At 70.9% G+C, this 115,343-nt stretch carries 100 protein-coding genes, 1 tRNA gene and 1 pseudogene (2 of these 102 running past the window's edge); 42 read left to right on the top strand and 60 right to left on the bottom strand.

The features are described from left to right. Window positions 1–213, top strand: the final stretch of a protein-coding gene (locus G401_RS0100265) for an aldo/keto reductase family protein (protein WP_027340908.1). The gene continues 786 nt to the left of window position 1, outside the view; 213 of the gene's 999 nt are visible here — the last part of the coding sequence; the start codon falls outside the window, past its left edge; it ends in the stop codon at window positions 211–213. A 117-nt stretch (window positions 214–330) separates the two neighbouring features. Here G401_RS0100265 and G401_RS0100270 read toward each other — a convergent pair whose 3' ends face one another. Then, on the bottom strand, window positions 331–525 hold the full coding sequence (locus G401_RS0100270) for a hypothetical protein (protein ID WP_027340909.1): 195 nt from the start codon (window positions 523–525) through the stop codon (window positions 331–333). 51 nt (window positions 526–576) lie between these two features. Between G401_RS0100270 and G401_RS42530 the strand changes: the two genes are divergently transcribed. From G401_RS42530 to G401_RS0100285, 3 genes are read left to right on the top strand one after another with little or no spacing between them, the layout of a single operon-like run. After that, window positions 577–2,466, top strand: coding sequence for a bifunctional adenosylcobinamide kinase/adenosylcobinamide-phosphate guanylyltransferase (locus G401_RS42530; protein ID WP_051365955.1), 1,890 nt, complete (start codon window positions 577–579; stop codon window positions 2,464–2,466). Beyond that, window positions 2,429–3,190, top strand: coding sequence for an adenosylcobinamide-GDP ribazoletransferase (locus tag G401_RS0100280; RefSeq protein WP_034590350.1), 762 nt, complete (start codon window positions 2,429–2,431; stop codon window positions 3,188–3,190). The genes G401_RS42530 and G401_RS0100280 overlap by 38 nt, the downstream gene beginning before the upstream one ends. Window positions 3,191–3,210: 20 nt before the next feature. Beyond that, on the top strand, window positions 3,211–4,698 hold the full coding sequence (locus G401_RS0100285) for an Rv2578c family radical SAM protein (protein WP_027340911.1): 1,488 nt from the start codon (window positions 3,211–3,213) through the stop codon (window positions 4,696–4,698). 57 nt (window positions 4,699–4,755) lie between these two features. Here G401_RS0100285 and gcvT read toward each other — a convergent pair whose 3' ends face one another. Next, entirely contained in the window at window positions 4,756–5,877 is a 1,122-nt protein-coding gene (gene gcvT, locus G401_RS0100290; protein ID WP_027340912.1) for a glycine cleavage system aminomethyltransferase GcvT, read from the bottom strand. A gap of 91 nt (window positions 5,878–5,968) precedes the next feature. On the opposite strand from gcvT, the gene G401_RS0100295 reads away from it, so the two are divergent. Beyond that, complete coding sequence (locus tag G401_RS0100295) at window positions 5,969–7,537, top strand: leucyl aminopeptidase (RefSeq protein ID WP_027340913.1); 1,569 nt, start codon at window positions 5,969–5,971, stop codon at window positions 7,535–7,537. A gap of 57 nt (window positions 7,538–7,594) precedes the next feature. Here the strand turns inward: G401_RS0100295 and G401_RS0100300 are convergent, their stop codons facing one another. After that, window positions 7,595–7,924 carry a hypothetical protein gene (locus G401_RS0100300; protein ID WP_027340914.1) on the bottom strand — a complete coding sequence of 110 codons (330 nt, stop codon included), beginning with the start codon at window positions 7,922–7,924 and terminating at the stop codon, window positions 7,595–7,597. Between the two features lie 190 nt (window positions 7,925–8,114). Between G401_RS0100300 and lpdA the strand changes: the two genes are divergently transcribed. The 3 genes from lpdA (at window position 8,115) to G401_RS0100315 (ending at window position 12,284) form a co-directional block, all read left to right on the top strand. Further along, window positions 8,115–9,491: a dihydrolipoyl dehydrogenase gene (lpdA, locus tag G401_RS0100305; RefSeq protein ID WP_245601559.1), complete on the top strand. Its 1,377-nt coding sequence runs from the start codon at window positions 8,115–8,117 to the stop codon at window positions 9,489–9,491. A gap of 103 nt (window positions 9,492–9,594) precedes the next feature. Next, window positions 9,595–11,373, top strand: coding sequence for a 2-oxoglutarate dehydrogenase, E2 component, dihydrolipoamide succinyltransferase (sucB, locus tag G401_RS0100310; protein WP_027340916.1), 1,779 nt, complete (start codon window positions 9,595–9,597; stop codon window positions 11,371–11,373). A 38-nt stretch (window positions 11,374–11,411) separates the two neighbouring features. Then, the gene (locus tag G401_RS0100315; RefSeq protein ID WP_027340917.1) at window positions 11,412–12,284 is read left to right on the top strand and encodes a TIGR01777 family oxidoreductase; all 873 of its coding nucleotides are present in this window, start codon (window positions 11,412–11,414) and stop codon (window positions 12,282–12,284) included. Here the strand turns inward: G401_RS0100315 and G401_RS0100320 are convergent. After that, entirely contained in the window at window positions 12,274–12,963 is a 690-nt protein-coding gene (locus G401_RS0100320; RefSeq protein ID WP_027340918.1) for a hypothetical protein, read from the bottom strand. The two genes, G401_RS0100315 and G401_RS0100320, sit on opposite strands and share 11 nt — an antisense overlap. Before the next feature lie 135 nt (window positions 12,964–13,098). Here G401_RS0100320 and G401_RS0100325 point away from each other — a divergent pair, with 135 nt between their 5' ends. Continuing rightward, window positions 13,099–14,196: a peptidoglycan recognition protein family protein gene (locus tag G401_RS0100325; RefSeq protein WP_027340919.1), complete on the top strand. Its 1,098-nt coding sequence runs from the start codon at window positions 13,099–13,101 to the stop codon at window positions 14,194–14,196. A 124-nt stretch (window positions 14,197–14,320) separates the two neighbouring features. Here the strand turns inward: G401_RS0100325 and G401_RS0100330 are convergent, their stop codons facing one another. Together G401_RS0100330 and G401_RS0100335 are read right to left on the bottom strand one after the other, a co-directional pair. Next, window positions 14,321–15,580, bottom strand: a complete 1,260-nt coding sequence (locus tag G401_RS0100330) for an extracellular catalytic domain type 1 short-chain-length polyhydroxyalkanoate depolymerase (protein ID WP_034590357.1) — start codon at window positions 15,578–15,580, stop codon at window positions 14,321–14,323. 198 nt (window positions 15,581–15,778) lie between these two features. After that, window positions 15,779–16,531, bottom strand: coding sequence for a sulfite exporter TauE/SafE family protein (locus G401_RS0100335; protein ID WP_027340921.1), 753 nt, complete (start codon window positions 16,529–16,531; stop codon window positions 15,779–15,781). Between the two features lie 64 nt (window positions 16,532–16,595). Between G401_RS0100335 and G401_RS0100340 the strand changes: the two genes are divergently transcribed. After that, window positions 16,596–18,368, top strand: coding sequence for a hypothetical protein (locus G401_RS0100340; protein WP_027340922.1), 1,773 nt, complete (start codon window positions 16,596–16,598; stop codon window positions 18,366–18,368). Between the two features lie 753 nt (window positions 18,369–19,121). Here the strand turns inward: G401_RS0100340 and lipB are convergent. Continuing rightward, window positions 19,122–19,787, bottom strand: a complete 666-nt coding sequence (lipB, locus tag G401_RS0100345) for a lipoyl(octanoyl) transferase LipB (protein ID WP_027340923.1) — start codon at window positions 19,785–19,787, stop codon at window positions 19,122–19,124. Window positions 19,788–20,002: 215 nt separating this feature from the next. On the opposite strand from lipB, the gene G401_RS0100350 reads away from it, so the two are divergent. Together G401_RS0100350 and G401_RS42535 are read left to right on the top strand one after the other, a co-directional pair. Further along, the gene (locus G401_RS0100350; protein WP_051365959.1) at window positions 20,003–22,105 is read left to right on the top strand and encodes an MMPL family transporter; all 2,103 of its coding nucleotides are present in this window, start codon (window positions 20,003–20,005) and stop codon (window positions 22,103–22,105) included. A gap of 153 nt (window positions 22,106–22,258) precedes the next feature. Continuing rightward, window positions 22,259–22,483 (top strand): helix-turn-helix domain-containing protein, encoded by a 225-nt coding sequence (locus tag G401_RS42535; RefSeq protein WP_084556656.1) that lies wholly within the window; start codon window positions 22,259–22,261, stop codon window positions 22,481–22,483. Between the two features lie 42 nt (window positions 22,484–22,525). On the opposite strand, the gene aspS is transcribed toward G401_RS42535, so the two are convergent. Further along, complete coding sequence (gene aspS, locus G401_RS0100360; protein WP_027340925.1) at window positions 22,526–23,794, bottom strand: aspartate--tRNA(Asn) ligase; 1,269 nt, start codon at window positions 23,792–23,794, stop codon at window positions 22,526–22,528. A 343-nt stretch (window positions 23,795–24,137) separates the two neighbouring features. On the opposite strand from aspS, the gene lipA reads away from it, so the two are divergent. Next, window positions 24,138–25,079, top strand: a complete 942-nt coding sequence (lipA, locus tag G401_RS0100365; protein ID WP_084556719.1) for a lipoyl synthase — start codon at window positions 24,138–24,140, stop codon at window positions 25,077–25,079. 10 nt (window positions 25,080–25,089) lie between these two features. Continuing rightward, window positions 25,090–25,785 carry a DUF4191 domain-containing protein gene (locus G401_RS0100370; RefSeq protein ID WP_027340927.1) on the top strand — a complete coding sequence of 232 codons (696 nt, stop codon included), beginning with the start codon at window positions 25,090–25,092 and terminating at the stop codon, window positions 25,783–25,785. A gap of 45 nt (window positions 25,786–25,830) precedes the next feature. Here G401_RS0100370 and G401_RS0100375 read toward each other — a convergent pair whose 3' ends face one another. Then, entirely contained in the window at window positions 25,831–26,466 is a 636-nt protein-coding gene (locus G401_RS0100375; RefSeq protein WP_027340928.1) for a DUF4190 domain-containing protein, read from the bottom strand. A 41-nt stretch (window positions 26,467–26,507) separates the two neighbouring features. Then, window positions 26,508–26,927, bottom strand: coding sequence for an RDD family protein (locus G401_RS0100380; RefSeq protein ID WP_084556657.1), 420 nt, complete (start codon window positions 26,925–26,927; stop codon window positions 26,508–26,510). 186 nt (window positions 26,928–27,113) lie between these two features. Here G401_RS0100380 and glnA point away from each other — a divergent pair, with 186 nt between their 5' ends. Then, window positions 27,114–28,547, top strand: coding sequence for a type I glutamate--ammonia ligase (gene glnA, locus G401_RS0100385; protein WP_027340930.1), 1,434 nt, complete (start codon window positions 27,114–27,116; stop codon window positions 28,545–28,547). Between the two features lie 47 nt (window positions 28,548–28,594). Here the strand turns inward: glnA and G401_RS0100390 are convergent, their stop codons facing one another. Then, window positions 28,595–29,506, bottom strand: a complete 912-nt coding sequence (locus G401_RS0100390) for a GNAT family N-acetyltransferase (protein WP_027340931.1) — start codon at window positions 29,504–29,506, stop codon at window positions 28,595–28,597. Between the two features lie 91 nt (window positions 29,507–29,597). Between G401_RS0100390 and G401_RS0100395 the strand changes: the two genes are divergently transcribed. After that, window positions 29,598–32,132 carry a penicillin acylase family protein gene (locus G401_RS0100395; RefSeq protein WP_211240644.1) on the top strand — a complete coding sequence of 845 codons (2,535 nt, stop codon included), beginning with the start codon at window positions 29,598–29,600 and terminating at the stop codon, window positions 32,130–32,132. Window positions 32,133–32,247: 115 nt separating this feature from the next. Here G401_RS0100395 and G401_RS0100400 read toward each other — a convergent pair whose 3' ends face one another. Both G401_RS0100400 and G401_RS0100405 read right to left on the bottom strand, forming a co-directional pair. After that, window positions 32,248–33,234: an aldo/keto reductase gene (locus tag G401_RS0100400; protein WP_027340933.1), complete on the bottom strand. Its 987-nt coding sequence runs from the start codon at window positions 33,232–33,234 to the stop codon at window positions 32,248–32,250. Beyond that, a complete protein-coding gene (locus G401_RS0100405) occupies window positions 33,231–33,626 on the bottom strand; it encodes a MerR family transcriptional regulator (RefSeq protein ID WP_027340934.1) in 396 nt (131 codons plus the stop codon). Before G401_RS0100405 ends, G401_RS0100400 begins: the two co-directional genes overlap by 4 nt. Before the next feature lie 109 nt (window positions 33,627–33,735). Here G401_RS0100405 and G401_RS0100410 point away from each other — a divergent pair, with 109 nt between their 5' ends. Beyond that, window positions 33,736–34,509: a metallophosphoesterase gene (locus G401_RS0100410; RefSeq protein WP_027340935.1), complete on the top strand. Its 774-nt coding sequence runs from the start codon at window positions 33,736–33,738 to the stop codon at window positions 34,507–34,509. 796 nt (window positions 34,510–35,305) lie between these two features. Here the strand turns inward: G401_RS0100410 and G401_RS0100415 are convergent. The 7 genes from G401_RS0100415 to G401_RS0100445 form a co-directional block, all read right to left on the bottom strand. Next, window positions 35,306–38,221, bottom strand: a complete 2,916-nt coding sequence (locus G401_RS0100415; RefSeq protein WP_027340936.1) for a bifunctional [glutamine synthetase] adenylyltransferase/[glutamine synthetase]-adenylyl-L-tyrosine phosphorylase — start codon at window positions 38,219–38,221, stop codon at window positions 35,306–35,308. Window positions 38,222–38,224: 3 nt separating this feature from the next. Continuing rightward, window positions 38,225–38,389, bottom strand: coding sequence for a hypothetical protein (locus tag G401_RS55500; protein ID WP_157545131.1), 165 nt, complete (start codon window positions 38,387–38,389; stop codon window positions 38,225–38,227). Window positions 38,390–38,456: 67 nt separating this feature from the next. Next, a complete protein-coding gene (locus G401_RS0100425; RefSeq protein ID WP_027340937.1) occupies window positions 38,457–39,224 on the bottom strand; it encodes a type 1 glutamine amidotransferase in 768 nt (255 codons plus the stop codon). A 1,319-nt stretch (window positions 39,225–40,543) separates the two neighbouring features. Further along, on the bottom strand, window positions 40,544–41,500 hold the full coding sequence (locus tag G401_RS0100430) for an endonuclease/exonuclease/phosphatase family protein (protein WP_157545134.1): 957 nt from the start codon (window positions 41,498–41,500) through the stop codon (window positions 40,544–40,546). Continuing rightward, the gene (locus G401_RS0100435; RefSeq protein ID WP_027340939.1) at window positions 41,497–43,449 is read right to left on the bottom strand and encodes an ABC transporter ATP-binding protein; all 1,953 of its coding nucleotides are present in this window, start codon (window positions 43,447–43,449) and stop codon (window positions 41,497–41,499) included. The genes G401_RS0100430 and G401_RS0100435 overlap by 4 nt, the downstream gene beginning before the upstream one ends. Next, window positions 43,446–45,227 carry an ABC transporter ATP-binding protein gene (locus G401_RS42540; RefSeq protein ID WP_051365961.1) on the bottom strand — a complete coding sequence of 594 codons (1,782 nt, stop codon included), beginning with the start codon at window positions 45,225–45,227 and terminating at the stop codon, window positions 43,446–43,448. The genes G401_RS0100435 and G401_RS42540 overlap by 4 nt, the downstream gene beginning before the upstream one ends. Further along, window positions 45,218–46,147 (bottom strand): S66 peptidase family protein, encoded by a 930-nt coding sequence (locus tag G401_RS0100445; protein WP_027340940.1) that lies wholly within the window; start codon window positions 46,145–46,147, stop codon window positions 45,218–45,220. Before G401_RS0100445 ends, G401_RS42540 begins: the two co-directional genes overlap by 10 nt. A 97-nt stretch (window positions 46,148–46,244) precedes the next feature. Between G401_RS0100445 and G401_RS42545 the strand changes: the two genes are divergently transcribed. Beyond that, the gene (locus G401_RS42545; protein ID WP_051365962.1) at window positions 46,245–46,784 is read left to right on the top strand and encodes a HEAT repeat domain-containing protein; all 540 of its coding nucleotides are present in this window, start codon (window positions 46,245–46,247) and stop codon (window positions 46,782–46,784) included. Window positions 46,785–46,835: 51 nt separating this feature from the next. Then, entirely contained in the window at window positions 46,836–47,330 is a 495-nt protein-coding gene (locus tag G401_RS0100455; RefSeq protein WP_027340941.1) for a GNAT family N-acetyltransferase, read from the top strand. 105 nt (window positions 47,331–47,435) lie between these two features. On the opposite strand, the gene G401_RS0100460 is transcribed toward G401_RS0100455, so the two are convergent. Continuing rightward, window positions 47,436–47,759: a hypothetical protein gene (locus G401_RS0100460; RefSeq protein WP_157545137.1), complete on the bottom strand. Its 324-nt coding sequence runs from the start codon at window positions 47,757–47,759 to the stop codon at window positions 47,436–47,438. Between the two features lie 153 nt (window positions 47,760–47,912). Between G401_RS0100460 and G401_RS0100465 the strand changes: the two genes are divergently transcribed. From G401_RS0100465 to G401_RS42555, 5 genes are all read left to right on the top strand, one after another. Beyond that, entirely contained in the window at window positions 47,913–48,866 is a 954-nt protein-coding gene (locus G401_RS0100465) for a hypothetical protein (RefSeq protein WP_051365963.1), read from the top strand. After that, complete coding sequence (locus G401_RS42550) at window positions 48,863–50,176, top strand: methyltransferase family protein (protein WP_211240636.1); 1,314 nt, start codon at window positions 48,863–48,865, stop codon at window positions 50,174–50,176. The genes G401_RS0100465 and G401_RS42550 overlap by 4 nt, the downstream gene beginning before the upstream one ends. Next, window positions 50,143–50,790 (top strand): TetR/AcrR family transcriptional regulator, encoded by a 648-nt coding sequence (locus G401_RS0100475; RefSeq protein WP_027340944.1) that lies wholly within the window; start codon window positions 50,143–50,145, stop codon window positions 50,788–50,790. The genes G401_RS42550 and G401_RS0100475 overlap by 34 nt, the downstream gene beginning before the upstream one ends. A 1,123-nt stretch (window positions 50,791–51,913) precedes the next feature. After that, window positions 51,914–53,491 carry a citramalate synthase gene (gene cimA / locus G401_RS0100485; RefSeq protein ID WP_027340945.1) on the top strand — a complete coding sequence of 526 codons (1,578 nt, stop codon included), beginning with the start codon at window positions 51,914–51,916 and terminating at the stop codon, window positions 53,489–53,491. Window positions 53,492–53,702: 211 nt separating this feature from the next. Continuing rightward, on the top strand, window positions 53,703–54,446 hold the full coding sequence (locus tag G401_RS42555; protein ID WP_169734120.1) for a tyrosine-protein phosphatase: 744 nt from the start codon (window positions 53,703–53,705) through the stop codon (window positions 54,444–54,446). Window positions 54,447–54,452: 6 nt separating this feature from the next. Here G401_RS42555 and G401_RS0100495 read toward each other — a convergent pair whose 3' ends face one another. Together G401_RS0100495 and G401_RS0100500 are read right to left on the bottom strand one after the other, a co-directional pair. Next, the gene (locus G401_RS0100495) at window positions 54,453–56,069 is read right to left on the bottom strand and encodes an acyl-CoA dehydrogenase family protein (protein WP_027340946.1); all 1,617 of its coding nucleotides are present in this window, start codon (window positions 56,067–56,069) and stop codon (window positions 54,453–54,455) included. Continuing rightward, complete coding sequence (locus G401_RS0100500) at window positions 56,066–56,554, bottom strand: winged helix-turn-helix transcriptional regulator (RefSeq protein ID WP_027340947.1); 489 nt, start codon at window positions 56,552–56,554, stop codon at window positions 56,066–56,068. The genes G401_RS0100495 and G401_RS0100500 overlap by 4 nt, the downstream gene beginning before the upstream one ends. Before the next feature lie 55 nt (window positions 56,555–56,609). Here G401_RS0100500 and G401_RS0100505 point away from each other — a divergent pair, with 55 nt between their 5' ends. Then, window positions 56,610–57,116: a PaaI family thioesterase gene (locus G401_RS0100505; protein ID WP_027340948.1), complete on the top strand. Its 507-nt coding sequence runs from the start codon at window positions 56,610–56,612 to the stop codon at window positions 57,114–57,116. A 30-nt stretch (window positions 57,117–57,146) separates the two neighbouring features. Here the strand turns inward: G401_RS0100505 and G401_RS57000 are convergent, their stop codons facing one another. The 3 genes from G401_RS57000 to G401_RS0100520 all read right to left on the bottom strand — a co-directional run bounded on the left by G401_RS57000 (window position 57,147) and on the right by G401_RS0100520 (window position 60,189). Next, window positions 57,147–59,021, bottom strand: coding sequence for a serine/threonine protein kinase (locus G401_RS57000; protein WP_051365965.1), 1,875 nt, complete (start codon window positions 59,019–59,021; stop codon window positions 57,147–57,149). Between the two features lie 183 nt (window positions 59,022–59,204). Beyond that, window positions 59,205–59,693 carry a BMP family ABC transporter substrate-binding protein gene (locus G401_RS42565; RefSeq protein ID WP_051365966.1) on the bottom strand — a complete coding sequence of 163 codons (489 nt, stop codon included), beginning with the start codon at window positions 59,691–59,693 and terminating at the stop codon, window positions 59,205–59,207. Between the two features lie 91 nt (window positions 59,694–59,784). After that, a complete protein-coding gene (locus G401_RS0100520) occupies window positions 59,785–60,189 on the bottom strand; it encodes a winged helix-turn-helix transcriptional regulator (RefSeq protein WP_027340949.1) in 405 nt (134 codons plus the stop codon). A gap of 98 nt (window positions 60,190–60,287) precedes the next feature. Here G401_RS0100520 and G401_RS0100525 point away from each other — a divergent pair, with 98 nt between their 5' ends. Together G401_RS0100525 and G401_RS42570 are read left to right on the top strand one after the other, a co-directional pair. Next, window positions 60,288–61,211, top strand: coding sequence for an NADP-dependent oxidoreductase (locus G401_RS0100525; protein WP_027340950.1), 924 nt, complete (start codon window positions 60,288–60,290; stop codon window positions 61,209–61,211). Between the two features lie 83 nt (window positions 61,212–61,294). Beyond that, complete coding sequence (locus G401_RS42570) at window positions 61,295–64,090, top strand: glycoside hydrolase family 3 N-terminal domain-containing protein (RefSeq protein WP_157545143.1); 2,796 nt, start codon at window positions 61,295–61,297, stop codon at window positions 64,088–64,090. A gap of 116 nt (window positions 64,091–64,206) precedes the next feature. Here G401_RS42570 and G401_RS0100535 read toward each other — a convergent pair whose 3' ends face one another. From G401_RS0100535 to G401_RS0100550, 4 genes are all read right to left on the bottom strand, one after another. Next, the gene (locus G401_RS0100535; RefSeq protein ID WP_211240637.1) at window positions 64,207–66,144 is read right to left on the bottom strand and encodes a M3 family metallopeptidase; all 1,938 of its coding nucleotides are present in this window, start codon (window positions 66,142–66,144) and stop codon (window positions 64,207–64,209) included. Between the two features lie 139 nt (window positions 66,145–66,283). Continuing rightward, window positions 66,284–67,951, bottom strand: a complete 1,668-nt coding sequence (locus tag G401_RS0100540; protein ID WP_027340952.1) for an FAD-binding dehydrogenase — start codon at window positions 67,949–67,951, stop codon at window positions 66,284–66,286. Between the two features lie 13 nt (window positions 67,952–67,964). Next, window positions 67,965–68,900 (bottom strand): acyl-ACP desaturase, encoded by a 936-nt coding sequence (locus G401_RS0100545; protein ID WP_027340953.1) that lies wholly within the window; start codon window positions 68,898–68,900, stop codon window positions 67,965–67,967. 70 nt (window positions 68,901–68,970) lie between these two features. Then, on the bottom strand, window positions 68,971–69,669 hold the full coding sequence (locus G401_RS0100550) for a lysophospholipid acyltransferase family protein (RefSeq protein ID WP_027340954.1): 699 nt from the start codon (window positions 69,667–69,669) through the stop codon (window positions 68,971–68,973). Between G401_RS0100550 and G401_RS0100555 the strand changes: the two genes are divergently transcribed. From G401_RS0100555 to G401_RS0100565, 3 genes are read left to right on the top strand one after another with little or no spacing between them, the layout of a single operon-like run. Further along, a complete protein-coding gene (locus G401_RS0100555; RefSeq protein WP_157545146.1) occupies window positions 69,668–70,984 on the top strand; it encodes a hypothetical protein in 1,317 nt (438 codons plus the stop codon). The genes G401_RS0100550 and G401_RS0100555 overlap by 2 nt on opposite strands. A gap of 35 nt (window positions 70,985–71,019) precedes the next feature. Beyond that, window positions 71,020–72,183 (top strand): pyridoxal phosphate-dependent aminotransferase, encoded by a 1,164-nt coding sequence (locus G401_RS0100560; protein WP_027340956.1) that lies wholly within the window; start codon window positions 71,020–71,022, stop codon window positions 72,181–72,183. Next, entirely contained in the window at window positions 72,183–72,962 is a 780-nt protein-coding gene (locus G401_RS0100565) for a carbon-nitrogen hydrolase family protein (protein WP_027340957.1), read from the top strand. The genes G401_RS0100560 and G401_RS0100565 overlap by 1 nt, the downstream gene beginning before the upstream one ends. 114 nt (window positions 72,963–73,076) lie before the next feature. Here G401_RS0100565 and G401_RS0100570 read toward each other — a convergent pair whose 3' ends face one another. Next, window positions 73,077–74,612 carry a long-chain-fatty-acid--CoA ligase gene (locus G401_RS0100570; protein WP_027340958.1) on the bottom strand — a complete coding sequence of 512 codons (1,536 nt, stop codon included), beginning with the start codon at window positions 74,610–74,612 and terminating at the stop codon, window positions 73,077–73,079. Between the two features lie 25 nt (window positions 74,613–74,637). Next, window positions 74,638–75,774, bottom strand: coding sequence for an acyl-CoA dehydrogenase family protein (locus G401_RS0100575; RefSeq protein ID WP_027340959.1), 1,137 nt, complete (start codon window positions 75,772–75,774; stop codon window positions 74,638–74,640). 50 nt (window positions 75,775–75,824) lie between these two features. Between G401_RS0100575 and G401_RS42575 the strand changes: the two are divergent. The 3 genes and pseudogenes from G401_RS42575 to G401_RS0100590 all read left to right on the top strand — a co-directional run. After that, window positions 75,825–76,457, top strand: a pseudogene (locus G401_RS42575) (TetR/AcrR family transcriptional regulator); the annotation flags it as partial. Window positions 76,458–76,688: 231 nt separating this feature from the next. Next, entirely contained in the window at window positions 76,689–78,116 is a 1,428-nt protein-coding gene (locus G401_RS0100585; protein WP_034590360.1) for an aldehyde dehydrogenase family protein, read from the top strand. Beyond that, window positions 78,113–79,189 carry an alcohol dehydrogenase catalytic domain-containing protein gene (locus G401_RS0100590; protein ID WP_027340961.1) on the top strand — a complete coding sequence of 359 codons (1,077 nt, stop codon included), beginning with the start codon at window positions 78,113–78,115 and terminating at the stop codon, window positions 79,187–79,189. Before G401_RS0100585 ends, G401_RS0100590 begins: the two co-directional genes overlap by 4 nt. Window positions 79,190–79,201: 12 nt before the next feature. Here the strand turns inward: G401_RS0100590 and G401_RS0100595 are convergent, their stop codons facing one another. The 8 genes from G401_RS0100595 to G401_RS0100630 all read right to left on the bottom strand — a co-directional run bounded on the left by G401_RS0100595 (window position 79,202) and on the right by G401_RS0100630 (window position 86,998). Beyond that, entirely contained in the window at window positions 79,202–79,822 is a 621-nt protein-coding gene (locus G401_RS0100595; protein WP_027340962.1) for a TetR/AcrR family transcriptional regulator, read from the bottom strand. Between the two features lie 128 nt (window positions 79,823–79,950). Further along, entirely contained in the window at window positions 79,951–81,234 is a 1,284-nt protein-coding gene (locus tag G401_RS0100600) for an ABC transporter substrate-binding protein (protein WP_027340963.1), read from the bottom strand. Then, complete coding sequence (locus tag G401_RS42580) at window positions 81,218–82,261, bottom strand: branched-chain amino acid ABC transporter permease (protein WP_084556659.1); 1,044 nt, start codon at window positions 82,259–82,261, stop codon at window positions 81,218–81,220. The genes G401_RS0100600 and G401_RS42580 overlap by 17 nt, the downstream gene beginning before the upstream one ends. After that, a complete protein-coding gene (locus tag G401_RS0100610) occupies window positions 82,258–83,136 on the bottom strand; it encodes a branched-chain amino acid ABC transporter permease (RefSeq protein ID WP_027340964.1) in 879 nt (292 codons plus the stop codon). The genes G401_RS42580 and G401_RS0100610 overlap by 4 nt, the downstream gene beginning before the upstream one ends. A 9-nt stretch (window positions 83,137–83,145) precedes the next feature. Beyond that, entirely contained in the window at window positions 83,146–83,859 is a 714-nt protein-coding gene (locus G401_RS0100615; protein WP_034590361.1) for an ABC transporter ATP-binding protein, read from the bottom strand. Continuing rightward, a complete protein-coding gene (locus G401_RS0100620; RefSeq protein ID WP_027340966.1) occupies window positions 83,856–84,620 on the bottom strand; it encodes an ABC transporter ATP-binding protein in 765 nt (254 codons plus the stop codon). Before G401_RS0100620 ends, G401_RS0100615 begins: the two co-directional genes overlap by 4 nt. A gap of 153 nt (window positions 84,621–84,773) precedes the next feature. After that, a complete protein-coding gene (locus tag G401_RS0100625) occupies window positions 84,774–85,814 on the bottom strand; it encodes an acyl-CoA dehydrogenase family protein (protein ID WP_034590362.1) in 1,041 nt (346 codons plus the stop codon). Beyond that, window positions 85,811–86,998: an acyl-CoA dehydrogenase family protein gene (locus tag G401_RS0100630; RefSeq protein ID WP_245601561.1), complete on the bottom strand. Its 1,188-nt coding sequence runs from the start codon at window positions 86,996–86,998 to the stop codon at window positions 85,811–85,813. The genes G401_RS0100625 and G401_RS0100630 overlap by 4 nt, the downstream gene beginning before the upstream one ends. Window positions 86,999–87,179: 181 nt before the next feature. Here G401_RS0100630 and G401_RS0100635 point away from each other — a divergent pair, with 181 nt between their 5' ends. Continuing rightward, window positions 87,180–88,487, top strand: coding sequence for a GAF domain-containing protein (locus G401_RS0100635; protein ID WP_027340968.1), 1,308 nt, complete (start codon window positions 87,180–87,182; stop codon window positions 88,485–88,487). 132 nt (window positions 88,488–88,619) lie between these two features. Here G401_RS0100635 and G401_RS0100640 read toward each other — a convergent pair whose 3' ends face one another. Next, window positions 88,620–88,961: a tetratricopeptide repeat protein gene (locus tag G401_RS0100640; protein ID WP_034590461.1), complete on the bottom strand. Its 342-nt coding sequence runs from the start codon at window positions 88,959–88,961 to the stop codon at window positions 88,620–88,622. 60 nt (window positions 88,962–89,021) lie between these two features. Between G401_RS0100640 and G401_RS0100645 the strand changes: the two genes are divergently transcribed. After that, entirely contained in the window at window positions 89,022–89,789 is a 768-nt protein-coding gene (locus G401_RS0100645) for a class I SAM-dependent methyltransferase (RefSeq protein WP_245601562.1), read from the top strand. Window positions 89,790–89,792: 3 nt separating this feature from the next. Here G401_RS0100645 and G401_RS0100650 read toward each other — a convergent pair whose 3' ends face one another. Together G401_RS0100650 and G401_RS0100655 are read right to left on the bottom strand one after the other, a co-directional pair. Continuing rightward, the gene (locus tag G401_RS0100650; protein ID WP_027340970.1) at window positions 89,793–91,502 is read right to left on the bottom strand and encodes a hypothetical protein; all 1,710 of its coding nucleotides are present in this window, start codon (window positions 91,500–91,502) and stop codon (window positions 89,793–89,795) included. 12 nt (window positions 91,503–91,514) lie between these two features. Further along, window positions 91,515–91,730, bottom strand: a complete 216-nt coding sequence (locus tag G401_RS0100655) for an SCO4848 family membrane protein (RefSeq protein WP_245601563.1) — start codon at window positions 91,728–91,730, stop codon at window positions 91,515–91,517. 957 nt (window positions 91,731–92,687) lie between these two features. Between G401_RS0100655 and G401_RS0100660 the strand changes: the two genes are divergently transcribed. Further along, window positions 92,688–93,158 (top strand): aminoacyl-tRNA deacylase, encoded by a 471-nt coding sequence (locus G401_RS0100660; protein ID WP_027340972.1) that lies wholly within the window; start codon window positions 92,688–92,690, stop codon window positions 93,156–93,158. Window positions 93,159–93,269: 111 nt separating this feature from the next. Here the strand turns inward: G401_RS0100660 and G401_RS0100665 are convergent, their stop codons facing one another. Further along, window positions 93,270–93,992 (bottom strand): D-Ala-D-Ala carboxypeptidase family metallohydrolase, encoded by a 723-nt coding sequence (locus tag G401_RS0100665; protein WP_051365967.1) that lies wholly within the window; start codon window positions 93,990–93,992, stop codon window positions 93,270–93,272. 142 nt (window positions 93,993–94,134) lie between these two features. Between G401_RS0100665 and G401_RS42585 the strand changes: the two genes are divergently transcribed. Further along, window positions 94,135–95,418, top strand: coding sequence for a serine hydrolase domain-containing protein (locus G401_RS42585; protein WP_051365968.1), 1,284 nt, complete (start codon window positions 94,135–94,137; stop codon window positions 95,416–95,418). A 76-nt stretch (window positions 95,419–95,494) separates the two neighbouring features. Next, window positions 95,495–97,408 (top strand): fibronectin type III domain-containing protein, encoded by a 1,914-nt coding sequence (locus tag G401_RS0100675; protein WP_034590364.1) that lies wholly within the window; start codon window positions 95,495–95,497, stop codon window positions 97,406–97,408. A 90-nt stretch (window positions 97,409–97,498) separates the two neighbouring features. Here the strand turns inward: G401_RS0100675 and G401_RS0100680 are convergent, their stop codons facing one another. From G401_RS0100680 to G401_RS42590, 5 genes are all read right to left on the bottom strand, one after another. Continuing rightward, a complete protein-coding gene (locus G401_RS0100680) occupies window positions 97,499–101,779 on the bottom strand; it encodes a galactose-binding domain-containing protein (RefSeq protein WP_027340975.1) in 4,281 nt (1,426 codons plus the stop codon). A 246-nt stretch (window positions 101,780–102,025) separates the two neighbouring features. Continuing rightward, window positions 102,026–102,646 carry an L-threonylcarbamoyladenylate synthase gene (locus tag G401_RS0100685; protein WP_027340976.1) on the bottom strand — a complete coding sequence of 207 codons (621 nt, stop codon included), beginning with the start codon at window positions 102,644–102,646 and terminating at the stop codon, window positions 102,026–102,028. 45 nt (window positions 102,647–102,691) lie between these two features. Continuing rightward, window positions 102,692–103,903 (bottom strand): amidohydrolase, encoded by a 1,212-nt coding sequence (locus tag G401_RS0100690; RefSeq protein WP_034590365.1) that lies wholly within the window; start codon window positions 103,901–103,903, stop codon window positions 102,692–102,694. Between the two features lie 246 nt (window positions 103,904–104,149). Beyond that, the gene (locus G401_RS0100700; protein ID WP_027340978.1) at window positions 104,150–105,160 is read right to left on the bottom strand and encodes a hypothetical protein; all 1,011 of its coding nucleotides are present in this window, start codon (window positions 105,158–105,160) and stop codon (window positions 104,150–104,152) included. Continuing rightward, window positions 105,157–105,834: an RNA polymerase sigma factor gene (locus G401_RS42590; protein WP_051365969.1), complete on the bottom strand. Its 678-nt coding sequence runs from the start codon at window positions 105,832–105,834 to the stop codon at window positions 105,157–105,159. The genes G401_RS0100700 and G401_RS42590 overlap by 4 nt, the downstream gene beginning before the upstream one ends. 188 nt (window positions 105,835–106,022) lie before the next feature. Here G401_RS42590 and G401_RS0100710 point away from each other — a divergent pair, with 188 nt between their 5' ends. Together G401_RS0100710 and G401_RS0100715 are read left to right on the top strand one after the other, a co-directional pair. Continuing rightward, the gene (locus G401_RS0100710; protein WP_169734121.1) at window positions 106,023–106,499 is read left to right on the top strand and encodes a helix-turn-helix domain-containing protein; all 477 of its coding nucleotides are present in this window, start codon (window positions 106,023–106,025) and stop codon (window positions 106,497–106,499) included. A 359-nt stretch (window positions 106,500–106,858) separates the two neighbouring features. After that, entirely contained in the window at window positions 106,859–107,359 is a 501-nt protein-coding gene (locus G401_RS0100715; protein WP_027340980.1) for a hypothetical protein, read from the top strand. 188 nt (window positions 107,360–107,547) lie between these two features. Here G401_RS0100715 and G401_RS0100720 read toward each other — a convergent pair whose 3' ends face one another. The 5 genes from G401_RS0100720 to G401_RS0100740 all read right to left on the bottom strand — a co-directional run bounded on the left by G401_RS0100720 (window position 107,548) and on the right by G401_RS0100740 (window position 109,527). Next, entirely contained in the window at window positions 107,548–107,769 is a 222-nt protein-coding gene (locus tag G401_RS0100720; RefSeq protein ID WP_034590366.1) for a helix-turn-helix domain-containing protein, read from the bottom strand. Beyond that, window positions 107,759–108,082, bottom strand: coding sequence for a hypothetical protein (locus tag G401_RS54290; RefSeq protein WP_157545152.1), 324 nt, complete (start codon window positions 108,080–108,082; stop codon window positions 107,759–107,761). Before G401_RS54290 ends, G401_RS0100720 begins: the two co-directional genes overlap by 11 nt. Beyond that, complete coding sequence (locus tag G401_RS55510) at window positions 108,079–108,339, bottom strand: hypothetical protein (protein WP_027340983.1); 261 nt, start codon at window positions 108,337–108,339, stop codon at window positions 108,079–108,081. The genes G401_RS54290 and G401_RS55510 overlap by 4 nt, the downstream gene beginning before the upstream one ends. A 27-nt stretch (window positions 108,340–108,366) precedes the next feature. Next, window positions 108,367–108,954: an RNA polymerase sigma factor gene (locus tag G401_RS0100735; RefSeq protein WP_027340984.1), complete on the bottom strand. Its 588-nt coding sequence runs from the start codon at window positions 108,952–108,954 to the stop codon at window positions 108,367–108,369. A 357-nt stretch (window positions 108,955–109,311) separates the two neighbouring features. Continuing rightward, window positions 109,312–109,527, bottom strand: coding sequence for a hypothetical protein (locus G401_RS0100740; RefSeq protein ID WP_027340985.1), 216 nt, complete (start codon window positions 109,525–109,527; stop codon window positions 109,312–109,314). Between the two features lie 173 nt (window positions 109,528–109,700). On the opposite strand from G401_RS0100740, the gene G401_RS0100745 reads away from it, so the two are divergent. Both G401_RS0100745 and G401_RS0100750 read left to right on the top strand, forming a co-directional pair. Continuing rightward, entirely contained in the window at window positions 109,701–110,207 is a 507-nt protein-coding gene (locus G401_RS0100745) for a helix-turn-helix domain-containing protein (protein WP_027340986.1), read from the top strand. Window positions 110,208–110,341: 134 nt separating this feature from the next. Then, window positions 110,342–110,794: a hypothetical protein gene (locus G401_RS0100750; protein WP_157545155.1), complete on the top strand. Its 453-nt coding sequence runs from the start codon at window positions 110,342–110,344 to the stop codon at window positions 110,792–110,794. On the opposite strand, the gene G401_RS54295 is transcribed toward G401_RS0100750, so the two are convergent. From G401_RS54295 to G401_RS0100775, 6 genes are all read right to left on the bottom strand, one after another. After that, complete coding sequence (locus G401_RS54295) at window positions 110,706–111,266, bottom strand: hypothetical protein (protein WP_157545158.1); 561 nt, start codon at window positions 111,264–111,266, stop codon at window positions 110,706–110,708. The two genes, G401_RS0100750 and G401_RS54295, sit on opposite strands and share 89 nt — an antisense overlap. Window positions 111,267–111,404: 138 nt before the next feature. Then, window positions 111,405–111,818 carry a hypothetical protein gene (locus G401_RS52210; protein WP_051365970.1) on the bottom strand — a complete coding sequence of 138 codons (414 nt, stop codon included), beginning with the start codon at window positions 111,816–111,818 and terminating at the stop codon, window positions 111,405–111,407. A gap of 222 nt (window positions 111,819–112,040) precedes the next feature. Beyond that, window positions 112,041–112,112, bottom strand: a tRNA-Val gene (locus tag G401_RS0100760). A gap of 146 nt (window positions 112,113–112,258) precedes the next feature. Then, window positions 112,259–112,723, bottom strand: a complete 465-nt coding sequence (locus G401_RS0100765; protein ID WP_027340988.1) for a peroxiredoxin — start codon at window positions 112,721–112,723, stop codon at window positions 112,259–112,261. A gap of 26 nt (window positions 112,724–112,749) precedes the next feature. Next, the gene (locus tag G401_RS0100770; protein WP_027340989.1) at window positions 112,750–113,187 is read right to left on the bottom strand and encodes a DUF3052 domain-containing protein; all 438 of its coding nucleotides are present in this window, start codon (window positions 113,185–113,187) and stop codon (window positions 112,750–112,752) included. A gap of 243 nt (window positions 113,188–113,430) precedes the next feature. Further along, window positions 113,431–115,343, bottom strand: partial view of a transketolase C-terminal domain-containing protein gene (locus G401_RS0100775; protein WP_027340990.1) — the 3' portion only. The gene runs 388 nt beyond the window's last position; the window shows 1,913 of its 2,301 coding nt (coding positions 389–2,301); the start codon falls outside the window, past its right edge — the gene reads right to left on this strand; it ends in the stop codon at window positions 113,431–113,433.

Here is a 115,343-nt window from a genome sequence, read left to right on the forward strand (position 1 = left end):
AGCATGGCGCAGCTGGCGGTGGCGTGGGTGCTGCAGAACCCGAACGTGTCGAGCGCGATCGTCGGCGCCACGCGTCCGGAGCAACTGCAGGACAGCGTCAAGGCGGCCGGCGTCAAGCTCGGCGCGGACCTCATGAAGGCGATCGACGAGGCGCTGGGCGAGATCGTCGAGCGCGACGCGGCACAGACCCAGTCGCCCAAGCAGCGCCCGTAGATCCACCCTCAAGATCCCGTTTGGATCAGGGATCGCCCCGTAATCTTGGGCCAAGATTCGGGTGATCTCCCTGATCCAAGCGGGATCTTGAAGCGGGTTACGGGATCTTGACGTGCGTTACGGCGCCAAGAGGCTCATCTTGTACTCGACGCGCTCGTCTTCGAGGAGGACGGCCGTGGCGGCGCCCGCGGCGACCGCCTCCTTCCAGGTCTGGCCGAGCCACGACTCCGCGTCGCCCTGCCCGGTGAAGGACTCCGCCGGGTGCTCCACCGGCTTGCCGTCCGCGTCCTCGTATCGCCAGGTCCACGTCACTGCGGTGCCTCCCTCTGCCAGCAAGACCATCAAGCCATTAGGGTACGTGCCATGGTGCAGAACACCGACCGCACTCCTGGCGGCTCGCGCGAGCGCTCCCCGGCTTGGACGACCGTGCTGGTGCTCGGGGGGATCCGGTCCGGCAAGTCGGAGTACGCCGAGTCCCTCGTCGCCGACGCGCTGGCCGCAGGGCGTAGTTCCGTCCGCTACCTGGCGACCGCTCAGCGGGTCGAGGACGATCCCGGCTGGGCGGAGCGCATCGAGGCCCACCAGCGCCGGCGCCCGCAGTCGTGGGCGACGCAGGAGATCGAGGACGCCACCGATCTGCTGCACGCACTGGGCACCGGCGGGTCGGACGAGGTGCTGCTGGTCGACGACCTCGGCGGCTGGGCCGGCCGGCTGCTGCCGCTGGCCGAGGCCGAGCGCCGCCAGCGCCTGGAGGGCCTGGCCTGGGCCGTCGGCGCCTGCCGGTCCGCCCTGATCATGGTCAGTTCCGAGGTCGGGCTGAGTCTCGTACCGGCGACCGAGATCGGCGCCCAGTACGCCGACCTGCTCGGCGACGTCAACCAGATCGCCGCCCGCGAGGCCGGCCGGGTGGCGCTGATCGTGGCCGGTACGCGTACCTGGCTGAAGGAGGGGCCGGCCCCGGTCGAGGAGGCGCGGCCCGAGGCTCCGGCGCGACCGGACTCCCATCCGGCGGAGGCGACCGAGATGGCCGTCCCGGACGTGATCACGCCGGTGGTGGCCGAGGCGCCGACCGCGCTGTCCGCCCCGACGATGGCCCTCCCGATGATCTCGACCGGCCTGGTCATCCAGGCGAACATGGAACTTCCGCTGCCCGACGACGAGGCCGAGCGGGACGCCCGGGCGAAGCTCGCCACGCTGGACGTGCCCGGGGCCGGCTTCGGCAGGCTCGAACGGATCGTCCGGTTCGCGGCGGCCACCCAGCGCAAGGTGGTCCCCGATCCCTGGCGCTCGGTACGCATGCTCCTGCTCTACGCCGACCACGACGGCGACATCGCGGCGGGCGTCGATCCGGCCGATTCGGCGTACCGGGCCGGGCAGGCGCGGCGGGGCGAGGGCGCGATCGGGCTGCTCGCCGCCCGGGCGGGAGCCACCATCCAGGTCGTGGACGCCGCGACCGCCGGTTCGATCGAGTGGGTCGACGCGGCCACCCCGGAGGCCGTGGAGGCCGGGCTGCGGCACGGCTGGCGGCTCGCCGAGGAGGCGATCGACTCCGGTGTGGACCTGATCGTGCTGGGCTCCTGTGGCGCGGGTGCCGACACCGCCGCCGCCACGGTCGTCTCGCTGCTGACCTCCGCCGAGGTCGCGGGGCTGATCGGCCGCCGGGTCAGCGCGGACGGGCGGGTCGACGACCCCTCGTGGATGAAGCGCTGCGCCGCCGCCCGGGACGCTCTGCACCGCGTACGCGGCGGGTCGATGGCGCCGAAGGACGTGCTGGCCTCGCTCGGCGGCGTCGACCTCGCCATCGCGGTCGGCGTGCAGCTGGGCGCGACCGCCCGGCGTACTCCCGTGCTCATGGACGGGCCGGTGGGCGTCGCGGCCGGGCTGGTGGCGCGTGACCTGGCGGGGCAGGCGCGGCACTGGGCGCTGCTGCCGGACCACGGCGGCGACCCGGCGACGAAGCTCGCGGCCGACGTGCTCGGCCTGGAGCAGTTCATCGACCTGCGGATCGGGGTGGGCGAGGGCGCGACGGCGCTGGCCCTGCTGCCGCTGTTGCAATCCACGCTGACGCTGGCGTCGACGCTGATGGCGGCCGGCCCGCCGGCCGAGGGCAAGCCCGCCGAGGACGAGGAGCCGGCCGGCTGGCAGCCGGTCGACGACACCGCGACGGACGAGCCGGCCGACCCCGACGCGGTCGACCTGAGCAGCGAGGAGACGCATGACGCAGCCCAGCCCGCGACCGAGCGGCTGGACTGACGCCGCCCGCCTGGCGGTCACGACGCTCACCGTCGTGCCGCTGCGGGCGGGCCTGATCGACCGGCGGGCCGCGGGGCGGGCGATGCTGCTCGCCCCGGTCGTCGGCGTCCTGCTCGGCGCCGTCGTGGGCGGGCTGGCCTGGGGGCTGCGGCAGGTGCTGCCGGCCGTCCTCGCCGGTGCGCTCGCCGTCGGCGCGAACGCCCTGCTCACCCGCGGCCTGCACCTCGACGGGCTGGCCGACACCGTCGACGCGCTGGGCGCGTACCGGGGGCGGGAACGGGCACTGGAGATCATGAAGTCGCCCGAGGTCGGCCCGTTCGGCGTGGCCGCCCTCGTCCTCGTGCTGCTCGTGCAGGCCGTGGCCGTCGGCTCCGCACCGTTTCCCGCCGTCGTCGCCGCCTGGGCCGCCGGGCGGGTCGCGATCACTCTGGCGTGCGCGCGCGGCGTACCGGCGGCCCGGCCGGGCGGGCTCGGCGCGTTCGTCGCGGGCTCGGTCCCCCGCCCGGCCGCCGCAGCCGCCGCGCTCGCCGTCGCGGCCCTGGCGATCCCGGCCGTCGCGGCCCGCTGGTGGCAGGGTCCGGCCGCCGTCCTCCTCGCCCTCTGCGTCGTCCTCCTGCTGCTGCGCCACCTGGTACGCCGGCTCGGCGGCATCACCGGTGACGTGCTCGGTTTCGTCGCGGAGACGGCACTCACCGGTGCGCTGATCGGCTTGACCGTCGCCTAGAACACCTGTTCTAATGGCATATGCGATGGCACGCGCAGCAAGCCGCCGGAACCACGCAGGAGTCCCCACCCCTGACTCCTGCGCCACCCCTCCCGTTCGATCTGGGCAGCGCATTCGTGCAGACGTTCGACACGCCGGGATTCGCCGGCATGACGTTCTACGAGATCAACGCGAAGTCCGTCCTCAACCGGGTCGCCTCGACGTCGGAGGTGCCCTTCGAATGGACGGTCAACCCCTACCGCGGCTGCGGGCACGCCTGCGTCTACTGCCTCGCCGGCGACACGCCGGTGCTGATGGCCGACGGCTCGACCCGGCCCATCGCCCAGCTGCGGGTCGGCGACCGGATCTACGGCACCGTCCGGTTCGGCAGCCACCGGCGCTATGCCGTGACCGAGGTCCTCGACCACTGGACGACGACGAAGCCGGCGTACCGGGTGGGTCTGGCGGACGGGACGGAGTTCACCGCCAGCCGCGATCACCGCTTCCTGACCACGAAGGGCTGGCGGCGGGCGGCCGTCGGCGGGCAGCTGACCGGGTTCGGCAAGAAGCCGCCGATGGGGATGCTCGAAGGCGTCTCGGTCGAGTCGTGCGAGGGCCTGGAGATCGTCGACGTCCAGCCCCTGGGCTCCCGGCAGACGCTCTACGACATCACGACGGGGACCGGTGACTTCATCGCGGCCGGGGTGGTCAGCCACAACTGCTTCGCCCGCAACACGCACACCTACCTCGACCTCGACGCCGGGCACGACTTCGACTCGCGGGTCGTCGTGAAGGTCAACGCCGGCCAGGTGCTGCGCCGCGAGCTGGGCAACCCGCGCTGGACGGGCGCGCCGATCGCCATGGGCACCAATGTGGACTGCTACCAGCGGGCCGAGGGCCGCTACCGGCTCATGCCGGAGATCCTGGCCGCGCTGCGGGACTTCGCCAACCCGTTCTCGATCCTGACCAAGGGCACGCTGATCCTCCGGGACCTGGATCTGTTGCGGCAGGCCGCTTCCGTCACCACCGTGCGCCTCGCGGTCTCGGTCGGATCGACCGACGAGCGGCTGTGGCGGTCGGCCGAGCCCGGGACGCCGAGCCCGCAGCGCCGCCTCGACGTCGTGCGCCGGCTGTCGGACGCGGGATTCGCGGTGAGCGTCCTCATGGCACCGATCCTGCCGGGGCTCAGCGACTCCGAGGAGGCCGTCGACGCCACCGTGCGCGCGATCGTCGCGGCCGGGGCCGTCCAGGTCACGCCGTTGCCGCTGCATCTGCGTACCGGGGCCAAGGAGTGGTACGCGCAGTGGATCGGCCGCGAACATCCCGAGCTGCTTCCCTTGTACCGCAACCTGTTCGGTCAACGGTCGCAGATGGCGAAGGACTACCAGCGGATCATCACCAACCGGGTCCGGGCGGCGATCCACCGGCACGGGCTGGTTGCGCCGGAGCGGCCGTTCCGCGCGATCGAGGCCGAAGCCGCGGCCCAGGCGGCCGAAGCGGCTCGGCCGGAGCAGCTCACACTGCTGTGAGCCGCCGGCCGTCCACTCCGGACACATCGTGCCCGGCGGCCGCCGGGCACGGCGGGCTCAGCGTACCGACGGCGTGACGAACGGCGGCTTGGTCACGACGAAGGTCGACCGGCGGCCGCGTACGTCGATCTCGACCTGGTCCTGCTCGGTCAGCTCGGCGGCCGTGTCGATGAGCGCCAGCGCGATGCCCACCTTCCGGGTCGGCGAGAACGTCCCGCTCGTCACCTCGCCGACGATGTCCTCACCGACGTAGACGCTCATGTGCGGGCGCGGGATGCCCCGGTCGGTCGCGACGAGTCCCCAGAGGACGCGGACGGGGCCGTTGGCCTTCTCCTCCGACAGCACTTCCTTGCCCCAGAACGCCGGCTTCTTCCAGCCGACCGCCCAGCCGGCGCGCGCCTCGACCGGGCTGATCTCCGGCGACAGATCCTGCCCGTGCAGCGGGTAGCCCATCTCCGTACGCAGCGTGTCCCGGGCGGCGAGACCGCAGGCGCGCGCCTCGACGGGCGTGCCGAACAGGGCGTCCCACACCTCGACGGCCCGGTCGGCCGGGCAGACCAGTTCGTAGCCGTGCTCGCCGGTGTATCCGGTGCGGCACACGGTCAGCTCGACTCCGTTGAGCGTGCCCGGTTCGAAGCTCATGTACTCGTGGTCGGTCGGCAGTCCCAGCGCGGCGAGCAGTTCCGCCGAGCGCGGTCCCTGCACGGCCAGGACGGCGTGGTCCGCGTGCTCGTTGGTGATCGTCAGCCCCTCGGGCGCGGCGGCCGCGAGCCGGCGGACGACCTCGGTGGTGTTGGCCGCGTTCGGGATCAGGAACACGTGCTCGTCCGAGTGCAGGTACGCGATGATGTCGTCGATCACGCCGCCGGTCGAGTCGTCGCAGCACAGCGTGTACTGCGCCTTGCCCGGCTTGATCCGGTCGAGGTCGTTGGTCAGGCACGCGTTGACGTACGCGGCCGCCCCGGCACCGGTGATGCGGGCTTTGCCCAGATGCGACACGTCGAAGACGCCGACGGCCTCGCGTACGGCCGTGTGCTCCTTGAGGACGCCGCCGCCGGCGTACTCGATGGGCATCTCCCAACCGCCGAAGGGCGCGAACTTGGCACCGAGGGCGGCATGGCGCTCATGCAGCGGCGAGCGCAGGAGCGGGGCGTGAGCGGCGCTGGTCACGTCAGACATGGGGACGAACTTACCTGGTGGCCGGAGTGTGGATAGAGTCGCAGGGTCAGGATCATTCCGTTCCAAGATCAAGTTGCGATGCGGAGAAGTAGTGGCCACCTCTATTGCGCTCACCCTGTTCGACACGGACCCGGCGGAACTCGCCGTCGACGCCGTCGTGATCGGCGTCCACAGCCCCGGTGACGGCGGCGCCGACGGCGAGCCGGGCGAGTTGCTGCTGGCCTCGGGCGCCGAGAGCATCGCGGCCGCCTTCGACGGCAAGCTGGGCCCCACCCTGGCCCTGCTCGGCGCGACCGGAGCCGCGGGCGAGGTCACCAAGCTCGCCGCGCTCGGCGCGATCACCGCCCCGCTGGTCGTCGCGGTCGGCCTCGGCCCGGAGCCCACCGGCGCCGCCCCCGCCGCCGAGACTCTGCGCCGGGCCGCGGGCAACGCCGCGCGGGCGCTGTCCGGCACCGCGGCCGTCGCCTTCGCCCTGCCGCTGTCCGACGACGACTCCGTGCCGAGCACGCCGTCCCTGCGGGCCGTCGCCGAGGGCGCCCAGCTCGGCGCGTACCGGTTCGCAGGCTACAAGTCCAAGCCGCAGCCGAGCCGCCGCGAGCCCGTCGGCGCGATCTCCATCCTCGTCGCGGACGCCAAGGACGCCGCGGCCGCCGCCGAACTCGACCGCGCCGCGATCGTCGCCGCCGCCGTCTACCGCACCCGCACCTGGGTGAACACGCCCGCCAACGAGCTGCGCCCGCCGGTGCTCGCCGACCAGATCGCCGTGGCGGCCACCGACGCCGGCCTCGAGGTCGAGGTCCTCGACGAGAAGGCCCTGCGCGAAGGCGGCTACGGCGGCATCCTCGCCGTCGGCGAGGGCTCCGAGGCCAAGCCCCGCCTGGTACGCCTCGCGTACCGGCCGGCCGGCGTCGACGACCCGGTCAAGATCGCGCTGATCGGCAAGGGCATCACCTTCGACACCGGCGGCGTCTCGATCAAGCCGTCCCAGGGCATGTGGGAGATGAAGACCGACATGGCCGGCGCGGCCGCCGTCGCCAGCACGATGATCGCCGTCGCCGCCCTGAAGCCGGGCGTCGCCGTGGACGCGTACATCCCGATCGCCGAGAACATGGTGTCCGGGTCGGCGTACCGGCCGGGCGACGTGGTCACGATGCGCGGCGGCAAGCGGGTCGAGGTGCTCAACACCGACGCCGAGGGCCGCATGATCCTGGCCGACGCGATCACCCGCGCCTGCGAGGAGAGCCCGAAGTACCTGCTGGAGACCTCGACGCTGACCGGCGGCCAGGTGATCGCGCTGGGCAAGAAGATCTCCGGCCTGATGGGCACCGAGTCGCTGCTGGCCCGGCTCAAGACGGCCGGCGACTCGGTCGGCGAGCAGGCGTGGCCGATGCCGCTGCCGGACGACATCCGCAAGACGATGGAGTCCGACGTCGCCGACATCCTGCAGGTCAGCGCCGGCATGGAGCGCTCCGGTCACATGCTGCAGGGCGGCATCTTCCTGCGCGAGTTCGTGGCCGACGGCGTCGACTGGGCCCACATCGACATCGCCGGACCCTCGTTCAGCTCGGGCGAGGCCAGCGGCTACCTGACCAAGGGCGGCACCGGCGTCCCCGTGCGTACGCTGCTCGCGCTGATCGACGACGTGGCCGAGAACGGCTGACGGCCCGTACGCGAAAGGCCCCGGGGTTCCGCCCCGGGGCCTGCTTTCTTTCTCCTGCTATGCCGACGCCCGCTTCTGGCGGGCGTTGTAATCGCGCATCCGTTGCGGGTACCCCGTCAGATGGATGTCGTAGACGGGGAGGTTGAGGCTGCGCCCCCATTTCCAGGCCGCCTGCGGCGAGGAGACCCGGCGGCGCGTCCATTCACCGTCGTGCGCGATGAGGATGATCGTGGTCTGCGTCACGGTCGTACGCGGTTCGATGTACGCCTCGACGCCGTACTTGCTGCGGGCGAACCACTCCAGGTGGGCCAGATCGCCCGAGTAAGGCTGCGTTGCGCGGTTCGTCGCGACGGGCGTGCCGTCTATCACCCGCCGTAGCCATCCCACGGAAATGCCTCCACGCGATAAGGGGTTGTCCCTTCCAGGGTACGGGGCGCCGCGCGGGCGCAGGGGGCTCGGACGTGTCGTAGGGCACCTCCATGAGCGCTACACACCGCACAGTGACAAGATGGCCGCGTGGGGTGGTTCTCACGAGGATGCCCCGTTCAGCGTTGATCGCATTTTGGTGGGAGATGACGTGAGCAACACGTTCGACGTATTGATCCTCGGCGGTGGCAGCGGCGGTTACGCGACCGCGCTGCGGGCGGCGCAGCTCGGCTTGAGCGTCGCTCTGATCGAGAAGGACAAGCTGGGCGGCACGTGCCTGCACCGCGGCTGCATCCCGACCAAGGCTCTGCTGCACGCGGGCGAGGTCGCCGACCAGACCCGCGAGGCCGAGGCCTTCGGCGTCAAGGCGGAGCTCATCGGCGTCGACATGAGCGGCGTGAACGCGTACAAGGACGGCGTGGTCGCGGGCCTGTACAAGGGTCTGCAGGGCCTCATCAAGTCGGCCAAGGTGACCTACGTGGAGGGCACGGGCAAGCTCGTCGGCCCGACCACGGTCGAGGTCGCCGGGGTCCAGTACACCGGCCGCAACCTGGTCCTCGCCACCGGTTCCTACTCCAAGACGCTGCCCGGCCTGGAGGTCGACGGCGAGTACGTGATCGCGAGCGAGCACGCCCTGGTCCTCGACCGGGTCCCGGCCAGCGCGGTCGTGCTCGGCGGCGGCGTCATCGGCGTCGAGTTCGCCAGCGCCTGGAAGTCCTTCGGCACCGACGTGACCATCGTCGAGGCGCTCCCCCGGCTCGTGGCGGCCGAGGACGAGGAGATCTCCAAGACCCTCGAGCGCTCATTCCGCAAGCGTGGCATCAACTTCAAGACCGGCAAGCCGTTCGAGAAGGTCGAGAAGACCGACGCGGGCGTACGCGTGACCATCCAGGGTGGCGAGACGATCGAGGCCGAGCTGCTGCTGGTCGCCGTCGGCCGGGGTCCCGTGACGGCCGGCATCGGCTACGAGGAGCAGGGCCTGAAGATGGAGCGCGGCTTCGTCCTCACCGACGAGCGCCTGCGTACCAACCTGCCGAACGTCTTCGCCGTCGGTGACATCGTGCCCGGCCTGCAACTCGCCCACCGGGGCTTCGCCCAGGGCATCTTCGTGGCCGAGGAGATCGCCGGCTTGAACCCCGTGCCCGTGGTGGAGTCCGGCATCCCGCGCGCGACCTACTGCGACCCCGAGATCGCGTCGGTCGGCATCACCGAGGCGCAGGCCAAGGAGAAGCACGGCGCCGAGAACGTCGAGACGTACAACTACAACCTCGGCGGCAACGGCAAGAGCAAGATCCTGCGTACGCAGGGCTTCGTCAAGCTGGTACGCGTCAAGGACGGCCCGGTCGTCGGCGTACACATGATCGGCGCCCGGATGAGCGAGCAGGTCGGCGAGGCCGCGCTGATCGTGAACTGGGAGGCCTTCCCGGCCGAGGTCGCGCAGCTGATCCACGCCCACCCGAGCCAGAACGAGGCGCTCGGCGAGGCGCACCTGGCTCTTGCCGGGAAGCCGCTGCACGCTCACGCGTGAGCTGTCTACGATCGTGGCAGACGGGCGCCGCCTGCCACGATCGGTCATGATCTACTGAGACTTGATCAACCTGAGAATCGCATACATCGAGGAGTCTGGACTCATGCCGGTATCGGTCACGCTGCCCGCCTTGGGGGAGAGCGTCACGGAGGGCACGGTCACGCGCTGGCTGAAGAGCGTCGGGGACCGAGTGGAGGTCGACGAGCCGCTGCTGGAGGTCTCGACCGACAAGGTGGACACCGAGATCCCGTCGCCCAGCGCCGGTGTGGTGCAGCAGATTCTGGTCAACGAGGACGAGACTGCCGAGGTCGGCGCGGTGCTGGCGATCATCGCCGGCGAGGGTGAGGACGCGGGTACCGTCGCGCCCGCCGCGACGCCGGCCGAGGAGACCGAGGCCCCCGCGCCTCAGGCCCCCGCGCCCCAGGCCGCCGCACCGCAGCAGGCCGCCCCGGCACCGGCCGAGCAGGCCGCCCCGGCCGCTTCCGGCGGTTCGGGCGAGGGCACCCCGGTGACCCTGCCCGCCCTGGGCGAGAGCGTCACCGAGGGCACCGTCACCCGCTGGCTGAAGGCCGTCGGCGACTCCGTCGAGGTCGACGAGCCGCTGCTGGAGGTCTCGACCGACAAGGTCGACACCGAGATCCCGTCGCCGGTCGCCGGCACCCTGCTGGAGATCAAGGTCGGCGAGGACGAGACCGCGCCGGTGGGCGCCGTGCTCGCCGTCGTCGGCGCCGCCGGTGGTGCGGCTCCGGCCGCCGCCCCGGCTCCCGCGCCGCAGGCCCCGGCCGCCCCGGCTCCGGCCGCTCCGGCTCCGCAGGCCCCGGCCGCCGCTCCGGCGCCGGCCCAGCCCGCTGCTCCGGCCCCGCAGGCCGGTCCGGCCCCGCAGGCCGCTGCTCCGGCGCCCGCTCCGGCACCGAGCGCTCCCGCCCGCGCCGAGGTCTCGGTCAACGGCGACGGCGGCTACGTGACCCCGCTCGTCCGCAAGCTCGCCGCGCAGAACGGCGTCGACCTGGGCAGCCTGTCCGGCACCGGGGTCGGCGGCCGCATCCGCAAGCAGGACGTGCTCGACGCCGCGGCCAAGGCCAAGGCGCCCGCTCCGGCCGCCGCGGCCGCACCGAGTGCCCCGGCCGCCGCGCCGAAGGCCGCGGCCGCGCCGAGCCCGCTGCGGGGGCGTACCGAGAAGCTGACCCGGATGCGTCAGGTCATCGCCCGGCGCATGGTCGAGTCGCTGCAGGTCTCGGCCCAGCTCACCACCGTCGTCGAGGTGGACGTCACCAAGATCGCCAAGCTGCGCGAGCAGGCCAAGAAGGCCTTCCTCGAGCGCCACGGCGTGAAGCTGTCCTTCCTGCCGTTCTTCGCGCTCGCCGCGGTGGAGGCCCTGCGCCAGCACCCGTCGGTGAACGCCAAGATCGACCTCGACGAGGGCACGGTCACCTACTACGACGTCGAGCACCTGGGCATGGCCGTGGACACCGACAAGGGCCTCATGGTCCCGGTCATCCACAACGCCGGCGACCTCAACCTCGCCGGGCTGGCCAAGCGGATCGGCGACATCGCGGAGCGTACGCGTACCAACAAGCTCACGCCGGACGAGGCGTCGGGCGGCACCTTCACGCTGACCAACACGGGCAGCCGGGGCGCTCTGTTCGACACGCCGATCATCAACCAGCCGCAGGTCGCCATCCTCGGCACGGGCGCGGTCGTCAAGCGCGCGGTCGTGGTGGACGACCCGGACCTTGGCGAGCTGATCCTGCCGCGGTTCATGGTCTACCTCGCCCTCTCCTACGACCACCGGCTGGTGGACGGCGCCGACGCGGCCCGCTACCTGACCACGGTCAAGGAGCGCCTGGAGGGCGGCAACTTCGAGGCCGAGGTCGGCCTCTAAACACGAACGATCCCGGGCCCCGGTGGCAGGATGATCCCATGAGGATCGTCGCCGCCGGGGCCTCGGGCTTTCTCGGCCAGCCCCTGATCGCCCGGCTGCGTGCCGCCGGTCACGAGGTCATCCAGCTCGTACGCCGCCCGGCCACCGCGTCCGGCCAGCTTTCCTGGGATCCGGCGAGGCCGCTGCGCCTGCCCGAGGACACCGACGCCGTCGTCAACATCGGCGGGGCCGGCGTCGGTGATCACCGGTGGAGCGAGGCGTACAAGCGGGAACTGTGGACCAGCCGCGTCCAGCCGACGGAGACGATCGCCCGGGCCGTCGCCGAGCAGGGCGTACCCGTGCTGCTCAACGGGTCCGCCATCGGCTACTACGGTGACCGCGGCGAGGAGGCCCTGCCCGAGGACGCCGCCCCCGGCGACGAGTTCCTCAGCCGGCTCGCGATCGCCTGGGAGGAGGCCGCCGAACCAGCGCGGACGGCGGCCCGGGTGGCGATTCTGCGTACGGGACTGCCGTTCGACCGCTCCGGCGGGATGCTGAAGCCGCTCATGCTCCCGTTCAGCCTCGGGCTCGGCGGCCGGTTCGGCGACGGCAGGGCCTGGATGCCGTGGATCTCCCTGTCCGACTGGCTGCGCGCGGTCGAGTTCCTGCTGACCGGCGAAGTGGACGGTCCGGTGAACCTCGTCGGGCCGACCCCGGCCACCAATGCCGACTTCGCCCGGGAACTGGCCGCCGTGCTGCACCGGCCGGCCCTGCTGCCCATCCCCCGCTCCCCCGTACGCCTGGCGATGGGCGAGTTCGCCGACGAGGCGTACAAGAGCTTCAAGGTGATTCCGGCGGTGCTGGAGCAGGCCGGTTTCGTCTGGGAGCATCCGACGATCGGCGCGGCCCTCCGGGCGGCCGTCAAACGGTGACCTTGGCGGGCTCCTCGGCCCGGGAGCGGCGGCGCAGCCGGTGGCGGCGGGCCCAGAGCCAGGCGCCGACGCTGAGGAGCGAGGCGACGACGGCCGACCAGGTGCCCCAGCTCGTGGCGATCTGGTTGACGGTGTAGCCGAACGTACGCGTGACCGTGAGCGACAGCGGCAGGTCGTTGGCGATGACGTGCCCGTTGGAGAGCGGGATCTCCATGTGCGCGGTCAGGGACAGATCGTCGGTCGGATGCTTGGCCTTGACCAGCCACGTCCACAGCATCTGGAGGTCCACCCCGGTCGACGCGTCGACTCCGGCCGACGGCGTGATCTCCGCGTCCTCCGGGTCTGCGAGCAGCGTGACGCGGACGGTCGGTCCCACCTGGACGGCGCCGGCCGACGTCTGCTTCGCGTTCTTGACGAGCTGGTTCATCTTCTGCGTGATCTCGGCGCCGGTCCCGATCTGCAGGCCGATCCGGGTCACCTTCTCGACCACCAGGCTCTGCGGGTGACTCCACGTCGCCTGCGCGGTGACGAGCTTGTGCGCGTCGGTGTCCACCTGGGCGAACTCGTTGGTTCCCGGTACGGGGTTCGGATTGGTGCTGCCGTCGGGTTCCGCGCCGCAGGCCGCCAGCAGGCCTACGAGCAGGGCCGCCGCGACCGTCGCGAGTGGACGCGTACGCACGGGGAGCCTCCGGGGGTCAAGGAGTGGGCGCAAGCATCTTGTCACGAAGTCATGACGAGGTCTGTTCACCTTCTGCCGTTAAGCCTATTCTTCTGCTCGGCAAACAACGTTAATCCTTAACGAAGGAGGGCACCGATGCCCATCCCCCGTCGTACGCTGCTCGCCTCCGGAATCGCCGCCGGCGTCGGCGCGCTGCTGCCGGCCACGGCCCGAGCCGACGACCCCTTCGAGTTCGTCATCGACTGCGACTCCTGGGGCGCCCGGCCGCCGGCCGGCACGCTGTTCATGAACGCCCACCGGACCCGCAAGATCGTCGTGCACCACATGGCGTTCCCCAACGTCACCGACTACTCCCGCGAGCACGCCCTGCAGCTGGCCCGCGACTGCCAGGACCTGCACATGGACCACAACGGCTGGTCCGACACCGGCCAGCACTTCACCGTCAGCCGGGGCGGCTACGTCCTCGAAGGCCGCCACCGCAGCCTCGAAGGGCTGCGTTCGGGGGCCGCGCAGGTCACCAGCGCGCACTGCGTCGGCGAGAACACGCAGAGCATCGGCATCGAGAACGAGGGCACCTACGTCACCGAGACGCCGCCGGCCGCCCTGCTCGACTCGCTGGTCAAGCTCTCCGTCACGATCTGCTCCCAGTACGGCATCCACGCCCACAACATGTTCGGGCACTGGGACTACAACAACACCGACTGCCCCGGCATCGCGTTCTACCGGCTCTTCCCCGAGATCCGCCGCCGCGTCGCCACGACCCTCGGCACCCCACTCGCCGACGTCCCCGCGCGCGTCTGGCCCGACGTCTTCTCCAGCAACGCGGGCGCCGTCGTCGCCACCGCCAAGAAACTGCTCATCAACCAGGGGTACGCGCTGACGCCCGACGTCTACTACGACGGCCCGATGATCGCGGCGATCCAGGACTGGCAGCGTACGCACGGGTTCGAGGTGGCGTCCGACGGCACCATGACCGACCCGACCTGGGAGACGCTGGGCGTGTTCCTGGCCAACAACGACTCCGGCGCGGCCGTCGAGGGGTTGCAGCAGATCCTGCTCCACAAGGGCTACGAGGTCACGGTCAACGGCGAGTACGACCACGACACGCACAAGGCCGTCCAGGCGATGCAGAAGCTGCACGGGCTGATCCCGAACGGCAAGGTCGACACCGACACCTGGTGCGCGGTCGTCGGCGGCATCGTCCAAGCCGAATTCACCGGAGTCCTTTCCTAGCAACCCCTGAGCGCTAGCAACCCCTGAGCGACGCGGTGTGCCCGCACGGACGACGGCGGCACCCCGGAACACGAGCTGTCCTCCGACTCGGAGCACACCGCGTCGCGTACACGTGGATGTGCTTCTAACAGGCGGTGACCTTCAGCCAGAAGTTCGGCCCGGTCTGCCGGAGGGACGTGGTGACGAAGACGTTCCAGAGGCCGAGAGCGTCGTTCGAACCGTTCGCGTAGGTGTAGCCGCCGGACTGGTACGCGCGGCCCGCGACGGTGTGCGCGTAGTTGGTGGCGGTGTAGCAAGGTCCCGCACTGGGGCTCGCGCTCGGACTCTTCGACGGGCTGGGACTGATGGACGGGCTGGGACTGACGGACGGGCTCGGGCTGGTGGACGGGCTCGGGCTGGTGGACGGGCCGGAAGAGTTGGAGAGTCCGAACCAGACCGCGTCGTAATAGGCTTCGCAGATCGTGTCGAGGAAGTACGACGCCGCCGTCCCGCACTGGTCCGCGCCGGTACCCGGGTCGACGGGCGTGCCGTGCGCCATCCCGCTGACCTGGTAGAGGCGCACTTCGTCGGCGCCGTACGCGGTCAGGGTGGTGGAGCCGGTGAGGGACTGGGTGGCCGTCGCGGTCTGCGAGACACCGCGGACGTTCGTCCACTGGTCCCGGGAGTTGGTCGCGTTCTTCGGCTGCACGGTCGTGTCCGAGGTGCCGTGCCAGATCGCCACCCGCGGGTAGCGCCCCGTGTAGCCGGCGTACCCCGCCCGGGCCAGGTCGCCCCACTGCTGCGCGGTCTTCGTCGGCGGGCTGTACTGGCAGGTGGTCGCCTCGGACTGGCTGTTGGCGCAGCCGTACGGGATCCCGGCGACGACCGAGCCGCCCGCGAACACGTCCGGGTAGGTCGCGAGCATGACCGAGGTCATGATCCCGCCCGCCGACAGTCCGCTCACGAACACCCGGGACGCGTCGGTCCCGTAGTTCGCCACCGCGTACGCGACCATGGACCGGATCGACGCGGCCTCACCCTGGCCGCGGCTGTTGTCGCCGGGCTGGAACCAGTTGAAGCACTTGAGCGAGTTGTTGGCGCTGTTCTGCTCGGGCAGGACGAGGGCGAACCGCCACTGGTCGGCGTACTTGCGCCAGCCGGAGTTCGTGAAGTACGTCGAGGCGTCCTGGGAGCAGCCGTGCAGCAGGACCACGAGCGGGGCGTTCGCGGTCAGGCCGTCCGGCCGGTAGCTGTACATGGCGAGACTGCCGGGATTCGAGCCGAAGCTCGTCACCTGGGTCAGGCTCGCGGCGCGGGCGGGCTCGGCGGCGACGAGCGCGCCCACCGCGGCGGCCAGGACGGCGGCCAGCGCGGCGGCGATGCGAGGGAGCAGGCGTCGGGACATGGCGGAACGCTACGAGAAACCGAAGCATGCCGATATGTCGCGCCCCCACACATTCCCGACCCGGGTCCGGGGTTCCGCCGCTCCAGGATCCGGCCGGGGTCCAAGATCCCGTTTGGATCAGGGTTTCGCACGTAATCTTGGCCCAAGATTCGGGTGATTTCCCTGATCCAAACGGGATCTTGGAGCCGCCAGCGGACGTCAGGCGAGGAGTTTGACCAGGGCGATCAGGCCGACGACGACGATGATCGCGCGCAGCGCCGCCGGCGGCAGCCGCCGGCCCCACTTCCCGCCGGCCCACCCGCCGACCACCGACCCCGCCGCGAGCAGCGCCGCCGGCAGCCACGCCACGTGCCCGCTGAACACGAACAGGATCGCCGCCACCCCGTTCACCAGCCCGGCCAGGATGTTCTTCACCCCGTTGACCCACTGCAGGTCCGAGGAGAGCAGCACACCCAGCAGACCCAGCAGGAGTACGCCCTGCGCGGCCCCGAAGTACCCGCCGTAGACACCGGTGGCGTACACGCCGGCGAACAGGAGGATGCCGACGGGACGGGGACCGGCGCCGGGACGTTCGCGCAGCCGGTGGGACAGCCACGGCTGCAGGACGACCAGGATCAGGGCCAGCACGATGAGTACCGGCACGATGAACTTGAACGCCTCCGGCGGCAGGACCAGCAGCAGCAACGCACCGGTGATCGCCCCGAGCACGCTGGCCACCCCGAGCGGCAGCAGCGTACGCGCATGGCCGCGCAGGTCGTGGCGGTAGGCGTACGCGCCGGCGAAGGAGCCCGGGACGAGGCCGAGGGTGTTGGAGACGTTCGCCACGACCGGCGGATAGCCGAGGGCGAGCAGCGTGGGGAAGGTGAGGAGGGTCCCGGACCCGACGACCGCGTTGATACCGCCCGCCGCGCACCCGGCGGCGAGGACGGCCGCGGCCTGGAGGGCGTTCATGCGGCCAGCCTAGTGATCACGACGAGCGCGGGGCCGGTGAGGGGTCCGCTGCTATTGTCGTGCGGTGGCGCTCACGCAGGTACGCACTTCTTCCGCCGCTGCGCAGACGCCACCCCGGCGGTTCTGGCGCGCGGATCTCGCGGTCGTCGGCATCGCCCTCCTGATCGCGGTCTACGCCACCTTCGGCCTGTGGGCCGCCCCGCTCGGCCGGGCGATCGACGTGAACTCCGGCGACCAGGCGTTCTTCGAGTGGCTGCTGTCCTTCGGCGCGCACGCCCTCACCCACGGCGAGAACCCGCTCTACACGACGTGGCTCAACGCCCCCGACGCGGTCAATCTCGCCGTCAACACCTCGATCACCGTGTACGCGGTCGTGTTCGCCCCGATCACGCTGTGGCTCGGCCCGGCGGTGTCGTTCGTGGTGATCCTCACGCTCAACCTGGCCGCGACGGCGTTCTGCTGGTACCGGCTCTTCCACCGGCACCTCGGCGTCGGCGTCCTGCCGGCCGCGATCGGGGGCCTGTTCTGCGGATTCGCCCCCGCGATGGTGTCCCACGCGAACGCGCACCTGAACTGGACCGCCCAGTGGCTCGTCCCGCTCATGATCGCCCGCGTGATCGTCATGGTCCACCGGCGGCGGGCCGTGTGGGACGGGATCGTGCTCGGCGTACTCATCGCGTGCTGCTTCTCGATCGCGGCCGAGCAGCTCTTCTTCGCGGCGATCGCCGGCGTCGTGTTCGTCCTGTTCTACCGGCCGGCCCGGACCCTCGTCCCGCCGGCCCTGCGCGGTCTCGCGGTCGCGGCGGGGGTCGCGGCCGTGCTGCTCGCGTACCCCCTGTGGCTGCACTTCTTCGGACCGCAGAGCTTCGGCGGCACCGGTTTCGATCATCGGGTGCACAACGAGGACCTGCTCGCGTACGCCGCGTACCCCGAGCGGTCGGTGGCCGGCGCGATCGGCCTGCACACCAAGCTCGCGCCCAACCCGACCGAGGAGAACTCGTTCTTCGGGCTGCCGCTGCTGGCGCTGGCCGTGGTCGCGTACTTCGCGCTGCGGCGGCTCGTCGACCGCGCCCTGCTGCGCGCCCTGGCCGGCACCGGACTGATCTTCGCGGTCCTCTCCCTCGGCCCCCAGCTGCGCTTCGGCGGCTCGCTGACCTCGGTCCCCGGACCCGAGTGGCTGGTCGACAAGCTGCCCATCTTCGACGCCGCCCTGCCGTCCCGGCTCGCCCTGGTCGTCGCCCCGGTCATCGGTACGCTGCTCGCCCTGCTGGCCGCCGACGTGACCCGGCTGCGCGGCCCCAGATGGGCCTGGATCACCGCGTTCGCCCTGGCCCTCGTCCCCCTGTTCCCCACCCCCCTCCTGGTACGCGACCGTCCCGCCGTACCGGAGTTCATCAGCTCGGGCGACTGGCAGCACTACGTACGCCCCGGCGGCGTACTCGTGCCCGTCCCGATCCCGAACGACCTGGTCCCCGACGGCCAGCGCTGGCAGGCCGAGGCGCTCGCGTCCGGCGGCCCGTCCTTCAAGCTCCCGGCCGGCTTCTTCCTCGGCCCCGGCGGCCCCAACGGCACCGGTCGCATCGGCCCGGTCCCCCGCCCGACGCAGACCCTGCTCGAAGACGTGACGAAGACGGGCTACGTCCCGCCCATCACCGACGCCGAACGCGCCTACGTACGCGACGACCTGAAGTACTGGGGCGCGCAGGCGGTGGTCCTCGCCGACGGCGTACAGGGCGCCCACTGGGAGACGCATCCCGCCGCCCTGCTCGAGGTCATGAAGCAACTGCTCGGGGAACCCCAGCGCGTCGACGACGTCTGGGTCTGGCCCGCCCCCTGACCCCGCCCCGCCCCGCCCCGCCCCGCCCCGCCCCGCCCCGCCCCGACGATCTTGCGCGAATGTTCGGGCTATTCGGGCATTCTTCGCGTAATTTGGGACATTCGCGCAAGATCGTCGGGGTTGGAGGCCGGGCCGGCCCCGCCTCAAGATCGGCGTGATCGAATACCGCCATTACGGCACCGCGATGCCGATTCCCTTGATCGAATACCGCCATTACGGCAGGAAAGCGCTCTCTTGCCGGATTAACGGTATTTGATCACCATGATGGGGTCAGAACTGCCGTCATAGCGGTAAATGATCAGCGACCGCAGGGTTGCTTGGCTTTGATCGCGGCACGAAAGCTTGATCAAGTTCCCGAATGCTGTCAAAACGGCCCGCTTTTGCAGCTCCCCGGCCCTTGATCAAGCAACGGAGATCCACTTCTACAGATTCCGGACACTCGATCACCGCCATCCCCTCCATGGCTGAACCGGTTCCCGGCCGAACGACGAGACAGCGTCCGATCACGACCCTTGGGGCGATCGAACCCAGCGACCACCTCGGACAATCGACGCGTACACCCGGAAGGCAGGTGCGACGGCGCGCGAGCAGCAGGCCACCACCCATGATCGAATGCGGCCACGATGCCCATCCAGGCCGCTTCCGCCAAGCCATCGATCATGCATTGGGCAGTGGAGGCGCGCCCCCGACGCCGGAACGGTCTCCGATGGAAGGAGCGGAGGCGAGAAGCCACGAACCCGGGAAGTAACGCTCTTAAGAGGGCTCTCGCAGCAGGTGGAGGTGCTTTTCGACGACGGGGAGCATCTCCTCTACCGTGACGTCCCGCCCCAGTTCCTGGCTGAGCGACGTGACGCTGGCGTCCTTGATCCCGCACGCGACGATCCGGTCGTACGCGCCCATGTCCGGGTCGCAGTTGAGCGAGAAGCCGTGCTGCGTGACCGAGCGGGCCACCCGGATCCCGATGGCGGCGATCTTGCGGTCGATCCCGCGGTCGTCCTCTCGGACCCAGACGCCGGAGCGGCCCTTGACCCGCTCGGTGGCGACGCCCACTTCGGCGCACACGGCGATGAGCATGGCCTCGACCCGCCGCACGTACGCGACGACGTCCATCGCGTGCCCGCCCGGGACCGCGGTGAGCCGCATGATCGGGTAGCCGACGATCTGGCCCGGTCCGTGCCAGGTGATCTGGCCGCCGCGGTCGACGTCGATCACTGGAGTGCCGTCCATCGGCCGCTCCCACGGCTGCGTACGCTTGCCCGCCGTGTAGACGCTGGGGTGCTCCAGCAGCAGGACGGTCTCCGGTTCGACGCCGTCCACGACGAGTTGGTGCAGCCGGCGCTGTTCGTCCCACGCGGTCGGATAGTCGACGGTTCCGGCGCGTACCACCCGGAGGTCGGTGGTGGTGTCTGCGGTGGTCACACCATCAGCGTAGGTCGAGCCGGACCCGGCCGGCCGAAGCTGTGGCCGCCGCCACCCCGCGACAAACGCGGACCGATTCGCTAGGCTGGCCCCGACCCTTGTGAATGCTTTCACAAATACTGTCATGATCTGACACATGTCACCCTCTGACATCTCAGTCCTGACATGAAACGAAGCCCCGCCACCGAAGTCCCCCGACACCTCCGAGGCGACCGATGACCGTCCCTACGCTGTCGAAGCAGGTCCCCGCCCCCGGCCAACCGGTACGCCCGAAGCGCCGGCGCTGGCTGATCCCCGCGATCGGTCTGATCCTCTGGCTGGTGGTGGGCGGACCGCTCGCCTCGCTGGCCGGCAAGACGAGCGAGGTGCAGAAGAACGACAACTCGTCGTACCTGCCGGAGACGGCGGAGTCCACAGTGGTCATGCACCTCGACAAGCGGTTCGTCAACCAGGAGTCCTCCCCCGGCGTCGTCCTGTACGCGCGCGCCGGCGGCCTCACCGAGGACGACAAGACGCTGATCGCGCGGCAGCTGCGGGCGACGTCGGATCATTTCGGCGGCGATCTCGCGGGGCCGCCGATCGGGCCCGTCTACTCCCAGGACGGGGTGGCCGCCGAGGTCATCGTGCGGTTCGCGGGCACGGACTCGCAGAAGAACGCGCCGGGCGTGGAATGGCTGCGCGACAACCTCGGCGCGCCCGGCCTCGAAGCGCACGTCACCGGGCCGGCCGGCATCTACGCCGACTTCATGCAACTGTTCAAGCTGATCGACGGCGTCCTGCTCTACGTGACCGGCGGGCTGATCCTGCTCATCCTGGCGGTCGTCTACCGCAGCCCGTTCCTGCCGATCGCCGTGCTGTTCTCGGCCGGGTTCGCGCTCGGCCTGTCGAACGGGATCGTCTACCTGCTCGCCAAGGCCGACGTCATCACGGTCTCCGGGCAGAGCCAGGGCATCCTGGACGTCCTCGTCCTCGGCGCGGCCACCGACTACGCCCTGCTCATGGTGAGCCGGTTCCGCGAGGAATTGCGCCGTCACGAAAGCCGGCACGACGCCATGAAGATCGCGCTGCGCGCCTCCTTCGAACCCATCCTCGCCAGCGGCGGCACCGTCATCCTCGGCCTGCTCTGCCTGCTCGTCTCCGACCTCGCCCCGAACCGCGGCCTCGGACCGATCACGGCCATCGGCATCACCTGCGCGCTCGCCGCGTCGCTCACCCTGCTCCCGGCGATCCTCGTCCTCTTCGGCCGCGCGATCTTCTGGCCCTTCCGGCCCGCGTTCGGCTCGCGCCCCGCCGAGGAGCACGGCCTCTGGGCCCGCGTGGCGCGGCTGGTCGGCCGGCGTCCGCGTACGGTCTGGCTGGTCACGCTGGTCCTGCTCGGACTGTGCACGCTCGGCCTCACCCGCCTGCAGGCCGACGGCTTCCCGCAGACCGACGGCTTCACCGGCCACACCGACTCCAAGCTCGGGCAGACCATCCTCGTCGAGCACTTCCCCGGCGGCCTCGGCACACCCACCGAGATCGTCGTGCCCGCCGAGCGCCTGCAGGACGCGACGGCCCAGGTCCGCGCCGTCCCCGGCATCGCCAACGTGCAGGCGTACGCGGAGCCGGGCGCCCAGTCCCCGAAGGTGGTCGACGGGCTCGTCCGGATCGACGCGACGCTCACCGACGACGCCGAATCGCACGCCGCCCAGCAGACCGTCCGGCGCATCCGCGACGCGGTGCACGGCATCGACGGCGCCAAGGTCGGCGGCTTCACGGCGCTCAACCTCGACGTCCAGTCGACCTCGCAGCGCGACCGCGACGTCATCCTGCCGCTGGTGCTGGCGGTCGTCTTCCTCGTGCTCATGGCGCTGCTGCGGTCACTGATCGCCCCGCTGCTGCTCATCGGCACGGTCGTGCTCTCGTTCCTGGCCACCCTGGGCGTGTCCGGCGTCCTCTTCCGCGACGTCTTCCACTTCCCCGGCGCGGACTCGTCCTTCCCGCTCTACGCCTTCGTCTTCCTGGTCGCCCTCGGGGTCGACTACAACATCTTCCTGATGACCCGCGTACGCGAGGAAGTGGGCAAACGCGGCCACCGCGCCGGTACGCTCGCCGGCCTCTCGGTCACCGGCGGCGTGATCACCTCAGCCGGGGTGGTGCTCGCGGCGACGTTCGCGGCGCTGTCGGTGCTGCCGATGGTCTTCCTGCTGGAGATGGCGTTCACGGTGGCGTTCGGGGTCCTCCTGGACACGCTGATCGTGCGGTCGCTGCTGGTGCCGGCGCTCTCGGTCGACGTCGGCCGCATCCTCTGGTGGCCCAAACGCCACATAGCCCCATAACTATAGAATCAAGATCTTTAAGAGCATCTTGTCCGGGTTCGTCGATCTCACCTCCGTTCCTCCCGCGGGAGACCGTTCCGCCCCTATCGCTGTGCTCCGGGGACTCCACTGCCACCTGAGTGGGGCGACGCATCCTTCACCGCGGTCGGCTCGATGCTGGCCGAGGTGCGCGGCTGGCGGCTGGCCGAACTCCGCAAACGACGGGGCCTGACTCAGGAACAAGTCGCGACCCGGATGGGGGTCACCGTCGCCCGCGTGTCGCAGATCGAGAACGGCGACGTCTCCACTCAGGACGTTCTGAACCGCTTCGTCTCGGCGCTGGGCGGCACGCTCAAGCTGATCGCCGACTTCGGCGACGAACAGCTGAAGATCGCTTGACCGTGTCCCGCCTCTGTGATGAAGGCGGGACACGGCCGGCCGCTACGGTGTGACGCGGTGCAGGTCGCGGGGGAAGAACGTCACCTCGCGTACGTTCGTCGCTCCCACCAGCATCGCGAGCAGGCGTTCGAGCCCGATCGCGAACCCGCCGTGCGGCGGCATGCCGAGCTTGAAGACCTCCAGGAAGTCCGCGTACGCCTCGATGGCGTACCCGCGTTCGGTCAGGGTCTCGACGTAGTCGGCGTACCGGTGCAGGCGCTGGCTGCCCGAGACCAGTTCGAGGCCGCGGAACAGCAGGTCGAAGGCGCGCGAGTACGGTTCGCGGCCGGGCTCCGGGTGCGTGTAGAACGCCCGGTGCAGGGTCGGGTAGCCCTCGACGAAGACGAACTCGGAGCCGTGTTCGCGCAGCGCCCATTCGCAGACCGCGCGCTCGTCGGCCGGGGCGAGGTCGGGCTCGTCCGGGGCCGCGCCCGCGATCTTCAGCGCCTCGCTGAAGTGCACGATCGGGATCTCCTCGGGCACCACGGGCAGGGCGAACCCGGCCGCGGCCACCGACGGGACCTCGGCGGCGGCCGCCAGCATGCCGGCGAAGACGTCGCGGAGCACCTTCATGACGTCCCGCTGCGATTCGATGAAGCCGAGTTCGGCGTCGAGGGAGACGTACTCGGACAGGTGGCGGGCGGTGTCGCTGGGCTCCGCCCGGTACGCGTGCCCGATCTCGTAGACGCGTTCGAAGACGCCGACCAGGGTCTGCTTGTACAGCTGCGGAGACTGCGCCAGGTACGCCTTGCGCCCGTAGTAGTCCAGCCCGAACACGTTCGCGCCGGACTCGGTCGAGACGCCGACGATCTTCGGGCTGTGCACCTCGGTGAAGCCGATCCCGTCGAGGGTTTCGCGGAAGCCGCGGACGAGGGCGGCGCCGAGCTCGAAGACGGGGCGGCGGGACGGGTGACGCAGGGTGAGCGCGGCGTGGTCGAGCAGCGTCGGCAGGTTGACCCCGAGCGACGGCCGGAACAGCTCGATCGGCAGCTGGCCGACCGGGTCGGAGAGGCGCTCGATCGTCGGCTGCGTGATCTCGACGCCGCCGGGCGCGACGGGGTTGGCCGTCACGGTGCCCGTGACGCTCACCACCGTCTCCTCGCTGAACTCCTCGAGGATCTCGGGCGGGGTCACGATCTGGGCGAACCCGGAGCGGTCCCGCAGGATGAGGAAGGCGACCGATTTCAGGATGCGCCGGCGGTGGATCCAGCCGGCGACCGTGACGGTCTCGCCGGTGTACGCGGGCAGCTGAGCGGACAGGATGCGTTGCATGGTGGTGGACCTCCTCGTGTATCGCAACGCGATCCCCAGGGAGGTGCGGGCGAGCGGGAATCCTCGCGGTACCACCACACCTTCACCGCCCTGTCCCGGGGCGGGACCGGGCGGCCTCTCGATCCTTGTGACGGAGATCAATCCGGCGGGGGTCTACCAGCCCAATGGGCCTTCTTCCCCGCGGCTCTGAGCAGGTCCACCCGGACGTCACCCCGGTGACTCCGCTCGTCACAGCCGTTCGGACACCCTAAACGGGACGAGGGCCCCGCGACAAACGAATTGTGGCGGTGCTTACCTCGGGGTTCGTTGACCGTTCAGCGAGCGTAGTCTTTGCCTCGTGACCATGGTTGCTCCCGAGGGCCGGCGCATGCTGCGCATCGAGGCCCGAAACGCCGAGACGCCCATCGAGCGCAAGCCCGACTGGATCAAGGTCAAGGCGAAGATGGGGCCGGAGTTCACCCAGCTGCGTGGGCTGGTGCAGCGCGAAGGCCTGCACACGGTCTGCCAGGAGGCGGGCTGCCCCAACATCTACGAGTGCTGGGAAGACCGCGAGGCGACCTTCCTCATCGGCGGCGACCAGTGCACGCGGCGCTGCGACTTCTGCCAGATCGACACCGGCAAGCCGGCCGAGTTCGACGCGGACGAGCCCCGGCGGGTGGCCGAGTCGGTCGCCACGATGGAGCTGAAGTACGCGACCGTCACCGGCGTGGCCCGCGACGACCTGCCCGACGGCGGCGCCTGGCTGTACGCGGAGACGGTCCGCCAGATCCACGGCCTGGTTCCCGGCTGCGGCGTCGAGCTGCTGATCCCCGACTTCAACGCGGTCCCCGAGCAGCTCGCCGAGGTCTTCGGCGCCGGCCCGGAGGTGCTCGCGCACAACCTGGAGACGGTGCCGCGGATCTTCAAGCGGATCCGCCCGGCCTTCCGCTACGAGCGCTCACTGGACGTCATCACGCAGGCCCGCGCGGCCGGCCTGGTGACCAAGTCGAACCTGATCCTCGGCATGGGCGAGGAGCGCGCGGAGGTCTCGCAGGCGCTGCGCGACCTGCACGCGGCCGGCTGCGAGATCATCACGATCACGCAGTACCTGCGGCCGACCCCGCGCCACCACCCGATCGCCCGCTGGGTGAAGCCGGAGGAGTTCGTCGAGCTGAACGCGGAGGCCGAGGAGATCGGCTTCGCCGGTGTCATGTCCGGTCCGCTCGTGCGCTCGTCGTACCGCGCGGGGCGGTTGTACCGGCAGGCCCTGGAAGCCCGGACGCCCGCCGTCGCGGCGAGCCACTAGACTTTCTCACATGGCAAAGCCCGCAGAAGAGAAGGTCGGCTTCGTCGGCAGACTGAAGCAGATCGGCATGGTGTTCCAGTTCACCGCGAAACAGGACAAGCTGTTCATTCCGCTTGTCGCCGGCGCGGTGATAGTCCCCCTGCTGCTGACGGTCGTGGCCGTCTACTTCCTGGGCTGGTTCTGGCTGCCGCTGGGCATCCTGCTGGCGCTGCTGCTGGTGCTCGTGGTGCTCAACCTGCGCTCCAACTCCGCGATGATGAACGCCATCGAGGGGCAGCCGGGCGCGGCCGCCCAGATCCTCAGCTCGCTGCGGGGCAACTGGCGGGTCAAGGAGCAGCCGGTCGCCTTCACGGTGAACAACGACTTCGTGCACCTGGCCATCGGCCCGGCCGGCGTCGTGCTGGTCGGCGAGGGTGACCCGGGGCGGGTCAAGCAGATGCTCGGCGAGCAGAAGCGCCGGCTCGGCAAGGTCATCGGCTCGGCGCCGCTCTACGACTACATCATCGGCGACGGCGAGGGCCAGGTTCCGCTGCGCAAGCTGCGCAACGTCCTGCTCCGCGCGCCGAAGAACCTCTCCGGCAAGGAGATCAACGGCATCGACCGCGCGCTGACCGCGCTGTACGCGCGGCCGCAGATGCCCAAGGGCGGCATCCCGAAGGAGTTCCGCCCGCCGCGCAGCATGATGCGCCAGCAGCGCGGCCGCTGATCGTCTCCGACTGACGCCGAGCCCGGTCCCCTCGTGGGGCCGGGCTCAGCCTTTGATGGACCCCGTGCTGCTGCCCGACTGGTCGGCCGCGATGCAGATCACCGTGCGGTCGCCGGCGGCCCAGGACGTCTCCGTCGGGTGCAGGTAGTAGAGATCCATCTTCAGGTTCGCGCTGCCGGCGGCGTACGCGCTGAAACGCTTCTGGCAACCGTCCTCGGACTGCTGGTCCAGCTCGTCGACGCCCGGGAACGCGACCGTGAACACCGCGAACACCTCGCCCTGGTGGGGCTGGTCGCACGCGATCCGGGGTACGCGGGTCACCGACGACGCCTCGGACACGTCGGACAGGCAGTCGCCCGGGACCAGTCGCGTGACGCTGACCCGGCCGTCGCCCGCGGGCGGGGCGGTAGCGGCGGAGCCGGAGTCCTGCAGGTACGCGTACACGGCGCCGCCGAGAATGCCGAAGATCCACAGCAGGGAGAGCACGAGCCCGGTGATCGCCAGGCCTTTGCCCTTCTGGTTCCGCTTCGGGATCCGGACGAGGGCGATGATCGCGAAGAGGATGCCGAGGGGGTTGCAGCCGATCAGGCCGCAGACGACCGCGGCGACCGCGAACCCGCTGGTGGTACGCGGAGCGGGCGGCGGGGCAGGCGCGTACGCCGGGGGGAGGGGCGCGGTCACACGGGGACGCTAGCAGCGGCCCGTACGCGAGACCAGGGCGCTCAGGCCGCCTGGGGCGGTCCGGCCGTGACGACGACGCTGCCGGCGGCCCGGTCGTGCAGGCCGCGCCGCCGCCGACCGTCCATGATCAGCCCGGGGATGACGAGGCAGAGCAGGAAGCCGCGCAGCATCGCCCGGGGAATGCCGATCGCGCCGCCGTCGGCGAAGTCCACGCAGCGGATGCGGGCGAGCTTCATTCCGGGAGTCTGGGCGAAAAGACCGACGAAGAAGCCGTACTCTGCGATGAGCAGCACAACCGGCTGCCAGCTCGCGGTACGCAGATCGTGCACGAAGAAACCGGACACGAACAGGCAGAGGATCCAGTCGACCATGAGGGCACCGAAGCGCTTGGCGTACGAGGGTGCCTCGGGGATCGCCTCGGGCTCGGTCACTGTTTCGCTCGTCGTCACCGGAGTCGTCACGGGAAAAGAGTACCGAGGGCGTTGACAACGGTGGGCTCCGGGCTCTGTAACACGGCGGAAACAATGCCGACATGCCTGGGCAACGCCACCTCCGTACCGTCGCGACCAGCCAACGGCCACCTGCGCAGTCGACGAACGCCTCGCCTTGTGACCGGGTGCGACTAGTCATACAGCCAGGAGGACGTGTTGTTCGCCAATTCCGAGGAGCTCCTGCGGTACGTCCGGGACGAGGACGTCAAGTTCATCGACGTGCGGTTCTGTGACCTGCCCGGCGTGATGCAGTTCTTCACCGTGCCGGCCGGTTCTTTCGACGAGAGCGTCTTCACGGACGGGCTCGCGTTCGACGGGTCGTCGATCCGTGGTTTCCAGGCGATCCACGAGTCCGACATGATGCTGCTGCCGGACGTGACCACCGCGTTCGTGGACCCGTTCCGGGTGCAGAAGACCCTTGCGCTGAACTTCTTCATCCACGACCCGTTCACGCGGGAGGCCTACTCGCGTGACCCGCGCAACGTCGCGAAGAAGGCCGAGGCGTTCCTCGCCTCCAGCGGCTTCGCCGACACGGCGTACTTCGGCGCCGAGGCCGAGTTCTACATCTTCGACTCGATCCGCTACTCGACGCAGGCCAACCAGGCGTTCTACCACATCGACTCGGTCGAGGGCGCGTGGAACACCGGTGCGGCGTCCGAGGCGGACGGCGGCCCGAACCGCGGCTTCAAGCCCGGCTACAAGGGCGGCTACTTCCCGGTCGCGCCGACCGACCACTTCGCCGACCTGCGCGACCTGATGGTCTCGAACCTGGTCGACCTGGGCTTCACCGTCGAGCGCGCGCACCACGAGGTGGGCACCGCCGGCCAGGCCGAGATCAACTACCGGTTCAACACGCTGCTCGCCGCGGGCGACGAGATGCAGCTGTTCAAGTACGTCGTGAAGAACACGGCGTGGAACGCGGGCAAGACGGCGACGTTCATGCCCAAGCCGCTCTTCGGCGACAACGGCTCCGGCATGCACACCCACCAGAGCATCTGGCTCGGCGGCGAGAACCTGATGTACGACGAGACCGGCTACGGCGGCCTCTCGGACGTCGCCCGCTGGTACGTCGGCGGTCTGCTGCACCACGCGCCGTCGCTGCTGGCCTTCACCAACCCGACGGTGAACTCCTACCGCCGCCTGGTGCCGGGCTACGAGGCGCCGGTCAACCTGGTCTACTCGCAGCGCAACCGCTCCGCCTGCACGCGTATCCCGGTGACGGGGACGAACGCCAAGGCCAAGCGCATCGAGTTCCGCTGCCCCGACCCGTCGTCGAACCCGTACCTGGCGTTCTCGGCGATGCTGATGGCCGGCCTCGACGGCATCAAGAACAAGATCGAGCCGCCGGCGCCGATCGACAAGGACCTCTACGACCTGCCGCCGGAGGAGGCCGCGGCCGTCAACCAGGTCCCCGGCTCGCTCTCGGACGTGCTGGCCGGCCTCGAGGCCGACAACGACTACCTGCAGGCGGGTGGCGTCTTCACCGCCGACCTGATCGAGACCTGGATCGACTACAAGCAGTCGAACGAGATCGACCCGGTCCGCCTGCGCCCGACCCCGCACGAGTTCCAGATGTACTACGACGTCTAGTCGCCAGAAAAAGGCCCCCGGCACTCGCCGGGGGCCTTTTTCTTGTCTCACAACGTTTTCAGGTACGCCCACTGCCGCGCACAGGGCCGGTAGCCGAGCCACTCGTTGACCGCCAGCATCGGCCGGTTGACCTCGTCGTTGCTCGTGTACGCCGTCGTGATCCCCCGTTCGGCGGCCCGGCGTACGGCGACGGACTTGGCCAGCTTGGCGTACCCCTTGCCGCGGTGTTCCCGCAGCGTGCCCGTGCCCCCGGACCAGATCCGGCCGGTGGCGTGATCCGCCTCGATGAGCGTGAGCGAGGCCGGCTGCCCGTCCACGAGCACGACCGTGCTGGCGTCGAGGTCGAGCTCCGGCCCCTCCCAGATCTCCCGGATCCAGTCGTCGTACGCGACGGCGTCGGTGGTGATGTCATCCGGCTCGTCCTCCATGGCGACCGAGTCCACCGCGAAGACGCCCCGCGGGCCGACCTCCGCGGCGCTCGCCACGGTCACCCCGTCGGGCAGCGCGGGCATCGGCGGGAGTTCCCCGGTCAGGTCGAGGCGGGAGAACCGCAGTTCGTGCGTACGCTCATAGCCCCGGCGCCCGAGGAATTCCGTCGCCGCCGGCTCGTCGCAGGCCCACACCTTGACGCGCCGCGCACCGGCGGTGGCCAGGTGATCGGCGAGCGCGTCGTAGAGCCGCGTGCCGATGCCCAGGCCGCGGAACTCGGGGTGCACCATGGCGTTGAGGCCCGCCGCGCCCTCCTCGGAGGTCCAGGTGTTGAGGGCGCCCCGCGCGATGCCGACCGTCCGGCCGTCGACCTCCGCGATCAGGAGCAGCTGCCGCGCTTCGGGGCTGGTCGTGGCCCACCAGTGGCGGATGCCGTCGGCGGTGAACACCTGGTAGGGCGTACAGGAGAGCCGGACGGCGGCCCACGCCTCGGCATCCGCGGGCTCGGGGGTACGAAGCGTGACACTCATACGAAAAGGTCTATCACCGGCCGCAACCAGGTTTTCACCCGCTTTTGATTGACTGGTCAGTAGCCGTATGCTGCGCCGCGTGTCGGAAGAAGTGAAACCTGCCCGCGTTTGGCCGCGGCGCGTACGCAAGATCGCCCTGTGGTGTCTCGCCGTCCTCCTCGTGCTCGGCCTCACCGGTTCCGGCCTGCTGATCTGGTCGGTCCGGCGGGCGTTCCCCGAGCATGACGGCACGCTGACCCTGCCGGGTCTGAGCGCGAAGGTGACCGTCGAACGGGACGAGTACGGCATCCCCCAGGTGTACGCCCAGTCGGCCGACGACCTGTACCGCGCCGAGGGCTACCTGCACGCGCAGGACCGGTTCTGGGAGATGGACTTCCGCCGGCACGTGACGGCCGGCCGGATCGCCGAACTGTTCGGCGACTCCCAGCTGGAGACCGACGAATACCTGCGCACGATGGGCTGGCGCCGCGTCGCCGAGCAGGAGTGGAACCTGGTCTCCGCGGACAGCCGCCGCAACCTCACCGCGTACGCCGCGGGGGTCAACGCCTGGCTCGCCGCCAACGCGGACAAGGGTTCCGACGGCACCTACGCCCCGAACGGCTCGCTGAGCCTGGAGTACACCGTTCTCGGCCTGCAGAACGGCGACTACCGGATCGAGCAGTGGGACCCGGTCGACTCGCTGGCCTGGCTCAAGGCGATGGCCTGGGACCTGCGCGGCAACATGGAATCCGAGATGCGCCGCGCGGCCCTGCTCGCCAAGGGGATCAGCAAGGAGCAGATCGAGCTGCTGTATCCCGCGTACCCCTATGACCGCAACAAGCCGATCGTCGGCGGCGGCGCGGTCGCGGGCGTGGGCACCGCGGACGCCGCGTTCAGTGCCACGCAGGTGCCGGCGCCGGTGAAGGACGCGGTCGCCGGCTCCGGCGCGATGCTGGACGCGCTGGCCACGGGCATCGACAGCCTGCCGAACCTCATGGGTGACGGCGGCCCGGGCATCGGCTCGAACTCGTGGGTCATCAGCGGTGCGCTCACCGCGAGCGGCAAGCCGATCCTCGCCAACGACCCGCACCTCAGCCCGTCGCAGCCGGGCATCTGGTACCAGATCGGCCTGCACTGCGCCTGCGGCACCGAGGTCGCCGGGTTCAGCTTCTCCGGCGTGCCCGGCGTGGTCATCGGCCACAACGCCCGCGTCGCCTGGGGCTTCACCAACCTCGACCCGGACGTCACCGACCTGTACTTCGAGAAGGTCACCGGCGATCAGTACGAAGTGGACGGCAAGCTCCAGCCGCTGACCACCCGCCAGGAGACCTTCAAGATCGCGGGTGGCGCGAGCAAGACCATCACGGTCCGCTCCAGCTCGCACGGCCCACTGCTCTCCGACGTCAGCGAGGACATGCGCAAGCTCTCCACCGACGGGTACGCGGTGGCGCTGCGCTGGACCGCGCTCGACCCGGGCCGGACGGCGGACGCCCTGTTCGCGCTGAACAACGCCACCGACTGGACCTCGTTCCGGGCCGCGGCCGCGCAGTTCGAGGTGCCCGCCCAGAACATGGTGTACGCCGACGTCGACGGCAACATCGGCTACCAGTCCCCCGGCAAGATCCCGGTACGCGGCAAGGGCGACGGCCGGTGGCCGGCACCGGGCTGGGACTCGGCGTACGACTGGCAGGGCTACATCCCGTTCGCGCAGCTGCCGAACGTGCTCAACCCCGCCTCGGGGTACATCGCGACCGCCAACCAGGCCGTCATCGGGCCGCAGTACCAGCCGTTCCTGACCAGCGACTGGAGCTACGGCTACCGCAGCCAGCGGATCATGGACATGATCACGTCGGCGACCGGGAAGATCGACCTCGACTACGTGCAGAAGATGCAGTTCGACAACCGCAACGGATTCGCCCCGACCCTGATCCCGTGGCTGCAGAAGACGGCCCCGAAGGACGCGGCCGACGCGGTGAAGCTGCTCGACGGCTGGGACTTCCAGCAGCCGGAGACCTCCGCACCGGCGGCGTACTACAACGCGGTGTGGAAGCACCTGCTGGCGCGTACGTTCGACGAGCTGGGCGGCGACTACGCGGCCGACGGCGGCGACCGGTGGTTCGAGGTCGTCCGGTGGCTGCTCGACCACCCGTCCGACCCGTGGTGGGACGACGCCTCGACGCCGCAGCACGAGCAGGCGGCCGACATCCTGGCCGCCGCGCAGACCGACGCGGTCAAGGAACTGACCGACAGCCAGGGCAAGACGCCTTCGAAGTGGGCGTGGGGCCGGATGCACACGCTCACCGCCCGCAACGCGACCTTCGGCAGCAGCGGCATCGGGCCGATCGAGTGGCTGTTCAACAACGAGACCACCGGCGTCAGCGGCGGCGACTCGATCGTCAACGCGACCGGCTGGACGGCCGGGGACGGCTACGAGGTCGACGCGGTCCCGTCCATGCGCATGATCGTCAACCTGGCGAACCTCGACGACTCCCGGTGGATCCAGCTCACCGGCAACTCGGGGCACGCGTTCCACGCCAACTACGACGACCAGTACCCGCTGTGGCGTACGGGGAAGACGATCCCGTTCCACTTCGCCCGGGGCTCGATCGACAAGGCGACCGAGAACACCCTCACCCTGACGCCCTAGCCCCCGCCCATGATCCCGTTTGGATCAGGGAAATCACCCGAATCATGGCCCATGATTACGTGGCGATCCCTGATCCAAACGGGATCTTGGCAGGCGGCGGGCGGGCAGGGAGGCGTCAGTGGCCGACGGTGGTCATGCCGGCGGGCGCGTACCGCTCGCCCTGGACCGCCTCGCCGCTGAAGGCCTCCGAGAGCCGGCTCAGCTGCTCCGCCGACAGTTCGATGTCGTCGGCGGCGCAGTTCTCCTCCAGGTACTTCACCCGCTTCGTGCCCGGGATCGGCAGCACGTCGTCACCCTGGGCCAGCAGCCAGGCCAGCGCCACCTGGGCCGGCGTACGCCCGATCGCGGTGCCGACCGCGCGTACCTCGTCGACGAGCTTCATGTTGGCGTCGAAGGCGTCCCCGGTGAACCGGGGCACCGTACGCCGGAAGTCGTCGGCCGCCAGGTCCTCGGAGCTGTTCACGGTCCCGGTGAGGATCCCCCGCCCGACCGGCGAGTACGCGACCAGCGCCACGCCGAGTTCCCGGCAGGTCGCCAGCATCTCGTCCTCGACGAACCGGGTGAACAGCGAGTACTCCATCTGCACGGCGTTGATCGGGTGCACCGCGTGGGCCGCCCGCAGCGTGGCCGGGGAGACCTCGGACAGGCCGATCCAGCGCACCTTGCCCGCCTCGACGAGCTCCTTCATCGCGCCGACCGTCTCCTCGATCGGCGTCTCCGGGTTGCGCCGGTGCATGTAGTACAAGTCGATGTGGTCGGTGCCGAGCCGGGCCAGCGACGCGTCGCACGCCTCCCGTGCCCAGGCGCCGGACGAGTCGACCCAGCGCCGGCCGCTGTCCGGGTCCATCCGGTTGGCGAACTTGGTCGCCAGCACGAACTCGTCCCGGCGCGCGCCCAGGACCCGCCCGACGAGTTCCTCGTTGTGGCCGAACCCGTACATGTCGGCGGTGTCGAAATGGGTGACGCCGAGGTCGAGCGCGCGCAGCAGCGTACGCCCGCTCTCCGCGTCGTCGCGGGCACCGTAGGCGAAACTCATCCCCATACAGCCGAGACCGAGGGAACTCACCGTGGGGCCGCCCGCCCCGAGAACACGTTGCTTCATGAGCTCTGCTCCTGACACTGGTACGCGCGGTACATGCTGATCTTGAAGTCGACGGCTTCGAGGTCCCGTTTGAGGGCGTCGATGCGCTCCAGAACCCGGTCGCGGTGCCCCTCCAGCAGTTCCAGCCGGGCGTCGTAGGTGCCCGTGCCGGACCGCACGAGCTCGGCGTACCGGCGCATGTCGGCGACCGACATCCCGGTCCCGCGCAGCTTGGTCAGCAGCCCGAGGAAGCCGATGTCGCCCGCGTTGTAGCGCCGCCGCCCGGCCGAGTCCCGCCCGATCGGCTCGACCAGGCCTTCCTGCTCGTACCAGCGCAGCGTGTACGTGCTCAACCCGACCGCCTCGGCGGCCTCGCTGACGGAGTAGCTCACGGTCGTTTCCACCGTCGTCATGACTCCAGCCTTCCTCTTCGAGTACGCTCGAAGTCAACCGTAACCATGATCTCGCTCGACCTGCCGAGCCTCTCTTATCACCTGGTTGACCAGACGTTATCCTGGCGCGATGGCTCTCTTCGTGATCGGGGACACACACGGGCACAGCACCCAGGTGACCAGTGCGCTCCGCGAAGCCGGCCTGATCGACGCCTCGGGCGACTGGGCCGGCGCCGACGACAAGCTCTGGTTCCTCGGTGATCTCACCGACCGCGGCCCCGACGGCATCGGCGTCATCGAGCTGATCATGCGCCTGCAGCCCCAGGCGGCAGCGGCGGGCGGCGAGGTCGGCTGCGTCCTCGGCAACCACGACCTGCTGCTCTACGGCTCGCACTACATCCCGGACGCCCGCATCGCGCCCGACCGCACGATCTTCCAGTCCTGGACCCTCAACGGCGGCCGCGACACCGACCTCGAAGCCCTCACCGACCGGCACCTCACCTGGCTCGCCGGGTGCCCGGCCGTCGCCCTCGTCGACGACCACCTGCTGGTCCACGCCGACACGACGGCGTACCTGGAGTTCGGGACGAGCATCGAGGACATCAACAAGACCGTCGGCACGATGCTCGCCGAGCGCGACCCCGAGACGTTCGGGCCGCGGATGCGGCTCATCTTCCGCCGCTTCGAGTTCCTCGACCCCGCCCAGGGGCCGTTCCGGGCCCGGATGATGCTGGAGTTCCTCGGCGGCTCGCGGATCGTCCACGGGCACTCCACGATCCCCGAGACGTTCCAGGTACCGCCGCCGCTCGTCGACGGCCCGGTCATCTACGCGGACGGCCTGGTCGTGGCGGTCGACACGGGCATAGCCCTGGGCGCGCCCTGCCTCGTGGTCCCGCTCTCCTGAGATCTTTCAACTTCAATATTTTGTCCCGGGTTCGTCGATCTCGCCTCCGCTCCTCCCGCGGGAGACCGTTCCGCCCCTATCGCTGCGCTCCGGGGACTCCACTGCCAGGTGAGTGGGGCGAAGCATCATCCACCGTCGCCCGGTCACCGTTTCACCCTGCACCCCGACCGGCCTTTGTCGCGACTGTCCGATATGGGGGTAGCTCAAGGCTGCGGCGTGATTCGGCGTGATCGAATACCGTCATTACGGCACTGCGAGGCCGATTCCCTTGATCGAATACCGCTATTGCGGCAGAAGAGCGCTCTCCTGCCGTACTGGCGGTATTTGATCATGCAGTGGGGGCTGGGAATGCCGTAATAGTGGTCAACGATCACCGGCCGCAGGGGCGTTCGGCTTGATCGCGACGCGAAAGCTTGATCAAGTACCCGGATGCTGTCAAAAACGGCCCGTTTTGCAGATCCCCGGCTCTTGATCAAGCAATGGAGATCCACACCTACAGATTCCGGGCACTTGATCACCGCCCACCACTTCGCGGCCGGACCGATCGCGCCGAGCCTCGGTCGCCCTGTCCGGACTTTGTCCTGACTGTCCGATATGGAGAATGGCCTGTCGACCCGCCGGTGGGGCGAAAGGGTGACCGGACGGCGGTGAACGATGCGTCGCCCCAGAAAGCTGGCAGTGGAGTCCCCGGAGCGCAGCGACAGGGGCGGAACGGTCTCCCACGGGAGGAGCGGAAGTGAGATCGACGAACCCGGGACACAATCTTCAAAAGATCTTGGGTTGACATGGAAATGATTCAGACGAAGAGGCGTTCCATGGCTACGCGGGCTCGGCGGGTGGTGCGCAGGTACTCCTCCAGGAGCAGGTTCGGGTCGTCGCGACCGAGCAGCTGGGCGATGGCGGCGAGTTCCGGCCCGTGCCGCGGTATCTGGTCCGACGCGCGTCCGCGTACCAGAGTGAGGGCATTGCGCACGCGGGCGGCGAGGCGCCAGGCCGCCTCGAGTGTCTCGGCGTCGGCGCGGGACACCAGGTCGTTGTCCGCGGCGACGGCGAGCGCCGCGAGGGTGCGGGTGGTGCGCAGACCTTCGATCTTGTACGCGTGCCGCAGCTGCCAGAGCTGCACGGTCCATTCGACGTCGGCGATGCCGCCGCGGCCGAGCTTGGTGTGGGTGAGCGGGTCGGCGGAGCGGGGCAGGCGCTCGGTTTCGACGCGGGCCTTGATCCGGCGGATCTCGGTGACCTGCTCGCGGCGCAGGCCCCCGGCGGGATAGCGCACAGGCGCGACGAGCCGCAGGAACTCCTCGGCGAGCGAGGCGGAGCCGGCGACCGGGCGGGCCCGCAGCAGCGCCTGGGCCTCCCAGATCTGGCTCCAGGTGGCGTAGTAGCGCCGGTACGCGGACAGCGACCGGACGAGCGGACCTTGCCGGCCTTCGGGGCGCAGGTCGGCGTCGACCCCGAGCGGCGGGTCGGGTGCCGGCGCGGCCAGCAGCGTACGCAGTGCCTCGGCGACGGCGAGGGCGACGCCCTGGGCGGTGTCGTCGCGCATGCCCTCGGGCGGGTCGTAGACGAACATGACGTCGGCGTCGGACGGGTAGCTCATCTCGTAGCCGCCCAGCCGGCCCATGCCGATGATCGCGAAGCGGAACTCCGCCGGCGCCTGGGCCTGCGCCCGCGCGACCTCCAGGGCGGCGCTCAGCGTCGCGTCGGTGACGTCCGACAGCGCCTGGCCGACCCCGTCCAGGTCGACCGGCGGCTCGGGCCGGTACTCGCCCGTTCCACTGAGGACGTCCGCGCAGGCGACGCGGAACAGCTCGCGGCGGCGTACGGCGCGGACGGCCCGGATCGCCTCCGCCGGATTCGGGTAGCGCTTGGCGGCCGCGCTCATCGCCGACAGCAGGACGCCCGCGTCACGTGGGGCGAGTTCGGCGTCGGATGCCATGAGCCGCAACGCTTCCGGGTCGCGGCTGAGCAGGTCGACGGCGTACCGGGAGGTGCCGAGCAGGCGGGCCAGGCGCATCGTGGTGGTGCCCTCGTCCCGCAGCAGCCGCAGGTACCAGGGCGTGGCGCCGAGCTTCTCCGACACCTGCCGGTACGCGAGCAGCCCGGCGTCCGGGTCCGGCGCGTCGGCCAGCTCCTCCAGCAGGACGGGCAGGAGCGTCCGCTGGATCGCCGACGTACGCGTCACCCCGCCGGTCAGCGCCTGGATGTGCTGCAGCGCGCGGGCGGGATCCTTGTAGCCCAGCACTTCCAGCCGGTGCTGCGCCTGTTTCGCGCCGAGCTGCAGGTCGCCCGCGGGCACCTGGGCGACCGCGTTCAGCAGCGGCCGGTAGAACAGCTTCGCGTGCAGGCGCCGGACCTCGGCCGCGTGGGCGACCCAGTCCGACCGGAACGCCCCCTCGGCGGTACGCGTACCGCCGGCCGTGTAGCCGAGGGCGTGCGCGAGCCATTCCAGATCGTGCCCGGCCGCCGGGACGGTGTGCGTACGCCGGAGCTTCTGCAGCTGCAACCGGTGCTCGACCTCGCGCAGGAACCGGTACGCGAGCACGAGCGCCTCGCCGTCCCGCCGCCCGACGTAGCCGCCGTCCACAAGGGACCTCAGCGCGGTCAGCGTGTTCGGCGACCGGAGCGTCCCGTCGGCCCGCCCGTGCACGAGCTGCAGCAGCTGGACGGCGAACTCGATGTCCCGCAGCCCGCCCGGGCCCCGCTTGATCTCCCGGTCCGCCTCCGTACGCGGGATCTGGTCGACGATCCGTTTGCGCATCGCGCGGGTGTCCTCGACCGCCTCCGGCCGCTCGGCGGCGTGCCAGATCAACGGCTGCAGCGCGATCAGCCAGGTACGGCCGAGCGCCACCTCCCCGGCGACCGCCCGGGCCTTGAGCAGCGCCTGGAACTCCCAGGTACGCGCCCACCGCTTGTAGTACGCGAGATGGCTGGCCAGCGTACGCACGAGCGGGCCCTGGCTGCCCTCCGGCCGCAGATTGGCGTCGACCGGCCACGCGACCTGGCCGCAGATCTCCATCAGCCCGGCCGCGACGGCGGTGGCCCCGGCGAGATCCTCGTCCTCGGCGGCCACGAAAACGACGTCTACATCGGACACGTAATTGAGTTCGACGCCGCCGCACTTGCCCATGGCGATCACGGCCAGCCGGGGCTTCTTCTTCACCTTCGCCGCCGCCATGTGGTACGCCGCCCGCAACGTGGCGTCGGCGAGCCCGGTCAGCTCGGCCATGGTCTGCTCGACGTCGAGACGGTCGGCGAGATCACCGGCCGCGATCCGCAACAGCCCCCGCCGGTACGCGAGCCGCAGCGCGCGTACGTCGGGCAGGCCGCTGTGCACCTCGTGACGGGCAGACGCCTGCTTGCGCCCGCCGGCGAGGCAGCGCCACTCGCCCTTCGTGACCGCCAGATGGTCGCCCAGGGCCTCCGACGAGCCCAGCACCGTGATCAGCCGGTCCCGCAGGTCGGGATCGCCGCCGCACGCCTCGACCACGTCGGGGTCGCGCTCGTGCATCCGGGCCAGCTGCCGCAGCGCCAGATCGGGATCGGCGGCCCGGCGCAGCTGGTCGAGGATGAGGGCGGCCTCCTCGTCGACCGGGCGCTGGGCGTCGACCTCCCACAGGTTCATGCCGGCCGGGCCGAGCAGGGCCACCGGATCGTTGCGACCGGCGGCGGCGGTGAAGCCCCACCGGGCCAGACGTCCGATACCCGTCATGGGTCAGCTGTTGATCTGGTTCAGGTCGAGCGCGAACGGAAACGGCTGAGCGAATCCCATCCGGCCGTCCGCCGGAATGGTGGCCCGCAGCGCGTAGCCGGCATCGACCTCCTCGCCGAGGCCGTCGAGATACTGGGGCGAGCGCAGGCGGTCGTCGGAGATCGTCACTTCGCCACCTCCCGGCTGCGGTCTGTCGGCTCCCGTAAGGATCTGTCGGCTCCGGTAAGGATATCGCTCAGCTGAGGAGCGGGAGGGCGGGGCGGGCGTCGTCCGGCGGCGTCAACCGGCCGAGCGCCAGGTCGGCGAAGCGGCGGGCGAAGGGCTGCCACACCTCGAAGAGGTCGTCCATGAGCCCGTCGACCCGCTCGATCAGCTCGTCCGGGTCGATCCCCCGCCCGGCGAGATCTTCCCGGTTGCCGTCGACCCAGCTCGCGTACTGCTCGGTGTCGCATTCGAAGTGGAACTGCGTACCCCAGGCGCGGTCGCCGATGCGGAAGGCCTGGTGCGGGAAGCGACCGGAGGTTGCCAGCAGCGTCGCGCCGAGCGGCAGCTCGGTGATCTCGTCGAAGTGCCACTGGAGCACGTCGGGCACGAACGGAACGGGCCCCCACAGCGGATCGCGCTCGGCGGCGTCGCGCCGCGCGACCAGACCCGGGCCGATCTCGGGCCCCTGCTCGGCGCGGGCGACCGTGCCGCCGTGCGCCTGGGCCAGCAGCTGGCCGCCGAGGCAGACCGCCAGCGTCGGCACCTTGTGCCGGACGGCCTTGCGCAGCAGCGCCTCGACCTGCGGGAACCAGGGGGCGCCCGGCGTTCCGTCGGGCTTGCCGAAGGCGTCCTGCTCGCCACCGAGAACGACCAGCGCGACGTGCCCGTCCAGGTCGTCCGGAAGAGGGTCGCCGGCATGGGCCCGGCGGACGTCCAGCTCCAGGCCCGCGTCGGTCAGCCACTCACCCAGGCGGCGGGCGTCGTCGGTGGGGTCGTTCTCGATCACCAAGGCGGTCACGCCCCCAGCTTAGAGTCCGCCGCAGCTGTCGCCGTCATCGCCGGACCTGACGATCGCCGCTGCCGGGGGTTCACCGTTCCCACCCGGGGCCTCCGCCTCCCACCCGGCGCCTCCGCCTCCCACCCCGGGGCCTCCCACCCGGGGCATCCGACGATCTTGCGCGAATGTCTCGAATTTCGTCCGGAGTGCCCGAGATGCCCGGACATTCGCGCAAGATCGCCGGCCGGCCGCGATCGTTCCCGGTCTTGAGGGGCAGGGACTCGGTTTCGGCTCAGCCCTCCTGCGCTTTGTCGCGACTGTCCGAGACGGGTGCGGGCAGGCCTACTCGTCGGCGATCGTTCGCGGCTGGGATGTAGTTTTCGGGGCCGCTCCCTCGATCCAATACAGCTGGGATGTAGGTAGAGGCCGGGTTTCTACATCCCAGCCGCTTTCAATCTTGGGTGAGGGTGCGATTTCTACATCCCAGGCGCTGTCGATCATCGCCAAGTCGCTCCGCCGCCGGCCATGGTCCGCAGTACGGGAACAATCTTCCACCAGGTGAACTACAGCCACCGGTTTCTTGATCGTTTGCGGCTGAGGTGTAAATCCGACCCGATCCGCATGATCGTTTACGCGTCAGGTGTAGCTATTGGCGGTCAACGCGCTCCAGAACCGTAAACGATCATGCGAATTGGGCCGTATTTACACCTCAGCCGCAAACGATCACCTCGTCGACGGCCTGCCGAGCACTCATATCGGACAGTCGCGACAAAGGCCAGGCGGGCCGGGGCCGGACGGGTTCGCCAGGGTCGGACAGTCGCGACAAAGGTCGGACGAGCCCCGCGTCGGACGGGTTCGCCTGGGGTCTGACAGTGCGACAAAGGCCGGACGAGCCCCGCGCCGGACGGGTTCGCCTAGGGTCGGACAGTCGCGACAAAGTCCGGACGAGCCCCGCGTCGGACGGGTCAGCTGCCGGCCGGTAGTCCAGGTCGGACGGGCCAGCGTCGGCCAGCGGCTGGGGTCGGCCAGCGGCTGGGGTCGGCCGGCGGCTGGGGTCGGCCGGCGGCTGGGGTCGGCCGGCGGCCGGGGTCCCCAGCGCGGTCGGCGATCTTGCGCGAATGTCCGGGCATTTCGGGTACTCCGGACGAAATTCGAGACATTCGCGCAAGATCGTCGGACATCCTGCTCACAAGTCGGACAGTCGCGACAAAGGCCGGCGGGGCGAGCCGACAAAGGCCGGCGGGCCCAGCCGACAAAGGCCGGCGGGCCGAGCCGACAAAGGCCGGCGGGCCGAGCTGAGAAAGGCTAGCCAGCCGAGGAAGGCTGGGAGGAGGCCGAGTCTAGGACGGGAGGTACAGGCTCGCGGTGAGGAAGCGGTGATCGGTGCCCGCGACCTGGTACGCCGACACCCCGGCCACCCCGATCCGCGAGTCCGCCAGCACGTGGTCGATCGCGATCGGCGGCAGCGGTTTGTCGTAGTACGGCCCCCACGTGCCGATGAGGCCGTCTCCGCGTACGGAGGCGGCGTCGCGGTAGCCGGTCGCGATGAGTTTGCGCAGCACCGAGTGGTCGAGGGTCGCGTTGAAGTCGCCGAGCAGCACCGACAGCGGCCCGTCGGGCGTCGCGCCGGGTTCCTTGGCGAACACCGGTCCCCACATCGCGGTCACGCGGGCGTCGTAGGGCGAGGCGGCGTGGGCGGACTCGACGCGTACGGAGGTGCCGTCGCGGGTCACGGTGCCGTAGGCCTGGTAGAACCAGCCGTCGCCCATGTGCCGGGCGCCCGTGTCGGTCAGCGGGTAGCGCGAGAAGACGCCCGAACCCTCGGCGCCCAGCGAGGGCTGTACGGAACGGTAGGGGAAGAGCGCCGAGATGCCCGCCGCGTCGGCCGCCGTGAGCCACTCGGGGGTCATCTCCTGCACCGCGAGAACGTCCACATCAGACGCGCGCGCCCGGTCCATGACCGCTTGCGGGGTGGCCCAGCCGAACTGCAGGTTCGAGGTCGCGACCCGCAGCACCGTCCCGCCCGTCGGCCCGCTGCCGGGAATCTCCCGCGGCAGCACGCAGACCAGCAGCGCCGCGGTGGTCACGCCGAGCGCGATCGTCGCCCGCCACCGTTTCATCAGAGCGGCCACGAGTACGCACACCAGCGCGACCGGGACCGCGTACGGCGTGAAGGCGAGCAGCTGGACGGCCGGGTACCAGGTGTCCCAGCCGGTCAGCCGCAGGAGTGTCCACAGTGTCAGAACGGCGAAGGCGGTCCAGAGCAGGATCGCGGGCAGGCGCCGAAGATGCGTCACACCGCCGAGGATATGTCGGCGTGCGCCTCCCAGGTGGCGTGCATTCTCGCGTACGCGCCGCCGCGCTGGACCAGTTCCGCGTGCGATCCGGTCTCCACGATCCCGCCGCCGTCCACGACGACGATCCGGTCGGCCCGCATGGCGGTGGTGAGCCGGTGCGCGACCAGCAGCGCGGTACGCCCTTCCAGCAGCCTGTCCAGCGCCCGCTCGACCCGCAGCTCGGACTGGAGGTCCAAATTGGACGTAGCCTCGTCGAGCACCACGACGCGGGGCTCCGCCAGGAACGCCCGGGCCAGCGCCAGCAGCTGCCGTTGCCCGGAGGACACGCTCTGCCCCCGCTCGTGCAGCGGCGCGTCCAGCCCCAGCGGCGTACGCTCGACCAGCTCCCGCAGGCCGACGGCGTCGATGGCGGCCCAGATCTCGTCGTCGGTGGCCTCGGGCCGGGCGAACGACACGTTGTCGCGGATGGAGCCGGCGAACAGGAACGGCTCCTGCGGCACGACGCCGATCTGGCGGCGCAGCGACGCGAGGGTGATGTCGCGCAGGTCGTGGCCGTCGATGCGGACCGCGCCCGACTGCGGATCGTAGAAGCGGTTGACCAGCTTGGCGAGCGTCGACTTGCCGGCACCCGTGGGGCCGACGCAGGCGATGGTCTCGCCGGGCCGGATGGTCAGCGTGACGTCCTTCAGCACCGGCCGGTCCGGCAGGTAGCCGAAGGTGACGTCGTCGAAGACGATCTCGCCCTGGGCCGGCGGCAGCGGCTGGGCGGAGGCGCTCTCCGGCACGGCGGGCTGGGTGTTGAGCAGGTCGCGTAGCTTCACGACGGCCGCCCGGCCCTGCTGGTAGCTGGTGTAGAGCTGGACGAGCTGCTGCACCGGGGCGAAGAAGGCGTTGAGGTAGAGCACGAACGCCGTCAGCTCGCCGACGCTCAGCTTGCCGTCGAGCACCATGTGCCCGCCGACGAGCAGCAGCAGGGCCATGCCCACCAGGCCGATGACCGAGGTGCCGGGGCCGTAGACCGCGCTGATGTGGCCGGTGAAGTTGTTCGCGTCCCGGTAGCGGCCGACCACCGCCCGGTGCTCGACGACGTTCTGCTCCTGCCGGTCGTACGCGGTCACGACGCGTACGCCGTAGAGGCTCTCGGAGAGGTCGGCGTACATGGCGGCGATCGCGTCGCGCTGGCGGCGGTAGCCCTGGTCGGCGGCGCGGCGGAACCAGAGCGAGGCGATCGTCAGGGCGGGCACCACGACCAGCAGCGTGATCAGGGCCAGCTCGACGTTGTAGGTGAACAGCACGACGGTGACGACGACCATCGTCAGGCCCTGGATGACGAACTGGGCCAGCCCGTCGGAGAGCAGGTTCTGCAGCGACTCGATGTCGCTCGTCATCCGGGTCATGATGACGCCGGCCTTCTCGGACGTGAAGTAGTCCAGGGACAGCCGCTGCAGGTGGGCGAAGACGCGTACGCGCAGGTCCCGGGTCGCGTCGGCGGCCAGCCGCCCGGTCTGGCGCATCCGGGCCGACGAGGCGACCCAGCTGGCGAAGACGGAGACGATGAACGCGACCGCCGCGCCGATCAGGACCGGCAGGTCGCGCGGGGTGATGCCCTTGTCGATGCCGACCTGGATGAGCAGCGGGCCGGCCTGCAGCAGCAGGGTCTCCAGCAGCAGCATGACGCAGGCGGAGACGAACAGCCCCCACCGGCCGACCGCGAGGGCCGTCAGCGACAGCGGCCGGCGTACCTCGGCGACGTGCCGAAACTTCTCGTCCGGCGTGATCAGCGGGTTCCTGGCCTCGACCGCTTCGAGCTTCTGGACGCCGTCGAGCAGCTCCGGCGGGATGCCCGCGAACGCGAGCCCCTCCGGGGACTTGTTCAGGCCGCCGCCGCGTCCGAGCGCGCCCCCGCCGCCCGCGCCCGGACCGCCGAACCCACCGCCGAACATGCTCATGCGGCCACCTCCTCGGTCTCGCCGGCGACGTCGACTTCCTCCGGCTGGAACTCCGCGAGCACGGCGGCGTACCGGGGTTCGGACGCGAGCAGGGAGCGGTGCGTGCCGTCCGCGACGATCCGCCCGTCCTCCATCAGCAGTACGCGTTCCGCCAGCCCGATCGTCGACAGCCGGTGCGCCACGATGATCGTGGTACGCCCGATCATCAGCTCTTCGAGCGCGCGATGAATACGCTGTTCGACGGTCACGTCGACGGCGCTGGTCGCGTCGTCGAGGACGAGGATCGGCGGGTTCATCAGCAGCGCCCGGGCGATGGCGACCCGTTGCCGCTGGCCGCCCGACAGGGTGTAGCCGCGTTCGCCGACGACGGTGTCGTAGCCCGCGGGCAGCTCCCGGACGAACTCGTCCGCCCCGGCGGCGACGGCGGCCGCGACGACCTGCTCGATCGTGGCGTCCGGCCGGCCGAAGGCGATGTTGCCCCGGATCGACTCCGAGAACAGGAACGGCTCCTCGGGCACGATGCCGACCTGTTTGCGCAGATCGCCGAGGGCGTACCGGCGGACGTCGCGGTCGTCGAGGCGTACCGTGCCGGCGGTGGCGTCGTAGTAGCGGGCGATCAGGCGGCCGAGCGTGGACTTGCCCGACCCGGTACGCCCGACGATCGCGACCGTCTCCCCCGCGCGGATCGTGAGGTCGAGGTCGTGCAGCGCGACCGTGCCGTCCCCGTAGACGAAACGGACGTCGTCGAACACCACGTCGCCGTGCAGGCGGGCGTGGACCGGCTCGGCGGCCTCGACGATCTCGGACGGGGTGTCCAGGATCTCGTAGATCCGGGCGGCCGACGCCGACGCCCGCTGGCCCAGCATGATCATCATGCCGAGCATCCGGAACGGCGGTTGCAGCATCAGCACGTAGGAGTTGAAGGCCACGATCGTCCCGACGGTCGTGTTCCCCTCGATCACCATCCAGCCGCCGAACAGCAGGACGAGCGCCAGACCCAGGCGGGGCAGGGCTTCCAGGGTCGGCGACCAGCGGCTGCGGATCCGCGCGTCGGTCCGGTACGCCCAGCGCACCTTGTCCGCCGCCTGGGCCAGCGCGTTGACCTGGCGCTCCTCGGCCGCGAACGCCTTGACCACGCGTACGCCCTGGATGTTCTCGTCGACGACGGTGGTCGTCCGGGCGAGGCGGGCCTGGATGAGCCACGAGACCGGGAAAATCGCCTTGCGCATGAGGACGCCGAGGACCGCGATGACCGGCATCGTGATCATGGCGACCACGGCGAGCACCGGGTTGATCGACAGCATCAGCCCGAACGCGAGGAGCGCGATCGCGCACTGCACGATGATCGACGGGCCGAAGGCCAGGTACATCTGCACCGCGCGGATGTCGGAACTGGCCCGCGACATGAGCTCGCCGGACTGCACCCGGTCGTAGAAGCCGAAGGGCAGCCGGACCAGGTGCGAGTAGATGATGTTGCGCAGGTCGAACTCGATCTCGTACGCCGTCCGCAGCAGGTACTTGCGGGCCAGGAAGTTGAGCACGCCCTGCACGACCGCGAGGGCCACGAGCAGCCAGACGTACTTCGACAGGCTGGCCGAGCGGGCCACGATCGCGTCGTCGATCCCCTTGCGCAGGGTGTTCGGGATCTGCACCTGGATCAGCAGGCCGACCAGCGACAGCGAGAGGGAGGTGAGCAGCAGCCCGCGGTGCGCCCGGACCACCGGGTACGCGCGCATCAGCCAGGACTTGCTCTGGTCGGGGTCGATGGTCACCGGCATACGGGCGCTACCTCCAGGGTTCCGGCGTGGGCGTCGAGGACGGCGGGCACCCCCAGCCCCACCGCCACGTGCTGGTCGCCATGGCCGATCGGCAGCCCGCCCAGCACCGGTACGCCGAGCGGCGCCAGCCGTTCCGCGATCACCTCCGCGGCGCCGACCCCGAATCCGTCTTCGCACTCGGTGAACTGCCCGACCGCGATCCCGGCGATCCCGGCCAGCACGCCGGCCCGGATCAGATGGGTGAGCATGCGGTCGATCTTGTAGGGCGGCTCGTTCACGTCCTCGATCAGCAGGATCGCGCCGGCGAGGTCGGGGAAGTGCGGCGTACCGAGGGAGCTGGCGAGCATGGCGAGATTGCCGCCCAGCAGCGGCCCCGCCGACCGCCCCGGTACGCGTACTCCCGAGGTGGTGGGGTCGTCGGCCTGGACGACGACGGACGTGGAGCCCATCAGGACGAGCCGGGCCCCGAGCGCCGTGGGGGATTCGGCGCCCTTGTCGAACTGGGCCGCGACGGGACCGTGGACCGTTGCCAGCCGGGTCTCGGTCCAGAGCGCGAGGTGGAGGGCGGTGATGTCGGAAAAGCCCATGAGCAGCTTGGGATCGGCGCGGACGGCGTCGAGGTCGACCCGGTCGACGATGCGCTGCACGCCGTAGCCGCCGCGCAGGCAGAGCACGGCGCGGACCTCGGGGTCGCGCAGGGCGGCGTTGAGGTCGGCGAGCCGCTGCTCGTCGCCGGCGGCGAGGTAGCCGGCGCGGCCCAGGGCGTGCTCGCCCAGCCGCGTCCGCAGCCCCCACCCGGTCAGGACGCCCACGGCCGCGTCGGCCCGATCCGCCGGAACCGGCCCGCTCGGGGCGACCAGCGCGACGAGATCACCCGCGGCGAGGGCGGCGGGTCTGAGGGGTTGGGGCATGATCCACATCCTAGCACGATAGTTAGGCAGGCTAAGGACCCGTGACTCGTTCGCCCTCGGCCGAAACTGGTTTCGATAGATGGATGAACTCGGGCATGCTGGGAAAATGACGATCCCCGTCGACGCGTCCCCGGGCATCCGCATCCGGCAGGCGGCGGCCCGGTACGGCGGCCCGGACCTCGCCTGGATGTGCGTACCCGTGCTGCTCGGCTCGCCCGTGACCGACGAGGACCTGCTGCTCTGCCTGGGCGGCCCGCACGCCCAGATGATCATCGATCGCGGTGTCGGTGATCAGCCCTACTGGCCGCAGGTCTGGGCCGCGCGCGCCCTGCTCTACGTCTGGGACCCGGCCGCCGGCCCGGCCGTGGTCGAGGCGCTCGCCGACCGGTCGTGGCGCGTACGCGAGATGGCCGCCAAGGTCTGCGCGAAAAGGGAGATCGGCGAGGCGGCCGATCACCTGGCGGCCCTCGCGACCGATCCGACGCCGCGCGTCCGGGCGGCCGCCGCGCGAGCCCTCGGCATCGTCGGCGAAGGTGAGCACGCCGCCGTCCTGCGCCGCCTGCTAGACGACGTCGACCACGACGTACGCATGCGCGCCGACCAGGCCCTCGACCGGCTGACCGTACGCCTGGACCGGGTGCTCTGACGGCTCGCACTTCCGGATGTCCCGGCCCGGCCGCGGGCCTATGCTCAACACGTGATCATCCGAGGGGCGAGCCTCGACGACGCGACCGCGATCGCCGACCTGAAGGTCCGGGCCTGGCGCTCGGCGTACGCCGGGATCCTGCCGGACGCGTACCTCACCGCCCTCGACGAGGACGAGGAAGCCGCCGACTGGGCCGAATACCTCGAAGAGGTGCCGGCCGAGCACCGGCTGTGGATCGTCGACGACGAAGGTCTGATCGGCTACTGCCGCACCGGCCCCGCGCCCGACGCCGACCTGGGCGGGCACGCGGCCGAGGTCTACGGCCTCTACATCGAACCGGACTTCATCGGCACCGGCCTCGGCGCCCGGCTCTTCCGGCACGCCGTCGAGGACCTGGTCGCCCGCGGCTACAACCCCGTCTGCGTGTACGCGTACGCACCCAACGAGCAGGCGCTGGCCTTCTACGACAAGGCCGGATTCGTGCCCGACACGGTCACCCGCCTGGACCACGAGACCGGCGTCCCGGAACAGCGCCTCATCCGCTGACCCGCTAACCGGCCCCCGCTTGCCGGGGCCATGATCCGGTTTGGATCAGGTTTTCCACCCGAATCTTGGGCCATGATTCGGGTGATTTCCCTGATCCAAACGGGATCAGGGGGCGGCTGCCACCGGCAGGAGGGCGAGGGCCACGAGGAGGGCGGCCCCGGCGGCGGTGCCGGCCAGGAGCCCGATGCCGAAGGCACGCGTACGCCGGATCAGCGCGAGCACCCCGCCGGCGACCAGCAGGACCGGCGTGCCGAGGACGAGTCCAGCCAGGACCAGGAGCTGGACGCCCATCCGGCGGTCCGCGCCTGTCCCGTCGGTTCCGGCGACCGCCAGGACGAGGACGCCGGCCGCCATCGCGAGGTGGATGCCGAAGCCCGCCGCCGCGCCGGCCAGGTCAGGGCGCAGCCGGGCGAGTGTGGGAACGGTCATGGCGTCCTCCGATCCGCGGACGGTCCTCTTCGCACGGTAGACGCCCGGCAGCCCGGGATCGCTCCGCGACACACCTACTTGAGCGAACGCTCAAACATGCCCTATGCTTCGTTGAGCACTCGCTCAAATAATCGCGTACGGCATGGAGGACACATGTCTGACCAGTGGAAACCCCCCGCGCAGCCGCAACCCCAGCCGACCGAGCCGGACGAGAAGGACGAGCTCGCCCGGCGTCAGCACGAAGGGGCTCGGACGGTGCTGGCGATCGTGATCCTGGTGATGGCCGTCATCTCGTTCGCGTGGACGCTCGGCGACCCCGACCGCCGCAACAGCGCGCTGCTGTTCGTCGGGCTGCCGGCGCTCGTGGCGGTCGCCGTCGTGTTCACGCCGCCGGCGCGCAGCTTCGAGGGCACCGCGTTCAAGGCGGTCAGCGTCGGCCTGCTGATCACCGCGATCTGGCTGCACGAGGGCGCGATCTGCGTCCTGATGGCCGCCCCGCTCGTGTACGCGGTGACCGCCGTCGCCGTCGTGATCGCCAAGTACGCGCGCAAGCGGCCGGGCGCGTACGCGATCCTGCCGATCGTCCTGCTCAGCGGCCTCGAAGGGGTGTCGCCGGGGCTGCGCGCCCAGCCGGTCCAGACGGTGACGGTCGAGCGTACGGTGGCGGCGGACATGGCGACCGTGACGCGGCTGGTCGAACGTGGACCGCACCCGGTGGCGACGCAGCCGCTGATCCTGCGGGCGCTCGGAATGCCCGCGCCCGCGACGATCTCGGGGATCAGCATCGCCCCGGGCGCGCAGTGGACGTTCTGCTACCACGGGGATTCGCACGGCCCGGGCGGGCAGCTCGTGGCGGCGGTGAGCGAGTCCGATCCCGGGCACGGCCATCTCGCCTTCACGTTCGTCGAGGACACCTCGATCACCCACCGCTGGGTGGCCTTCCAGTCCGCGACGCTGGACTGGCACGCCGACGGCGACCGCACGGCCGTACGCCTGAGCATCACGTTCCGCCGCGGGCTCGACCCGTCGTGGTACTTCGGACCGATCCAGCAGGGCCTGATGCACGAGGGCGGCGACTACCTCCTCGACAGCCTGGACCTGCGATGACCCTGGTCCGGTACGCGGTCCTCGCGCTGCCGGCCGGTGTGCTGATCGTCGCCTGGCTCGGCACCGGCCGGGCGGCGGTCCAACGGGGGCACACCGACCGGCGGCGCGAGGCCGGTGCGCTGCTGCTCGCGTACTGCGCCGCGTTCGTGGGGCTCGCCGGCCTGCACTGGTTCGCCCAGCGGCTCGGCTGGTGGAGCTACGCCCCGCTCGGCGGCGCGTACGCGGGGCTGCCGGTGGATCTCTGGATCGGCTGGGCCGTCCTGTGGGGACCGGTGCCGGTGCTGCTGCGGCGGTGGCTGCGGCCGGCCGTCGCGGTCCTGGTCGCGGGCTGGATCGACGTGCTCGCGATGCCCCGGCTGGCCCCGCTCGTCCGGCTCGGCGACGGCTGGCTCCTCGGCGAGGCCGCCGGCCTGCTGCTGGTCGCGCTGCCCGCCATCCTGCTCGGGGTCTGGACGGCCGAGCGCCGGCGGCTCCCCGCACGCGCCACGCTGCAGGTCGCCCTCTTCGCCGGCCTGCTGCTGTGGCTCGTCCCGGACGTCGCCGCCGCCACCGGTCACGCCCACTGGCCCACGTGGACGCCGTTCACCGGCGGGCTCGCCGCCCAGGCCGCCGCCGTGGTCGCGGCCCCCGCGATCCTCGCCGTCCGCGAATTCGTCACCCGAGGCGGCGGTACGCCGTTCCCCTGGGACCCGCCCGTCCGCCTCGTCACCACCGGGCCGTACGCGTACGTGGCGAATCCGATGCAGCTCAGCGCGATCGGATTGCTGCTGTTGGAGGCCGCGGTCCTGCGCAGCTGGGTGCTCGCCGGAGCGGCCGGGTCGGGCGCCCTCTTCTCGATCGCCCTGGCCGGCTTCCACGAGCACGCCGACCTCGCCGAACGCCTCGGAGCACCCTGGTACGCGTACCGGAAGGAGGTTCGGGACTGGCGGCCGCGGCGGGTGCCCTATCGGACGGCGCGGGCGACGATCTATTTCGCCGAGGGGTGCGGGCCGTGCGAGCGGACACGGCAGCTCGTGGCGCGGACCCGGCCGGTGGGCCTGGAGTTCCGCGCAGCGCAACAGTACGACGGCGGCCTCTGGCGGGTGCGCTACGAGGACGCGGACGGCTACCGGGCCGACGGCGTCGCCGCGGTGGCCCGCGCGCTCGAACACGCGCCGCTGGGCTGGGCGCTGATCGGCGGCGCGCTCCGGTTGCCGATACTGGACAGGTTCATTCAGCTCGTGCTGGACGCGCTCGGTCTCGGACCGCGTTACGCCGGGCCCGAGACGGAGGCCGCATGCCCGGCAAGCCCGACACGAAGATCCGCCTGATGGACGGCGCCCTGGAGACCGTACGCACGCACGGCATCGCGGCGACGTCGGCCCGCACGATCGCGGCCGCCGCCGGGGTCAACCAGGCGCTCATCTTCTACCACTTCGGCAGCATCGACGAACTGCTCACGGCCGCCGCCGAGCGGTCGACGGCCGAACGGGTCGCGGCGTACACGGACCGGCTGGCGGCCGTCCGGTCACTGCGCGAACTGCTCGTCGTCGGACGCGAACTGCACGAGGAGGAACGCGCGCTCGGCAACGTCAACCTGCTGGCCCAGATGCTGGCCGGCGCCCGCAACAACGAAGTCCTCGCCACAGCCTGCGCCGCGGCCCTGGCGCAGTGGATGGCCCCGATCGAGTCGACGCTGGCCCGGCTCCTGCAAGGGTCGCCCCTGGAGGAGGTGACCGACGTGGCCGGCCTGGCCCGGGCGGTGTCCGCCTCCTTCATCGGCCTGGAGATGTACGACGGCGTGGATCCGGCCGGGGCGGCGTCCGCGTTCACGGCATTGGAGCAGCTCGGGGTCCTGATGGAGATCGTCGACGACCTCGGCCCGGTCGCGCGGCGGGCGGTACGGGCCCGGATCACGCGTACCGCCCGCCGACGACCCGCCTGATCCCCTTCTTGTTCCTGTCGCCGCTCGCCCCCTTGCCTTTGTCGCCGCTCGCCCCCTTGCCTTTGTCGCGGCTCACCCCTCTTGCCTTTGTCGCGACTGTCCGACTTGCACCCAAAGCGACCGACGATCTTGCGCGAATGTCTCGAATTTCGTCCGGAGTACCCGGATTGCCCGGACATTCGCGCAAGATCGTCGCTGGGGGTTGATGGGCGTGGCGGGGGCGGCTCGGGTGAGGGGGGGCGGGTCGGGTCGGGCTTTGTCGCGACTGTCCGACATGGGCACCGGGAGCGCACCCGCCGCCTTGATCATGTAACGCTATTCCGGCAGCGGGGACTGGTTGGGCTTGATCATGTAACGCCATATCGGCAGGAGAGCGCTTTCTTGCCGGAATGGCGTTACATGATCAAGGAGTTCGACGCGATCATGACGAGCGCATGGCCAGGCCCACCCGGGCTTTGTCGCGACTGTCCGATACGGGGTCGGGCGGGCCGACGCCATCGGTGATCGTTCGCGGCGGGGATGTAGTTTTCGGGGCCATCCTCGTGATCCACAGCGGCCGAGATGTCGCCAAGGGCCGATTTCCCGCATCCGCACCACTTTGGATCTTGACCGAGGATGCGGTTTCTACATCCCGGCGCCGTGGATCACGGCCAAGGCGCTCCGCCGTCAGCCGTCGCCCGCGATGCGGGAACGATCTTCCGCCAGGCGAAAAGCGACCACCGACTTCTTGATCATTCACGGCTGAGGTGCGAAAACGGCCACCTGATGCATGATCGTTTACGCGTCGGGTGTAGCCAGGGGCCGGTCAGCGCGCTCCGGAGCCGTCAACGATCACCCCCGCCGACTCATGAATCGGACAGTCGCGACAAAGGCCAAGCCTGGCCTTCGCGATGATCCTGGAAAAGGACATGGACCGAATCATGGGATGGTGTTTCCATCTGGTGACGGCGAGTGGCAGGCTGGTCGTCGTGACTCGGCTTGCCCTCATTATTGGCAGCTAGCGCGCCGGATGTGACCGGGCGGACCACCGCCCCCGCCGACGCGCAGACCTCCCGCATTCGCGGGGGGTCTTCTTGTTTTCCGGGGGACCATCGACGTGACGCCGCCCAGAAGGAGACCACAGATGCAGGTGTACGACACGACGCTGCGGGATGGGGCGCAACGGGAGGGGCTGACCTACTCGGTCGCCGACAAGCTGGCCGTCGCCCGGCTGCTCGACGAGTTCGGGGTCGGCTTCATCGAAGGCGGCTGGCCCGGGGCGATGCCCAAGGACGTGGAGTTCTTCCGAAGAGCCCGCGAGGAGATCGAGTTCCGGCACGCGATCCTGGTCGCGTTCGGGATGACCCGCAAGGCGAACACCGCCGTCGAGGACGACGCGCTGGTGAAGGGCCTGATGGACGCGCGTACGCCGGCCGTGGCACTGGTCGCCAAGTCCGACATCCGGCACGTGCTGAAGGCGCTGCGTACCACGCCCGAGGAGAACCTCGCGATGGTGGCGGAGACGGTCGCGTACTTCGTCGAGAACGGGCGGCGGGTGTTCCTCGACTGCGAGCACTTCTTCGACGGCTTCCGGTACGACCCGGACTACACCGCCTCGGTCGTGCGGGCCGGCCTCGACGCGGGTGCCGAGATCGCGGTGATGTGCGACACGAACGGCGGCATGCTCCCGTCCCGGATCACGGCCGCGGTCGCCGACGTCTGCACGCGGGTCGGCGTCACCCCGGAACGGCTCGGCATCCACACCCAGAACGACACCGCCTGCGCGGTCGCCAACACGATCGCGGCGGTCGAGGCGGGCGTACGGCACTTCCAGGGGACCGCCAACGGCTACGGCGAGCGCCCCGGCAACGCGGACCTCTTCGCGTGCGTTGCCAACATCCAATTGAAGCTGGGCATGACCGTCCTACCGGAGGGCTGCCTGGAACAGATGGTGCGCGTCTCGCACGCCATCGCCGAGATCGCGAACATCGCCCCGGACACCCACCAGGCGTACGCGGGTCACGCGGCCTTCGCCCACAAGGCGGGACTGCATGCGAGCGCGATCAAGCACGATCCCGCCCTCTACAACCACATTGATCCGGCGGTCGTCGGCAACGACATGAAGATCCTGGTCACCGAGATGGCCGGCCGGGCCAGCATCGAGCTCAAGAGCAAGGAGCTCGGTCTGGACCTGGCCGGCCGCCCGGACGTGGCGCAGAAGGTCACCGAGACGATCAAGCAGCGGGAGGCGGCCGGCTGGTCCTACGAGGCCGCCGACGCCAGCTTCGAGCTGCTGGTACGCGACGCGCTCGGCGGCCGCGCGGCCCCCTTCACCCTGGAGTCCTACCGGGTGATCGTGGAACACCGCGAGGACGGTGCCGTCGTCTCCGAGGCGACGGTGAAGGTACGCGTCAAGGGCGAGCGGGTCATCGCGACGGCCGAGGGCAACGGCCCGGTCAACGCGCTGGACGAGGCGCTGCGCCAGGCGCTGGCCCGGCACTACCCGCAGCTCGGCGGGCTGGAACTGGCCGACTACAAGGTACGCATCCTCGAAGGGTCGCACGGCACGGGCGCGATCACCCGGGTGCTCGTCGGCACCACGGACGAGCACGGGGCGGCCTGGACCACGGTCGGCGTCCACGAGAACGTGGTGGAGGCCAGCTGGCACGCCCTGGTGGACGCGCTCGGCTACGGTCTCGCCCACGCCCGGGCCGCCGCCTGATCCTCGCAGGAACTGCAGGGAGATATTCGAAGAGAGCCTGGACGACGGCCCGTCCTCAGCGGACACTGAGGTTTCTCCTAGGTGTGGCGGCGGCACGGCTCCGGCCGCGCCGCCGCCATGGGAGACCGCCGCGCGGGCCGGCCTCGGGCATTATTCGGGACGGTTCCCGGGTGGCCACGCGATGTCGTACGCGCTGGGTAGCCTGGGTCGCGTGACGATCCCGTCGACGCCCTTCGTGCCGTTCGCCGCGGTGTTCAACTTCCGCGCGGTGAGCGGGTTCACCAGCCGCTACGGCGGCACCCTGCGCCCCGGCCTGCTCTACCGGTCCGACACCCTGTCCCGCCTCGGCGACCCCGACCGCCCGGCGTACGAGCCGCTCGGCGTGCGTACGGTGATCGACCTGCGGCGGCCCGAAGAGGTGAGCGTGGGCGGCCGGGCCCCGGAATGGGCGGCGCCGGCGTACTTCCACCGGCATCTGCGCCACCCGTACTGGCGGCACGAGGACTACACCGAGCGGATCGGGGTCGCCCGCTACCTGGCCGACCGCTACGGCGAGCTGGCCCGGTCCGGCGCGGCCGACATCGCGGGCGTCGTCGAACTCGTCGCCGACCCCGAGACCGGCCCGGTCGCGGTCCACTGTGTGGCCGGCAAGGACCGCACGGGCACGGTCGTCGCGTTCGTCCTGGACCTGCTGGGCGTCGACGAGGACGAGATCGCCCACGAGTACGCGTTGACCGAGCTGACCGAGAACGCCTTCGCCACCTGGGCTCGGACGAACATTCCGGGGTTCGCCGCGAAGGCGCCGGTCCCCTACTACGTGTCCACGCCGCCCGAGGCGATGGCGACGGCGCTGCGGGAGATCCGGGCCGAGTTCGGCTCGGTGGAGAAGCTGCTCACCGGGGCGGGCCTGGCCGCGGGCACGACCGACCGGCTGCGCGCGAAGTTCCTCGCCTAGGCGCCCTCACAGCAGGCCCGGGATCCGGGCGAGGATCGGTTCCAGGGCCGGCCCGGGCGGCAGCGTGCCGAACGCCCGCCCGGCCTGGTCGCCCAGCCGGGACGCGCAGAACGCGTCAGCCACGGCGTTCGGGGCGTGCCGGACGAGCAGGGCGGCCTGCAGGACGAGGGCCAGCCGCTCGGCGAGGTGCCGCGCCTGGTACTCGGCCGATCCGTCGGTGGGCAGCCCGGCCAGCATCTTGCGCAGGTCGGTCCAGGCCGCGTCGAGCCGCCCGTCGGTGCCGATGGCGGGGAACACCTCCGCCGTGTACGCCTCCAGAGTGGACGGTCGCGTGGCGATGGCCCGGAGCACGTCGAGGGCGGTCACGTTGCCCGAGCCCTCCCAGATCCCGTTCAGCGGCGCCTCGCGGTAGAGCCGCGGCAGGCCGGACTCCTCGACGTAACCGTTGCCGCCCAGGCACTCCAGCGCCTCGGCGACCATCACCGGCTGGCGCTTGCAGATCCAGTACTTGGCGACCGCCGTGACGAGCCGCTGGAAGTCCTGCTCCCCCCGGTCGACCGCGCCCGCGACCCGCATCATGAGCGTGGTGGCCGCCTCGGACTCCAGCGCCAGGTCGGCGAGGACGTTGCGCATCAACGGTTTCCCGATGAGCGGGCCGCCGAACGCCGAGCGGTGCCGCGCGTGGTGCGTCGCCTGGATCAGGGCGGCCCGCATCCCGGCCGCCGAGCCGAGCCCGCAGTCGAGCCGGGTCATCGTCACCATCTCGATGATCGTGCGTACGCCCCTGCCCTCCGGGCCGACGAGCCACGCCACGGTGCCGTCGAACTCCGGTTCGCTGCTGGCGTTGCTGCGGTTGCCGAGCTTGTCCTTCAGCCGCTGGATGCGGAAGACGTTGCGGGTGCCGTCCGGCAGGACCCGCGGCACCAGGAAGCAGGACAGCCCGCCGGGCGCCTGGGCCAGCACGAGGAACAGGTCGTTCATGGGCGCGCTGGTGAACCACTTGTGGCCGCGCAGCCGCCAGGTGCCGTCGCCGGCGTCGGTCGCCGTGGTGGTGTTCGCGCGTACGTCGGAGCCGCCCTGCTTCTCCGTCATGCCCATGCCGGCCAGCAGACCGGTCTTCGCGGACGGCGTACGCAGGCCGGGGTCGTAGACGCGGCCGGTCAGCAGCGGCTCGTAGACGGCGGCCAGATCGGGCTGGGCGCGCAGGGCGGGGACGACCGCGTACGTCATGGAGATCGGGCAGATGTGGCCCTGCTCGACCTGCCCCCACACCATCATGCTCGCGGCGCGGGCGACGTGGGCACCCGGTCGCCCGTCGGCCCACGGGGCACCGGCCAGCCCGGCCTCGACGGCCACCTTCATGAGGCTGTGCCAGGCCGGGTGGAACTCCACCTCGTCGATGCGGTTGCCGACCCGGTCGTGCGTACGCAGCACCGGCTCGTTCCGGTTCGCCTGGTCGGCCCAGAGCTGGGCTTCCGCGCTCCCGGCGACCCGCCCGAGCTCGTGCAGCGCCCCGGCGTGGTACGCGGCGTTCTCGCGTACCAGAGCTTCGAGGAGAACGGGATCGGCGGCGAGGTCGTGGCCGGTGAGCGGGGGGACCTGGTTGAAGACGGTGTGGGTCATCGGCGGTGGGCTCCCGGGCCTGGGCGAGGCGCGACCTCGCGGGTGGAGTGCAGTTCGTGGCCGTCCTCGCAGGCGAGCGTGAGGTGGACGGCCGCGCCGCAGTCGCGGTGGGTGAGGGTCAGCGGCGAGCCCTCGGGGTCGGCGAGGTAGCGATCGCCCCAATCGGCCACGGCGATGAGGATCGGGTAGATGTCGAAACCCATCTCGGTGAGCCGGTACTCGTGCCGCGACCGCTCCCCCGGCTCGCGGTAGGGCTCGCGGCGCAGCACGCCGGCTTCCACGAGCGTGGCGAGGCGGTTGGTGAGCACCTGGCGCGGGATCTCGGCGTGCTTGCGCATGTCCTCGAAGCGGCGTACGCCGTTGAAGACCTCCCGCAGCACGACCAGCGTCCAGCGCTCGCCGAGGACGCCCATCGCGCGGGCGATCGTGCAGTTGCCCATCGACCAGTCGAGCGCGGCCGGACGGGTGCCGGGTGTCGCCGTCATGTGAGACAACCTAAGTCTTCTTGACAGACTCAGCAAGCGTTGCCAGGCTGAGTCCATGACGCAGACGCAGACCCGCTCGCGTACCTTCGACTGGGCCGACCCCCTGGCCAACGGCCCCGAACTGCTCCGGCTCAGCGGCATCGAGCTGTTCCGGATGATGATCGCGGGCGAGCTGCCGCCCCCGCCGATCATGAAGCTCGTCGACATGGAACGCATGGAGGCCGTCGAGGGCAGCGTCACGGTGTACATGCGCGCCCAGGAGTTCCACTACAACCCGCTCGGCGGCGTCCACGGCGGGGTCATCGCCACCCTGCTCGACACGGCCGCGGCCTGCTCGGTGCACTCCACGCTGCCGCCCGGCGTCGGCTACACGTCGCTCGACCTCACCACGAAGTTCCTGCGCCCGGTCACGGTCGCCTCCGGCCTGCTGCGCTGCACCGGTTCGGTGCTCAGCAAGGGCCGGCGTACGGCGCTGGCGCAGGCGCAGCTCTTCGACGAGCAGGACCGGCTGCTCGCGCACGCGACGTCCAGCTGCATGATCTTCGACCTCGGCGCCGCCTGAGCAGGAGCGCCGACGACGCGCGGGAGATGCTCAGGAGACCGGTTTGCGGGTGCCCGACGCGGACGGCGACGGGCTGCGCGACGCGGACGGCGACGCCGAGGGCGAGGCCGACGGCGAGACGGCCGCCGACACCGACGGCGACGGGCTGGTCAGGCCGATCGGCGGCGACAGCAGCGTCACGTGGCTGAACAGCACCGCCATCGGCGACGACGCGCTCTTCGCCTGCAACATGCCCAGCGTCGGGACGCCGGTGTCCAGCCGGACGCTGGCGTACTCGCCCTGGAAGGCGCCGTCCACATAGACCTTGACGTGGTCGCCGTCGAAGATCGCCCCGACCCGGATCACGCGGCCGACGTCGAGTACCTGCGACTGCGGGAACGGGAACACCCGCAGGTTGGTCCGCTGCCACGTGGCCCGGCTGTTCGCCGGGTTGGGCCGGTACTCGTCGAGGTAGACGCCGTCGTAACAGACACGCAGCACGTACCCGCCGGTCTTGGGGCTGTAGCGGAACCACAGCGCCCCGCAGGCGTCCTTGGTCTGCAACTGGACGTTGACGCTCAGGCCGACATCCTGCTGGGCCGCGCCGCGCGCCCGCGCGCACTGGTACGCGAGCTTCGCCGTGACCTGCAGCCCACCCTGGTCGAAGATGCAGGCGCCCGTGGTGCCGGACCCGGCCGCCCAGTAGAGCCCCTCGGTCAGCGGATCGTCGGGGATGGTCGTCAGCCACCCGTCCGGGACGGTCATCTGGGGCAGCGGCGACGCGGAGGGAGACGGCGAGGGCGACGGTGACGGCGAGGGCGACGGCGCCTCGACGGTCGGGGTCGTGGTCGACCGCGGGCCGTTCGCGCCCGTGCCCGGGTTGCCGAGGACGTTGGTCGCCAGGACGACGCCCGCGACGGCCACGGCCGCGACCGCGCCGATCCCGGCCGCCAGCCAGGCGCGCCGCCGGTCCCGGGTCCGCACCGTGTACGCGCCGGTCGCCCCGGGATCGTGCAGCGCACCGTCCAGGAAGGACGCCGACGGCTCCATGGCCTGCGCCGCCTCGGCCGGCCGGAGCACCTCGGTCGGCACGTTGCGGGTGGCCCCCAGCGAGACGAGCTGATCGAGCAGGTCCCGGGCGCTCGGCCGGGCCGCCGGGTCCTTCTGCAGCGCCCGGGCCACGATCGCGCGCAGCGGCTCGGCCACGCCGTCGAGGTTCGGCTCCTCGGTCAGGATGCGGATGGCCGTCGTCGCCGGGGTCTCCGCGCCGAACGGCGTACGCCCGGTCGCCGCGTAGACCATGACGGCACCCCAGCTGAACACGTCGGAGGCCGTGGTGATCTCGGCGCCCGACACGGCCAGCCGCTCCGGCGAGATGTACGGGATCGTGCCCATCACCTGGTCGGACTTGGTCATCTGGCTCGAACCGGCGCCGGTGTCGCGGGCCAGCCCGAAGTCGATCACCTTGACGCCGCCCCGGGGCAGCAGGACGTTGGCGGGCTTCAGATCGCGGTGGATCACGCCGCTGTTGTGGATGGCCGTGAGCGCGGTGGCCACGCCGAGGCCGAGCGAGTGCAGCGCGGTCGCCGACAGCGGACCGGACTCGTTCACGATCTCGGACAGGTTCGGCCCGTCGACGTACTCGACGACCAGGTACGGCGGCTCGTGATCGGGGTCGGCGTCGAGCACCTCGGCCGTGCAGAACGGCGGGACGTTCTTGACCCGCTCGACCTCGCCCCGGAACCGGTTGCGGAACTCCGGCTCGTCCAGCAGGTGGTCACGGATGACCTTGAGCGCGACCCGCGTACCGGCGGCGTCCTCGGCCAGGTAGACCGTGCCCATGCCGCCCTCGCCGAGCCTGCCCAGCAGCCGGTATCCGCCCACCTCCGTCCGGTCGGCCTTCCGCAGCGCCTGCACCCCCGCCATCGTTTCCTCCCCGCGCACTCGCTGCGACAGCATGTCACCACCGGCCGCGCGCCGTAAATCACCCTTCGGACGAAGCGCGTACTTCTCCCGTTCCCGCCGCCCACGCCCTGTATGGCGTCCACACGCGACAGTCCGCCTCGGCGCCGGCGGGACGGCGACGGGGCGCAGACGGGGAAGTGCGGGTCAGGACTGGGCGGCGGCGGCCACCACCGCGTCGTGGCCGCCCTGCTGGAACGCGGCCGCGTCGCCGGTCACCGCCGACACGTTCGCCCCCGCGGCGCCGCCGCCGACCGTCACGAACCTGATGTTCGGGAAGCGCGGCGCCACCTGTGGCACAGCCTGTGTCGGCGCGGTCCCGATCGCCAGGATCACGGCGCACTTGGACTGCGTGAACGTACCGAGGAAGGTCTCGGCGTTCGCCGTCGTCTGCGCCCCGGTGACGGTCAGGTACTGCACGCGTACGAGGGTCTGCTCGGACGCCTTCTGCATGCCGGCCCAGACCGCGGCCGCCCCCGCGTCGTTCAGGCCCTTGTCGTCGGTCAGCAGGCAGGCCGCCGTCTCCTTGTACTGCCGGGAACGGGGTTCGGCGTCACTCGACGGCCAGACGATCCAGGTCACCGCGGCGATCACGACGACCACCGCGGCGATCACCCAGACGCGTTCCCGCTTCACCCAAGACCATGCCGCATCCACGCGCGAGAGACTACCCGCCCGGGCCGCTCCCCCGCGCCCCCGTCCTCAGTGGCCAGTACGCGCTCCGGGGCTAGTACGCGCTGCGGCCGTCGTACGCGGCCTGCGCCTTCTCCACCTCGTCCATGTGGAGTTCGGCCCAGTCCTTGATGGCCCGGGTCACCGGGAGCAGACTGCTGCCCAGCTCGGTCAGCTCGTAGTCGACGCGTACGGGAACGGTGGGGGTGACGGTGCGCGCGACCAGGCCGTCGCGTTCGAGGGTGCGCAGGGTCTGCGTCAGCATCTTCTGGCTGACGCCGGCGATGTCCCGGCCCAGGTCGTTGTACCGGCGCGGGCCCCCGGCCAGGGCGGCGATCACCAGGCAGACCCATTTGTCGGCGAGGGCGTCGAGCAGGCGCCGGCTCGGGCAGATCGCCAGGAAAGCGTTGTACTCGTGCTTGGCCGCCGCCCGGCGGTCCGCCGCGGTCGCAGTAGGCATCCTCAGGCTCCGTTACGCACTCGCAGGTACCTTCTTTCCGCACGAGAGTAACTCTCCTACGGTTAGTGCCACAAGCACTGCTCACGAAGGAGATCGCGATGCGCGCCCTCAGTTTCACGCGTCCCACCGGCCCCGATGCCCTGTCCGTCGCCGACCTGCCGCTGCCCGAGCCCGCTCCGGGCGAGGTACGCGTACGCGTGCGGGGATCGGGCGTCCACCCGGTCGACCTGGCCACCGTGGCGGGCGCGTTCGCGGACGTCACGCCGGACGACGGCACGCGATACGTCCCGGGCTGGGACTTCGCCGGCGTCGTGGACACGCCCGGCGGCGGCTTCGAGCCCGGCGACCCCGTCGTCGGCCTCTCGTTCTGGTTCGCGGGCCGGCACGGCGCCCACGCCGAGTACGTGGTCGTCCCGGCCGCGCAGCTCGCCCCGGCACCGGCCACCGTGCCCCTCGCCGCCGCGGCCACCCTGCCGCTCAACGCGCTCACCGCGGCCGCCGCGCTCGACGTCCTCGCCCTGCCGCACGGCGCGTCGCTCGCCGTCACCGGTGCGGCCGGCGGGGTGGGCGACTTCGCCGTCCAGCTCGCCACCGCGCGCGGCCTGCGGGTCACCGGCATCGCCGCCGCCACCGACCAGTCCCGGGTACGCGAGTCCGGCGCGACCGGCTTCGTCGACCGGTCGGCCGACCTCTCGACCGCGCTGCGCGACCTGGAGCCGGGCGGTTTCGACGCCGTCTTCGACACCGCCCTGGTGGGCGCACCGGCACTGGCGGGCGTACGCGACGGCGGCACGTTCCTCAGCGCGCTGCGGTTCGCCGTCCCGCCGTCCGAGCGGGACATCCGGGTCGACGCCGTGGAAGTTTCGCCCGACGGGAAAGTCCTGGCCGACCTGGTCAGCGCGGTCGATTCCGGTGCGCTTTCGGTACGCCTCGCGGACGCGTACCCGCTCAGCGAGGGGGTGACCGCCTACCAGCGCCTGGCCGGCGGCGGCGTACGCGGCGGCCTGGTGATCGAGCCCTGACCGCAGCGTGAGATGTCGATGGAAGCGCTCCCATCGACACCCTACCCTCGGGTCACGTTCTCCAACGCCCAAAGGAGAGACCCGTGTCCACATTCGTCCCGCGCGCACGCGCACCCCTGGCACCGCGCGCCCGCGCCGTGCTCGCAGCCCTGGCGATCGTCGCGGCCGGCACCGTCTCCACCGGTGTCGCGCCCGGCGCCGCCCTCGCCGGGGAGGGCTTGCCCGAGTCGCCAGGAGTGCGGTCAGCCGCCACGTACCCCTATCAGGATCCCAGCCTGCCGGTCGCGACCCGGGTGTCCGACCTGCTCGGCCGGATGAGCCTGGACGAGAAGATCGGCCAGATGACGCAGGCCGAGCGCGGTTCGGCGACCGCCGCCGACGTCACGAACTACCGGCTCGGCTCGATCCTGTCCGGCGGCGGCTCGGCCCCGTCCTCGAACACCCCCACGGCCTGGGCCGACATGGTCGACGGCTTCCAGAACGGCGCGCTGGCGACCCCGCTGCGGATTCCGATGATCTACGGCGCCGACGCCGTGCACGGCCACAACAACGTGTACGGCGCGACGATCTTCCCGCACAACATCGGCCTCGGCGCGACCCGCAATCCCCAGCTGGCGCAGAACATCGGCCGCGCGGTCGCCGAGGAGGTCACCGGCACCGGCGTCCAGTGGGACTTCGCGCCCTGCCTCTGCGTCGCGCGCAACGACCGGTGGGGCCGCACGTACGAGTCGTTCGGCGAGAAGCCCGAGATCGCCTCGTCGATGACGACCATCGTCACCGGCCTGCAGGGCGCCACCCTCGGCGGCGGCCCGGCGTCCGTCCTCGCGACCGCCAAGCACTTCGTCGGCGACGGCGGTACGACGAACGGCACCGACCAGGGCAACACCCAGATCTCCGAGGCCGACCTGCGCGCCATCCACCTGCCGCCGTTCCAGGCCGCGGTGCAGAAGGGCGTCGGCTCGGTGATGATCTCCTTCAGCAGCTTCAACGGCGCCAAGATGCACGGCAACCAGTACCTGATCACCTCCGTCCTCAAGGGCGAACTCGGCTTCAACGGCTTCGTCGTGTCGGACTGGAACGGCGTCGACCAGATCGACGGCGCGACCGGCCTGTCCGCGACCGACGTGCGTACCGCGGTCAACGCCGGGATCGACATGGTCATGGAGCCCACCGACTGGAAGACGTTCATCTCGCTGCTGCGTACCGAGGTGCAGGCCGGCCGGGTCACCCAGGCGCGCGTCGACGACGCCGTCACCCGCATCCTGCGCAAGAAGTTCGAGATGGGCCTGTTCGAGCACCCGCTGGCCGACCGCTCCTACACCTCCTCGGTCGGCAGCTCGACGCACCGCGCGCTGGCCCGGCAGGCGGTGCAGCAGTCGCAGGTGCTGCTGAAGAACAACGGCAGCATCCTGCCGCTGGCCAAGTCCGGCGGAAAGATCTTCGTCGCCGGCAAGAGCGCGGACAACATCGGCTACCAGAGCGGCGGCTGGACGATCTCGTGGCAGGGCGGCTCGGGCGCGGTCACGCCCGGAACGACCATCCTGCAGGGCATCCGCAACACGGTCGGCTCGGGCGCGACCATCACCTACAACGCCGGCGGCAACGGCATCGACGGCTCCTACCGCGCGGCCGTGGCGGTCATCGGCGAGACCCCGTACGCCGAGGGCCAGGGCGACCGCCCCAGCGGCATGGGCCTGGACAGCACCGACCTCGCCACGCTGAACACGTTGAAGGCGAGCGGCGTACCCGTGATCGTGGTCCTGGTCTCGGGGCGCCCGCTCGACATCAGCGCGCAGCTGCCCGACTGGAGCGCGCTGCTGGCGGCCTGGCTGCCCGGCACCGAGGGGCAGGGCGTCGCGGACGTGCTGTTCGGCGACTACGCTCCGACCGGCAAACTGCCGGTGACCTGGCCGAACAGCGCGAGCCAGGAGCCGATCAACGACGGTGACGGGCAGACGCCGCTGTACCCCTACGGTTACGGCCTGTCGTACTCCAGTGTGGACACTTCGGCGCCCACCACCCCCGGTACGCCGACCGCCTCGGCCGTCACGTCCAGCGGCGCGACCCTGAGCTGGACCGCCTCCACGGACAACGTCGGTGTCACCGGCTACGACGTCCTCAACGGCAGCACGGTCATCGCCACCTCCACCACGCCGTCAGCGGTCCTGAGCGGACTGACGGCGTCGACCGCCTATTCGCTGAAGGTGCGGGCCCGGGACGCGGCCGGAAACCTGTCGGCCACCTCCGGCACCGTCACCTTCACGACCAGCGCCGGCACGGACACCTCCCCGCCCACCACCCCCGGTACGCCGACCGCCTCGGCCGTCACGTCCAGCGGCGCGACCCTGAGCTGGACCGCCTCCACGGACAACGTCGGTATCACCGGCTACGACGTCCTCAACGGCAGCACGGTCATCGCCACCTCCACCACGCCGTCAGCGGTCCTGAGCGGACTGACGGCGTCGACCGCCTACTCCCTGAAGGTGCGGGCCCGGGACGCGGCCGGAAACCTGTCGGCCACCTCCGGCACGGTCACCTTCACCACCAGCGGCACGGGCGGCGGCTCGACCTGCAAGGTCGTCTACACCCCGAACGACTGGGGCGGCGGCGGCTTCGGCGCCAACATCGCCATCACCAACACCGGCACGGCGAGCCTGTCCGGCTGGACGCTGCGCTTCACCTTCCCGGGTACGCAACACGTCACCAGCGGCTGGTCGGCGACCTGGACGCAGTCCGGCGCGGACGTGACGGCGGCCAGCCTGAGCTGGAACGGCACGCTGGCACCGGGCGCCTCGACGAGCATCGGCTTCAACGGAAGCTACACGGGCTCGAACCCCACCCCCACCGCCTTCACCCTCAACGGCACCGCCTGCAGCTGACCCTCCCCTTCCCGACGATCTTGCGCGGATGTCCGGGCCTTTCGGGCATTCGCCGCGAAATTCGAGACATTCGCGCAAGATCGTCGAGCACGCCGCCGGGGCGAGCGGTGCGGTGGTTACGCGTTGAGCCACTTCTCGAACGCGTCGAAGGTGTAGGGGCGGCCGAGGAAGTCCGAGACCAGCTCGGCCGCCGGCTTTCCGCTCCCGGGGGCGAGGACGGCGTCCCGGTAGCGCCCGGCGACCTCGGACCCCGCCAGGTCGGCCGGGTCGAACGCCGTGAACAGGTCCTTCGAGATCACCAGCGACCACAGGTACGCGTAGTAGTAGGCCGAGTACCCGCCCAGGTGCCCGAACGACGGGAACAGCGACGTTCCTTCCACATAGGACCACGGGCTGTGGGCGGCCTGCGCGGCGCGCTCGATGCCCGCCGCGTCGGCATCGGGCCCCGCGGTGTGCAGGCCGAGGCTGAGCGCGGAGTAGAACAGCTGCTGCCGGACGAACAGGCCCTTGCCGAACTCGTCGGCGGCCCGCATCTTCTCCACCAGCTCGGCGGGCAGCGGCTCGCCGGTCTCGTGATGCTTCGCGAAGCCGGCGAGGGTCGGCGCGTCCTTCATCCACTCCTCCAGCAGCTGCGAGGGCGCCTCGATGAAGTCGCGCTCGATCGCCATGCTGGTCAGGCCGGACCACGCGATGTCCGACGCGAACAGGTGGTGGATGAGGTGGCCGAACTCGTGGAAGAAGGTCTGCACCTCGTTCGGCAGCAGCAGCGCGGGCCGCTCCCCCGGCCGGGGCAGGTTGCACAGCAGGGCGCACTGCGGTGCGCGTACGCCCGCCTTGCCGACGACGACCCGGAACATGGCCGCGTGGCTGAACTTGTCGGCCCGCGGATGCATGTCGAGGAAGAACCGGCCGAAGGCGGCGCCGTCCCGGCGGATGTCGTAGACCTCGACCTCGGGGTGCCAGACCGGCACGTCCGTACGCTGTTCGAACGAGACCCCGAACATCCGGCCGACCAGGTCGAAGATCCCGTCCTTGACCGCCGTGTACTCGAAGTAGGGCCGGACGGCCTGCGAGTCGAAGGCGAACTGCTCGGAGCGGACCTGGTCCTGCAGGTAGGTGCCGTCCCACGCCTCGACGGCGGTCGCGGCCGGGTCGTCGCGGCGCTTGCGTTCCAGCAGCACCGCGTAGTCGGCCCGCATGCGGTCGGCGGCGGCGTCGGACAGCCGCTCGATGAAGTCCGCCGCCGCGCCGGCCGAGCCGATCATCTTGTCGGCGGTGGCGTACTCGGCCCAGTTCGGGAAGCCGAGGAGGGTCGCGAGTTCGTGCCGCGTACGCACCATCTCGGCCAGGGAGTCCACATTGGCCGGTACGCCGCGCAGCCGGTCGGTACGCCACAGCCGTTCCCGGGCCGCCGAGGAGGTCGCGTACGTGAGGAAGGGCAGCTTGTCGGGGTACGCCGTGGAGATCTCGACGCGGCCGTCCGCCCCGGGCGCGTGCGCGGCGATGAAGTCGTCCGGCAGCCCGGCCAGCTCCTGCGGCGAGAACGACTCGGTACGCGTGTCCCCCGCGATGTTGCGGTCGAAGTCCTGCCCGATGCGGACCAACTCCTCCTTGAGCGACCGCACCCGGGCCCGGGTCTCGGCGTCCCGGTCGACGCCGGACAGCCGCATGTCGCGCAGCGTACGCGTGACCCAGTGCACGGTGACCGGCTCGGCCTCGGTCAGGTCGAGCGCCGACAGCGCGGCGAAGACCCGCTCGTCGAGCGAGATCTCGGTGAGGACGGCGTCAAGATCGCGGCTGGCGGCCTCGGCGGTGGAGCGGTGCTCCGCGTCGGGGTGCGCGTTGCGGATCACCGACATCTGGTGCGCGACGTTCATCGCGGCGGCGACCGCCTCGTCGTACAGGTCGAGCTGCTCGGCGGCCGGGAGGTCACCGGCGGCGAGGAACTCCTCGATGCCGGCCCGGGCGCGGGCCACGCCCTCGTCGGTGGCGGCGCGCAGCCGGTCGGGCGCGGCGGTCATGAGGTCGGCGGCATGCTGGGTAGGCATCGGCATGCGCCCGAGCGTAAACCACCCCACCCCGACGATCTTGCGCGAATGTCTCATTTTCTGCGGTGAATGTCCATGATGTCCGGACATTCGCGCAAGATCGTCGAAAGAGGGAGGGTGGGAGAGGCGGGAGGGGAAGGGTGGGTCAGAGGGTTCGGAGGAGGGCCCGGCCCGCGGTGCGCCCCGAGAACAGGCAGCCGCCCAGGAACGTCCCCTCCAGCGACCGGTAGCCGTGCACCCCGCCGCCGCCGAAGCCCGCCGCCTCCCCCGCCGCGTACAGGCCGGGCAGCGGCTCGCCGTCGGACCGCAGCACCCGCCCGTCGAGATCCGTCTCCAGCCCGCCCAGGCTCTTACGGGTCAGCAGATTCAGGCGTACGCCGATCAGGGGCCCCGCCTTCGGGTCGAGCAGCCGGTGCGGGGTGGCGACCCGGACGAGCTTGTCGCCGCGGTAGTTGCGGGCCCCGCGCAGGGCGGTGACCTGGAGGTCCTTGGTGAACGGGTTGCGGATCTCGCGGTCGCGGGCGACGACCTGGCGGGCGATCTCGGCGGGGTCCAGGGCCGGGCCGCCGATCTCGGCCGCGAGCCGGTTCATCCCGGCGACGAGTTCGGGCAGGGTGTCGGCGACGACGAAGTCCCGGCCGTGCTTCTTGAACGCCTCGACCGGGGCGGGCGCGCCCGGCAGCGCGCGGCCGAGCACCTGCTTGACGCTCTTGCCGGTGAGATCCGGGTTCTGCTCCGAGCCCGAGAGCGCGAACTCCTTCTCGATGATCTTCTGCGTCAGCACGAACCACGTGTAGTCGTACCCGGTACGCATGATGTGCTCCAGCGTCCCGAGCGTGTCGAAGCCGGGGAACAGCGGTACGGGCAGCCGCCTGCCGGTCGCGTCGAACCACAGCGAGGACGGGCCGGGCAGGATCCGGATGCCGTGCATCGGCCAGATCGGGTTCCAGTTCTCGATGCCCTCGGTGTAGTGCCACATGCGGTCCCGGTTGATGTGGCTGGCGCCGGCGTCCTCGGCGATGCCGAGCATCCGACCGTCCACATGGGCCGGTACGCCGGACAGCATCCGCTTCGGCGGCGTACCGAGGCGGTCGGGCCACTGGGCGCGGACGAGATCGTGGTTGCCGCCGATGCCGCCGGACGCGATCACGACGGCCTGCGCGCGCAGCTCGAACTCCCCGGCCGCTTCGCGGGAGCTGGACTCGCCCCGCTGCACGCCGCTGGGCACGAGGACCGTCCCGCGTACACCCGTGACCGCGCCGTTCTCCGTGATCAGTTCGTCGACCCGGTGCCGGAACGCGAACGTGACGCGACCGCGTTCGGCGGCCGCGCGTACGCGGCGTTCGAACGGGGCCACCACCCCGGGACCGGTGCCCCACGTGATGTGGAAGCGCGGGACCGAGTTGCCATGGCCGTCCGCGAGGTAGCCGCCGCGTTCCGCCCAGCCGACGACCGGGAAGAAGCGTACGCCCTGCCCGTGCAGCCAGGACCGCTTCTCGCCGGCCGCGAAGTCCACATAGGCCTCCGCCCACGCCCGCGGCCAGCGGTCCTCCTCCCGGTCGAAGCCGGCACTGCCGAACCAGTCCTGCAGGGCCAGGTCGCGCGAGTCGCGTACGCCCATCCGGCGCTGCTCCGGCGAGTCGACGAGGAAGAGGCCGCCGAACGACCAGTGGGCCTGGCCGCCCAGCGACGCCTCGGGTTCCTGGTCGACCAGAATGACCTTGCGGCCGGCATCGGCCAGTTCGGCGGTGGCGACCAGTCCGGCCAGGCCCGCACCCACCACGATCACGTCAGCGTCTGTCACGCGCGGCACTTTACCTGCTGGATTACTCCCGGGCGGCCTTGCGCGCCTGGACGGCGGCCCGCTTCTCCTCGAACCGGGTGGCCTGGGCGTCCAGGCCGGCGAGGAACTCGGCGAGCTCGTCACGCGCCTTCTCACCCTCGCCCGACAGCCCCGTCCGGTCCAGCACCTTGAGCTGGCGCAGGATCGGCGTGAGCACCTCGTCGTGGTGGATGCGCAGGTCGTAGATGCCGCCCATGGCGATCTGGACGGCCTTGCGGCCGAAGCCCTCGATGCCGTGGCCGGGCATCTGGAAGGACTTCACCACGTCGGTGATCGCGCGCATCGTCCCGTTCGGGGCGAGTTCCAGGGCGGCGCCGAGCAGGTTGCGGTAGAAGAGCATGTGCAGGTTCTCGTCCGCGGCGACCTTCGCGAGCAGCTGGTCGCAGACCGGGTCGCCGCTGACGTGCCCGGTGTTGCGGTGCGAGACCCGGGTGGCCAGCTCCTGGAACGAGACGTACGAGATCGACGGCAGCACGCCCGGCTGCTGGTTCGCGAACCCGGCCTCCATGTGCGTCATCCGGGCCCGTTCGAGGGCCACCGGGTCGACCGCCCGCGTGGTGGTCAGGTAGTCGCGGATGGCGGTGCCGTGCCGGCCCTCCTCGGCGGTCCACCGGTGCACCCAGGTCCCCCACGCGCCGTCGCGGCCGAAGGTGGTCGCGATCTCGTAGTGGTAGCTGGGCAGGTTGTCCTCGGTGAGCAGGTTCACGATCAGGCTGGTCCGGGCGAGCTCGGGCAGCTGGGACTGCTCCGGCGACCACTCCTCGCCACCCATGATCCCGTTGAAGTCGCGGCCGGCGCTCCACGGCACGTACTCGTGCGGGAACCACTCCTTGGCTGTGGCGAGGTGCCGGTTGAGGTTGGTCTCGACGGTCGGCTCCAGCGCGTGCAGCAGTGCGATGGTGTCGGTGGGCTCGGACATGAAGTCTCCCGGCTCGCGGTTTACCTACGGTTCCGTAACCGTAGCCAACGAACCTGTGAGCCGCCAGGGATCACATACCGGGCTCGGGCGCCGAACCGCCCATGTAGGCAGGAAGCCACCAGTCGTCCGCCGGACCCGCCGGCTTTTCCGGGTACTCGGCCTGTGCCCGGGTGAGCAGAGCCGACATCCGCGCGTGCAGTTCCGGCGTCACCTGGTCGCGCCGGGCGGGATGCAGCGGCTCCCCGATCAGGATGCTGATCGGGACGTGCCGCTGGTTGAGCCGGCGCGGGCGGCCCTTCGTCCACAGCCGCTGCGGCCCCCAGAGGGCCATCGGCACGAGCGGTACGCCGGCCGCCGCCGCCAGCCGCGCCGCCCCGTCCTTGATCTCCTTGACGGTGAACGACTGGCTGATCGTGGCCTCCGGGAAGACGCCGACGACCTCGCCCCGCTTGAGCGCCGCCAGGGCCTCCTTGTACGAGGAGAGGCCGGCCTCCCGGTCGACCGGGATGTGCTTCATTCCGCGCATCAGCGGGCCGGCGTACCGGTTGGCGAAGATCTCCTGCTTGGCCATGAACCGGACGAGCCGCTTCGCCGGCTGGGCACCCAGCCCGCAGAAGATGAAGTCCAGGTAACCGATGTGATTGCAGGCGATCACCGCCCCGCCGGTACGCGGAATGTGCTCACCGCCCTCGATGGTCAGTCGGAGGTCGAGCAGTCGGAACATCGTCTTCGCCAACGCGACCACGGGCGGGTATACAAGCTCGGCCATGCCGCAACCATACGAGCAGGGCGATCCGGGCACCTCGAAGGGTGGCGACGGATGGCGGCCGACCGGCGGGCGCGGCAGAATGCTCGCCATGCGAGCCGAGAGCGAGGCCCAGGCGGCCCAGCGTCGTGAGCTCCTGGCCCCGGTCGCCCGGCTGTGCGAGCGCGCCGGCGTGCCGGTGCACCTCGGCCACCTCGAACGGCACCGGGCCAGCCCGGTCGTCGCCCTGCTCTGCACGGCGGCCGACGGCTCCTGGGACGCGGCGGTCACCGTCGTGCGCGCGCAGCCGATCGCGCAGCAGTTCCAGGCGTACAACGGCCGGTGGGGGCGCGATCCCGACACCGGGTACGACCTGGGCAGCCCGGGGCAGCTGGTCTTCGAGATCCAGATCCACGAGGACGACGACGGAGCGGGCGGCCACGGGCCCCGGCCCCTGGTCGTCTTCGAGCTGGTCGACGACGCCGTCGCCGCCTCCGACTCACTCGTGCTCTGGTGGCGCCGGCCCGCCCTGTTCGCCGCCACCAGGCCCACGCCCGACCGCAAGGCCGAGACGCGCCGCCGCGCCCGCCAGTACGCGCACCGCGAAGCGGCCGCCGCCGACCCCGAGGTACGCGTCGTCGGCGTACCGCCGGGCATGGCCGTCGACCCGGCCGCGCTGGCCTGGAACTTCCCCCGCGACCACACCGGCCGGTACCGGCGTTCGGCGGCCGTGGCGCTCGCCCCGCTGGACGGTGCCGGTCTGCACCTGCGGCAGTCCTGGCTCGTCGCCCGGGCGGACGGCGAGGCGCTGTCGGTCGGCACCGAGGACGTCATCGGCGCCAACCAGGAGCACCGGTGGAACCTCACGCCGTGGCTGTGGAGCGGCCGGCACGCGCGTACGCCGTCGGCCCGGCGCTGGCAGGTCGACGACGCGGGCTCGGTCCGGCCGATCCTCGACCTGCTGGACGCGGGCGACCTGGCGGGCGCGCTGACGGCGGCCGGCGTCCGCACCGACGACCAGATCGGCAAGCTGCTGGCGGGGCGGCCGACGCGGCTCTACCGGGCCGCCCTGACCGACACCTGGGTCCACAACCTGTACGCCGGCCTCGCCACGAGCGCGCCGTGGCGGTTCGAGAACGCGTACCGGGAGTGGGACGCCGAACGGACCGGGCGGCACCGGCCCGGCGTACTCTTCGGACTCAAGGGCCTGAACCAGCAGCGCAAGCCGAAGGTGGCGCTCGACGTGACGGCGGGCGGGCCGATGCTGCGCATGGTCTTCACGGCGAGCAACATGGTCGTGCCGCGCGCGCTCTGGACGGTACCCGCCGACCTGCGGTGAGGACTTCCGGCGGCCGCGAGCCGCATAATGGGCGGATGCGGGTCAGCGCGCGGTTCTCGGGCATCGGCACCACCATCTTCACGCAGATGTCGGCGCTGGCCGCGAAGACCGGCGCGGTCAACCTCGGCCAGGGCTTCCCGGACACCGACGGCCCGCCCGGCATGCTCGCCGCGGCCGCCGCCGCCATCGAGGGCGGCCGCAACCAGTACCCGCCCCTCGACGGCCTGCCCGAGCTGAAGACCGCCGTGGCCGCCGAGCGCGTACGCCGGTTCGGGATGGCGTACGACGTCGACTCCGAGATCGTCGTGACCGCCGGCGCGACCGAGGCGATCACCGCCGCCCTGCTCGGCCTGTGCGATCCAGGCGACGAGGTGATCCTGTTCGAGCCCTACTACGACAGCTACGCGGCCAGCGTCGCCATGGCCGGCGCCCGGCACCGCTCGGTCCCGTTGCGCCCGATCGACGGCCGGTTCACCTTCGATCCCGACGACCTTCGGCGCGCGGTCGGCCCGCGTACGCGGGTGCTGGTCCTCAACAGCCCGCACAATCCGACGGGCAAGGTCTTCGACCGCGCGGAGCTGGACCTGATCGCGGCGGTCTGCCGGGAGCACGACCTGATCGCGGTGACCGACGAGGTCTACGAGTACCTGACCTTCGACGTGGCGCACGTGCCGCTGGCGAGCCTGCCCGGCATGCGCGAGCGGACGATCACGATCTCTTCCGCGGGCAAGACCTTCAGCTGCACGGGCTGGAAGATCGGCTGGGCGCTCGCGCCGGCGGACCTCGTCGTGGCCGTCCGCAAGGCGAAGCAGTTCATGACCTTCGCCGCCGGTACGCCCCTCCAGGCGGCCGTGGCGCAGGCCCTGACCGACGAGCTGGACTGGGTCGACGGCCTGAACACGCGCCTGCGCGAAGCCCGCGACCAGCTCCGGACCGGTCTGGAGAAGGCCGGCGTGAGCACGTACGCCTGCGACGGCACGTACTTCCTCCAGGCGGACGTCGCCTCCTTCGGGCACACCGACGGCCTCGAACTCTGCAACGACCTGGCCGTCCGCGGCGGCGTCGTGGCGATCCCGACGCAGGTCTTCTACGACGACCCGGCGAGCGGCAGCGGCCTGATCCGGTTCGCCTTCTGCAAACGGCCGGAGGTGCTCGACACCGCCGTCCGCCGCCTGTCCGCCTACCTGGGGAGCGCGTGATGCGGGTAGCCCTGTGCCAGCTGAATGCCCGGTCCGACCGGGACGCGAACCTGAAGACCGCGACCGAGCTGCTCGAACGGGCTCACGAGGGCGGCGCCGACCTCGCCCTCCTCCCCGAGTACGCCGACCATCTCGGCCCCGGCGCCGCCGCCGACGACCGCTGGCCGGCCGCGATGGCCGAGGTCGCCGCCCGGCTGGGCATGTGGGTGCTCGCCGGCTCCTATCACGAGGCCGGTCCCGACCCCGAGCACACGTACAACACCTCGCTGCTGCTCGACCGCTCCGGCGGCGTCGCGGCCGTCTACCGCAAGATCCACCTCTACGACGTCGACATCCCGGGCCGTGTGTCCTATCAGGAATCCGCGTCGGTCAGCCCGGGCGCGGAGGTCGTCACCGCTAGCGTGGACGGCGTACCCGTGGGCCTGTCCATCTGTTACGACCTGCGGTTCCCCGAGCTGTACCGGCGGCTCGCGGTCGAGGGCGGGGCCCGGGTGATCTGCGTACCGGCGGCGTTCATGGCCCACACCGGGCGCGACCACTGGGAGGTCCTGCTCCGGGCCCGGGCCATCGAGAACCAGTGCTACGTCCTGGCCGCCAGCCAGATCGGCGACCACGACCCCGGCCGCACCTGCTACGGCCGCAGCATGGTGGTGGACCCGTGGGGAACCGTTGTGGCGCAAGCCCCGGACGCTGTCGGGGTGGTGTTCGCGGACCTCGACTTCGAGCGCCTCGACAAGATCCGAGCTGAGCTGCCGAGCCTGGCCAATCGTCGGCTCTGAGCGTCAAGCCGCGCCCCGACGATCTTGCGCGAATGTCTCGAATTTCGCGGCGAATGCCCGAAAAGCCCGGACATTCGCGCAAGATCGTCGAAAAAGGAGGAAGGGGGAAGCGGGTCAGGAGGGGTCGTCGGTGAGTTGGCGGCGGAGTTCGCGCTTGAGGACCTTGAGGCTCGGCCCCATGGGCAGCTCGGTCACGAACCGCACCGACCGCGGGTACTTGTGCTTCCCCAGCCGCTCCCGGCTCCACTCGATCAGCTCCACGGCGGACACCGCGTCCGAGGTCGGGTCCAGGACGACCACGGCGCAGATCTCCTCCCCGTGCGTCCCATCCGGTACGCCGACCACCGCCACCTGCACGATCGCCGGATGCCGGGCGAGGACCTCCTCGACTTCGCGGGGGTACACGTTGAACCCGCCCCGGATGATGATGTCCTTCTTCCGGTCGACCACGCGGATGAACCCGTCGGCGTCCTTGGTCCCCAGGTCTCCGCTCCGGAACCAGCCGTCCACAATGGCCTGTGCGGTGGCCTCGGGCCGCCCGAGGTAGCCGGCGAACACGTTGTGTCCCCGGATGACGATCTCGCCGAGTTCCCCCGCGGGCAGGAACTCGATCCGCTCCTCGATCTCCGCCCGCGCGATCTCCACCTCGACTCCCCAGATCGGGTGGCCGATCGTGCCGGGGCGTACGCCGAACTGCGGCTGGTTCGTCGTCGCGGTCGGAGAGGTCTCGGACAGGCCGTAGCCCTCGAAGATGCGGGCGCCGAAGATCTTCTCGAACTTCTCCAGCACGGCGACCGGGAGCGAGGCGCCGCCGGACACGCAGATGCGCAGCGCCGGTAGCCGGTCGCGACCGGCGGCGGCCTCCAGCAGCCCGACGTACATGGTCGGTACGCCGTGGAACACGGTCACGTTCTCGGCCAGCATGAGGTCGATGGCGGCGGCCCCGCTGAACCGGGCGAGCAGGATGAGGGTGCCGCCGAGGCGGAAGGTGCCGTTCATGCCGACGGTCTGGCCGTAGGTGTGAAACAGCGGCAGGCAGCCCATGACGATGTCGCCGGGCTGGGCCTCGTTGGCGTCGACCACGTTGACCGTGGCGTTCATGACGAGGTTGAGGTGGGTGAGCAGGGCGCCCTTCGGCTCGCCGGTCGTGCCGCTGGTGTAGAAGACCACCGCGATGTCCTCGGCCTCGCGCGTCACGAAGGTACGCAACGGTTCCACGTCCAGGCCGTCGAGGCTCTCGACGCCGTCGGGCGTACCGGGGCCGACGGCGACGACGGGGACGCCGGCCGCTTGCCCCGCGGCTGTCGCCACGCCGAGGAAGAACGTGTGCGCGACCACGAGATCGGCCTTGCTGTCCCGCAGCACGTACGCCATCTCCTCGGCGTTGAGCAGCAGGTGCACCGGCACGATGGTGGCCCCGGCGGCCAGGGCGGCGTAGTAGACGCGGGGGAAGTCGGCCGTGTTCGGCACGACCATCGCGACGGTCTTGCCGGGCCCGATCCCCAGCCGTTGCAGCCCGGCCGCCTGGACGAGCGACTGCCGCCACAGGTCGGCGTACGCGATCCGCTGCGCGCCGTCGACGACGGCGATCTTGTCCGGGTACCGCCGGGCGGCCTCCGCGAGCACGCTCGCCAGCGAAAGGGCGGTCATCTTGCCTCCTTGGGAAAGCGCTGACTCAGAACGCGCTGACGCCGGTCAGCGCACGGCCGATGATGAGCTGCTGGATCTGGCTCGTGCCCTCGTAGAGGGTCGTCACCCGGGCGTCGCGCAGGTACTTCTCGACCGGGTACTCATCGATATAGCCATATCCGCCGAAGACCTGCAACGCGTTGTTGGCGGCGCGTACCGCGGCTTCGCTGGCGAACAGCTTGGCCATGGCCGCCTCGGTCTCGAAGGGCTCGCCGCGGTCGATCCGGTCGGCGACCCGCCAGACGAGCAGGCGGGCCGCGTCGGCGTCCACCGCCATCTCGGCGATCATCTGCTGCACCAGTTGGTGCCCGGCGATGGGTTTGCCGAACTGGACGCGCTGCTTCGCGTACACGAGAGAGGATTCGAGGCAGCCCCGCGCGATGCCGACGCATCCCGCGGCGAGCGACATCCGGCCCTTGGCCAGCGCGGACATCGCGACCTTGAGGCCGCGGCCCGGCTCGCCCAGCAGGGCGTCGCGCGGCACGCGCACGCCGTCGAAGTTCAGCTCCGCGGTGGCCTGGCCGCGCAGGCCGAGCTTGCCGTGGATCTCGCGCCGCGTGAGCCCGGCGCTGTCCGTCGGCACCAGGAACGCCGAAACCCCTTCCGGTGTACGCGCGAACAGCAGCACCAGATCCGCCCAGGTGCCGTTGGTGATGAACATCTTCGAGCCGCTGATCGACCAGCCGTCCGACGTGGACTCCGCGCGGGTCGACAGCGATCCGGCGTCCGAGCCCGTCTCCGGTTCGGTGAGGCCGAAGCAGCCGAGCAGTTCGCCCGAGCACAGCCCGGGCAGCCAGGCCTGTTTCTGTGCGGCCGTCCCGTACGCGGCGATCGACTTGGCCACGAGGCCGAGCGAGACGGAGACGATGCCGCGTACGGACGAATCGCCCCGGCCCAGCTCCTCCATCACCAGGCAGTACGCGAGATGGTCGCCGCCGGAGCCGCCGAGCTCCTCGGGGATGGTGAGCCCGAGGAAGCCGAGTTCGCCCAGCTTGCCGATGATCGCGGTGTCCACCGACTCACGGCGGTCCCAGTCGCGCGCGTACGGGATGATCTCCCGGTCGGTGAAGTCCGCCGCGAGCTGCCGGACGGCCGTATGGTCGTCGCCGAGGCTCAGGTCCATGTCCGATAAACTAGCGCTGTTAGTTTTAGAACGTCCAGAGGGAGTTTTCCATGGCGCGACCGAGGCAGGCGATCCTCAGCCCGGAACGGATCGTCGCGACCGCCACGGCCCTCATCGACGCCGACGGGCTGGGCGCGTTCTCGACCCGCCGCCTCGCGGCCGAGCTGGGCGTACGCGGCCCGTCGCTGTACAACCACTTCGCTACGAAGGACGACATCCTCGACGCGGTGGCCGACGCGATCACCGAGCACGTCGACACCTCGGCCTTCGGCCGGTACGACTGGCGGATCGCGCTCAAGCTGTGGGGCCGCTCCTACCGCGACGCGCTGGCCGCCCACCCGAACATCGTCCCCTACCTGGCCCAGGGCCCGGGGCGGCGGCCGGCCGCGCTGACCATGGCCGACGCGGTCTACGGCGGGCTGGTGGACGCGGGCTGGCCGCACGCGCGGGCGACCCACATCGGGGCGCTCATGCGCTACTTCGTGGCGGGGTCGGCGCTCGGCTCGTTCGCCCGGGGGTTCGTCGAGGACCCCCAGTTCTACGCCGAGAAGTACCCGCACCTCGGCCAGGCGCACCTGCTCGCGCACCGGCAGAAGAGCGTCGACGAGGGAGCGTTCGCGCTGGGCCTGGACGCGCTGGTCGACGGCCTGGCCGCCGAGTACGAACGCATCGTCGCCCCGCTCCCGCCCCTCCCCCCCCCCCCCTCCGGCCCCCCGCCGCTCCCGCCCCGATCGTTCCGACGATCTTGCGCGAATGCCCCGAATTTCGCGGCCTATGCCCCATTCGCCGGTACATTCGCGCAAGATCGTCGGAAAGGGCACCCGCGGCCCAGCGGGCGGGCGGGGTTGCCGGGGGGACGGCGGCGCGGTTACCGTGAAAACTTGCAGTGCTAGTTATCGGCCGGGATGAGGCGCATGAGTCGATCACCAGAACCGCCCCGCCGCACCGAGATCTACGTCGGCGGCGCCTGGCGTACGCCGCACGGTGACGGGGTGCTGTCCGTCGAGGATCCGTTCACGCAGCAGCCCCTGCCCACGGTTCCGGCCGGGGACGCGGCCGACGTCGACGCGGCGGTCGCCGCCGCCCGAGCCGCCTTCGAACCGTGGGCCGCGCTCGGCCCCGCGGAGCGGTCGGCGTACCTGGGACGGCTGCACGAGCTGCTGACGGAACGGGCCGACGCGCTCGCCGCCCTCGTCTCGCTGGAACTCGGCACGCCGCTGAAGATCTCCCAGCGTGTCCAGATAGGACTTCCGCTCGCCGTCCTCGGGACGTACGTCCGCCTCGCCGCCGAGCAGCCGCCCGTCGTCACGGCCGGCAACTCCACCGTCTTCCGCGAGCCGATCGGCGTCGTCGGCGCCATCACGCCCTGGAACTACCCCCTGCACCAGGTCATGGCCAAGGTCGCGGCCGCGCTGGCGGCCGGCTGCACCGTCGTGCTGAAGCCTTCCGAGCTCACCCCCCACATCGCGTACGCGCTGTTCGACGCGGTCCACGCGGCCGGATTCCCGCCCGGCGTGGTCAATCTCGTGCCGGGGACGGGCCCCGGCGTGGGCGAGGCCATCGCCGGGCACCCGGACGTGGACATGGTGTCGTTCACCGGCTCCACCGCGGTCGGCCGCCGGATCAGCCACCTGGCCGCCGACCGGATCGCCAAGGTGGCCCTGGAACTCGGCGGCAAGTCCGCCAACGTCATCCTGCCCGGCGCCGATCTCGCCAAGGCCGTGAAGACGGGGGTGGCGAACGCGTACCTCAACGCCGGCCAGACCTGCACGGCGTGGACCCGCATGCTCGTCCACCACGACCACCACGACGAGGCCGTCGAGCTGGCCGCCGCCGCGGCGAAGTCCTACGCGATGGGCGATCCGTTCGACTCCGCCACCCGGCTGGGCCCGCTGGCGTCGGCCGCGCAGCGCGATCGCGTACGCGGCTTCATCGAGACGGCTCTGGCGGAGGGCGCCCGGCGGGTCACCGAGACCGGCGGGCTCCCCGAGACCGGCTACTTCGTCGAGCCGACCGTGCTGGCCGGCGTCCGTCCTGACGCGACGGTCGCCCGCGAGGAGGTCTTCGGCCCCGTGCTGTCGGTCATCCCGTTCGCCGACGACGACGAGGCCGTGGCCATCGCCAACAGCACCCGCTACGGCCTCGCCGGGGCGGTCTGGTGCGACGACGAGGACCGGGCGCTGGCCGTGGCGCGGCGGATGCGTACGGGCGCGGTCGACGTCAACGGCGCCGCGTTCAACCCGGTCGCCCCGTTCGGCGGCTACAAGCAGTCGGGCCTCGGCCGGGAACTGGGCTCGTTCGGGCTGGAGGAGTTCTGGGAGACGAAGGCCGTGCAGCGATGACCGAAGCGCTGCTCGCCCGCGCCGACGGGACCCTGTCCGTCGAGTCGATCGTCGTCCCGCCTCCCGGCCCGGGGCAGGTACGCGTACAGGTGAAGGCGGCCGGCGTCTGCCACAGCGACCTGTCGATGATCAACGGTACGCTGAAGCCGGAGTTCCCGCTCGTCCTCGGCCACGAGGCGGCGGGGGTCGTCACCGAGACCGCCCCGGACGTCACGCTGCTCGCGATCGGCGACCACGTCGTGCTCAACTGGTCCCCCGCCTGCCGCCGGTGCTGGTTCTGCGCGCACGGCGAGCCCTGGCTCTGCGAGACGACCGGCATCGCGTCGTTCCCCCGCGGGTCCACTGCGGACGGTGAACCGCTCCATGTCACGCTCGGCCTCGGCGCGCTGGCGACCGAGGTCGTCCTGGACGCGACCGCCGCGGTACGCGTACCCGAGGAAGTCGCGTGGGAAGCGGCGGCGCTGCTCGGATGCGCGGTCCTGACCGGCTCCGGCGCGGTACGCAACACGGCGCGCGTGCGGCCCGGCGAAGCGGTCGCGGTGATCGGCCTGGGCGGGGTGGGCCTGTCGACGCTGCTGGCCGCGCGGGCGGCGGGCGCGGACCCGCTGATCGCGGTGGACGTGAGCCCGGCCAAGGAGGAGCTGGCCCGGCGGGCCGGGGCGACCGACTTCCTCGTGGCCGACGACCAGCTGACGCGCACGATCCGGGGGCTGACCGGCGGGCGCGGGGTGGACCACGCGCTGGAGTGCGCGGGCAAGGCCGCCGGCATCACCGCCGCCTGGAAGGCGACCCGGCGGGGCGGCAAGGTGACCGTGCTCGGCATCGGCCGCAAGGACGACGTCATGCCACTGTCCGCATTGGACGTCTTCCACTCCTCCCGCACCCTGAAGTCCTCGGTGTACGGCGAGTCCGACCCCGACCGGGACCTGCCGGCGATCGCCGAGGCGGTGGCCCGCGGGGAACTGGACCTGTCCGTGCTGATCAGCCACCGGGCGGGGCTCGAGGGCGCCGCGGCGGCGTTCGACCGCATGCGCCGCGGCGAAGGCGCCCGCACCGTCATCCTCTTCCCCTGACCATCCCCCGCGTCAGCGGAGGCTGTCGGCGATGGTCGCCAGGAGCAGGGCCGTGACCGTACGCGCCATCACGTCCCGGGCCGCGTCGACGGCCAGCGCCAGCTCGTCGCGCAGCATCGCCCAGTTCGCCCAGGTGCTCGCGGCCAGCAGCGCGTCGAGCAGCCCGCCGCGGCCGGACCCGGCCAGGTCGAGTTCGCCGGCGAACAGCACGGAGATCTCCTCGCGGACGAGCCCGATGGCCTGTGCGCGGTTCGCCCGCAGCTGCTCGGAGAAGGGCTCGCGCAGCTGGGCGGCGCGGGCGCAGGGGGCGATCAGTTCGAGCAGGCGGGCCCGCTGGTCGCAGAAGCCGGCCACCCGCTTCGGCAGCGGCAGGTCCGCCGCCACCGGCCGGTACGCGGCCGCGACCTGGGTCGCCAGCCGTTCACCGGAGGCGGCGAACAGGGCTTCCATGTCCTTGAAGTTGGTCCACAGGGCGCGCAGCGAGATGCCCGCCCGCTCGGCGATCCGCTCGCCGGTCGGGCGCAGGTCCCCCGCGCCGACGAGGGCGAGGTGCGCCTCGACGATCGCCGCGCGGGTCCGTTCGGCACGGGCGGTACGCCCGTCGATCCGTGTGGGCATCTCGACGCCGGTCATCTCGCGAGTCTAGCCGGGCCCGCTGGGCGGACCCGGCTGGAGAAAAGGGCGGACCCGGCTGGAGAGAAGGGATGGGCGTACCGCCGGGTGGGTCCAGGGCAGTCCGGCGGCACGCCCGGTATGAGGGGTCAGGCCGAGGGGATGCCGTTCGCCGGCGGAGTGCCCGCCGCGCCGGAGTACTCCGTCACCGCGCCGTCGCCGTCGTCGGTCTGGTAGGTCGGGCCGAAGTAGTCCTGCACTCCCCCGGTCGTCTTGACCATCCGCAGCCCGCCGTACCCGGAGTGGTCGGCCTTCGAGAACCGGAACGGCGCCAGGCCCGGCCCGGTGAAGCCGCCCTTCTCCACGGCCGCGATGAGGCCCTCTCGCGTGAGATCCTTGCCCGCGGCCAGCAGCGCCTGCACGAACAGGTACGCGACCGACATGCCGTACACGACGTTGCCGTCCATGGGCGCGTTGCCGTTGTAGTCCTTGTCGACCTTGGTGAACAGCGTGGTCCACGGGTCGGCGGCGTTGGCCACGGACGGCAGGTAGTTGGCCCCGATCGTGCCTTCGAGCAGGGGTTTGCCCGCGCCGAGCAGGCCGGCCACGGTGCTGTAGTCGCCGCCGACGTTGGAGACCACGAACTGCGGCTTGAAGTTCAGCCGCGCCGCGGTGCCGATCGACAGCGCGGTGAACCCGGGCACGGTCGCCAGGATGACCACCTGGCACTGGGCCGCCGCGAACTTGCCGATCTGCGGGCCGACGTTCGCGTTCGTCACCACGTAGGTGTCCTTGGCCGCCAGGCCGCCGGCACCGAGGATCTTCTCCACGCCGGCCAGGCTGTCCCGGCCGAAGTCGTCGTTCTGGCCGAGGAAGCAGACCTTCTGCCCGGCCATGTTCGCCTTGACGTAGTTGGCGAGGATCTTGCCCTCGACCGTGTAGTCCGGCTGGAAGCCGAAGGTGTCCGGGTACTTGTCCGGCTGGTTCCAGCTCAGGCTGCCGGACGCCACGAACAGGTCCGGCACCTTGTTGGTCTTCAGGAAGTCCAGCACGCCGGTGTGGGTCGGCGTACCGAGGCCGTTGAGGACGGCGAACACCTTGTCCTGCAACACCAGCTGGCGTACGACGTTCTGGGTGTTGGCCGGGTTGTACGCGTCGTCCATGATCTTGTATGTGATCTTGCGGCCGTAGACGCCGCCGTTCGCGTTGACGTAGTCGAAGTACGCCTTCGACGCGGGCGCGATCTTCGAGTATCCGGCCGACGCCGGACCGGTCATCGGCATGTGCGTACCGATGACGATCTCGGAGTCGGTGACGCCGGGGACGGGGGCCTTCGAGCCGCCGCCTCCGCCGTCGCCGGAGCAGCCCGCCGTGACGGCGGCGAGCAGGGTGGTGCACAGGGCGATCGCGAGACCGCTACGTGCGCTGCGCATCGGACACCGGCCTTTCTTCGCTCTTCGGGAGGGGTGTGATCGTGCGGAAGGGAACGAGCTTGCGGAGCAGGCCTTGCAGTCCGCCGGGGGCGGCGATCATGACGATGACGAGGGTCAGGCCGAAGACGGCCAGCGGCAGGTTGCCCTCGACGCGCTGGGCCGCGCCGGGCGACAACGCGAGGCCGACCGTCAGCTGATGGGTGAGGTCGGGCAGGAACACCAGCAGCAGCGCGCCCCACACGGCCCCGGCCAGGCTGCCGAGCCCGCCGACCACCACCGCCATGAGCAGATAGAGCGACAGGCTCAGCGCGTACGCGCCCGGGGACACGCTCTGGGTCAGCACGGCCAGCAGCCCGCCGCCCAGCCCCGCACCGGCCGCGCTGACGACGAAGGCGAGCACCTGCGTGCGGGCCACGTCGATGCCGGCGAGCCGGGCGGCCGTCTCGTCGTCGCGTACGGCGCGGAAGTCTCGGCCGAACCGGCTTCGGGTCAGGTTCGCCAGCAGGACCAGTACGCCCAGCGCGCAGCCCACCGCCAGCCACGCCTGCCACTGTTCGAGGGCGAGGGTGCCGGGCGGCGGATCGAGCGCGACCGGCAGGCCCTGGTCGCTGTTGAAGACGGAGCTCCAGGTCGTGGTGACCGCCGGGACGGCCACGGCGACGGCGAGGGTCACGCCGGCCAGATAAGGGCCGCGCAGCCGGGCGGCGGCCAGCCCGATCACCAGTCCGGCGGCGAGCGCGGCGAGCACCCCGAGCGCCAGCGACAGGCTCAGGATCCCCCACTTGTCCTGGCTCAGCGCCACCGTGTACGCGCCGACGGCCATGAGCGCGCCGTGCCCCAGCGACAGCTGCCCGTTGAGTCCGGTGAGGACGGTCAGCCCCGCCGTGGCGCACAGGTACGCCGCAGCCGTCGCGAGCTGGTAGTCGCGGTACAGCTCCAGCTGGTAGGTCAGCGCCCACAGGGCGGCGCCGCCGGCCGCGGCGATCAGCAGGTGCCGCAGCAACGTGTTCCCCGGAAGGACCCTCATACCCGCCTCGTCGCGGTCGTGGCGAACAGGCCGCCGGGGCGTACCAGGAGGACGGCCAGGAGCAGGACGAGCGCCGCGAGCGGCGTCACGTCGGCCGACAGGTAACCGGCCACATAGGACAGGACCAGGCCGACCGCCAGCCCGCCGACGACCGCGCCGACCGGGCTGTCCAGCCCGCCGACCACCGCCGCCGTGAAGGAGGAGACGAACACCAGGTCCATCGCGTTCGGGTGCAGCCCCAGCTCGGTCGGGATCACCAGCAGCCCGGCGAGGGCGCCGACCGCCGACGCGAGCGCCCAGCCCAGCGTCAGCATCCCGGCCACGTTCACCCCGAGCAGCCGGGACACCTCCGGCGCGAACGCCGAGGCACGCATCCGCAGGCCCACCGGCGTACGCGTGAACAGCAGCGCCAGCCCGGCGACGACCAGCCCGACCGCCCCGAAGACCAGCAGGTCGTACGCGGACAGCAGGGACACCCCGCCGACGGACAGCCCGGTCCGGCTGACGGGCGTGCCGACCGGCCGGTACTCGTTGCCGTAGATGCTCCCGAGCACGGCCTGCACCAGCAGCACGAGCCCGAGCGCGACGATGACCGCGTTGAGCGGCGGCGCGTGCTCGACGAACCGCATGACGACCCGCTCGACGACCGCCCCGAGAACGAGTCCACTTAGGACGGCCGCCGCGAACCCGAGCCAGTAGGACCCGGTCGCCGCCGTCACCGAGTACGCGACGTACACGGCCGCGACGGCCATGGCGCCCTGCGCGAAGTTCACGATCCGGGTCGCCCGCCAGATGAGGACGATCGCCAGCGCGAAGGCCGCGTACACGGCGCCTTTGGACAGGCCGTCGGTCGTGAGGAACAGCCAGCGTTCCACAGGTCCTCCCTAGAATCCCAGGTACGCGTGCCGCAGCGCGGTGTCGTCGCGCAACGCGGCGGCCGGCCCGGCGGCCGCGATCCGGCCGAGGGCGAGCACCACCGCCTCGTCGGCGACGGCCAGCGCGCTGCGGACGTTCTGCTCGACCAGCAGGACGGCCAGGCCGGTCGTGTCGCGCAGGTGCCGCAGTATGGCCATGACCTGCGCGACCGCCTTCGGGGCGAGGCCGAGTGAGGGCTCGTCGACCAGCAGCAGCCGGGGCCGGGCCATGAGCGCCCGGCCGAGCGCGAGCATCTGCCGCTCCCCGCCGGACAGCTGGTGCCCGGCGTGCCCGCGGCGGGCGGCGAGCGCCGGGAACAGCCCGTACACCTCGTCGAGGTCGGCCCGCACGGCGTCGCGGTCGGCCCGCCACAGCCCGCCGAGCCGCAGGTTCTCCGCGACGGTCAGCTCGGCGACGATCCCCCGGCCCTCCGGCACGTGCGCGAGGCCGCGCCGGACCAGGTGTTCCACGCGTACGCCGCGCAGGTCGCAGCCGTCGAACGAGACCGTGCCGGCGGTCGGCTTCAGCAGGCCGGACACGGACCGCAGCAGGGTCGTCTTGCCGGCCCCGTTGGCGCCGAGGACCGCGAGGACGGTGCCCGCCCGGACCTCGAAGTCCACATCGGATAGAACCGGTGCGCCGCCGTAGCCCGCCGTCAGACCCTGTACGCGCAGCAGGCTCACGGCTCCACCCCCAGGTACGCCTCGGCGACAGCCGGGTCGGCGCGGACCTCGGCGGGCGCGCCGGTCGCGATGACCCGGCCGAAGTCGAGGGCGACCACCTCGTCGCAGACGTCCATCACGAAGTCCATGTGGTGCTCGACGAGCAGGACGCCGCACGGCCGGCCGTCCCGCCCGGACAGTCCGCGCACGTGCCCGGCCAGCTCGGCGATGTCGTCCGCGCCCAGGCCGCCGGCCGGCTCGTCGAGCAGCAGCAGCCGGGGCCGGGCCGCGAGCGCCCGGGCGAGCGCGACCTTCTTGCCGATCGCGTACGGGAGGGTGGCGGGCAGCGCGTGCGCGTAGTCGGCCGCGCCGACCTCCGCCAGCAACGCGTACGCCTCGTTCCGCAGCCGCCGCTCGTCGGAGTCCGATCGGGGCGCGCCGAGCAGCGCCGAGACGAACCCCGCCCGGGGCCGCCCGCCGGTCATCACGTTCTCCAGGGCGGTGAGGCCGCCGAACAGCCCGACGCCCTGCAGCGTCCGTGCGATCCCCCGCTCATGCAGCCGGTGAGCCTTGGGCCGCATCGGTTTCCCGTCGAAGGCCAGGCTGCCGGCGGCCGGCCGGACGAACCCGCAGACCACGTTGAACAAGGTGGTCTTGCCGGCCCCGTTGGGCCCGATGACGCCCACGATCCGCCCGGGCGGCACCCGCAGCGACACGTCGTCGAGGGCGACCAGGCCGCCGAAGCGTACGCCGACGCCGTCGAGGGTCAGGCCCGCGTCCACATGCACCTCCGGTCCGCACCTCGGTCACTAATTACACTCGGAGTGTACTTTTAAGCCGCTGAACGTCAATGACTCGTTGCCACTCTGTGACACGAAGGCAACGGGTACCAGTTCAGCGGCTTTTCGATGGTGATCGTTTTTGCATGCTCAGTGTCAGGCGGCGGGCAGGTCCACCAGTTCCGCCAGCCGGGCCCGGTGCCGGTCGGCCGTCCCGAACGCGAGCGCGGAAGCCTTGGCGCGCTTGAGATACAGGTGCGCCGGGTGCTCCCAGGTGAAGCCGATCCCGCCGTGCAGCTGCACGCACGCCTCGGCCGCCGCGACCGCCACCGGACCGCAGTGCGCCTGCGCCAGCGGGGCCGCCACGGGATCGTCGGTACCCGCCGCGTACCTGGCCACGGCCCGCGCCTGCGCCACCGACACCCACACGTCGGCGAGCCGGTGCTTGACCGCCTGGAACGAACCGACCGGCCGGGCGAACTGGTACCGCGTCCGTACATATTCGACAGTCGTCGCGAGGCACCACTCGGCCACGCCCAGCTGCTCCGACGCGAGCAGCGCCGCGCACCGGTCCAGCGCCACGCGGGCGGCCCTCGAACCGCCGGCCAGCGGCGTCCCGCTCACCGCGGGCACCTCCAGGTCCACCAGCGGCCGCGTCTGATCCAGAGCCACCACCGGTGTACGCACGACGGAAGCGGCCCCGACCGCGTACAGGCCGCCCTCGGCGGGAACGAGGAACACATCGGCATCGAGTGCGTCGGCCACACCCCGGACGTGGCCGCCGTCGGCCGGCAGAGCCGGATCAGCCGCCGGTCCGGTGCCGAAGGGCACCGCCAGAGCGACCCGGATCCCGCCGGAGGCGATCTCCCGGAGCAACTCTTCGGCACGGGGATCGGCACACTCCAGGAGGGCGGCCGTGGCAAGAATCGTGCCGAGATACGGCACGGGGGCCACCGCCCGGCCCAACTCTTCCAACGCCACGGCCACCGTCGGCCACCCCGCGTCCGTCCCGCCCAGCCGTTCCGGGATCGCCAGCCCGGTCAGTCCCATGTCGACCAGCCCGGACCAGAGTTCCGCCGGGGGCGGAGCGGCTGTTTCGGCGTACACGAGAGTCTGTGAAACGGGGAGACGAGCCGCGAGCAGGGCGCGGAGAGCGACCCGGAGGTCTTCTTCCCATGACGAATAGAGGAGGGTCATCGCGGCAGGTCCTTCCAGGCGACGGCGACGTCGGCGCGCGGTTCCCCGGGAAGTCGCAGGACGCGCTCGGCGATGATGGAGCGGAGGATCTCGGACGTGCCGCCTTCGATCGACGTGCCCTTGGCTCGCAGGTAGCGGTGGGTGGGCGAGCGGTCGAGCAGGTCGACGCCCGCGGGCCGGCGCGGCGACCAGTCGTCGTGGCGCAGGCCGTCGCCGGCGAGCAGGTCGAGTTCGAGACCGGTGATCTCCTGGAGGAGGCCGGCGAAGGCGAGCTTGACCGCGGAGCCCTCGGGACCGGGGTCGCCCGCGGCGAGCTGCTCGCGCAGCCGCTCGCCGGTCAGCCGGACCGCCTCGGCCGCGACCCAGGAGCGCAGCAGCGCGTCGTGCAGGCCCGGCGTACGCAGTTCGGGGCGCTCCCGCCAGGTTCGGGCGACCGCACCGATCACGCCGCCCTCGCGGGGGACGGCCTGTCCGCCGATCGTGACGCGCTCGTGCATCAGCGTCGTCCGCGCGACCGCCCAGCCCTCGCCCACCTGGCCGAGCCGGAGGGAGTCGTCCAGGCGTACGCCGCTCAGGAACACTTCGTTGAACTCCGCCTCGCCGGTCAGCTGCCGCAACGGCCGAACCTGCACTCCCGGTGCGCGCATATCGCAGATGAAGTACGTGAGCCCGGCGTGCTTCGGCGCGGCCGGATCCGTCCGGGCGAGCAGGATCGCCCAGCGGGCGTAGTGGGCCTGCGAGGTCCACACCTTCTGCCCGTCCACGATCCACCCGTCGCCGTCGCGTACCGCTTTGGTGGCGAGGCCGGCCAGGTCGGAGCCGGCGCCGGGCTCGCTGAACAGCTGGCACCACACCTCCTCGCCGGTCCACAGCGGACGCAGGTACCGCCGCCGCTGCTCGTCGGTGCCGTGCCGGAGCAGGGTCGGCGCCGCCATGCCCAGCCCGACGGCGGCGCGCCGCGGTTCGTTGTCCGGTACGCCGGCCGCCGCGAACAGCCCGTCCACCTCGGCCTGCCAGGCCCGGGAGACACCCAGACCGCCGAGCCCGAACGGGTAGTGGACCCAGGCGAGGCCGGCGTCGAACCGGGCCCGTAGGAAACCTTTCCGGTCACCGGGGTCGTGGGTGGCGAGAAAGTCTCGGACGAGGGCGGACAGTCGCTCGGAGGTCATCGGCTGATCGGTCACGCGGCGCTCCCCATATAGATGCACTGTTGGTGCAAATATAAAGAGGGCCGCCGGGAGCTGTCGAGCGGGCGTACCCTTCCCGCAAGGGTGGCCGTTGACCCAGCATGACGTCGCGGACGCTCCCGAGCGGCGTCAGTATCGTCCCCAGCAGGATCGTCCCCAGCGATGTGAGGGCGGTGGCATGCAGCCCGCGTACCTGGCCGACGCCGGTGCCGACCCGCGATCCCGGTCGCGGGAGATAGCCCACGCCCACGAGGCTTTCCTCGCGGGCGTCGACGGCGGCGCCCTGGACATCCGCCCCGTCGTCGCCCAGTCCTGGCAGCGCTCGTTCCGGGCGGGCGTCGACCCCGGCCGCGTACCGCCGATCACGCTGACCGACGAGGCCCTCGACGCGTACCGGGCGGCGCACCCGCTCGCCCAGACCCTGTCCGTGCTGCGGCAGGTGATCGGCAGCGTGACCGACGACGGACGCCACCTCATGGTCGTCGCCGACGCGCACGGCCAGCTGCTGTGGGTCGAGGGGCAGTCCAGCGCCCGGGCGACCGCCGAACGGATGAACTTCGTCGAAGGCGCGCTCTGGGACGAGGAGCACGCCGGCACCAACGCCCCCGGCACCGCGCTCGCGCTCGACGAGGCCGTGCAGATCTTCGCCACGGAGCACTTCGCGTACCAGGCGCAGTCGTGGACCTGTGCCGCGGCGCCGATCCACGACCCGTCGACGGGCGCGCTGCTCGGGGTCGTCGACGTCACCGGCCACGACGTCGTCGCGCACCCGCACAGCCTCGCGCTCATGAAGGCGGCCGCGCTCGCCGCCGAGGCCCAGCTCGCCTTCCGCTACCAGGCCGGGCTGTGGCGGCCGGCGCTGCGCGAACCCGTACGCCTCGACGTCCTGCACCGGCCCGAGGGAGTGCTGCACCGCGACGGCCGGGAGATCCGGCTGAGCCTGCGCCACACCGAACTGCTCCTGCTGCTGCGCGAAAACCCGAAAGGGCTCACGGGCGAGCAGCTGGCCGAGGCGCTCTACGACGAGAGCGCGAACCCGATCACGCTGCGCGTCGAGCTGAACCGGCTCCGGCGGGTCGTCGGCGACCTCGTCCGGTCCCGGCCCTACCAGCTCACGCAGGAGATCGAGGCGGACTACGCGGGCGTCGCCCAGGCCCTCGACGCCGGCGACGTACGCGCGGCCGTCGAGGCGTACGCGGGCCCGCTGCTGCCGCGCTCGGAGGCCCAGGCGGTCATCGACCTGCGCGACTCGCTCGCCTGCCGGATGCGTACGGCGGTGCTCGCCCACCGCGCGCCCGAGGTCGTCGAGGCCTGGGCGACCGGAGCCGGCCGCGACGACCTGGAGATCTGGGAGCACCTGCTGGCCCTGTCACCGCGCTCGGTGATCGCCGCCGTCAAGGTCGCCCGGCTGCGCGCCGAATACGGCCTGCCGCCCGCACCGGCGACCCAGTCGGTTGCAACCTTCATGCAACGTCGGCGTACCTAATGTAACGATCGGCTCCTCTGCTGCGCGGCCTCTCCTCCGCTGAGGCAGTGGAATCGGCTCGGCGCACCTCCACAGCGCCCCGGGCACTCGCCGGGCGGGACTCGCACCGTCTCCGCCCGGCGAGCCGACCGCCTACTCGTCGGTGCCCATCATCACGGCCGCCATCCGCAGATGCGGCACGGCCTCCGCCCGCCGGCCGGCCCGCTGCAGGGTCCGGCCCAGCACGAGATGGGCGTACGCCTCGGTGGGCTCCCGTTCGATGATCACTCGCAGATGCTCTTCGGCCTTGCGCAGCTGCGCGGTGTGGTAGTACGTCCGGGCCAGCAGCAGGCGCGACGCCTGATGCGTGGGCTCGGCCGCCACCACCTCGGCGAGCAGGATCTCGGCGGTCCGGTAGTCCTGCGCGTCGAAGAACAGCTGAGCGCGCTGGTAGCGCTCGGCCAGGTCCAGTTCGGGCCACAGCTTCTCTTCCACGCTCCGCGCAACGCCCCCGGCCGGCCCTGCATTCCCCGTGAGCTGGACGACAATGGGACCGTGAGCTACCTGCTGGACAACCGGCGCACGGAGGCCGGCCGCCGGTTCGCGGCGATCTCCGAGCTGTTCGACGCCACCACCTTCCGCCACCTCGCGGCGACCGGGATCGCCCCGGACTGGCGCTGCTGGGAGGTGGGTGCGGGTTCGCCGGCCGTCGCGGGCTGGCTGGCCGCCCGGTGCGCGTACGTGCTGGCCACCGACATCGACACGACCTGGCTCGGCGGCGACCAGCCCTTCGAGGTACGCCGGCACGACGTGGCCGCCGATCCGCCGCCGGGCGGGGATTTCGACCTGATCCACGCCCGCCTGGTGCTCGTGCACGTCCCCGAGCGCGCGGCGGCGCTGGCGTCCCTGGTCGACGCCCTGCGACCGGGCGGCTGGCTGGTCGTCGAGGACGCGGATCCCGCTCTGCAGCCGCTGAGCTGCCCCGACGAGGCCGGCCCGGCGCAGGAACTGGCGAACCGCATCCGGCGCGGCTTCCGTACGCTGCTCGCCCGGCGCGGAGCGGAGCTGGACTACGGCCGCAAGCTGCCCCGGCTGCTGCGCGACGCCGGCCTCACCCAGGTACGCGCCGAGGCCTGGTTCCCGCTCACCGCCCCGGCCAACGCCGTCCTGGAGCGGGCGACGGTGGAGCAGTTGCGGGGACAGCTGGTGGACGCCGGCCTCGCCACCGAGGACGAGATCGCCGAACATCTGACCAATGTGGACAATGGGCGGCTGGATCTGGCGCCCGCGCCGCTGATCTCCGCGACCGGTCGCCGTTCTTAGAACTTATGGGCTGGTGAGGCGGCCGACGGCGAACGCGTACGGGTCGTGGGTCGACTTCAGCAGGGTCACCAGGGCGGCCTGCCGGCCGGCGAGTTCCGCCACCACCTCCGCCGGCGGCGTCGACGGCCAGGTACCGAGGAACTCCAGCGTCAGGTCCAGCAGCAGCACTCCCGCCCGGGCGAGCGCCACGTCACCGGGGTTGGTGAACGCACCGTCGTGCAGGGCGATGTTGCGCAGGGCGTACAGGGAGTCCAGTGTGGACTTGACGGCGGCGGCGGTCCGGACGAGCCAGCGCGCGACCGTGTTGGGCGTGCGCAGCCGCAGCCGCCACACCTCCAGTTCGCCCAGGTCCAGCTCGGCCACGGCGGCCCGGGCGGCGACGATCGCAGCCGGCTCGTCGGTCCGGGGCGGCCGCAGCAGCGCCAGCCACCCGTCGAGATCGGGCAGGTGCCGGCCGTCCGGCCTGGGCAGGACGGGCACCGTTCCCGGGCGCGCCACCCGCAGCGTCCGGTCGTAGTGCAGGTACGCCGCCACGATCGCCTGCCGCAACAGCTGCAGACTCAGCGACGCGGCCAGGTCCGGGGCGGACCGCGGCCCGAACCCGGCCGCCTCCAGCCCGACCCAGGTCAGCGCCGCCCGGGTCAGCGGCGTCTCGGTGGTACGCGCCAGATGCGCCATCCGCATCGCCGGCCGCAGTCCCGCCGGCCACTGCCGCACCAGCGGGTACGCGGTGTGCGTACTGCTGCCGACCGTGTCGGACCGGGTCGTGCGGCGGTCCCCGACGGCGGCGGTGAGCGTACGCGGTCCGAGGCGCAGGTCGCCCAGCCGGTCGCCGGCCAGGTACTGATCGAGGATCTCGGTGACCGTCCGCCGCCCGCGTACGCCGGCCGTGCCCCGGTCGAGCGCCTCGACCCGCAGCAGGACCAGGCACGCGGGCCGCCCCTGCCGCGCGCCGGCCGCGAACCGCCGCAGCGCCGCCGTCGCCGGTCCCCATCCGGCCGGCTGCGTACCCGCGGTCGCGTACGGCATGGCCGCGGCCGGGCCGACCCGCACGCAGGTGGCCCCCGGGTGCAGGGACTCGATCCCGGCCAGCACGTTCGCACCTTCGACCACGCACGCCACGTGGAACTCGCGCGCCTCGGGCCACAACGCGTCGAACACCGCCCCGGCCTCGGTGGTCCGCCGCAGCGCCGCGCTCACGTCGGCCACCAGGTCCTGCGGGTCCCGCCCGACCGCCACCAGCTGCCCGCCGACCTGCGCCGCGATGAACTCCAGCCGCGCGCACTCGGCCGCCGTCCGCGCCGGGCCGTCCCAGCCCGCGGCGAACTGCGCGCGTACCGCCGCCCGCAAGCCGTCGCGCAGGCCCCCGAGATCCGGCGCGGCCTCCGCGTGCACCACCCCGTGCAGCGCCTTGCGCACCTCGCCCAGCCAGGCATCCTCCGGGAGTACGCGATGCGCCTCCGACGCGAGGAGATCAGCCCGGACGGCGATCGACCGGATCAGGCCGCGCGCCGGTTGCCCGGACCGCGCATGATTCGCGATGACCCCGCTCAGCTGGGACAGTTCCACGCCGAGGCAGCCGGCGATGACCGGATCGTCGACGGCGAGGCTGCGCGGGTCGACCGCCCGGACGATCGCGCCGATCAGATGCCGTCGGCCCCGATCGGCCGGCGCGGCGGCGACCAGCCGCGGATCAAGGTACGCGAACCCCACCCGCGGAGTGTGTCAGGCCTTTCGCCAGGCCCGCACACCGAATACGCCGACGGTCGTCCCGATCGCCAGCGAAGCGATGATCAGCAGAGCGTGCACCCACAGGAACGAGGTCGGGGTGTCCCCGGTGAACGCCCGGGGATCCTTCCAGATGGCGACGGCGAACCGGGGCCAGATCACCCAGTTCCACACGCCGACCAGCACGAGGAAGACAGCCCACCCTTTAGTCACACGCACACCTCAGACTATCGCTCCCGGAAAGATGACGACCTTCAAGATCATTTACGGCATTTGTCCCGGGTTCGTCGATCTCACCTCCGCTCCTCGCGCGGGAGACCGTTGCGCCCCTATCGCTCCGACTCACACCCGGGATGCTCGACGATCTTGCGCGAGTGCCCCGAATTTCGTCCGGTGTACCCGGAATGCCCGAACATTCGCGCAAGATCGTCGACCGTGGGGTGATCGTTGACGGGTGAGGTGCGGAAACCGCCACCCGATGCATGATCGTTTACGGTTCTGGAGCACGTTGACCGGCTTCTGCTGCACCTGACGCGTAAACGATCATGCAGATCGGGCCGGATTTACACCTCAGCCGCAATCGATCAAGAAATCAGCGCACCGTGTCCACCCGGCGGAAGATCATTCCCGCATCCCGGGCTTTGGCTGTCGGCGGTACGGCGTGGACGTGATCCACAGCGGCTGAGATGTCAAAACGCACCCTCGCCCAAGATCTACAGCGGTGGGGATGCAAGAAGTCGGCCTCTACCTACATCCCAGCCGCATTGGATCGAGGGGACGGGATCGAAAACTACATCCCCACCGCGAACGATCACCACCCAGCCGCCCAGCCGCCCAGCCGCCCGGCCGCCCAGCCGATCCGTCCAGCCGGCCACAACGGACAGTCGCGACAAAGCCCGGACCGGCCAGAGCCCCGATCTTCCCTGCGGTCGACGATCTTGCACGAATGTTCGGGCATTCCGGGTACACCGGACGAAATTCGGGGCATTCGCGCAAGATCGTCGAGCATCTTGGGGCACGAGTTGGAAGCGAGATCGACGAACCCGGGACAAAAATATGATCTTGAAAGTGGTTTCAGGATCAGAGCACCGTGCCATGTCGGCGATCGGCTCAGGAGTCGCGCTTTGATAGGTCGAAGAACAAGCTGGGTATGGCGTTAGGGTGAATGGTATGAGCAATCCCGCGCTGGCCGCGCTCGAAGAGTCGGGTCTGGAGCACCGCGTGATCCGGCACGGTCCGGTCGGCAGCCTGCGGGAGGCGGCCGACGCCCGGGGTGTCGAGGTCGCGGACGTCGTGAAGACCATCGTGGTACGCCGCGGCGACGACGACTTCCTGTTCGCGCTGGTCCCCGGCGGCCGGATGATCTCCTGGCCCAAGCTGCGTACGCTGCTGTCGGTCAGCCGCCTGTCGATGCCGGACGCGGCGACGGCGAAGGCCGCGACGGGGTACGAGCGCGGGACGATCACGCCGTTCGGCGCGCTGAAGGCGTGGCCGGTGATCGCCGACGAGCGGCTGCGCGGCCGGCTCGTGACGCTGGGCGGCGGCGAGCACGGGGTGGCCGTCGCGGTGAACTCCGACGACGCGGTCGCCGAACTCGACGGCCTGTACGCCGACATCACCGACGAGGAGCCGGCGGCCTGAGACCACCGGCCCCACACCGCCGGCCCCACACCGCCGGCCCGCAACCGGCAGCCCCGCAACCACCGGCCGCACAACCGGCGGTCCCACGACCGCCGGCTCGTCTGTGGACGGTCAGATGCCGCAGTTGCTGGCGCTCCAGAAGTGGTAGCTCGGGCTGCTCGCCACGTGCGCGTGGTCGGAGTGGTCCGGGTAGCCGGGGCCGAGGATCTCGCCGAAGCCGTGGTAGCGGGCCTCCTGCGCCATCCGGCAGAACGACGGCGAGCCGGTGAGGTCGGCCGCGTCGCCGTACATGTGGCGGCTGTTCGAGGCGCCGCCGACCGCACTGTTGCAGGCCGCGCTGCGGAAGGCGCTGGAGATGTAGATCGGCACGTCACCCAGCGCGTGCCGGAGCGCTTCGAGCTTCCACATCAACTGCAGCGCGTTCGCCTTCGCGGTCGCCGCCGACACCGCGCCGCCGGCCCACGTGGAGTTGCAGTTGTTCAGTTCCGCGTACGCGAAGTGGATGGGTGTGCAGTCGTCGTCCTGCAGGGAGTAGAGCTTGGCGAACGTGTTGGGGCCGGCGATGCCGTCGGCCGTCAGCCCGTAGGCCGCCTGGAACCGGCTCACGGCGGCGGCGGTGGCCGGGCCGAAGGCGCCGTCGGTGGCGAGGATGCTGTTGTACCCGGCCCAGCCCGCGACCCGGATCTGCAGCTGGGTGACGTCGGCGCCGCTGGCGCCCTGGCTCAGCGTACGGCCCCAGGTGTAGCAGCCGTCGGCGTGCGCCGGAGCGGCGGACAGCACGATCGTGGCCGTGAACGAGGCGATCGCCACGGCAGTGGAAAGCAGAATTCGCATAGCTCGATGCAACATGGCCTACAGAGTGTCGGTGCCGTCAACGATTTTCAAGACCTTGGCAAGTTAAGAAAAGGAAACACAACGGAGTCCGTACGCCGACACTCCTGTTCGGACCCCCGGAACCGGCCCTAGTCTCGGGCTCATGACGCTGAGCCCGACGATCGCGCAGCACCTCCACCCGGACGTTCCCGCCGTGTCGGCGGCGACTCTCGTGAACGGCGTGGCCGACACGGGCACCGCCGGCTGTACGCCGGACACGCTGTTCCAGGCGGCCTCGATCAGCAAGCCCGTCGCGGCGCTGGCCGCCCTCATCCTCGTCGACAACGACGTGCTGGAGCTCGACACCGGCGTCAACGACCAGCTCGGCTCGTGGCGCATCCCGGACGACCCCGACTGGGCCAACCGCATCACCTTGCGCCAGTTGCTGTGCCACGGCGGCGGGCTGGGCCCCGACTCCTACCCCGGCTATCCACAGGGGACAGTCCTGCCGAGTCTCGACGACGTCCTCGCCGGCCGGGCTCCCGCCAACGCCCCCGGCGTACGCAGCCTCGGCCTGCCCGGACTCGCGCCGCTCTACTCCGGCGGCGGATACAGCGTGATCCAGCGGCTCATCGAGGACAACCAGACCCGCTCGTACGCGGAATTCGTCAACGAGCGCATCTTCCTTCCGCTCGGCATGGTGAACGCCACCTTCACCGCACCCGACCCCGCCGAAGCCGCCCTCGGCCACGCGCGCGGCAACCCGCTGCCCGGCGGCTGGCGGCTGCATCCCGAACTGGCCGCGGCCGGGCTCTGGTGCACCCCGACCGACCTCGTCCTCTTCGCGGCAGCCCTGCAGAACGCCTTCACCGCCGGACCGCAGGCGATCCTCGACCCCATCCTCGCCCAGGCCATGATGGTCGAGCACCTGCCCGGCTGGGGCCTCGGCGTCGAGCTCGCCGGACCGGCCAACGGCCGCTGGTTCCACCACGGCGGCAGCAACGAGGGCTACCGCGCGCACCTGTCGGCCACCGTCGGGACCGGACCGGCCGTCGCGGTGATGACCAACGGCGAGGACGGCGGCGAGGTGATCGACCCGCTGACCGCCGCACTGCGTACGGGCCTGGCGTGGCCGGACCCCGCCGCCCTCGTACCGACCGGGAACGTCGAGGACCTGCCGCCCGTCGACCCGGAGCAGGTCGCCGCCCTGTATTCGGGGACGTACGTGACATTGGACGGGTACGAGCTGATCCTGTCGGGCGTGGGCCGCCGCTTCACCCTCCGGGCGCAGGGCCAGCGGCCGATCCCGATCATTCCGCTGTCCAAGACGCGCGCGATCTCGCCGGCGCTGCCGATCTCCCTGACCTTCACGCTGGACCCGGCCGGCGTACCGACCGGCCTGACCCTCCACCAGTTCGACGTAGCCGTCATCGCCGTCAAGTCCTGACCCGAGACCTCTGCACTCCTTCCCGGTTACTGTTTGGAGTCTTTACTGTTAAGACTGTTGAATGTATCGTCCGACCATGTATCGACGGTGGCTCACACTGTCCGCCGCGCTGCTGCTGGTCCTGGGCGTACTGACGCCCGGATCCGCGAGCGCCGCGGAACTCCTCTCCAACGGCGGGTTCGAGACCGGCACACTGTCCCCCTGGTCGTGCAGCCAGGGCAGCGTGGTCTCCAGCCCGGTGCACTCCGGGTCGAAGGCATTGCAGGGCGCCGCGACCGCGTCCGACACCGCCCAGTGCACCCAGACGGTCGCGGTCGTCTCGGGCAGCACCTACACCCTCTCCGGCTGGGTCCGCGGCAACTACGTCTACCTCGGCGTCACCGGCGGCGCGTCCACCTGGACGCCGTCGGCGGCGAGCTTCACGCAGCTCAGTCTCACCTTCACCGCGTCCAGCTCCTCGGTGCAGATCTACACCCACGGCTGGTACGCGCAGGGCACCTACTACGCCGACGACGTCTCGTTGCAGGGCGCGGGCGGGACCGGCGTACCGGGAGTGCCGGGGACCCCGGTCGCGGGCACGATCACGAACACGTCGGCAGCGCTCAGCTGGGCGGCGTCGAGCGGGACCGTGACCGGTTACCGGGTCTACGAAGGATCCACGGTGGTCGGCACGGTCACCGGCACCTCGGCGACGATCTCCGGGCTGACCGCCTGCACGGCGCACACGTACAGCGTCGCCGCGTACAACGGGAGCGGTGAGTCGGCGAAGTCGGGCACGGTGTCGATCACGACGACCGGCTGCACGACCGGCGTTCCCGGTACGCCGACCAACTTCCACGTCACGGCCACGACCAACACCTCGATCGCGCTGGCGTGGACGGCCTCGACCGGAACCGTCACGGGCTACCGGTTGTACGAGGGCGGCACGCTGCTCAGCACGGTCACCGGCACCTCGGCGACCGTCTCGGGACTGGCGGCCTGCACGACGCACACGTACGGCGTCTCGGCGTACAACGGAAGCGGTGAATCGGCGAAGGCGACCGTGAGCGGGACGACCACCGGATGCACGACGTCGGGGAGTTTCCGGTCGCCGATCTACTTCATGCCGCTGGACAACAGCCCGCAGGACATCGCCTCGGCGATGGCGGCGAGCGGCGCGAAGTACTTCAACCTGGCGTTCGTGCTCGACTCGGGCGGCTGCACGCCGGCCTGGAACGGCGACGCCGCGCACACCGTCTCGGCCGACACGACGGTGACCGCCGTCGTCAACGCGGTACGCGCCAACGGCGGCGACGTCGCGATCTCGTTCGGCGGCTACAACGGCACCGAGCTCGGTGCGACGTGCGGCAGCGCGAGTTCATTGGCCAACGCGTACCAGGCGGTGATCAACAAGTACAACCTGACCCGGATCGACCTCGACTACGAGGGCGACGACCTCGACGCCAACACCTCGGTACGCTTCGGGGCCATCAAGATCCTGCAGAACAACGCGGCCGCGGCGGGCAAGCAGCTGCACGTGACCGCGACGCTGCCGATGACGACGATCGGCTTCTCCGGCGGCGGGGTCGACGAGCTGAACGCGGCCAAGGCGGCCGGGGTCACCTTCGACCTGGTCAACATCATGGCCTTCGACTACGGCCTGACGAACGCCGGAAACATGGTCGACAGCGTGAAGCTGGTGGCCGACGCCGCCAAGAACCAGATGAAGACGATCTACGGCTACGACGACGCCACCGCGTACGCGCACCTGGGCCTGCAGCTGATGAACGGCCACACGGACCAGCCGAGCGAGCTGTTCCTCCAGTCGGACTTCACCGCCCTGCGCACGTACGCGCAGACGAACCACTTCGGCTGGATGGCGTACTGGGCACTGAACCGGGACCGCCAGTGCGACCCGAGCGTGCCGCACAACTGGGCCGACGGCACGTGCAGCAGCGTGACCCAGCAGCCGTACGACTTCTCGAAGATCGTCGCGGCGTACAACGGCTGATCCCCCGGCGACGGCCGATCCCCGGCCGGACACGGGCAGGCGCCGCCGGGAACGGGTCCCGGCGGCGCCTTTTCTTCACTCAGCGTACGGTCAGCTCACGCCGTTGATCGTGAACGTGGTCGTCGGGTTGTAGACGTTGAGGAAGTTGTTGCTGAAGGTCACGTTGGTGAACGTGGCCGATCCGACCGCCGGGCCCTGGCCCGCCTCGGCCGACGGGTTCGCCCAGATGCCGTACCCGGACTTGGCGTCGTACGCGTCGCCGCTCTTCACCGCGCCACTGATCGTGATGTTGGTGAAGGTCGTGTCCGTGACCGGGTTCTGCGCCGTGCCACCGGCGTAGTTGGTCTGGAACATGATGCCCGCGTACGTCGGGTCGGTGATGTCCACATCGGACACCCGGATCCCCTGGAACGCCTTCGAGGCCGAGAAGCACCAGATGGCCGGGAAGACCTGCGCGCCCCAGAAGTGGCCGCCGTCGCGGACGAGCGACACGTTCTGGATCACGGTCGGCGGGCTGGCGCCGAACCCGGTGAACGGGTAGCCGAAGTCGAGCGAGCTGATCGTGATCGCCGAGTAGACGAGCGTGTCGGCGATGTAGATGTTCTTGAACGTGTTCGCGTACCCGCCGTAGACGGCCAGACCGGCGGCCCGCCAGGTGGTGGTCGACGACAGGTTCTGGAACGTGTTGTTCTTCAGGTCCGACGAGTTGAGGTCGGTGGCGGCGAACAGCGCGAAGCTGTCGTCACCGGTCGACCGCGCGTCGTTGTTGGACACCAGGTTGTCCTGGCTGCCGTTGGTCAGGTTGATGCCGTCGGCGAACGTGTCGCGGATCCGCATGTTGGTGGCCGTCAGGTGGTTGATGTGCGTACCCCAGATGGCGACGACCGTGTGCTCGATCCAGACGTTGTCGACCGTGATGTTCGACAGGTTCGTCAGGTTGAACGGCTTGCCCGGACCGTCCTGGCGGAAGGTGTAGTTGCCGAAGATCGCCAGGTTGCTGAACGACGAGCCGTCCGAACCGGACTGCGTGTCGAAGCCGATGTCGGTCTCCGACTGCGACGACGGCGCGACCAGCTGCGTGTACCAGGGTCCCGCCCCGACGACCTTGGTCGCCTTGCCGTAGACCTGGAGCTTGCCGGTCATCGCGTACTGGCCGGCGGGCAGGTAGACGCCCGTCCAGGTGCCCGTCGTGTCCATGCGGACCGTGTCGATGGCGTTCTGGATGTCCTGCTGGGCGAAGCCGGCCGGCACCTTGTAGTGCGCCGGGTCGGGGTTCGCGACCGGGCTCACCTGCTCGGTGTTGATGTAGTCGATCGCGTACTGCGACGAGTTGGCGGTGTCCTTCTGCAGCTTGATCGTGTGACCCGCGCCCACGGTCTGGTTGAGCATGAAGCTCGCCTCGTCGTAGATGTGGCGCGGGCCCGATCCCGGCGAGTTGCCCGGTCCGGTCTCGGCGCCGTAGAGCCACGCGTACTTCGAGTTGAGCGTGATCGTCTGCAGGAACGTGCCGTCGACGTAGACGTTGAGCGTCGCCGTCGTGCCGCCGCCACCCGCGGAGTCCGGGATGGAGAAGCGGGTCACCAGGGTGTTGGTGCTGGCCCGGGTGGTCCACTGCACGTACGCGCCGGTGCTGTTCAGGGTGACCGCCTTGCGGCCCGACGCCTCACCGGCGAGGTCGCCGATGGTCCGGTTGGGGCCGATCACGGTCGCGCCGCCGCCGACGGTGCCGTTCTCCGCCTCGTACATGTCGTACGGCATGTTGGCGCCGCGACCCACGAAGAACGACGAGTTGGTGGTGTTGTTGCCCTGCTTCACCGACTGCTCGTTGGCGTCGACCGCCACGGTCGCGCGGACGGTGTACTTGCCGTTGACCGCGGTCCACGTGCCGAGGCTGATCACGCCCGAAGACGCGCCCGCCGCGAGGGTGCCGCTGTAGGAGCCGGTCAGCGTCTTCACCGTGGCGCCGTTGGCGTCCAGCAGCGTCAGCGTGATCCCGTGGGCGCCCGCCGCCGAGGCGATCGTGCCCTGGTTGAGGATCGCCGCCGAGAACGTCACCGTGTTGCCGGCCGACGGGTTGCCCGGCGACCAGCTCACCGCGGACGGAACCAGGTCCGAGGTCTGGATCGGCGCGACCACCAGGTTCGCCTTGGTGAAGCTGTTGTTCGCGTCGTTCTGCTCCACGACCGTGTTGCTCTCGTCGACCTTCGCGGTCACCGAGTAGGTCGCGGCGTTCTGCGTACCGATGTTGGTCGTCACGGTGGTCGAGGCGCCGGCGGCCAGCGCCGGTACCGCGGTGGTGCCGACCTTCGTCGTCCCCAGGTACAGGTTGACGTTGGTGGCGGCCGCGTTCGCGCTGCCCGTGTTCGCGACCGTCGTCGACAGCGTGATCGCGTCGGTCTCGATCGGGCTGGCCGGCGCCCACGTCACGTTGGTGACCTGGAGATCCGGGTTCGGGGCCGGCGTACCCATGATCTGGAACTCCGCGACCTGGCCGCCGGGGGCGCCGGTGTTGGAGTTGAAGACCAGCTGCACCGCGGAGGCCCGTACGCTCACCGGGATGGTGACCGTGTTGGCGCCGGCGGCCGGGTTGAACGTGTAGTTCGCGGCCGAGACCAGGTTGGTGAACGTCGTCGAGTCCTGGTTGTGGCTCAGGACCTGGATGTTCTGCGTACGCGTACCCCACGCGGTGTCCGGGTTGAGCTTCAGCACGATCGACGTGATGTCGGCGTTGGCGCCCAGGTTGACCGCGAGGTTGCCCGGCAGGACCGAGCTCTCGTAGTAGGTCGTCACATCGTTGTCGTTGGCGTTGGTGGCCACGAAGGTGAAGACCCCGGTGGTGCCGGAGACCGGCTTGCCGACGGCGAGGTTGGTGCCGGTGCCGCCGCTGCCGACCCGGGTGACCGTGTTGCTGGCGATCGACACGTTGGCCGCCGCGTCCTTCGCCGTCACGTAGTAGGACACCGTCGCGGTGTCGGGCTGCGTGTCGGTGTAGGTCAGCGTCGAGCCGTTGACGCTCGCGCGCACGGCACCGTTGGCGTAGATGTCGTAGCCGGTCACGCCGACGTTGTCGACCGACGCCGTCCAGGTCAGCTTGATCTGGCCGGACGCCGGTGTGGTGTACGCGAGATTGGACGGAGCGGTCGGCGCGGTCTGGTCACCGGTCTGCCCGGTACGCGTCACCGTGTTGCTGTTGCCGGACTGGTTGCCGGCGGCGTCCCGGGCGCGGACGAAGTAGCTGACGGTGGCACTGTCGGGCTGCGCGTCCGTGTAGGTCAGCGTGGCCGACGGGACGCTCGTGATCATCGCACCGTTGCGGTAGATGTCGTACGCGGTGACGCCGACGTTGTCGGTCGAGGCCGTCCAGGTCAGCTTGATCTGGCCGGTCGTCTGCGTGTACGCGAGGCTGCCCGGGACGGTGGGCGCCTGCGTGTCACCGGTGCCGGAGCCGTAGACCTCGAACTCCGAGATCTGACCGGCGACCCAGCCGCTGTTGGAGTTGACGACGAGCCGCACGTACCGGGTCGTCGTGGCGCCGAAGTTGATCGTCACCGTGTTGCCGCTCGCCGGGTCGAACGTGTAACCGGTGGCCGCCACGATGTCCGTGAAGCTCGAACCCGTCGCGCTGCCCTGGATCGTGATGTTCTGCGTACGCGCGCCCCAGCCGGTCGGCAGCTTCGCGACGACCTTGTTGATGCTCACGGACGAGCCGAGGTCGACCTGCAGCCACTGCGGGAAGGCGTTGTTCACCGACTCCCAGTAGGTCGCCTGGTTGGCGTCGTTGGCGTTCGAGGCCACGTAGGACTGGTTGTGGCCGCTCTCGCTCATCGTCTTGCCGGCGGCCAGGTTCCCGGTGGACGTCGAGGTGCCGTAGACCTCCAGCTCCGAGATCTGCCCCGCCGGCCACGCGGTGTTGGCCGTGATGTTCAGGCGTACGTAGCGGGTGCTGGTCGCGGTGAAGTTGACCGTGACGGTGTTGCCGCCCGCCGGGTCGAACGTGTAGCCGGCCGACGCCACGATGGTCGAGAAGCCCGAGCCGGTCGTGCTGCCCTGCACGGACAACGTCTCCGTACGCGCACCCCATCCCGTCGGAAGCTTGATCTTGATCTGGTCGACGCTCGTGGTGCTGCCGAGGTCGACCTGCACCCACTGCGGGAACGCGTTGTTCGTGCTCTCCCAGTAGGACGCCTGGTTGCCGTCGGTGATGTTGCCCGAGCCGTAGACGTCGGCGTGGCCGCTCTCGGCGGTGGCCTTGCCGGCCGCGAGGTTGGGCCCGCCCGCGGCGACGCCCGGCAGCGCCGGGGTCCCGAGAATCAGCAGGGCGGCTGCGAGCACCGTCGCCAGCAGCCGTGACCTGGTCGTTCGTCTTCTCACAGTAGGTGCCTCTCCGTGAAGGGATGTGGGGGTGCACGGAAGCGACTGAGTTCTGCGAACTTACGAAGATCGGCTAAAGAATGAACTTTTCCATGCAAGAATCTTGCAGAGGGTTGGCCAAACGCTACAGACGTGTTACCGCCACGTCAACGGGTTGACATGTGTAAAGACTTCGCGTCTGGAAGGCACCCAGCACACGACGAGGGCCCGGCGTACCCGCCGGGCCCTCGTGAACGTGCGTCGCGACTACTCGAAGCGCGCCGGATCCCCCGCGCCCACCCGCAGGATCTCCGGCTCCTCACCGGACAGATCGACCACCGTCGTCGGCTCGACGCCGCAGTCCCCGGAGTCCAGGATCGCGTCGAGGAAATGGTCCAGCTCGTCGCGGATCTGCCAGCCCTGCGTCATCGGCTCCTCCTCGCCCGGCAGCAGCAGCGTGCTCGACACGATCGGCTCCCCCACCTCCGCGAGCAGCGCCTGCGCCACGACATGATCGGGAATGCGTACGCCGACCGTCTGCTTGCGCGGATGCCACAACCGGCGCGGCACCTCCTTGGTCGCCGGCAGGATGAAGGTGTACGCCCCCGGAGTCACCGCCTTCACCAGGCGAAACACGCTGTTGGACAGGCGTACGAGCTGGCCGAGCTGGGCGAAGTCGCGGCAGACGAGGGTGAAGTGGTGGCGGTCGTCGAGGTGCCGGATGTCTTTGATCCGCTCGATGCCGTCGCGGTTGCCCATCTTGCAACCCAGCGCGTAGCACGAGTCGGTCGGGTAGGCGATCAGGCCGCCCTCGCCGAGGATGTCGACCACCTGCCGGATCGAACGCGGCTGCGGGTTGTCCGGGTGCACGTCGAAGTACTTCGCCACATCATCACCTTAGACGCAAACCCCGGCGGTACGCCGATCCACGGCCTACCCGAGCCAGGTGAGGGCGGCTGTGACGAGGGCGGTCACTCCAGTGTCGAGGGTCGGCTCCTCGACGGGCGCGAAGAACGGCGAATGGTTGGACGGGATCGCCGTCGCCAGCTCCCCTTCTCGTTCCGCCGCCAGGTACTGCTCCGGGTCGGCCCCGCCGAGCAGCCAGTAGCAGAGCGGTGCTCCGGACGCCGTGGCGAAGGCGCCGACGTCCTCGCTTCCGGTGACCAGCCCGGGGTCGAAGACGCGCTGCTCGCCGAGGACCTCGACGAACGCGGCCCGGGTACGCTCGGCCGCCTCGGGAGTGTTGACGACGACCGGGAACTGGCCGAACAGGGTCACGTCCGGCTCCCTGAGCGCGCCGGACGCCAGCGCCTCGGCCCGGATGACGCGTTCGACCGATTCGAGGATGCGGGCACGGACGTCGCTCGCGTACGAGCGGATGTTGATTTTGAGTTCGGCGGTGTCGGGGATGATGTTGTCCTTGGTGCCGGCCACGATGGAGCCGACGGTGACCACGGCGGTGTCGGTGCCGGCGACCTCGCGGGAGACGATGGCCTGCAGGCGGGTGACGGCGTACGCGGCCATGACGACCGGGTCGATGGTGGTCTCTGGGCGGGAGCCGTGCCCGCCGCGGCCGTGGAAGACGACGCTGAGGGCGTCGGTCGCGGCGAACGCGGGGCCGCCGCGGACGGCGAGCGTGCCGGCCGGGAACGGGCCGACGTGCTGGCCGAGGACCACGTCCGGTACGCCGAACCGGCCGAAGAAGTTGTCGTCGATCATCTCCAGGGCGCCGGTGCCGAGTTCCTCGGCGGGCTGGAAGACCGCGACGACCGTGCCGGACCAGGACCGGCGTGCGAGTTCCTCGAGCGCGCCGAGCAGGCAGGCGGCGTGGACGTCGTGCCCGCACGCGTGCATGACCGGGACGTCCGCGCCGTCCGGGTCGGTGCCGCGGGCGGTGCTGGCGTACGGCAGGCCGGTGCGCTCCTTCACCGGCAGCGCGTCCATGTCGGCGCGGAGCAGGATCCGTGGGCCCTCGCCGCGGCTGAGCACGCCGACCACCCCGGTACGCCCGACGTTCGTGGTGACGTCGTAGCCGAGGTCGGTCAGGATCCGGGCGACGATCCCCGCCGTACGCGTCTCCGCGTACGACAGCTCGGGGTGGGCGTGCAGGTCGCGGTAGATCTCGCGCAGGTTCAAGGCCGTCACATCGGGAGGATACCGGCAAATCGCTGCCCGTTCGGCGCGAAGCCGGGCTATCTCATCGCGAGCGGCCGGCGGGCTGCGCCGAGACCTCGATCGCGAAGGCGAACACGCTGACCCCCGCCACGACGCCGAGGACGAACGCGGCGGCGGCCAGAGCCACGATGTAGCGGCGCCGCCTGACCAGGGCCGATCGATGCCGGCCCGGCCCTGTGGGAGGCCGGGCCGGAGATTCGATCACGAGCGGTCGGGTCATCGACGCGCCGCTCGGTGGCGGCCCCCCGAGGACGTCGTCCGGGCCGGCTTGCCGCCCTTGCCCGGTACCGCCGGGCGGATATGGGGTTCGCGCTGCGTGGGCACAGGCGGGTCGGGGATCAGCCGCGGCGGCCGGAACTCGGCGGCCGGCTCGGCCGGGACCACCTCGCCGTTCAGCACACCGGCCGCGATCATCTCGCTGGTGATGCGCGGGATGATCACCGTGTCCCTCGTGTCCGGCGGCAGGAACTCCGGCTCGTGCGCCGGCGGCCGGTCCGGGTCGTCGACCGGTTCCGGCTCGGGTACGCGTACCGGCTCGGGGTCGGGTTCGGCGTCGGCCCGGCCGCTCGGCTCGAAGCCGTCGCGACCCGGATCCCAGGGGCGCCCCGGCTCGGTGCGTAAGCCGGGGCCCGCCATGCGCCCGGGACCCGGGTCGCCGTTCATGGGGTCGTGCCCGTTGACGTGGCCCCCGTCCGCGGCGCCGCCCCGCCCGGACACGCCGTTCAGGGGCGTTCCGTCCAGCGGCGCGCCGGGGCCGGCCGGCTGGTCGCCGGCCGGAAAAGGCGGCCAGGACGGCGGCCCCGAGACCGGGCCGGGCGGGGCCTCGAAGATCAGCCCGGACGACAGCTCGGTCTCGAACAGCCGGCCGACGCCGGGCGCGTCCCCGTCGACCGGGAAGAAGTCCCCGGGGAAGGGCCCGGCCGGGGCAGCTCCGGCCGGGAATCCCTCCGCCGGGGCCAGGGACGGCGACATGGATGGCGACCCGGGCGCCGTCCCTGTTCCGGGCTCGAACACGAGCCCGGCGAGCGGAACCGGCCCGTGGACGGGCCGCCCCGCTTCGCGTACCCGGGGAGCCTGGTCGGCCCACCGGCGGATCTCGGCGGCCTGGCGGCGCACGTCGCGGTGGCGTACGCGCACGACCATGGCGGTCGTCACCGCGGACACGCCGGCCGTGGCGGCGACGGCGAGGCAGGCGAAGCCGAGATCGACGTGATCGTTGAGGTTCACCGGTTCCTCATCTCTGGATGATGGCGGGGCGTGTACGCCCGGTCGAGCGTCAGCCGCCGGGCGAGGGCACGCCGGCCGCGCAGGTTGAGGGCCTTGACCGCGTCCTCGGAGATGCCCATGCGCACGGCCGCCTGCGGGCAGGTGAGGCCGTTGAAGTAGGTGAGGGCGATCGCCTGGCGCTGCGGCCCGGACAGGGCCTTGACCGCGCGCAGCAGCGAGTCGGCGTCCTGCCGCCGGACCGCCAGCTGCTCGACGTCCAGCGCCTGGTCGGGCCCGCTGATGTCGTTCGTGGCGTCGATGAGCACCTCGTACTGGAACCGGCCGGACCGGAAGTGGTCGATGGCACGGTTGCGGGCGATCGTCATCAGCCAGGCCAGCGGCGGCCCCACGCGGCGCTGGACGCGCCCGATGTTGCGCAGCGCCCGTTCCCACACGTCTCCGGCGAGGTCCTGGGCCACTTCGAGGTGGCCGCAGCGCTGCCGCAGGAAGCGCAGCACGTCGTCGTTGTACTGCGCGTACAACTGGCCGAACGCGTACGCGTCGCCCTGCTGCGCGCGCTCGACGAGCGCCCACTGCTCCCCGTGCGGGCTCCATTCCTCCATGGCCGGCCCCGCGCCGACGGTCCCTCCGGCATCCGTGCTCTCGGTGGCGGCATCCATCACGGCATTGGTCACGGCAACGTTCCCCCGTTGCCAGCAGACATTATTTCACGCACGCATGCACGCTAGTGGCATGCATGCAAGTCGTAAATACCTCTATCGGGTGACGAGCGTGCACTTGCGTACACGCAATTTCCTGCACATATGCAAGAACACTCGTGCGGACGATGCCCCTACAGGCGGTAGTGGATAGGATCTTGTACGTGGCAACGAGGAAACGCCGGGATCCGCAGACCCCCTTCGGCTGGTATCTGCGCGCCCTCATGGAACGACACGGCTTCGAGTCCGACAGCGATCTCGAGGCCGCCTCCGGCGTATCCGCGTCGCTGATCTCTCGTTATCAGTCCGGCGAAGTCGTCCCGACGGCGCAGAACCTCCGGCGGCTCGCGCCCCACCTCGGCGCCTCCATGGGACAGCTGATGGTCGAGGCCGGCCTGGCCACCCCCGAGGAACTCGGCATGGTCGCGCGCGCGTCGGCCGCCGCGACGCCCCTCGATCCGAGCCTCGCCGAGGCCCAGCGGATCCTGGCCGATCCCGACCGGCCGGCTGCCGCCAAGGAGTACCTGCGCGACACGCTGAAGGGCGCTGTGGCGTACTGGCGGCAGCAGACGGGCATCCGGCAGGCGTCGCACGAGCCGACCGCCGCCGAGCGGGCCGCGGGGCGCCGCGTACGCAGCTGAGGGCTCGGCGTACACTTCACTCTCCGTAGTTGATTAACCAGCGGAGTGTCACCCAAATGGGGTCGTTCGAGCGTCTGCTCCGACTCACCCACTCGTCGGCGCCAGCGTCGCCCTCCCGGGTCGCAGATGACCCAGCGTGACGAAATGCTCCTGATCTGATGATGATCCATGCATGCACGTCACATAGCGGTTTGCACTGTGCGACTTGCACGAATACTCCGTATGGCCATCGATGGATGGCCGAACGTTCTATGTCCCTCAGCCATTGATCTGACGGATTTTGATCGCTCAGTCGCGTGGCGATGCGTGCACCGCCCCCATATAGGTGGCGCAGCGCCGCGCCCGCGGAAGGGGCTTTCATGATCTATGACGTCGACGAAGTAAGAGCCGGGGCGATACCCGCGGTGCCCGACCAGGGCGCCGGCGAGACGCGCCGCACCGACCTGATGATGCACATCGCGTACGCCTCGGTCTCCGCGATCATCGTCAGCCTCCTGTGGATTCTCAGCGGATCCACCTCCGCACTCATCAAGGCCTGGAGCGCGGTCATCGGGCTGTCGCTGACGGCCGCGATCTGTGCCGCCCGCGCGATGGTGGAGACGGCGCGTATCCGGCGCCGGCTGGCCGCCCAGGAGGCGATGATTTCATCAATGATGCAAACCGTTGCGGCACAGGCGATTCAGACCGCCGCTGCCACCGACAGCAAACGCCAACCCGTCGACCATCATTCTCGTCGGCGATCGGGACGACGGCGAAGCCGGCGAACCGCCGGCGACGCGGGTCAGATCATTTCCGACGAGTTCCAAATCTTCCTACGCGGCCGCGAGTCCCGTTTCGACGACGGACCCGACCCGCTCTGAGAGCCACCGTTCCAGGCTCCACAGTTTCGGCGAACATCGCCGGTACACGACCGGCGTCAGACGGCCACCGAGACAAGGCGCGGCCTCGCCCGGGCCCGCCCCAAAGTCTTCCCGACGCCGCGCGGAGGGTGTCCCCGCGACGGCGTCGGGCCGCCGTTTCCCTTACGGCCGCACGTGACCCGGCCGGGTCAGAAGGCCATCGGCCCTTCGCGGGCCGCCAGTTCCTCGATCTCCGCGCGCAGGTAGCGCCGCTGGCCGCCGAGCGTACGCGTCGAGCGGAACTTGCCCTGTTCGGCCCAGCGGACCACGGTCGACGGATCGACCTTGAACAAAAACGCGACCTCGCCGGTACGCATCAGTGGATGCAGGGCCCGGCGAGCCGGTATGCCGCTGTCTTCTTCAATGATCATCTTCTTCATTCCTCCCGAGAACCTCTGGAACTAGCGGCTCCGGAGCCGGGATGAGCTCCGGGCAGATGCTGGTCTCCCGCACGGTCTGCATGTACACCGGCACGGATGTATCGAAGATCGCCACCGCCGCCCGCGCGGTCACGCCACCCTGGCGGGGAGCGGCGGCGAGCCGGACCTGGCGGGCCCGCTGCGCCTCACCGATGTCGATGGGCGCGTCCGCGGTGGCGGCTTTGCGGTGGACTCGGCGCGCGGTCGCGTCCTCCACCGGCCCGCGTTCCCGCGGCACCTGCGTACGGCGGCGCGAACGGCTCACCGCTCCGCCGCCCGGTGGCGCGCGGGGACCCGGACCGTCGGCCCGAACAGCCGCAGGTGCCGGTCCGGCATACCGACCAGGGCGGCCGCGGCCATGTCGTCGTCGAGGCTCGCCCACTTCTGCACGTACGCGTACAGCTCCGTGACGTCCCGGCCGCGTACATGGGCGACCATGGCGGTGGCGACGGCGGCGACGATCGCCGTGGCCCCCATGGCCAGCAGCAGCTCGGCGAAAGTGATCGAGGTCGCTGTGTCCATACCTCACTCCTTCGTGGAATCGGGCGGTCAGGCGCTCGCCCCGGCGGCCAGCAACCCGGCCAGGCGTACGCGGCCCTGCCAGGTGAGGGCCTGAACGATGGCCGGGGTGTTGCCCATGACCGCCGCCGAGTCGATCTCGTCGAGACCGCAGAAGTAGGTGAGCGCGATCGCCTCCTGCTGGGCCGGCGACAGCCGGCGCACCGCCGCGAGGAGGGCGGCCGACTGCGCGTGGTCGTCGTCGAACGCCAGCGCCTCGACCGCCTGCACGGCCGCGAGGTCGATGAGCCCGAGACGGTAGCGGCGGGTCCGGAAGTACTGGCCGGCCCGCGCCCGCGCCAGCCGCAGCAGCCAGCTCAGCGGCGTGTCGTTGTTGGCGTGCAGCCCGCCGATGCTGCGCAGCGCGCGCTCCCACACCTCGCGCGTCAGCTTCTGGGCGAGCGTCTCGTCCCCGCACCAGAGCCACACATAGCGGTAGACGTCCACATTGAACCGGTCGTAGAACTCCCCGACCGCCCGGGTGTCGCCGTGCTGCATCCGCTCCACCAGGCGCCAGGCCTGGCAGCGGCAGACCGGCGGCGGTTCCTCCCCGGCCTGCGCCGCCACGACCGGTGGCACGCCCGCGGCCCTCCGCGGCCGCGGGTGCCCGCCGATGAGGCGGTAGGAACCCGTCGTGCATCGTGCCCACTCAGTCACATCGAACGCCTTTCTTCCCGTTACCGGTGTTGCCGTTGCGGGGACTGTCCCGAGATTTGCCGGATCGCCACGTCCCCCGACCGGCTCTCCCGTCACCGCGGCGCGCAGCAGGATCAGCGCGGCCCGCCCGGCGTACAGGGTGAGCGCCAGGCCGGCGAACATCCCGGCCGCTGCCGGCGGATTCAGCAGGGTCGTGCCCACCGCACCGCAGCAGAGCGATATGGTCCACGCGAGAGCCGGCAGGGATCGCCGGACCGCGATCACGTCGGCGGGCCGCGATCACCGCGACCGGCCGGCCGCGACCGTGAACAGCCGGTCGAAGCGCGTCCGGTCGGCCGGCAGCTGGCCCAGCCGTGGTTCGGTACTCATGGCGTACAGCGCGCTCGCGACGAACTGTCCACCCGGGATGCACACGCCCCGGCGGATACGATTGAAGCTGCTCTCGGCGATTCCGAGGAACCTGGCCTTCTCGGCATCGGTCCGCAGCCCGAGCATCGCGAAAATCTCCTCGAAAGCTTGTGGGTTATACGCCAGGCGTGGCGACTTGTTGATTTCATACACGCATGCACTATAGAACCATGCATGCACGTCGCATAGTCACTCGGATGGGTGACAAACTCCTGAATATGTCGATGCGTTTCTCTTGCATTCGTGCAAGCTCAGAGCGCATGGGGGCGGTCGGCGACCACTCGGGGACGCCGACCGCCGACGCCATGGCGGACCGGCGGGGGCACCCGCGAACCGGCTTCGGGTGGTATCTTCGCGCGCTCATGGAACGCCAGGGCTACCTGTCGGACGGCGAGCTCGAGACCGACTCCGGCGTGTCCGCGTCCCTCATCGCCCGCTACCGGTCCGGTGAGGTCACCCCGACCGCGCAGAACCTGCGGCGACTGGCGCCCTGGCTCGGCGTACGCCTGGGCGATCTGCTGGTCGAGTCGGGACTGGCCACTCCGGAGGAACTCGGCATGGTCACCGTCGACGAGGCCGGCCCGGATGTCGACCCGGCCATCTCCGATGCGCAGCGCCACCTGGCCGATCCGCGGTTGCCGGACAGCGCCAAGGACTCTCTGCGTACGACACTGCAGGGGGCGATGGTCTACTGGCATCAGCAGCTCGACCGGACGCAACCGCGGCGCAGACCATCTCCGCGCCCCGCGGGCATCGCCCGAACGTAGTTTTCGGTCTGCCCGAACGTAGGCTGGAACCCAGCGCCCGGGTCCGTTGTGATGATCTATGTCATTGTGACTGATTGATCCCCGTGGCAGGGCGAATCGGCGCGCCGCTGAACGTGGGCGAGGGGAAGAATTTCATGGGGCAGGCAGCTCCCGAACGACTCTTCCGCGCCCGAGCACTTGCGGCGGACCCGCGTCCGCCCAAGGCGTCCCGGCGCGAGCCCGAAACGCTCGTACGCGTCGCCATCTGCGTCGTCTCGGCGGCGCTCGTCAGTCTGGGCTGGATCCTCGCGAGCGACATGGATCCGGCGACGAAGGCCTGGGGCATAGTCCTGTTCCTGTCGTTCGCCGGCACCACGACCGTCGTCGTCGGATACACCCGGGTCGAGGTCGCCAAGATGCGGGCCGACCTGGTCGACCTCGAGAAGCGGCTGCTGAGCGCGCTCGACACGGCCGGGCGCCCCGAGGTCGAGGACGTGGACAGCAACCTACCGCCGCAGCTCACACCCGATCCCGTGATCTCACACGAGTTGCGGATCTTCTTACAGGGCCGCGAGTCGGCCTATCGTGAAGACGAGGATGAGGCCTGACCGCGGCCGACCGTGCCGCGCGCAGCTCACGCAGAGCTTGATCGAACACCGTGCCGGACAGGTGCACGGAGACCACCGGCCGTGGCTCCCTGCGCGCCCCGACCCGGATCAAAGGCGTCTCGACGTGTTCGCCGTGGACGGTCACGACCCAGGCGGTCAGGCCGGGCCGGTCCTCGGCCGGCAGCACGTCGATGCACGCCACCTCGGCCCACGGCACCATCGCGGTCTCGGTGAACGTCCGGACGAGCAGGCCCGCGTCGTTGAGGAAGACCCCGACGAAATGCAGTCGCACCGCATAGATCGCGGCGATCACGGCCACCGCGGCGGCCACCCCCGCGAAGCCGTCGGCCAGCCGGCCGTGCACCCCCAGCCAGGCAACCACGAGGCCGGCCGACACGACTGCGAAGGCGGCGCCGGCCTCGCGGCGGATCACGGCGATCGACTGTGCGTACGGTCGTCGCCATGTGCCCATGCGTCTATCATGCCAGATAAGAACAGATGTTCGAAAGACGTACGCCCGAACGGATGACGGCCACGCACTCCACAACGGACGAACCCGGAGACGGCAACGGCCCGGCTGGTGTCCAGCCGGGCCGTTGCCGAGGAAATGTCAGTCGCCGGAGGTCTGCACCTGTACACCCAGGTGCGCCGCGATGGCCCCGACCACGCCCTCAAGCCGGTCCAGGCGCCCGTCCATGCTGTCGAAACGGGCATCCATCCGATCCAGGCGCCCATCCATGCTGTCAAGGCGCCCATCCACGCTGTCAAGGCGCCCATCCACGCGGTCGAGACGGCCATCTATGCTGTCGAGGCGCCCATCCACGCGGTCGAGACGGCCATCTATGCCGTTGAAACGAGCTGCGACCTCGGTGCGGAACTCCGCCATCTCATTGCGGAAAGCACGTTGATCCTCCGACAGGAGACCGATCGCACCCGTGACGTGGTCCGCCCGGTCCCACAGCTTCATGATGCCCTCCGTAGCCCAGTTCGCATGCGATTCGAGCGTCGCCAGCCGATGCGCCACCGTAGCCAATGTAACCCGCTCCTCCCCGGAATCGACGCCTCAGCGTACGCCGGACGGGCGTGGATCGGAACCTCGGGAGCCGGTGCGAATTTCCTTGATTCCCTTGCGTACCAACGGTTTCAGCAACCGCATTGCCGTCAGACACATCAATATTTATCGATATATTGGCGCCTGGAACGGCACGCCGGTGAGGTTGTGTGGAGAAAGGGAAAAGAAGAAGGGTGGGCGCGGCAGGTTTCGAACCTGCGACCCTCCGCTTGTAAGGCGGATGCTCTCCCACTGAGCTACGCGCCCGCAGGCCAGAGCCCGGGAACCTGGGCAGTCTACCGGACGCCCGCGAGCATCCGCGAATCGGTAACCGCGACACGGCCGGCCGCCGGTACGAGACCGCCGCCCGGTCAGGCGACCGGGCGGCGGTACGGGGTTGCCGCGGAGACGGGTCAGAGCGCCGCGAGCGCCTTGCGCCACGCGTCCTGGTCCCGCGCCTCGCCCGGCAGGTTCATCTCGGCGTACCGGATGATGCCGTCGGTGTCGATGACGAAGGTGCCCCGGTTGGCGAAGCCCCGGTCGGGGTTGAACACCCCGTACGCGGAGGCCACCGCGCCGTGCGGCCAGAAGTCGGCCAGCAGCGGGAACTCGTACCCCTGTTCGGTCGCCCAGACCTTGTGGGCGTAGGGCGAGTCCACGCTGATCGACAGCACCTGGGTGCTCTCGTTGGCGAAGTCGTTGAGGTTGTCCCGGATGAGGCACAGCTCGCCCTGGCACGTGCCGGTGAACGCCAGCGGGTAGAACACCAGCAGGACGTTCTTGCGGCCGCGGAAGTCCGCGAGGCGTACCTCCTGGTTGTTCTGGTCCTTCAGGACGAAATCCGGCGCGACGGAGCCCACCGGCAGGAGGTCAGACATGTTGCTCCTTGTACGACGGGTGGCCTCTAACGCTTCGAGCGTGCCGCCTTCGGGGCGACCAGGCGCGCGGCGGCCCAGTCCTTGCCCGCGCTGAGCGTGGTCGTCTGCGCGAGACCGGCCGTCGGCGCGGACTCGCTGATGTCGCTCGGCTCGACGTGGCCGTCCCGGCCCGCCTTCGGCGTCAGCAGCCAGACGACGCCGTTGTCGGCCAGCGGGCCGAGGGCGTCCACCAGGAGGTCCACCAGGTCGCCGTCGCCGTCCCGGTACCACACCAGGACCGCGTCCACGACCTCGTCGGTGTCCTCGTCGACCAGCTCCCCGCAGCGGTCCATCAGCGCGTCACGGAGCTCGGTGTCGACGTCCTCGTCGTACCCCATCTCCATGACCACCATGTCCGGTTCGATGCCGAACCGGTCCGCCAGGCTGCGTACGCCGTCGGCGGCCTGACCAGCGGTCGCGCTCACGTTAGAGTGCCTCCCTTTCAAGTTTCGGTGTCGGCTAGGTGCAACACCGGTCAACGGGTAGTTCACACAGTTCTAGCCCCTCGCGCAAGTGGCGCACCGAGCGGGTGGGCACAAATGGCCCTATTTTCAAGATCACTTCACTGGCTTCGCCCGCGCTCTGCCTTCATTCTGGGCAGGCTCGGCCGTCGCCGCCGCCGAATCGGCCCGGTTTTCCCGCCGGAAACGCCCGAGCCGGGCGGGTGCTCAGATCGTGAGGAGCGTCCGGGCGGCCGCCAGGATGACGTCCTCCCCCACCAGAACGGTACGCGCGGCCGGCCCCAGCGGCACGTACGTGTCGGCGGCGCTGACCCGGCGTACGGCGCCGACGTAACCCGCGTCGACCAGGGTGGCGAGGATGCCCTCGGAGACGCCTCCCGACCGGCGGGTCTCGTCGACGATGAGCACCCGGCCGGTGGCGGCGGCCTCGCGTACCAGGTCGGCTTCGGGCAGCGGGGCGAGCCAGCGCAGATCGACGACGCGGCTGCCGATGCCCTCCGCGGCCAGTTGGGCGGCCACGCGCAGCGACATGCGTACGCCGTTGCCGAAGGTCACGATCGTCAGGGCGTCGGCGTGGCCGATCCCGTAGGTGCGGGCGCGCCCGATCGGGACGTGGGTGGCGCCCCAGCGGCCGGGCGGCGGGTACTCCGACAGCCACTGGCCGTCGCCGGGTTCGTAGAGGTCGCGGGTGTGGTAGAGGGCGATCGGCTCGACGAAGGCGCACACCGTGCCGTCCGCGGTCGCCGCCGCCAGGCAGGTACGCAGCATCGCGGCCGCGTCGTCCGCCCGGGCCGGGACGGCGAGCACCAGCCCGGGGATGTCCCGCAGCACGGCCAGCGAATTGTCGTTGTGGAAATGCCCGCCGAAACCCTCCTGGTACGCGAGCCCCGCGACGCGTACGACCATGGGGTTGCGGTAGCGGCCGGAGGAGAAGAAGGAGAGGCTCGCGGCCTCGCCCCGGAGTTGATCTTCGGCGTTGTGCAGGTACGCGAGGTACTGGATCTCGGGGACGGGCAGCAGCCCGCCCGAGCCGGCGCCGGCGGCGAGCCCGAGGATGGTGGTCTCGTCGAGCAGCGTGTCGAAGACGCGCGCGGGGCCGAAGCGGTCGCGCAGGCCCTTGGTGACGCCGTAGACGCCGCCCTTGGCCGCGACGTCCTCGCCGAAGAGCACGACGGCGGGGTTGGTGACCAGGGCGTCCGCGAGCGTGGCGTTGATCGCCTGGGCGAGGGTGACGGGTCCGGCGGGCTCGGGCGCCCGCTTCACCGCGAGCGGACCGGCGGCGCGCTCGCCCGCCTCCGCGACCACCCGGGCGACGCGCACCGGGCGGCGGGGCGCGAGCGGCGCGACGATCTCGGCCACCGTGCTCAGCTTCGGCTCGGCCATGACCTCCTCGGCCGTCTTGCGTACCTGCCAGCCGATCTCGTCGTAGCGCGCGACCAGTTCCTCCGGCACCGCGACGCCCGCGTCGACCAGCCGCGCCGCCGAGATCAGCAGCGGATCGCGGTCGATGTCGGCGGCGATCTCCCGGGGCGTGCGGTAGCCCTGCTCCGCGTCGGCGCCCGCGTGGCCCATCAGGCGTACCGTGCGCAGGTGCAGGATCGCCGGCCGGCGGTGCCGGCGTACCCAGTCGGCGGCCTCGGTCGCGGTCGCGAAGGTCTCGGCCAGGTCCGTGCCGTCCGCCGACCAGTAGCGGATCCCCGGCTTCGAGCGCAGCGCCGCCTCGGTCCAGCCCGCCGGGCTCTTCACGCTGATCCCCAGGCCGTTGTCCTCGCAGACGTACAGGATCGGCAGCTTCAGTCCGCTGTGGTCGCACCAGCCGGTCGCGTTGAAGGCCGTCACGGCGGCCGCGTGGTTGATCGACGCGTCCCCGAAGGAACAGACCACCAGCGCGTCCGCGGGCCAGGCCGTTCCGGGTGCCGCCGGCGCCGCTCCCACCAGCGCTTCCAGCTCATTCCCGGGTACGCGTACCGGGGCGCTCTTCCTGCGCCGGTCGCCGCGGGCGCGCTCGATCGCGAAGGCCATCCCGACCGCGCGGGGCAGGTGCGAGGCGATCGTCGACGTGGTCGGGAGGACGTTGAGGTCCCGGTTGCCGAAGACCTTGTGCCGCCCGCCCGCGATCG

The organism is Hamadaea tsunoensis DSM 44101, assembly GCF_000428945.1.
GTDB classification, from domain to species: Bacteria; Actinomycetota; Actinomycetes; order Mycobacteriales; family Micromonosporaceae; genus Hamadaea; species Hamadaea tsunoensis.

Bases quoted from the DNA above. Each gene is read 5' to 3' on its own strand.
- G401_RS42530 (WP_051365955.1), top strand. From the start codon at position 577: ATGGTGCAGAACACCGACCGCACTCCTGGCGGCTCGCGCGAGCGCTCC.
- G401_RS0100280 (WP_034590350.1), top strand. From the start codon at position 2,429: ATGACGCAGCCCAGCCCGCGACCGAGCGGCTGGACTGACGCCGCCCGC.
- G401_RS0100285 (WP_027340911.1), top strand. From the start codon at position 3,211: ATGCGATGGCACGCGCAGCAAGCCGCCGGAACCACGCAGGAGTCCCCA.
- gcvT (WP_027340912.1), bottom strand. From the start codon at position 5,877: ATGTCTGACGTGACCAGCGCCGCTCACGCCCCGCTCCTGCGCTCGCCG.
- sucB (WP_027340916.1), top strand. From the start codon at position 9,595: ATGCCGGTATCGGTCACGCTGCCCGCCTTGGGGGAGAGCGTCACGGAG.
- G401_RS0100315 (WP_027340917.1), top strand. From the start codon at position 11,412: ATGAGGATCGTCGCCGCCGGGGCCTCGGGCTTTCTCGGCCAGCCCCTG.
- G401_RS0100325 (WP_027340919.1), top strand. From the start codon at position 13,099: ATGCCCATCCCCCGTCGTACGCTGCTCGCCTCCGGAATCGCCGCCGGC.
- G401_RS0100330 (WP_034590357.1), bottom strand. From the start codon at position 15,580: ATGTCCCGACGCCTGCTCCCTCGCATCGCCGCCGCGCTGGCCGCCGTC.
- G401_RS0100335 (WP_027340921.1), bottom strand. From the start codon at position 16,531: ATGAACGCCCTCCAGGCCGCGGCCGTCCTCGCCGCCGGGTGCGCGGCG.
- G401_RS0100350 (WP_051365959.1), top strand. From the start codon at position 20,003: ATGACCGTCCCTACGCTGTCGAAGCAGGTCCCCGCCCCCGGCCAACCG.
- G401_RS42535 (WP_084556656.1), top strand. From the start codon at position 22,259: ATGCTGGCCGAGGTGCGCGGCTGGCGGCTGGCCGAACTCCGCAAACGA.
- aspS (WP_027340925.1), bottom strand. From the start codon at position 23,794: ATGCAACGCATCCTGTCCGCTCAGCTGCCCGCGTACACCGGCGAGACC.
- lipA (WP_084556719.1), top strand. From the start codon at position 24,138: ATGGTTGCTCCCGAGGGCCGGCGCATGCTGCGCATCGAGGCCCGAAAC.
- G401_RS0100370 (WP_027340927.1), top strand. From the start codon at position 25,090: ATGGCAAAGCCCGCAGAAGAGAAGGTCGGCTTCGTCGGCAGACTGAAG.
- G401_RS0100390 (WP_027340931.1), bottom strand. From the start codon at position 29,506: ATGAGTGTCACGCTTCGTACCCCCGAGCCCGCGGATGCCGAGGCGTGG.
- G401_RS0100400 (WP_027340933.1), bottom strand. From the start codon at position 33,234: ATGAAGCAACGTGTTCTCGGGGCGGGCGGCCCCACGGTGAGTTCCCTC.
- G401_RS0100405 (WP_027340934.1), bottom strand. From the start codon at position 33,626: ATGACGACGGTGGAAACGACCGTGAGCTACTCCGTCAGCGAGGCCGCC.
- G401_RS0100410 (WP_027340935.1), top strand. From the start codon at position 33,736: ATGGCTCTCTTCGTGATCGGGGACACACACGGGCACAGCACCCAGGTG.
- G401_RS0100415 (WP_027340936.1), bottom strand. From the start codon at position 38,221: ATGACGGGTATCGGACGTCTGGCCCGGTGGGGCTTCACCGCCGCCGCC.
- G401_RS0100435 (WP_027340939.1), bottom strand. From the start codon at position 43,449: ATGAGCATGTTCGGCGGTGGGTTCGGCGGTCCGGGCGCGGGCGGCGGG.
- G401_RS42540 (WP_051365961.1), bottom strand. From the start codon at position 45,227: ATGCCGGTGACCATCGACCCCGACCAGAGCAAGTCCTGGCTGATGCGC.
- G401_RS0100445 (WP_027340940.1), bottom strand. From the start codon at position 46,147: ATGTGGATCATGCCCCAACCCCTCAGACCCGCCGCCCTCGCCGCGGGT.
- G401_RS42545 (WP_051365962.1), top strand. From the start codon at position 46,245: ATGACGATCCCCGTCGACGCGTCCCCGGGCATCCGCATCCGGCAGGCG.
- G401_RS0100460 (WP_157545137.1), bottom strand. From the start codon at position 47,759: ATGACCGTTCCCACACTCGCCCGGCTGCGCCCTGACCTGGCCGGCGCG.
- G401_RS0100465 (WP_051365963.1), top strand. From the start codon at position 47,913: ATGTCTGACCAGTGGAAACCCCCCGCGCAGCCGCAACCCCAGCCGACC.
- G401_RS42550 (WP_211240636.1), top strand. From the start codon at position 48,863: ATGACCCTGGTCCGGTACGCGGTCCTCGCGCTGCCGGCCGGTGTGCTG.
- G401_RS0100475 (WP_027340944.1), top strand. From the start codon at position 50,143: ATGCCCGGCAAGCCCGACACGAAGATCCGCCTGATGGACGGCGCCCTG.
- cimA (WP_027340945.1), top strand. From the start codon at position 51,914: ATGCAGGTGTACGACACGACGCTGCGGGATGGGGCGCAACGGGAGGGG.
- G401_RS0100495 (WP_027340946.1), bottom strand. From the start codon at position 56,069: ATGACCCACACCGTCTTCAACCAGGTCCCCCCGCTCACCGGCCACGAC.
- G401_RS0100500 (WP_027340947.1), bottom strand. From the start codon at position 56,554: ATGACGGCGACACCCGGCACCCGTCCGGCCGCGCTCGACTGGTCGATG.
- G401_RS0100505 (WP_027340948.1), top strand. From the start codon at position 56,610: ATGACGCAGACGCAGACCCGCTCGCGTACCTTCGACTGGGCCGACCCC.
- G401_RS57000 (WP_051365965.1), bottom strand. From the start codon at position 59,021: ATGGCGGGGGTGCAGGCGCTGCGGAAGGCCGACCGGACGGAGGTGGGC.
- G401_RS0100520 (WP_027340949.1), bottom strand. From the start codon at position 60,189: ATGCCTACTGCGACCGCGGCGGACCGCCGGGCGGCGGCCAAGCACGAG.
- G401_RS0100525 (WP_027340950.1), top strand. From the start codon at position 60,288: ATGCGCGCCCTCAGTTTCACGCGTCCCACCGGCCCCGATGCCCTGTCC.
- G401_RS0100535 (WP_211240637.1), bottom strand. From the start codon at position 66,144: ATGCCGATGCCTACCCAGCATGCCGCCGACCTCATGACCGCCGCGCCC.
- G401_RS0100545 (WP_027340953.1), bottom strand. From the start codon at position 68,900: ATGTCCGAGCCCACCGACACCATCGCACTGCTGCACGCGCTGGAGCCG.
- G401_RS0100555 (WP_157545146.1), top strand. From the start codon at position 69,668: ATGCCGCAACCATACGAGCAGGGCGATCCGGGCACCTCGAAGGGTGGC.
- G401_RS0100550 (WP_027340954.1), bottom strand. From the start codon at position 69,669: ATGGCCGAGCTTGTATACCCGCCCGTGGTCGCGTTGGCGAAGACGATG.
- G401_RS0100560 (WP_027340956.1), top strand. From the start codon at position 71,020: ATGCGGGTCAGCGCGCGGTTCTCGGGCATCGGCACCACCATCTTCACG.
- G401_RS0100565 (WP_027340957.1), top strand. From the start codon at position 72,183: ATGCGGGTAGCCCTGTGCCAGCTGAATGCCCGGTCCGACCGGGACGCG.
- G401_RS0100570 (WP_027340958.1), bottom strand. From the start codon at position 74,612: ATGACCGCCCTTTCGCTGGCGAGCGTGCTCGCGGAGGCCGCCCGGCGG.
- G401_RS0100575 (WP_027340959.1), bottom strand. From the start codon at position 75,774: ATGGACCTGAGCCTCGGCGACGACCATACGGCCGTCCGGCAGCTCGCG.
- G401_RS0100585 (WP_034590360.1), top strand. From the start codon at position 76,689: ATGAGTCGATCACCAGAACCGCCCCGCCGCACCGAGATCTACGTCGGC.
- G401_RS0100590 (WP_027340961.1), top strand. From the start codon at position 78,113: ATGACCGAAGCGCTGCTCGCCCGCGCCGACGGGACCCTGTCCGTCGAG.
- G401_RS0100595 (WP_027340962.1), bottom strand. From the start codon at position 79,822: ATGACCGGCGTCGAGATGCCCACACGGATCGACGGGCGTACCGCCCGT.
- G401_RS0100600 (WP_027340963.1), bottom strand. From the start codon at position 81,234: ATGCGCAGCGCACGTAGCGGTCTCGCGATCGCCCTGTGCACCACCCTG.
- G401_RS42580 (WP_084556659.1), bottom strand. From the start codon at position 82,261: ATGAGGGTCCTTCCGGGGAACACGTTGCTGCGGCACCTGCTGATCGCC.
- G401_RS0100625 (WP_034590362.1), bottom strand. From the start codon at position 85,814: ATGACCCTCCTCTATTCGTCATGGGAAGAAGACCTCCGGGTCGCTCTC.
- G401_RS0100635 (WP_027340968.1), top strand. From the start codon at position 87,180: ATGCAGCCCGCGTACCTGGCCGACGCCGGTGCCGACCCGCGATCCCGG.
- G401_RS0100660 (WP_027340972.1), top strand. From the start codon at position 92,688: ATGAGCAATCCCGCGCTGGCCGCGCTCGAAGAGTCGGGTCTGGAGCAC.
- G401_RS0100665 (WP_051365967.1), bottom strand. From the start codon at position 93,992: ATGCGAATTCTGCTTTCCACTGCCGTGGCGATCGCCTCGTTCACGGCC.
- G401_RS42585 (WP_051365968.1), top strand. From the start codon at position 94,135: ATGACGCTGAGCCCGACGATCGCGCAGCACCTCCACCCGGACGTTCCC.
- G401_RS0100675 (WP_034590364.1), top strand. From the start codon at position 95,495: ATGTATCGACGGTGGCTCACACTGTCCGCCGCGCTGCTGCTGGTCCTG.
- G401_RS0100715 (WP_027340980.1), top strand. From the start codon at position 106,859: ATGATCTATGACGTCGACGAAGTAAGAGCCGGGGCGATACCCGCGGTG.
- G401_RS0100720 (WP_034590366.1), bottom strand. From the start codon at position 107,769: ATGATCATTGAAGAAGACAGCGGCATACCGGCTCGCCGGGCCCTGCAT.
- G401_RS55510 (WP_027340983.1), bottom strand. From the start codon at position 108,339: ATGGACACAGCGACCTCGATCACTTTCGCCGAGCTGCTGCTGGCCATG.
- G401_RS0100740 (WP_027340985.1), bottom strand. From the start codon at position 109,527: ATGCTCGGGCTGCGGACCGATGCCGAGAAGGCCAGGTTCCTCGGAATC.
- G401_RS0100745 (WP_027340986.1), top strand. From the start codon at position 109,701: ATGGGGGCGGTCGGCGACCACTCGGGGACGCCGACCGCCGACGCCATG.
- G401_RS0100750 (WP_157545155.1), top strand. From the start codon at position 110,342: ATGGGGCAGGCAGCTCCCGAACGACTCTTCCGCGCCCGAGCACTTGCG.
- G401_RS54295 (WP_157545158.1), bottom strand. From the start codon at position 111,266: ATGGGCACATGGCGACGACCGTACGCACAGTCGATCGCCGTGATCCGC.
- G401_RS0100765 (WP_027340988.1), bottom strand. From the start codon at position 112,723: ATGTCTGACCTCCTGCCGGTGGGCTCCGTCGCGCCGGATTTCGTCCTG.